Genomic DNA, 115,011 nt, shown 5'->3' with positions numbered 1-115,011 from the left:
CTCAGCTTCGACGGCGTCGACACGTTGACCTGCACGGAAGGATCGTGCGGGCGCCTGCGCCGGACGACGCGCTTGAGCACGACCGAGGCCGCGTGCGCGCCGAACGCGCCGACGGCGACCCCGGCCCATTCGCGGCGGCGCGGCTTGTCGAGAAGCGCGCCGACCGCGGCGATGCCGAGCCAGCCCAGCGAGTGCTCACCGAAGTGGGACATGCCGCGAGCGGCCTTGACCACGTTCGGGTTCCGCCCGATGGTGCCCTGCACCAGGTTGATGATCTTGACCTCGGCGGGCGAGGCCGACGGGGTCGCCGGCGCGTCGGGAACAACGCGCAGGCCGCGGTCCGCGTTGGAGGCGGAGGTGGCAGCGGTCATTTGGCTTCTTTCCTCGCGTCCGTGTCGATGCCGAAGCAGTCTTCCCAGGCAGTCGTGCTGGTGAGCTGCGAATGCGCGCGACGATACTGCTCGCGCACCTCCGGGAAACGCTCGGCCAGCTCTTTGCGCAACCGCATGGCTTCCTTGAACAGCTCGGCGGCCTTGCGGGTGTCGCGCTTGCGGTAGACCACGCCGCGTCCGTCGGCGGTGGTGACGGTGACGCCGTCGACCTGGGAGAGCAGGTACCAGCGCGCGTCCAGGGTGGGGACGTTCAGCTGCGGCGTCTCGTGATGCTTCGGGTTGGCCTTGCGGAGATTGTGCAGCACACCCTTGCCCAGGCGGGCCACCTTGGCGAGCGGGTTGCCCGGCTCGCCGACCGCGCCGACCTCGGAGTGGCTGGCGAGGGGCAGGTCGGTGGAGGACGGCACCACCACCGCGTCCGGGTATTCCTTGCGGATGCCGTGCACCTTGCCCAGTGCGGTGGGCAGCAGTTCGAACAACTTCTCCGGACCGGCGAGGTAGTCGCGGATCGCCTCGTTCTGGATGGCGACCGTCGAATACTCCAGGCACAGCAGGTGTTTCAGCGTGGCCTTGATGGTGTTGACCACCATCGGGCGACCGTCGTTGGGCAGGTGCAGCGAGGCCACGACCAGGCGGTTGCGCAGGTGGAAGTAGGCCTGCCAGTCGATGGCGTCGTCCTTGTCGGACCAGGCCATGTGCCACACCGCGGCGCCCGGCAGGGTGACCGTCGGATAGCCGTGTTCTCTTGCGCGCAAACCGTATTCGGCGTCGTCCCACTTGAGGAACAGCGGCAGCGGCTGCCCGAGCTCCTCGGCGACGCTGCGCGGGATGACGCAGGTCCACCAGCCGTTGAAGTCGACGTCGATGCGCCGGTGCAGCAGCTTGGAGTTGTCGCGGTCGCGCAGCGGGTACTTGGAGAAGTCGTGGTCGTACTCGACATTGGGGGCCGCGGTCCACATGAAGATGGAGCGGTCCACCACCTCGCCCATCACGTGCAGGTGCGAGCGCTCCTGCAGGTTGAGCATCTGACCACCGGTCAGGATGGGCGACTTGGCGAATCGCGAGAAGGCCAGCGCCCGCAGGATGCAGTCGGGCTCGATCTCGATGTCGTCGTCCATGTAGACGATGAACTCGGCGTCGGTGGTCTTCAACGCCTCGTACATGACGCGGCTGTAGCCACCCGAGCCGCCGAGGTTGGGCTGGTCGTGGATGGCCAGCCGATCACCCAGGCGCGCGGCGGCTTCGGCGAAGCCGGGCTCGTCGATCACCTTGCGGGTGCCCTGGTCCGGAATGATGACGGCCTTGATCTTGGCCAGCACCAATGGATCCGAGCCGAGGGCGGTCAGGGTCTTCACCGCGTCGGTGGGCCGGTTGAAGGTGGGCATGCCGACGGCGATGCTGCCCTCACCCGGCGCTTCGATCGGCGCGTACCAACCGCCGCTGCGCATTTCGACGTGGCTGTCGGTGGTGATGTCGAACCAGATCCAGCCGCCGTCCTCGAACGGGCCCAGATCCACCTCGAATTCGACGAAGTCGGCCGCGGCCGCCCCGTCGCCCGGGGTGCTGAACTCGTCGCCTTGCACGTGGATGCGGGAGCCGTCGGCCTTGGAGCGGTAGACGTCGACGCGGCCGTGGCCGGACAGCTCCAGGCGCAGCACCACCGACTTCAGCACCGACCAGCGCCGCCAGTAGCTGGCGGGCACGGCGTTGAAGTAGGTGCAGAACGACACCTCCGACTCCGCGCCGATGGCCAGCGCGGTGCGCGTGATGGCATGCGCGCGACGGGCATTGGTGTCGGACTCTTCGAGGTAGAGCTTGCGCACGTCGAGGGGCTCACCCGGCCGGGGCAGGATGACGCGCTGTAGCAGTGACTTGGCGCGGGTCTCGGTGATCATGTCTTCTCGGGTCAGCTGGGCGGTCATTCGGCGACATCCGCCAGGGGTGCGCCGGATTCCAGGTGCGGGCGCAGCACGTTGTCGAACATGCTGAGCGCGGCGCCGATGGCCATGTGCATGTCCAGGTACTGGTAGGTGCCCAGGCGGCCACCGAAAAGCACCTTGGCCGAAGCGGTTTCGGCCTTGGCGCGCTCGCGGTAGGCGATCACCTTGGCGCGGTCCTCGGGGGTGTTGATCGGGTAGTACGGTTCGTCGCCGGTCTGGGCGAAGCGCGAGAACTCGCGCATGATGACCGTCTTGTCGGTGGGGTAGTAGTCGCGCTCGGGGTGGAAGTGGCGCGGCTCGATGATGCGGGTGAAGGGCACGTCCGCATCGTTGTAGTTCATCACCGGGATGCCCTGGAAGTCACCGGTTTCCAGCACCTCGGTCTCGAAATCGATGGTGCGCCAGCCGAGTTCACCCTCGCTGTAGTCGAAGTAGTGATCGAGCGGGCCGGTGTAGACGATGGGGGCGTCCGGGTTCTCGGCGCGGATCTGGTCGCGCACGTCGAACCAGTCGGTGTCGGTGCGGACCTCGATGAGGTCGTTGTCGGCCATCTTCGCCAGCCACGCGGTGTACCCGTCCTTGGGCAGACCCTCGTAGGTGTCGTTGAAGTAGCGGCTGTCGAACGTGTAGCGAACCGGCAGCCGGGTGATGATGCTCGCCGGCAGTTCGGTGGGGTCGGTCTGCCACTGCTTGGCCGTGTAGTCGCGGATGAACGCCTCGTAGAGCGGGCGGCCGATCAGCGAGATGCCCTTCTCCTCGAGGTTGGTCACGTCCTTGCTGTCGACCTCGGCCGACTGCTCGGCGATGAGCGCGCGCGCCTCGTCCGGGGTGTAGTAGCGGCCGAAGAACTGGGAGATCATGCCAAGTCCCATGGGCAGCGGGTACGCCTGGCCCTTGTGCAGACCGAAGACGCGGTGCTGATAGTTCGTGAACTCGGTGAACTGGTTGACGTAGTCCCACACCCGTTTGTTGGAGGTGTGGAAGAGATGGGCGCCGTACTTGTGGATCTCGATGCCGGTTTCGGGGTCCGCCTCCGAATAAGCGTTTCCGCCCAGGTGATAGCGGCGCTCGACCACCAGGACCCGCTTTCCCAGCAGGTTGGCGGTGCGTTCTGCGACGGTCAGCCCGAAGAAGCCGGAGCCGACAACAATGAGATCGAAGGGGGATGCGACGGTCACGGTCGCCCAGACTACCGGCACGGCCCGCGCGCGTGCGCCCGCTGTGCAGGTTTGCACCCCGTCGCCCGAAAGCCGCGTTTGCGGCCCGGTAACTGCGGGTTCGGACCGGGGTTGCGCCCGTCGCGGCCGGGTCGGCCGATTCGGCGGCTGCCCGGGTTACGGACTCGTATCCCGGCCTGCGTCCCTCGGGCGGGGGATTTTTCGCGAGAGCTTCGCGCACTGTTCACGAAATGGCCGATAACCGCGTAACGAGGGCTGTATTTCATATGCACTCGAACTGAGCACCCGACCAGTTTGTGCCGTGAGCTCGTACAACGCGGCGGAGCCCCTGCCCACCGGAAGACCGAAACCCCTATGCGATTGACCCGCCTCGCGCCCGTCGTGGGCGCGTTGTCCATCGCCGCCATGCTCAGCACGGCGGCCTTGTTCCCCGGCGCGGCCCCCGCCCGCGCCGACGACGCCGACACCCTGGCCACCACGGCCATCGCCGACGCCGACCCGGTCTGCGGCAATGCCTCCCCCACCTTCGACGACATCGTCACCGCCGCGGCCACCGCCGTGCGCACCGTCGTCCCCACCGAACAGCAGGCGGCCTACGACCAGTCGGTCAACGACTTCCGGCAGAACATCGCGACGGTTCACGTGCACCGCAACGGACTGCCGCTCGCGCCGGACGAGGTGAACGATCGCACCCAGTTCCTCGACGACCCGATCGTCACCTACATCGTCAACAACCTCGACGGCATCCACAGCGGCCGCATCGACCAGACCATCGCGATCTCGCAGCTGAAGGTGCGCGACGTGGTCGAGGTCTTCATCCTCGCCACCCGCATCGTGAAGATCCCGGCGCAGCTGGCCGCCAGCCTGGTGCCCACCGCGGGCTTCGTGCTCAAGCCGATCGTCGGCGCGCTGTTCAACGGCGTGAAGTCGCTGGCGCGCGCGGTGCAGTCGCAATTGTCGCTGGGCTGCAACACCTCCGGCGTCTACCAGAAGTTGCGGCTGGAGCTGCCCGACGAGCACGTGAACCTGCCGCAGCCGCTGATCGACCTGGCCAACCAGGTGGTCAAGGCGGACGGCACCTGCACCCCGATCGCCGAACTGAAGACCTCCGACCTGGTCGAGCGCACCCGCAAGTTCCTGACCACCGCGTCGCTGCCGGTGGACGCGAACACCGTCGACGCGAATGCCGATGCGCTGCAGGGCTTCCTGCACGACAACCGGGTCGCCGACATCATGATGCTGCGCCGCACCGAGCAGCTCGGCCCCATCGTGGACGCGCTGGACTACGGCCCGCTGACCTTCCTGGCCAACCTGGGCTTCGACATCTACGAGGGCCGCGGGCTCAACACCGTCGCGCTCGGTGACGTGAAGGTCGAGAACGTCTTCGCGCTGGTCACTTTCGCGCTGGACACCACCAGCCTGCTGCTGACGGTCGGCTCCACCATCGCGGGTTTCACCGGGGTCGCCTCCACCATCACGACGCCGCTGGGCATCGCTCAGACGCTGGCTTTCGCTCCGGCCACCTACGGTGCGCCGATCCTGCGCGGTGTCATGCAATCCATGTGCGCGGTCTAGTTTTTCCTACTCGACAGCACGATGTCGAAAATGGAACGGCCGCCCGGTCGAAATACCGGGCGGCCGTTCTATTTTCCTGTTCACCGAGGGAATTTCGGCCATATTCCGTTTCACGCCAAGGTGATTCGGAACACGCTCACGCCGTCGACCCCTCGAAATTCAGGGTGTGAATCGACGAACGACTATGCGCCGTCGGTGCACTGGGTGTAGCGGACGTGCACGCTCTGCTTCGGCGGGGCCGAGCTGCCGAACATCGGGGTGGCCGGAGCGGGCATCCAGTTGGTGAGGCGGTTCATGGCGTCCTGCTCCGCCTCGTACCGGCTGCGGCCGGTGCCGCCGTGGTAGTACTGGTGGTCGGCGCTTTCGGCGATGGCGCCGCAGCCGTCCCGGAACTGCGCCAGCACATCGCAGCCCTGGTGGCCGCACTGGCCGAGGGCGTCGGCGTCCGACGAGTTCCAGTCCGGGTAGTTCCAGGCCGCGCCGTAGAAGGTGCCGCCATCGGTGCCCAGTGCGAGCGAGCCGTAGAGCGAGCCGTCGGGTCCGCGTTCCATGGCGTGTGCGGAGCCGGCCCCCGCCGAAGTCGCCACGATGACGGACGCGAACATGGTCAGGGCGAGTTTGCCCGAGAAAGCCATTCGAAATTCTCCCCATTTGGGAGCGGCCGACGAATATGGGCCGCTTCCGGTTGCATTCGGTGGCACTGCTCACCACCTGTCCCGATTTCTATCACGGGGTACCGACAGCGCCAAGTCGTAAGCCACTGCCCGGCATAGCGTTCCGAATAGGTCACCGTATCGGTCATCGCCGCCGGGACTTGCCTGAGCGGACGCCGCCGTGACAGGATCCACGCGCGCGCTGTCGGATTCCCGATTTCCGGGCGCAGCGATTTCGATGCTTCGGGGGATGAGGAAAACCCATGTTCACAGCGGGCCGTGCCCGAGTTCTGCACTGGGCGGCCGTCGCCGTTACCGCCCTGGGCTCCACCCTGCTGGTCGCCGGAGGTCCCGCGCACGCGGCCGCCCCGGTGACGCTCGGCGGTGGTTCCGGTGTGTACGTCGAGGACCTCACCGACCCCGACGGCGTCAACAACTGCACCCTCACCGCCGTCGGCTACGACCGCACCAACCAGCTGGTCGGCCTGACCGCCGGGCACTGCGGTGAGGTCGGCGCGCGCGTCGCCGCCGAGTACACCCGCAGCGGCGGGATCGGCGTGATCGCGGCCAAGAGCTCCGATATGGACTGGGGCATCATGGTTTTCGACCCGGCCCGGGTGATCCCGACCCGCCAGGTCGCGCAGACCACCATCAACACCATCGGCGCACCGCCGCAGATCGGTGAGAACGTCTGCAAGAACGGCCGCACCACCGGCTTCACCTGCGGTCCGGTCTGGGAGACCAAGGCGCTGTCGTTCCGCAGCCAGGTCTGCGCCAACCACGGCGACTCCGGCGCACCCGTGCTGCGCGGCGATCAGCTCGTCGGCATGGTGGTGGCCGGCACCGACTTCAACGCCGGGCCGATCAGCATCGAGCTGCCCCTGTGCACCGGCGGCGGCAACCTGATCCACGAGCCGGAACTGGCCACCAACATCACCTCGGTGCTCGCGGACATCGACCGCCAGGGCGGCGCGGGCGCGGGCTTCCGCCTCTCCTGAGTTCTGCGTATACCCGAATCGGGGCGTGACCAGCCTGGCTGGTCACGCCCCGATTTGTTGTGCGGCGCTGCGGTATCCGAGTCAGTAGCCGACCGTGAAGCGGGCCCGATGGTGGCGCGGCTGCTCGGCCTCGTCGAGCAGCGCGACCGCGAGATCCTCCATGGAGATGGCAGAGTTGCCTTCCTCGTCGGCGATGAGTTCGTCGGTGCCGCGACGGTACGCGCCGGTGCGAATTCCGGGTTCCAGCAGCGCGGCCGGGCTGAGGTAGGTCCACGTGACGGTGTGGTCGGCGGCCTCGTGGAAGACCTGGAACTGACGCTTGCAGCCTTCGGCGATCGGACCCAATTCCGCTGGGAAGTCCGGCTGTTCGGCGAGGGTGCGGCCGGTGCCCGCGACGACGAGGTTGCCCGCGCCCCCGACCACCAGCAGGCGGGCGCCCGTGCCCACCAATCCCGCGAGCAGCGCGGCCGCGGCCTCGGCCAGTTCGTGTTCACTACCCGGTGCCGGACGGGTGGCGCTGATGACGAGATCGGCTCCGGTAGCGGCTTTTTCGACAGCCGCCGGATCGGAGGCGTCACCCTCCCAGAGCTCCACTTCTTCCGGCAGTCCGCGCAGGCGCTCGATGGAGCGGGACACGGCGCGAACGCTGTGGCCGCGGTTCAGGGCCTCGGTGACGACCCGGCTGCCGACCGCACCGGCCGCCCCGAAAACGGTGATCTGCATGATGATTCAGCTCCCTGTGTGATCGAAATACGTTGTCAGGCCGCAGCTTTGACGGGCTCCGGCGCCGGTGCCGCCGGACGCGGGGCATTGCCGGTCTGCCCGAGCAGCGTGCCGCCCAGCGCGATGGCGATGCCGAGCACCTGGAGCGGGGCCAGCGCCTGGCCGAGCGCGATCCAGCCGATGACGGCGGCGGAGAGCGGGCTCAGCAGCCCCAGCAGCGACACCGAAGTCGCACTGGCGCGGGCGATTCCGCGGAACCAGAGGACATAGGCGATCGCGGTGCCGATGATGCCGAGGTAGAGGTACCCGCCGATGGCACGCCCGTCCAGCGCGGGCGGCGCGCCCTCGATGATCAGGGCGATCGGCACCAGGATCAGGCCGCCCGCGGTGAGCTGCCAGCCGGTCATGGCCAGCGGCGTGATTCCCTCGGGCCGTCCCCAGCGCTTGGTCATCACGGTCCCCGCCCCCATGGACGCCGCCCCGATGAGGCCCGCGATCACCCCGACGGTGTCGAGGACAGCGGTGGCGCGCAATACCACCAGCGCGACACCGAGCAAGCCGATCAGTGCCGCGAGAACCTTTCGCGCCGTGGGCCTTTCGTTCAGCGCGACCGCGGCCACGCCGAGGGCGAACAGCGGCGCAGCCGACGAGAGCACCGCCGCGACCCCGCCCGGCAGCCGGTAGGCGGCCAGGAACAGCATCGGCATGAACAGCCCGATATTGAGCAGCCCCAGCACCCCGACCCGCCAGATCCACTGCCCGTGCGGCAGTTTCCGGGTGATGGCCAGCAGCAGCAGTCCCGCCGGAAGGGCCCGCATGAGCGCGGTGAACATCGGCCGGTCCGGCGGCAGGTAGGTGGTGGTGATCGCATACGTGGACCCCCAGACCAGCGGTGCGAGGCCGGTCAGGGCAAGGGTTCCGGCCATTCCGCCGCGCGCCGTGGTCATCGTCAACTCCTCATTGATAATCTCAACGTTGAGATAAAACCATCCGAATACCTCAACGTCAAGTATCTCAACGTTGAGATTATTCCGCCCGGAGGAGCCGCATGCCCGACGCGCTAGACCTGATCACCGCCGCCTGGCGTCAGCAGCGCCCCGACGTGGACGTCTCCCCCATGGAGGTGATCGGCCGCATCACCCGCCTCTCCGCCCTCCTCGACCGCGAACTGGCCACCTTCTTCCGCTCCCACGGCCTGGAGTTCTGGGAGTTCGACGTCCTCGCCACCCTCCGCCGCTCCGGCAACGAATCCGGCCTCACCGCAGGCGATCTCAACAAAGCCGCCATGCGCACCTCCGGCGCCATCACCAACCGCATAGACCGCCTGACAGCCAAAGGCTGGGTAGACCGAGTCCCCGACCCCGCCGACCGCCGAGCCATCCGAGTCCACCTCACCGACACCGGCCGCACCCTGGTCGACACCCTCCTCCCCCTCCACGTAGCCAACGAAGAACGCCTCCTCACCGCCCTGTCCCCCACCGCCCGAACCGAATTGACCACCCTGTTGCGCACCTTCTCCGAATCCCTCGGCGACACATCCCTGGACTGAAACGCAGAGAAGGCGGCGCTTCCAATAGGAAGCGCCGCCCTCTATTCGCCGAATAGCCTTGCGGTGATTCAGTTTTCGTTCTCGAATAACTCACGGCAAGAGGCGCTGGGGTGTCGAGAGTCGTCGCCGATGTCGACGACGACGAACAGCTCAGCGGACTCGCGCGGAGGTGTTGTTCCCCGGAAGCGGGTGGGTGGGGGCGGTCGGCGGGGTGGGGGTCGACGCGGTGTTGGGAATGGGGGTCTGGCCCGGGGTCGGGGGATTCAGTGGTGCGGCCGGGATGGCGGGCTGGGGATTCCAGCGGGTGTCGGACAGCATGCTGTTCGGATCGACACTGCCCGGAATGGGGAGTGGGATGGGGATGTTGACCCGGTTGCGATTGTCGGGGGCGGGGCGGACCGAATTGGGAAGTGTTGGGGTGGTACCTGTTTGGTCTGCCGCATTCGGGGCCGGGGTGGTCGAATCGGGGGTCACCGCGTCGGGCGGGGAGGCCGGGTTCGGTTCGACGGGAACGCTCGAATCCGGTTCCGCCGGGGTCGCCGGGGTGGTCAAGCCGGGAATGTCCGGGAGCAATGAAGTCTGCGCTGACGGGAAATCCGATAGGGCGGGGCCGATTTCGAGGGTGCTGGCCGGTGTCGGGGTGCCGCCGTCCGGTGCCGCGGAGTATTCCGAGCGCAGGATGTGGTTGTCGCGCACCAGGACCTGGCCGACAGTGTCGTTGACGGCGGTGGTGGTGCGGGGGTCTTCCTTGTCGGTGCCGGGGTACATCTGGCAGTCGGTGGTGTCGCAGGTCTTGGCGTAGGGGTAGCGGGTTTCGGCCAGGGCGTAGGAGCGGGCGGCGATGGCCTGGGCGCGTAGGGCTTCCGCGCCGCCCTGGTCGGCCCAGCCGGGGACGACCTCGGCGGGGACGACGCCCTGGAGGTAGTCGTCGACGTCGACGTCGTTGACGGTGCGGAAGGCGCCGCCATCGAGGGCTACGCCCAGGACGCCGCGGTAGTCGTTGCCGCCGCAGATCTCGAGGGCTTCCTCGGCGGGGCGGTTGACGCCGTTGTCGACGGGGTAGGCCCAGGGGTCGTCGGTGTTGCCTTCCCAGAGGGTGTTTCCGTCGCAGCCCTGGGTGATGGTGACGTCCGCGCCGGTTGCGGTGGGGGTGAGGTGGGCGGCCTGGCCGGGGATGACACGGCGGCCTGCCACGTAGAAGTCGGAGGCGGAGCTGACGTCGAGGGCTTTGTCGTCGCGTTCCATGAGGCGGACGCTGACGGTGGTGGCACCGATGTCGGCGAGGTTCGCGCCGGGGTAGTAGTCGGCGAGGATGCGGTCGGCGGTCCAGCCTGCGACGGCCTTGTCGAAGGCGCCGTTCTGGCTGAGCCCGCGGCCGTGACCCGGGCCCGCGGCGGCGGCGGTGAAGAACATGCCGGTGTCCGGCCAGGCCCACAGCATGATCGCGGTGCCGCCGGTGGTGGCGGCGACGGACAGGGTCAGGGTGAGCAGGCGGCGGCGGTTACGACGCCCGGCCAGGTACCCGTTCGGCATGTCATACCCGTTCTTTCGATGGCCGAAGCTACATTCGAGTTACCCAAGGCTAAGCCTCAACCATATGTTCAGAGAATGTGACAGCAGGGATTATTGTGATCGTTGGTGCGCCGAGAAGCAACCAAGCACTCCGGGCGCGGTATGACCGATTTACCTGGAATGGGAGAAACTCGTGCCCTATAGCAGACCAAAACACGCCTATACGCTCCCCTTAGTCACCGCACTGGCGCTGACGGTGCCCGTCGGCATCCTCGCGCTGGGCGACGCCCGGGATGTCCGGGTTACTGATCAAAGCAATCTGGCAGCTATACCAGCGACGGTGGCCGAGGTGGCCCTCGCCTCGGCACCCGACATCGTGCTGCCGCTGCGCGAACTCACCGGGCTGAACCTGCCGGACCTACGGCTGTCCGACCTACGGATGCTGCCGCTACCCAAGTCGATCCCGATCCCACCGGGACTACCCGTGCCGCCGGGCGTGCATCTACCCAGCTCGATCCCGCTACCGGATTTCAGCGGGGGCGATCACTCCGGCGGCCAGGCCCCACCGACCCAGTCGACCCGGCCCAGCGGCGGCAGGCAACCGTCCATCCAGCCCGGATCGAATCGCGGAAACCGCTCCGGCGCAGGGCATTACGTGGTCCCGGCATTCGCTCCCGCGAAGATGGACGAGCCCGACGTCGCCCCGATCGACGAACCTTCCTCCGCCCCAGCGGATTCCGCTCCCCAGAGCCCGGCCCTCGACAGCCCGGCTCCCGCCGAGATTCCCGCCGCCGCACCGGACGACGCCGAACCGGCCGCCCCCGGCGACCCCGGCGCGAATCCCGAAACCCCCGCCGCCGCTCCGGTGGAGGGCCCCCGCCCGGTTCCCGGTCTCACCGGCGATCCGAGTTCGCCCGCGCTGGCCGCGGGCGCGGTGCCGCAGGACCTGGTCAGCAAGGTCGGCGCGCAGGTCAAGGAACTCAGTCGCGACACCCCGTTCAGCATGGTGGCGCTCACCGCCCCGGACCTGGCCGGGACCACCACCAAGCTGCGCGCCAAACGCCCCGACGGCAGCTGGGGTCCCTGGTACGACGCCGAAACCGAAACCGGCCGCGACCATCCGGTGCCGGACCGCAAGGCGGGCACCGAACCCATCTACGTCGGCAACACCAAGTCGGTGCAGCTGCTGGTGACCCGCAAGCCGGTCGCCGCACCCGCGGAACCCGCACCGCTGGACCACGGTTCGGCCGATCCGGCGCAGATCGATCTGGAGAAGCTGGCGGCGGTGCTCATCGATCCGGGCCGCGGCACTATCGACGAGAACCTCTCCAATGTGGCGGCTCCGCTGCCCGGCGGTGGCCCGAAGGTGATCACCCGCGCGCAGTGGGGTGCGGACGAATCGCTGCGCTGCGAGGAACCCACCTACGACGACGGCGTCGCCGCGATCACCGTGCACCACACGGCCGGCCGCAACGACTACACCAAGGCCGAGTCGGCGGGCATCGTGCGCGCCATCTACTCGTATCACGCGAAGACGCTGGGCTGGTGCGACATCGGCTACAACGCGCTGGTCGACAAGTACGGGCAGATCTTCGAGGGCCGCTACGGCGGGCTGGATCGGCCGGTCGAGGGCGCGCACGCAGGCGGCTTCAACGAGAACACCGCCGGGGTGTCGATCATGGGCGACTACGAGGACGAAGCGCCCACCGACGTGTCGATCCAGGCGGTCGGCAAGTACATCGGCTGGCGCGCCAAGGTGGCCGGAATCGATCCCAAGGGCTCGAGCACGCTGTACTCCGAGGGCAGCGATTACACGAAATACCCACTGGGACAAGCGGTCAAGCTGCCGAACATCTTCGCGCACCGCGATGTCGGCAACACCACCTGCCCCGGTGACGCCGCCTACGCGCTGATGGACAAGATCCGCCAGATCGCGGCGGACACGGCGGGCAGCACCACCGTGCCCAGCCAGAAAGCGGCGCGCCCGGCACCGCACCAGGACGCCGGAGCCCCGCAGGCCCCCACCGCACCCGACGCGGGCACCCAGGCCGACCTCGCCACCCTCGCGGACCTCACCGACAAACTGCTGCAGATGCTCGACCGCAGCCCGGTGGCCCGCTACTGGGATCAGCAGGGACGCGCGAACGGCCCACTGGGACAACCGACACTGACGCCGGTCTCCACCACCAGCGGCGGCCAGTACGGCGAATTCACCAACGGCTACGTGTATTCGTCGCCGTCGGGTCAGGTCTTCTCGGTGATCGGCCGCATCATGGAACGCTTCCTGCAGATGGGCGCGGGCGGCGGCATCCTGGGCATGCCGATGAGCAACGAATACCCCGTCCAGGACGGCATGCGCTCCGACTTCCAGAACGGCGCACTCATCTTCAACAAGCTCACCGGCATAGTCACCACGGTCCTGAACAACTATGGCGCAGTACAGGATCCAGCTCCCGGTAAGCCGATCCCCTCCGTTCTCGCCAACCCCCAGGCTATTCCGAACGCTACCGCCAACTGAATACCGAGATCAGGGAGCTCTCACCGCGAATTCCGAATTCGCACGGTGGGAGCTCCTTGATCATGAAAAGGGTTCAGGACCACCAGCGTTCGAGGATGCGGGCGACGCCGTCCTCGTGGTTGGCGGCGGCGACCTCGTCGGCGGCGGCCAAGGCCTCCGGGTGGGCGTTGGCCATGGCTACGCCGTGGCCTGCCATCAGGAGCATGGGGACGTCGTTGGGCATGTCACCGAAGGCGATCAACGCGCTGTGCTGGACGCCGAGTCGCTGTGCGACGGTGGCCAATCCGGTGGCCTTGGAGACGCCGGGAGCGGAGAGTTCGATCAGGCCGTTGTCGGTCGAGTACGTGAGGTCGGCTCGGCCGGACAGCGCGGGTTCCAGGGCCGCGCGCATGTCGCCGCTGGCCGCGCCGGGTAGGCGGATCAGCATTTTGATGGCGGGGGCGGCGATCACCTCGGCGCGGGAGACCTGGGTGTCGTCGGGATTCAGCCAGGCGTGCTCGTATTCCGGGGAGCTCACGAATTGCGGGGTGGCGGCGTCGTGCGCGGAGAGCCCGACGCGTTCGGCGGCCAGGCCGCAGCCGGGGAGCAGGCGCTCGGCCAACTCCGCGGCCCAGGTGAGGGTCTCCACATCGAGGGTGTGGGTGTCGAGCACCCGGTCGGTGGCGCTGTCGTAGATGACCGCGCCGTTTCCGCACACGCACAGCGGCGCGTAACCGAGTCCGTCGACCACGGGATCGATCCACCGCGGCGGTCTTCCGGTGGCGAGCACGAACGGCACGCCGTCCGCGATGAGTGCGTCGATCGCGGCCTTGGTGCGCGGGCTCACCTGTTCCCGGTGGTCGATGAGCGTGCCGTCCACATCGGAGGCGACCATCTTGGGTTTGGGCAGGTGAAAGTGGGTCACCTACTCCATCCTGCCTCGAGCCCGCGCGAAGCCGCCGCTGGATTACGGACGACGGCGCACAAACGAGACCTTTCCGGCATCGGTCCCGAGGCCGCCGCGCGCACGCCGCGCCACTCGCGATAACACACGGGCGGCCGGTGCGTCTGCCCTCCGTACCCCGCGTTTACGGATTCCTGTCCCTATGATCTGGGGAAGAATTCGACCCCGAAAGGGAATGATGGCCGGTTTTTTGCTGCGACGTGCGCTCAACTATGTCGTGCTGCTGTTGCTGGCGTCGTTCCTGACCTTCGCGTTGGCGTCGCTCACGTTCCGCCCACTGGACAGCCTCGAGCACCGCAACCCACGTCCCCCGCAGTCGGTGATCGACGCCAAACGCGACGAGCTGAAGCTGGATGTGCCGATCCCGCAACGCTATGCGGAGTGGGTCGGCGGCATCGTCACCCACGGTGACTTCGGCAAGACGCTGGCCGGTCAGCCGGTGAGCCAGGAGCTGCCGCGCCGGATCGGGGTGAGTCTGCGGCTGCTGCTTGTCGGTTCGATCATCGGCACGCTGCTCGGAGTGCTGGTCGGTGCGGCCGGAGCGATCCGGCAGTACAAATTCAGCGACTACCTGACCACGACGCTGTCACTGCTGATCCTCAGCACGCCGGTGTTCCTGCTCGCCACGCTGTTGAAATACGGTGCGTTCGAGATCAATACGGCCACCGGTTCGCAGATCTTCTATTACACCGGTCAGACCTCGGCGAACGCGGTGCACGGGGTGTGGAACCAGTTCGTGGACCGGTTGCAGCACATGATCGTTCCCACCCTGGGCCTGATCCTCACCGCCGCAGCCGGATACAGCCGCTATCAGCGCAACGCCATGCTGGACGTGCTGCAGAGCGACTTCATCCGCACCGCACGGGCCAAGGGGCTCAGCCGTTCCCGCGCGCTCTACAAACACGGCCTCCGCACCGCGCTCATCCCGATGGCGACGCTGTTCGCGTACAGCTTCGGCGCGCTGATCACCGGCGCGACGTTCACCGAGAAGATCTTCGGTTGGCACGGCGTCGGTGAGTGGCTGGTCGATTCGATCACCCTGCAGGACCTGTATCCGGTGGTGACCATCACGGCGTTCATCGCACTGGTGATCCTGCTGTCGGGGCTGCTGTCCGACATCGTCTACGCGATTCTCGATCCCAGGGTGCGTGCGTGATGACCGAAACCGAAATCATCGTCCAGGGTGCGCCCGAACCCGCGGCGGCCGGTCGCCGCAAACTGGTCTTCCGGCGCTTCCTGCGCAACAAGCCCGCGGTGGCCGGGCTGACCATCCTGCTGCTGATGCTGATCCTCTGCTTCGCGCTGCCGCCACTGCTGAAGTACGACTACCAGCAGCTCGACTACACCGCGCTGTTGAAGCCGCCGAGCTCTCGGCATCCGTTCGGCACCAATCAGATCGGGCAGGATGTGCTCGCGCAGACGCTGCGCGGTCTGCAGAAGTCGCTGGTCATCGGTTTCTCGGTGGCGTTCATATCGGCGATCGTCGCGGCCTTCGTCGGCTCGGTGGCCGGATTGCTGGGCGGCTGGACCGATCTGGCGCTGATGTGGCTGGTCGACCTGTTGCTGGTGATGCCGAGCTTCATCGTCGTGGCGCTGTTCGCGCCGCGTGCCAAGGGCAGCGGCAGCATCCTGCTGCTGATCGCGCTGCTCGCGGGGTTCGGCTGGATGATCAGCGCTCGACTGATCCGCGGTCTCACCCTGAGCCTGCGGGAACGCGAATTCGTCCGGGCCGCACGGTATATGGGTGCGTCGACCTGGACGGTGATCACCACCCACATCCTGCCGAACATCGCCTCCATCCTGATCATCGACACCACGCTCTCGGTGGGCGCGGCGATCATCGGTGAAACCGGGCTCAGCTACCTGGGATTCGGTGTGCAGGCGCCCGACGTGTCGCTGGGCACGCTGATCGCGTCCGGCACCAGTTCGGCGTTCACCTACCCGTGGCTGTTCATGTTCGCGGGCGGATCCCTGGTGCTGACCGTGCTGTGCACCAACCTCGTCGGCGACGGCCTGCGTGACGCGTTCGACCCGAGCTCCCAGCGCGCCCGGTCGCGTCGCACCAACCGCGCGGCCGCAGCCGGTGCCGCCGGAAAGGCCAAGGCATGACCGACAAGGGAATTCGCGCCACCACCGCGCCGCTGCTCGAGGTCTCCGATCTGCGGGTGAGCTTTCCCGGCGAGGAAGGCCGCATCGACGCGGTGCGCGGGGTCAACTACACCGTGGCCGACGGTGAGGTGCTGGCCATCGTCGGTGAATCCGGGTCCGGGAAATCGGTGTCCTCGCTGGCGGTCATGGGGCTGCTGCCCGATCAGGCGCGCGTGCAGGGGTCGATCCGGTTGCGCGGGCAGGAACTGCTCGGCATGGGTGACCGGCAGCTGTCGGCACTGCGCGGCAGCAAGATCTCCATGGTGTTCCAGGACCCGCTCTCGGCATTGACGCCGGTGTACCGGGTCGGCGATCAGATCGCCGAAGCACTGCTGGCACACGGGAAGATGGGTAAGAAGGACGCCGCCGCCCGGGCGGTCGAGCTGCTCGATCTGGTCGGCATTCCAGAGGCGGCGGTGCGCGCCAAGGCATTTCCGCACGAGTTCTCCGGCGGTATGCGGCAGCGCGTGGTGATCGCCATGGCCATCGCCAATGATCCGGAACTGATCATCTGCGACGAGCCGACCACCGCGCTCGACGTGACCGTGCAGGCGCAGATCCTCAACCTGCTGCGCAAGGCACGCGACATCACCGGCGCGGGCGTCGTTTTCATCACCCACGACATGGGGATCGCGGCCACCCTGGCCGACCGGGTCGCGGTCATGTACGCCGGGCGCATCGTCGAAACCGCCCGCACCACTGAACTTTTCCAGTCGCCGCGGATGCCGTACACGGTGGGCCTGCTGGGTTCCATTCCGCGACTGGACGGTCCGGCCCGCGCGCCGCTGGTGCCGATCGTCGGCGCACCGCCCGCCATGCACGCGCTACCGGACGGCTGCCCGTTCGCACCGCGCTGCCCGGTCGCCATCGACGACTGCCACATCGCGGAACCGCCGCTGCAGGACACCGACCCCGGGCATCGGGCCGCGTGCATCCGGGTGGCGGAGGTCGGCAGCGAGGCGCTGTTCACCGCGTACCGCCGCGAAGTGCCGCCGGTGCCCACCCCGGTCTCCACCGATGAGCGGGTGGTGCTGCGGATTTCGGAGCTACGCAAGACATTCCCGATCACCAGCGGGGTGGTGTTCAAACGCCGCACCGGTGAGGTCAAGGCGGTCGACGGGGTCAGCTTCGAGATCAAATCCGGGCGGACGCTGGCGCTGGTCGGCGAATCCGGTTCCGGGAAATCGACGACGCTGACCCAGATCATGGAGTTGATCGCACCGGAGAGCGGCAGCATCGAGGTGCTGGGCAGCGATGTCGCCGCCCTCACTAAGACCCGGCGCCGCGAGATCCGGCGCAAACTGCAGATCGTGTTCCAGGACCCGTCCGCATCCCTGGATCCCCGGCTGCCGATTTTCGACGCGCTGGCCGAACCGCTGCGCATCGACGGTCGGCCGTCGAATGAAATCCAGGGCCGGGTAAGGGATTTGCTGAAACTGGTCGGACTGCGGCCCGAGCACGCCGATCGCTATCCCGCCGATTTCTCCGGCGGCCAGAAGCAGCGCATCAATATCGCGCGGGCGCTGGCGCTGGATCCGGAGATCCTGGTACTCGACGAACCCGTCTCCTCACTGGATGTCTCCATCCAGGCCGGAGTGCTGAACCTGTTGCGCGACTTGCAGGCCGAGCGCGGACTGTCCTACCTCTTCGTCTCCCACGACCTGTCGGTGGTGCGCAATCTCGCGCACGACATCGCCGTCATGTATCAGGGGAAACTCGTCGAATACGGCGCGGCCGAGCAGGTTTTCGAGAATCCTCGGCACGAGTACACCCGCGCCCTCATCGACGCCGTTCCCGTCCCGGTGGTTTCGGGGTAGGGGCGAAAAGTGTTCCAGCAGAACTTCGACGGAAGGAGCAACCGGTGAGGATTCGCTCGATCGGGATAAAGCTCGCGGTCCCACTGGTGGCCGTGACACTGGTGGCGACCGGCTGCGGTGGTGACGACACCACCCCCGGGACCGGCAAGGCCGAACTCGGCACCACCAGCGACATCAACCCGCACGACGTCGGGGATCTGAAGGACGGCGGCAATCTGCGGCTGGCCATTTCGGCGTATCCGCCGAACTGGAACACGCTGTCCGTCGACGGCAACGACGCCGAGGTGATGGGCGTGGAGCGGTCGATGATGCCGCGCGCGTTCAAATCCGATGCGTCGGGCAATCTTTCGGTCGACACCGACTTCTTCACCGATGTCCAGCTGACCAACACCAACCCGCAGCAGGTCACGTACACGATCAACCCGAAGGCCGTGTGGTCGGACGGGACGCCGATCACCTGGGAGGACATCGCCTCGCAGGCGCAGGCGTTGAGCGGGCGCGACAAGGGCTACCTGATCGCCAACAATCAGGGCTGGGATCGCGTCGACAAGGTCGAGAAGGGAACCGACGACCGGCAGGCGGTCGTCACCTTCGGCAAGCACTTCGCCGAGTGGAAGGGCCAGTTCGCGGGCAACTCCTTCCTGCTGCCGAAGTCCGCGACCGGTACACCGGACGTCTTCAACAAGGGCCAGGTGGACGCGATCAGCGCCACGGCGGGCCCGTTCGTGGTGCAGTCCACCGATCGCGGTCAGGGCCGGATCGTGCTGGGCCACAACCCGAAATGGTGGGGTGCGACGCCGAAGCTGGACACCATCACCTTCTCCATCCTCAACAGCGCGGCGCTGGTCCCCGCGCTGCAGAACAATGAGATCGACGCCGTCGGCATCGGTAGCCGCGACGACCTCAAGACCGCGCAGAACACCCAGGGCGTAGTAATTCGTCGTGCGCCCGGCAGCCAGTGGTCGCACCTGACCTTCAACGGTGCGCCCGGCTCGATCCTGGCTGACCCGAAGCTGCGGGTCGCCATCGGCAAGGCAATCGACCGGCAGGGCATCGCCACCGCCATCCAGAGCGGACTCGTCGCCGACCCGAAACCGCTCAACAATCACGTCTACATGGCGGGTCAGAACGGCTACCAGGACAACGCCCCTACCTTCGATCCCACCGAGGCCGCCAAGGAACTCGACGACCTGGGCTGGAAGGCGCCGTCCCCCGGCGCCACCCGGGAGAAGGACGGGCGCAAGCTCGAGATCCGCGATGTCATGTACAAGGACGACACCTGGGTGCAGATGGCCCAGATCATCCAGCAGAACCTGTCGGCCATCGGCGTGAAGCTCACCATCGACACCAAGCCCGGCCAGGACTTCTTCACCAAGGTCATCCAGCCCGGCGATTTCGATGTGGCGCAGTGGAGTTGGGTCGGCGACCTGTTCCCGCTCGGCAGCCTCGACCAGATCTGGGGCTACCACCCCGGTGACGTGCAGGGCAATTACGGCCGGGTGGGCTCGGACCAGCTCAACGCGCTGATCGAGCAGACGGTGTCGGAACTGGATCCGCAGAAGGCCATCGACCTGGCCAACCAGGTCGACAAGGCGATCTTCGACGAGGGTCACTCGCTGCCGATGCTGCAGTCCCCCGGCAACCTCGCCGTCCGCGCCAACCTCGCCAACTACGGCGCGGCGGGTCTGTCCAGCCTCGACTACACCAAAATCGGTTTCCTGAAGTGAATTCCCGGATGGGCCATCCCCTGGCCTATCCGGCGCTCGTGACGATCGGGACCCTGGCGATAACCCTCGCCTGGGTCCCGTTCGCCGATCCGGAGCAGGCGGCCGTGCTGTACACGGTGGCGTTGATCGTGCTGGGGTACAGCGGTTTTCAGGCTGGGCTGGCATTCGGGTACCTGCCGGCCGGGCTGCCCGCCGCCAAGGTGGGCAGCCCCGATACGGGGGCGTCACCCGCTCGGGAGGTGGCGGTGCGGCGGGTGCGGCAGCAGCATCGGCTGGTGAGCCGGTCCTGGTTGGAGTTCACCATCGGTGGCAAGAACTGTTGGCTGCCGGTATTTTTCGAGCCGTCGCTGCTCAGCATGACGCAGGACACCGCCGAATTGAGTGGGCGCGCAATACATATCGACGGCGAACGTCTGTATCCCTCGGGGCGTATTCGGAATTCGGAGCCGGTCGGCAAATTGATCGACAATCCCAGCCGACCCGATCCGGCGGCGATTACCCGGTCGGGTCACGGCCGCCACCTGCTCCTTGATGCGCAGTCCGCCATCGCGGCCCCGCTCATCGGACTGATGTGGGTGTACATCGGAGGCGGCGGGCCAACGGCTTTCGCGGCGGCCACCGTAGTGGCCGCCTCCGCCGCCGTCTGGCTGGCCGCGATCCGTGGCTCGGATCCGAGCTAGCCGGTGTCAGCTCCGGAAAAGACTTGCAGCACTCAGGATTTGGCTGCTTCATCCGCCTTCGCGGAGTCGGGCAGGTCCGCGTAGTCGGGCAGCTCGATGCCGTTGATCGCGCGGTCGATCAGATCGAGGTCCCATTCGGGCTCGGCATTCGGATCGGCGTCGGGCGCGGGCACCTCGAGGCTGCGGGCGTGCTGGCGGCCGATCTCCTGGTTGGCTTCGACGAACGAGCGCATCCGGGTTTCGTAGGAGGTGAAGGCCGCCTTCGGATTCCAGGCGGCGGCGGCCAGCTCTCCGGCCAGGACATAGGCGCCGACCAGGGCTAGGCCGGTGCCCTGGCCGGACAGCGGTGACGAGCTGAACGCCGCGTCGCCGAGCAGCACCACCCGGCCGCTCGACCAGCTGTCCATCAGCACCTGGGCGACCTGGTCCAGATAGAAGTCCGGGGCATCGTCCAGGTGCGCCAGGATCTGTGGGGTCAGCCAGCCCATCCCCGCCATTCGCTCGCGCAGCAGGCGCTTCTGCGCCTCCACGTCGCGGTAGTCGACGTCGAGATCCGGTGCGGCCCAGGTGAACAGCGCCATCGCGCGGGTGGGGTCCGGGATGGGGCGGAGACCGGCGGAGCGCCCGGGCGTCTGATGGTCGATCAGCCAGCGCTCCAGGCCGAACTCGTTGGGGACGGTGTAGAAGGCGAGGCCGTGGCCGAGGTGGCGGACGAACTGCTCGTGGGGTCCGAAGACCATGGCGCGCAACGACGAATAGAGGCCGTCCGCGCCCACCACCAGGTCGAAGCGGCGGCGGTCGCCGCTCTCGAAGACCACGTCGACACCGTCGGCGTCCTGGGTCAGTTCGGAAATGCGGTCACCGAAGACGTATTCGACACCGTCACGGGTGTCGTCGTAGAGGACCCGGGACAGGTCGCCGCGCAGGATCTCGATCTCCGAGATGTAGCCGTCACCGCCGTCGTCGTCCGCCCGGAAGGTCTCCAGCACCTGCCCGTCCGCGTCCACGTTGTACGCGCCCGCGGTCTCGGTGCGGGCCGCGCGCACCGCGTCGTCCAGACCCATCCGCCGAATGACCTCCTTGGTCACTCCGCGCGCATCCACCGCCTGCCCGCCGGGACGCAGTTCGGGCGCACGCTCCACCACGGTGACATCGGCCCCGCGCCGCCGCAGCCAATGGGCCAGCGCGGGCCCCGCGATACTCGCACCGGCGATCAACACCGTCGGATTGCCCATCGCGCCATCCCCTGACCGAATCGCCTGCTCCCGCTCGGTGCCGTCGACGCCCATCCCCATGCCTCCCTGTGTTCTTCCCGCGTTGGAACGGTCCCGACACGAGTCCACCGCTACCGGTGTGTCCAGAGGTATCGACGCCGGGTGCGTCCCAAATTAATCGGTGCGCGCAACATCGTGGTGGTGTCGGCGCGCACCAGCCCCGAACTCCCCTTCGACCGCCACCCGATTCATCGAACATACGTTCTAGTTCTGGGGTAGGCTGGCCCGCGTGACCTTACATTCGACCGCGCTCGCGCCGGATGCTTCAACACCAGGATGGTCGGACCTCGCCGACGTCGACCTACTGCGCACCCTCGTAGAAACCGAACGCCGCCGCCGACGACTGGACGCCGCCATGCGCGCGGCCGTCGCCGAAGCCGACCGCCGCGGCCTCGCCGCAGGCACCGGCTACCGCGACACCGCAGACCTATTGACCGACCTACTACGGATCAGCGTCCACGAGGCCCGCAAGCGCATCGAATACGCTGCCCCACAAGTCCGTTCACGCTCCAAGAAGGTGTGGCGGGTGCTGGCAGCAGCCAGCTGAACCACCGGGCACCGCACCGCCGAGCCCGCGGGATTCACAAAATCGGCTCGCCCCTTGATGGAGCGAGCCGATTTTCGTGTGGGCCAGTCAGATGCTGCCGCCACTGCCGCTGTCGCCCAGATCGGGGACATTGCGGCCGGGCCAGTACTCGGGGTGGCAGCGCGGGCGCCACCACTCGTGCTGGATCTCGCAGTGCCAGCGGTACCAGCCGGGCCAGTCGACGGACTGGGCGGAGGCGTCGGGGGTGGCCGGAGTGAGGGCCGGTGCGCCGGCGGAAGCCACGCCGATACCGGTGAGCAGGGGTGCGGCCAGGATTGCGGAGGCCACCACGGCACGCACCGTGCGACGAGCGCCGGTGTTGAAGAGAGTCATCGGGATCAGTCCTTCCAGCTGTGAAACCGTTCGGCAGCGGCACAATCCGAGCGAACCTTGCGCCACCCACGACGTAGTCAACTGCGTTGGCGCACAACCGAGAAGAACTCACCGCGCATCTTCAGCAGACGTTCAGCGGCAGCCGAATCGCTCGAGCTGAATTCGATCTATGCGGTCGGGCGTTTGAACGCGCCGTCCTGGACGCCACCTTCGAAGGCATCCCATTCGCCTGGACTGAAGATGAGGACGTGGCCGTCGGGAGCCTGGGAGTGGCGGACGGCGACGGCGCCATCGGAGAGCCAGGCGACCTCGACGCAGTCGGCTTTGCCGCCGCTTCGTGGGCTTTTGAAGAACTTCGCGGCCGCTAGTCGAGGATCCGTTCCGGATAGGTTGTACATGGTTTGCTATCCCTTCTTACTGGCCTGCCGAAGCAGGGTACGGGTGCTGACCTCGTCCAGCGCGGCACGCTGGATGACGGTCGCTGCCACACGATGCTCGTCGACTTCGTCCGGTTCGTCGAGACACACGGCGCCGGTCAATGATTCGAGGTACACGACAGGTGACTGCTCGCCTTCGGCGTTGGCCTTCAGGTCGATGATCGTGAATGATCCGGACGCGGTCCCGAGCGGAAGGCCAGCGGAGAACGGCAGTACCCGCAGGCTGATGTTCGGTCGCTTGCTTATCTCGGCGAGATGCGCGATCTGGCTGTCCATCACCGTTCGATTGCCGACCAGCGTGTGAACAACCGCTTCGTGAAGGATCGCAGTCACCTCGACCGGGTTGTGTCGGCGGGTGATCAAGGCTTGACGTTCGGCCTTGAGCTGACAGCGCCGGTCGAGATCGACATCCGAATCGTTCGGGAAATAGGTCCGATCCAGCGCACCGGCATAGGCGGTTGTCTGAAGTAGGCCGGGAATTATGTTGTTGTGAAACATGATCAACCGCTCGGCCGCAGACTCCAGGTCGAGGTAGACGCGAAAGTCGTTACCGGGCAGAAGATCCCGGTACGGATACCACTTCGACTTGCTGGCCGCCTGTCTGAGCAGTCCAATCAGGTTCGACAATTCCTCGTCGCTGAGCTCGAGGATCTTCGCGAGCTTCTCGACCTCCGGTAGCGTCAACCGACCGGTCTCGCCGCGTTCGATGCGCCCGAGCTTGCTGATACTCCAGCCCAGCCCGAGGCCCATCGCCGCGGCGACGTCCTTCAAGTCGAGTTTCTTGCGGTCGCGCGCTCGACGCAGTACCGCGCCCAACTGCCTTCGGGCGAGGGATGTCGGCGCAGGGTTCGTCTTCACCATGCCAGAGCTCCTCGTGCTCACGAAAAGTGGCAACGCTGTACATCGATTTTGGCAATGGCCCTGGGCTTTTGGGTCAGATTCGCGATTCTCGAGCATTGACATTGCCAGTTCTCCGCTCCCGGCGTGTGCTGGATTCATTCGAGGACCAGGACGAGCTCACTCGGGAGGATGATCGAAATGCCCTTGGATGCTTGGACTTATCTACTTGCGGCCACTGCCTGGATCGTCATCGTCGCAGGGGTGCATTGGATTGTCGGGGGTGGTGTTGCGATGACACCCAGGATGGGGGATTCGCCGGTTTTGATCGACGGGCTGGCGTTGGGGCGGGTGCCGCTGCACAACCGGCATCGGGTGCACGGCAGGCATCGGGCCGGGTGAGGGCGGTGTACTCCGCGGTGTCGCACCGACTTCCATTCAATCGGTTGTTCCGCAACAGGAGTGGACGATGACCAACCCGTATACCGCTCCTGGCAGCGTGCCGGAGGTCGATCCCGAGACTTCGATTCGCCGCTATCCGGCCTGGCACGGCAAACCATCAGCGCAGGAAGCACTCTCGGACTCGGACATCGACATACTCTTGCGCGCCCACGACAACGAAGCCTGTGAAGCGGCGGGCTGTGCACTACGGCTGTATCTACTCGACCTGCGTGCGCAGTGAGCAGGCGGCCCGTTCCGTCATGGCCGGCCGTCGGGCAGTGGCGACAACTGCCGCATGCCGAATTGCGGTTGTTGGTTGCGAGTGCGCAGATTCAAACGCTCGCGTGCGGTTCGAGCACAGGAGACGTCAGTCGAGCTTTGGATCTGCCAGCAGCACCACGCGGTCAGCTGCGGGTCGAAACCCGAGTACCGGGAAACGGGTGGATGTGGTGCTGAACTCTGAGCACATGGACACAGGCTTGCCCAACCGCCGACCGATCGTGCACAGGAAATCGCACAGAGTGTCCACGGGCCCTGACCCTAAACACGCGAACAGCCAGCGGGTAGTCGATGACTACCGCGCTGCCGCCACGGCGGCGGCGTTGGCGGAAAGGAATGTACGGGGTCCACTGTGGGGAAACTCGGGCGTTAGGATCGGGGGATGAGTGGTCGCCCTGAGCATCGTGACAACGGGGATCCGGCTCCTGTTCAGCGGGAGGTGGCGGCTGACGCGCCGACCGGGGTCGAGTTGGAGCGGGTGATCGGGAAGCAGGTTCGAGCGCTGCGGCTGGCCAGTGGGCTTTCGGTGGGGGATATGGCTATCAAGGTCGGGATCTCCAAGGCGATGCTTTCGAAGATCGAGAATGCGCAGACCTCGTGCAGTCTGTCGACTTTGGCTCGGTTGGCTACCGGGCTGGATGTGCCGGTGACTTCATTGTTCCGGGGGGCGGACAGTGCGCGGGAGGCGGTGTTCACTCCGGCTGGACATGGGGCCGTCATTGTCGGGCGGGGCACTCGGGTCGGGCATCACTACGAACTGTTGGGGGCGTTGCGCGGGCAGCACAAGCGGCTGGAGCCGGTGCTCGTCACGCTTACCGAGGCCAGTGAGACGTTTCCGCTGTTCCAGCATGCGGGGACCGAGCTGCTGTACATGCTCGAAGGGGTCATGGTGTACGGGCACGGGGACTCGGAATACACACTGCGGCCAGGGGATTCGCTGCTACTGGATGGGGAGGGTGCGCACGGGCCCAGTGATCTGGTGCGGCTGCCCATTCGGTTTCTCGCCATCACCGCCTACCCGGACAATCACGCCGAACACTGAGCCGCGCCAGTTGAGGTCGCCCACCAAGTGGCAGAGTGGTTGCGGCAGCTGGGAATTCGCTCAGCGTGTCACCGAAAGCCTTCTGGCGTGTCTCATTACACGCGAATATCATCGAACATGTGAACGAAACCGCTGCTGACAGCCTCAGCGCCACCGAACTGGTGGCGCGGCTGCGCGCGGTGCACTCGACGATCGCTGTAGCCCAAGCCGAAGAAGTCGCGTTGATGACCGCGCTCTACCGGATGCGCCGCGAACAGCAACTCGAGCGCGGGGTACGCGCCGTCTACGCAGGGGAAGACGCTGCCACCGAAATCGGTGTCGCCCTGCACGTTCAGCAACGCACCGCGGACAACCTCATCGCCCTCGGTTTGGGACTCGAACACCGGTTGCCGTGCACGCGTGCGGCATTCGAAGGCGGCCGGATCGACCTGCCTCGAGTACGGGCCCTGCACGAAGTCTTCCGCAACATCGACCCTGAGCTGGTCGCGGCACTCGAACCACGCATCGTCGCCTACGCCGAGAACGCCGACCCGGCACGGGTCAAGCGCACCCTGCGCCGGTGGCTGCTCGAAACCGACCCCGCCGGACAGGCCGAACGCCGCAAGACTGCTGAGGCCGACCGGTATGTCAACGTCACCGCCGCCGACAACGGCACCGCCATCCTCGATGCCGTGCTGCCCGCCGCCGATGGTGTTGCCCTCTACGAACGCCTGCGGGAGATGGCGCAAACCCATTGCTGCGCAGCCGATCCCCGCACCAGCAACCAGCGTCGCGCCGATGCCCTCATCGCCCTCACCACCGGGACCGGTCGGTTGAGTTGCGGTTGCGGCCACCGTGACTGCCCGCGCGCCGGATCCGCGGTCGCCTCCGCACGCAAAGTGCTTGTGCAGGTCGGTCTTTCGGCTGAGACCTTGGCGGGTCTGGCGGACAATCCTGCTCTGCTGGCCGGTTTCGGTGCCATCGACGCCGACCTGGCACGCCAGTTGGCCCGCCACGCCCGCTTCGAAATCATCCCCGAGCACCCAGCCCGCATCGACCACAGCGGACAGGCTGCCGTCGACGGCCAGGCACGTCGGACAGACACCAGCCACACCACGCGGGCTGCCGTCGACAGCCGGACGTGTCCGGCAGGCGCCGACCACAGTGGGCAGGCTGTCGTCGACGGCCAGGCGTGTCCGATGGACACCGGCCGCACCGGGCAGACCACACCCGAGACCGGGGTACTCCCGGCGGTCGCCGCGCCAACCGGCACCGACGACCCCGCATACCCGGCTGCCGCGTGCGAGACGCGCTACCGGCCCGGCACCCGCCTGGCCCACCGGATCCGCGCCCTCGATGGCGGCTGCCGCGCCCCCGGCTGCGCGATCCCCGCCGCGGCCACCGACATCGACCACCAGGACCGATTCGACCACCGCTCGCCCGAATCCGGTGGCCGCACGGTCGAATCCAACCTCGGTTGCCGGTGCCGACGACACCACCGCACCAAAACCCTCGCCGACAACGGACTCAACGGATGGCAGGTCATCCATCACCCGGATCGGCGTGTGGAATGGCGCAGCCCCTCGGGCGGATCGATCACCACCACACCCGAGGGAGCGAAGTTCCTGTTCCCCCGCACACCGGTTCCACCGGTCACCGGCACGGGCCTTCCGGAGTCGGAACAGGTTGAGCCGCTGTTGAATCCGGGTGGGGCGGTCAACGAACTCACCGAACTCCTTCACGTCTACCAGCCACCCGCACAACGCCGACACGCGCAGGCCGCACTGTCTGCCCGCGCAGCACGATCCGCATGCGAACCCCGCGCCGCGCGCGGATCCTGGGCGGTGGAACAGCCATCGACTGTCGACTCCCCACCGCGATACACCGACCCGGCACCGTTCTAGGTCCCGTCGCCCCAAGTGTCGTTGCGCGCGGCGGTGCACCGCCGCACATCTCCCGGTGGACTCGGCGTGGCGTCGAGCCGAGTGCTCCGGGATCACCCGCAACCCGAGTATCTCGGTGTGGAACGCCGTCGCCGCAGCGGTCATTCGGAAACGCTCAGTGGTGCTGGGTCGATCGGCCATATCACCGGGGCCGCTCACGCATCAGGTCCGTTCCGATCCACCAGCGACGGGTTCGAATCGACTCGGCTCAGGGCCGGTCATTCACCAGGTCCGTCACGGGGACAGCAGCTGCCGCATTAGGTGGTGACCCATGCTGACATGACGTCCGCCAGGGCGAGGGCGCCGATGTGGCAGTCGTCGGGGGTGGCGTGCTCGGTCGGTGAGTGGGAGACGCCGGTTGGGTTGCGTACGAACAGCATTGCGGTGGGGATGCGGTCGGACAGGATGCCTGCGTCGTGTCCGGCCTGCGTCGGGATGACGGGGATGTCGCCGAGGTGGGTCAGGGCGGCGGCCAGGCGGGCTCGGGGTTCGGGTGGGAAATCGACTATGGGCGTGATGGATTCGGTGTTCACGGTCAGGGTGACACCTTCCGACCCGGCGTGGGTGCGGGCTCGCTCGGTGATGCGGGCGACCAGGGTTTCCAGGGTGGACTGGTCTTCGGCGCGGGCGTCCAGCCACGCCCGGACCCGGGACGGGATCGCATTGGTGCCGTTGGGTGCGACCAGCACCTTGCCGAAGGTCGCCACCGCCGCCAGTGCGGTCGCCTCCGCGCGGGCGGCGTAGACCGTGGATGCGAACGGCAGCATCGGGTCGTGGCGGTCGACGAGGCGGGTTGCGCCCGCGTGATTGGCCTCGCCGGTGAAGTCGAATTCCCAGCGGCCGTGCGGCCAGATCGCCGAGGCCAGTGCCAACGGGCGATCCACCAGGTCCAGGGCGCGGCCCTGCTCGATGTGCAATTCCACGAACACCCCGACCCGGTCGGTGAGGGTGGCGTCCGCGCCGAGCGCCCCCGGATCCCGACCGGCGCGAATCAGCGCCTCCGCCAGCGTGATTCCCTCCCCGTCACGCAGCCCCAGCGCGCGCTCGGGAGCCAGTGCACCCGTGCTGAGCTGCGAGCCGATGCAGGCCACCCCGAAACGTGCGCCCTCCTCGTCCGAGAAGGCCACCACCGCAATGGGAATCGTGGGTCGCACGCCGCGCGCCCGCAGCAGATCCACCGCGGTGAAGGCGGAGACTATCCCCAGCGGTCCGTCGTACGCTCCACCGTCGGGCACCGAATCCAGGTGCGAGCCGGTGACGAACGCGCCGCGGGGATCCCCGACCCAGTTCCGGGGCAGCCACCAGGCCCACAGATTCCCATTGCGATCCTCCTCCACCTCCATCGACCGCGCGGCCGCACACCCTCGAAACCATTCGCGCAGTGTGAGATCCGCGTCCGACCAGGCATAGCGGCGATAGCCACCACTGGACGCGTGCCGTCCCACCGATAGGATCTCAGCCCAGAGCGGATCGAAACTCGAGACCACACCGGGCCGAGCCGCGGGCGTCACAGCCACCCCTCCGCTCGCGACACCACACGCCCCCTCCCGAATGCGGCGGCAGCACCACCGCACCCGACCACGCGGACCGCGAATCCCGGCCGGTCGAAAGGCGCGCTCATGCGACGGCTCCCGGAATCCAGTCGGTGCCCGCGAGCGGGACCCGGGCCATCGCGGCCGCCTCCACGGTGAGGGCGACCAGGTCCTCCGGTTCCAGGTGGCGCAGATGGGATTTGCCGCAGGCGCGGGCCAGGGTCTGGGCTTCCATGGTGAGGACGCGCAGGTAGTTGGCCAGGCGGCGGCCGCCTTCGATCGGGTCCAGGCGCTCGGCCAGCTCCGGATCCTGAGTGGTGATGCCCGCCGGGTCGCGGCCGTCCTGGAAGTCGTCGTAGCTGCCCGCCGCCGAACCCAGGGCCTCGTACTCGGCGCTGTAGCGAGGATGGTTGTCGCCCAGGGCGATCAGGGCGGCCGTGCCGATGGCGACGGCGTCCGCGCCCAGTGCCATCGCTTTCGCCACATCGGCACCGTTTCGGATGCCGCCTGAAACGATGAGCTGGACCTTGCGGTGCACGCCCAGCTCCTGCAACGCGCGCGCCGCCTGCGGGATGGCGGCCAGGGTGGGGATGCCGACGTGCTCGATGAAGACGTCCTGGGTGGCGGCGGTACCGCCCTGCATGCCGTCCACCACCACGACATCCGCGCCCGCCTTCACGGCCAGTTTCACGTCGTAATAGGTGCGGGTCGCGCCGACCTTGATGTAGATCGGCTTCTCCCAGTTGGTGATCTCACGCAGTTCCAGGATCTTGATGGCGAGATCGTCGGGGCCGGTCCAGTCCGGGTGGCGGCAGGCACTGCGCTGGTCGATGCCCTGCGGCAGCGTGCGCATGGCGGCGACCCGCTCGTTGATCTTCTGGCCCAGCAGCATGCCGCCGCCACCCGGCTTCGCGCCCTGACCGAGCACGATCTCGATGGCGTCCGCCTTGCGCAGATCGTCCGGATTCATGCCGTACCGTGACGGAAGGTACTGGTACACCAGGTGTTTGGACTGACCGCGCTCCTCCGCGGTCATGCCGCCGTCACCGGTGGTGGTGGAGGTGCCCGCCGCGCTCGCGCCCCGGCCCAGCGCCTCCTTGGCACGGCCGGAGAGCGCGCCGAAACTCATGCCCGCGATGGTCACCGGGATATCCAGGTGCAGTGGGTGTTTCGCGTGCCGGTCGCCGAGGATCACGTCGGTGCCGCAGCGTTCGCGGTAGCCCTCGAGCGGGTAGCGGGACATGGACGCGCCCAGGAACAGCAGGTCATCGAAGTGCGGCAGTGGGCGTTTCGCACCCCAGCCGCGGATGTCGTAGATGCCGGTCTCGGCGGCGCGCTGGATCTCGGCGATGGCGCGGCGGTCGAAGGTCGCCGATTCCCGCGGCGGCAGTGGATAGGTCATGGGTGACTCCTGATCAGTACGCGGCCGCGTGGTCGACGTGGAAGTGGTAGAGCTGCCGGGCCGAGCCGTAGCGCGTGAATTCGGCCGGGTCGGCATCGAATCCGGCCAGCGACAACAGGTCACGCAGCTCGGCGAGATGCTCCGCGCGCATGGGTTTGCGCACACAGTCCGCGCCCAGCGACGCCACCGTGCCGCGCACGTAGATGCGGGCCTCGTAGAGCGAATCCCCAAGCGCCTCACCGGCATTGCCGAGCACTACCAGGCGTCCGGCCTGACCCATGAAGGCGCTCATATGGCCGATACTGCCGCCGACCACGATGTCCACCCCCTTCATCGAAATACCGCAGCGGGCACCGGCATTGCCCTCGATCACCAGCAGCCCGCCGTGCGCGGTCGCACCCGCCGACTGTGAGGCGTCCCCGCGCACCCGCACGGTGCCCGACATCATGTTCTCGGCCACGCCGACCCCGGCGCTGCCGTGCACCGTCACACTCGCGTGCTGGTTCATGCCCGCGCAGTAGTAGCCGACATGCCCCTCGATGACCACATCCACATCGCGATCCAGCCCACAGGCCAGCGCATGCGCGCCACGCGGATTCGTGATGCTCACCGCCGCCGGGGAATTCGGTTCGGCCAGTGCGGAATTCACCGCGCGCGTGCCGGATTCGGCCGCGTCCAGGATCGTCCGCTCGGTCACGATCGCCGCCATACGTACACCTCTTCCGGTTCGGGTTCGAAGATTCGGGCCTGTTCGACGCCGGGTAGTTCGGCCAGCGCGCGGTATTCCGAGGCCATCGCCACCCAGCGGTCGGTCTCGGCGATCACGGCCGGTTTGCAGGCGACGGCGTCGCGCACCACCGCGAAGGAGTCGGCGGTCGACACCAGCAATGTGTAGAAACCGTCGAATTCCTCGTTCAACAGCAGCAGCGCCTTCTCCAGGTCCATGCCCTGCGCCAGCTGCTCGGCGACGAACCGCGCGCCCACCTCGGTGTCGTTGTCGCTGTCGAATTCGACGCCGCGCCTGCGTAATTCGTGCCGGATGCTCATGTGATTGCTGAACGAGCCGTTGTGCACCAGGCACTGCCCCTCCCCGACCGAGAAGGGATGCGAGCCCTCGGCGGTGACGGCGGACTCGGTCGCCATCCGGGTGTGCGCGACGCCCTGCCAGCCCTGGGCGGCGGGCAGGCCGAAACCACGCGCCAGGGTGGATGGATCACCGACGCCCTTGAGCACGGCCAGATCCGCACCGAAGCCGATCACACGCGCACCCGGGGCCGTATTACGCACCGCCGCAACCAGTTCCGCGGCGGTGAGCGCGGCGTGCAGTAGGACGGTCGGGGTCAGATCCACCGCCGACACCGGCATTCCTACTGCCTCGGTGAGCTTTTCGGCGAGTTCCGCCGCCGACATCGGGCAGTCCAGCAGCGAGACCGTGGTTGCTCCGGGCGGCGACCACACCGGGTCGCCGTAGACCGCCATGCCCGCCGAATCCGGGCCGCGGTCGCACATCTGGTCCAGCATGCCGGTGAGCAGTTCGCCCAGCCGGGGATACAGCGCCCGATCGCGCAGGTGCAGGCCGACAATGCCGCACATGGTGTCCTCCAAGGGGTTCCGGGCTCAGAAAGCCGTGAGGTAGTGCTCGATCTCCCAGTCGGAGACTGTGTTGTGCCAGGCGAAGAACTCCTCGCGTTTGCACTGCGCGAAGTAGTCGGCGACACCGGGACCGGCCACGTCGAGGGCGGCGGTGACGACCGGGTCGGCGGTCAGCGCGTCCATGGCGTGCACCAGCGTCATCGGCAGCATCTCGCCGCGTCGCTCCCCCGGGTCGCCGGGATCCAGTGCGCGATCGATGCCGTCCAGGCCCGCCGCGACGGCCGCGGCCATCGCCAGATACGGGTTGGCCGAACCGTCCGCGCCCCGCAACTCGACCCGGTGCGCATCCGGCACCCGCAGATAGTGGGTGCGGTCGTTGCCGCCGTAGGTGGCGTAGCGCGGCGACCAGGTCGCACCGCTGGCAGTGCTGGTCGCACCGGTTCGCTTGTAGGAGTTGACCGTCGGGGCGATCACGCCCTGGAGGGCGCAGGCGTGCTCGAGCATGCCCGCCAGGAAGCCGTAGGCGGTCGGCGACAACCCCAGGCCGCGCGGATCGGTCGCGTCCGGGAACAGCGGCCGGTCACCCGCCCACAGCGACAGGTGCAGATGCATGCCGGTGCCGGTGCGGTCGGTGAACGGCTTCGGCATGAAAGTCGCCTTCATGCCGCGCTTCTCGGCGATCACCGACAGCAGGTAGCGGGCGGTGATCACCCGATCCGCGGTGGTGAGCGCGTCCGCGTAGTCGAAGTTCTGCTCGAACTGGCCGTTGCCGTCCTCGTGGTCGCTGGCGTAGTTGCCCCAGCCGAGCGCGTTCATGGCGGTGGACACCTCGGTGAGGTGGTCGTACATGCGGGTGACGTCGCGGGCGTCGTAGCAGGGTTGCGAGCTGACGTCGGCGGTGTCGGCGGGAGCCAGGCCCCGGGGCGTGCGATCCACCAGGAAGTATTCGATCTCCGCGCCGACGTTCACGGTGTAGCCGCGCTCGGCGGCGCGGTCCAGGGTGCGCTGCAGGATGACTCGCGGCGCGAACGGCCACGGCTCGCCCAGCACGTGCGGGGTGCAGTGCACCATTGCCAGGCCGGGGCGCACGAACGGGATCGGGGTGAAGGTCGCGGGATCGGGCAGCACCATCAGGTCCGGATCGCGGGGCTGCTGGCCCATCATCCCGGCCGCGTACCCGGCGAAACCGACGCCGTCGGTGGCCAGCTGGTCGACGGCCTGCACCGGAACCAGCTTGGCGCAGGGCTTTCCGGACAGCGTGGTGAACACCGCCAGGATGAAGGTGGTGCCGGTGGCGTGCGCCTGCTCGGCCAGGGTGCGGTGGGTGGTGATCGGCGTGACGGTCGCGGTGGGGGTGTCTATCGCCATGTCGGCTCCTGAACTGCTGGGATCGATTCGAATAAAGCTGTGGGTCAGCGCATTTCGCCTGCGCCGAGGTACGGGTACGGACTGAGCAGTGGGCTGCCCTCGGCGAAGCGCGTATAGCGGAAGTCGGCGGAGTCGACACCCGGCAACGTGCTGCGGCCGTCGAGCAGCAGGTCGGCGACCAGGTGGCCGACCGCCGGAGAGATCTTGAAACCGTGGCCGGAGAAGCCGGTGGCCAGGAACAGTCCGGGCAGCGGAGCGGGACCGATGATCGGATTGAAGTCGGGGGTCACGTCGTACGCGCCGACGTAACTGCCGGTCACCCGGGGATCGGGCATGCCCGGCAGGCGGTGATCCAGCTTGGCGATGACCTTGTCGACGGCCGAATCGTCGGCTCGATTCACGAAGTCGTCCGGGTCCAGATATTCGGGGGCGGCGTGATCGCTGTTGCCCGCCAGCAGTTCTCCGTTGGGTTCGCGGCACAGATATTGCAGGCTCGCGAGATCCGAGAGCACCGGCACCTGCGGCAGCGGTTCGCCCTGATCGATCAGGATCAGCTGGGCGCGTTGGGCTTTCACCGGTGTGTCGACACCGACCGTGGCGGTGAGTGCGGGCGTCCACGGCCCGGCCGCGACGATGACGGTGCCCGCGTGCACCTCGGTGCCGTCGGCCAGCCGCACGCCGATCACCTGGCCCGCCCGCTCCAACAGCGCGGTCACCGGTGTCTGCTGCCGGATCCGCACACCCCGCTCGCGGGCGGCCGTACCGAAAGCCATTCCGGTCAAATAGGCTTCGCCGCGGCCGCCGCGCGGTTCGTAGGCGACGGCGGCGAAATCGTCGACGCGCAGGCCCGGCCACAGTTGGGCCAGCTCGTCGCCGCCGATCAGTTCGACGTCGATGCCCAGGCCCTGCTGCATGGCCACATTGGCCTTCAGGGGGTCGACATTGTCGGCGCCGACGCCGACCGCGTAGCCGCACTGCCGGAAACCCAGGTCGTCGCCGAGGATTTCGCTCGCCTGCTCGAAGAACGGCACCGACCACCACGACAGCGCCGCCAGCGACGGTGCGCCGTAGTGGCAGCGCACCACGCCACTGGATTTGCCGGTCATGCCGGAGCACAGGGTGTTTCGCTCCAGGACGAGGACATCGGTCGCGCCGCGCGCGGCCAGCGACCAGGCGATGGCCAGGCCCTCGAGTCCGCCCCCGATGACGAGGAACTCGGCGGTGTCGGTCATGGAGAGGTACCTCGGCTTCACAACGGTGTCTTCTGACAAGAATCGGTGTTGCCCATCATGAAACCATGGATGATGCGGGTCCGGACACCGGTTAACGCAGTTTTCACAGTCATGAACACTGCCGCAATACCGACAGATGTTCACTGTCATGCAACGACGATTCCTGTCAGGAACGTCGTTTCAGATCAGGAACTCCTAGTCAGGTGAGAAAATGGAGCAAGCAATAGCCGCGGCCGACACCGCGTGGATGCTCGCCGCCTTCGCCGCCGTGTCGATCATGGTGGCGGGGCTGGCGCTGTTCTACGGCGGCATGGTCAGCGTCAAGAACACTTTGAACATGGCGATGATGGTCTTCGGCGCGCTCGCGGTGGTGGGCGTGCTGTGGATCGTCGTCGGCTACTCGGCGTCCTTCGGTAATTCGCTGGGCGGGTACGGGCTGCTCGGCGACCCGCTCGAATACTTCGGATCCTCGAAACTGCTCGACGCCCCGGCGACACCCGGACTACCACCGTCGATCTTCTCGGCCTTCCAATTGCTGTTCGCCGCACTGACGGTCGCGCTAATCGCGGGCGCGGTCGCCGACCGGATGAAGTTCGGCTCCTGGATGATCTTCGCGGGCGTCTGGGCGCTGCTGGTCTACTTCCCGGTCGCCCATTGGGTTTTCGCGTTCGACTCCAAGGACGGCTCGGTACACGGCGGCTGGATCGCCAACAAGCTCAAGGCCATCGACTTCGCGGGCGGCACCGCCGTGCACATCAACGCCGGGGTGGCCGGACTGGCGCTGGCGCTGATTCTCGGCAAGCGCCGTATCTTCCCGAATTCGCCTCGACCGCACAGCCTTCCGCTGACCATGCTGGGTGCGGGCATCCTGTTCTTCGGCTGGTTCGGATTCAACGGCGGCTCCGCGCTGGCGTCGGGCAACAGCGCCTCGGTGGTGGTGCTCAACACCCTTGCCGCGTCCTGCGCGGGCATCTGCGCCTGGCTGATCGTGGAGAAGATCCGGGAGGGGCACGCCACCACACTCGGCGGGGCCTCCGGACTGATCGCGGCGCTGGTCGGCATCACCCCGGCCTGCGGAGCGGTGTCACCGATCGGCGCGCTCGTCGTCGGCGCGGCCTGCGGGGCACTGTGCTGCTTCACCGTATCCCTGAAATACCGCTTCGGCCTTGATGATTCACTCGACGTGGTCGGCATCCACCTGGCGGGCGGCATTCTCGGCACGCTGCTCATCGGGCTGCTGGCGGACCCGCACGCGCCCAACGCCGTCGCGGGACTGTTCTACGGTGGCGGCTTCGATCAGCTGTGGCGGCAGACGGTGGCGGTGCTCGCGGTCCTCGCCTACACCTTCGGTGTCACCCTGGCGATCGCCAAGGTGATGCAGCTGTGCGGTGGCATCCGGGTGGACGAGGAGAGCGAGGCCACCGGTCTCGACCTGGCCGTACACAGCGAAACCGCCTACGTGCTGGATCATTTCAACGTCCCGGCCGCGAAGCCGGACCCCGCCGGGGCGGTCGCCGCGGCCGAGGCCATGACCAGCGAGGCGGCCGGGGAAGTGCGGACCGCCGGGTGAATCGCCGGTCGGCTCATTGACGACGAACGGCCCCAGGGGTGCTCCGCCCCGGGGCCGTTCGTGTCGAATTCGGTTCGGCCGCAGTTGGTTCGGCCGATCACCGCGCTGCGCGGTCGACTGCCGCGCTACTCGGTGGCCTTCTCCGCGCGGCGGGCCGCCTTCTCTTCCGCTTCGGCCGCGTCGAGGGCGTTGGCTTCCTCGAGGGTCGGGGCGCTGCCGCCGAGGCGGGCGGGGACCCAGTACGCGCCGGGCTCGTGGGTGTAGTCCTGCTGCAGATCCAGGAGCAGGGCTTCCATCGTCGAGTGGAGTTCGGCGGTCAACGCGGCGGCGGGTTCGTACGGCGCGATGGGGGCGCCCACCGCGATGGAGATGGGAGTGTTGGTGCGGCCCAGGCGTTTCGGGTGGCCCTTGGTCCAGACTCGCTGCGCGCCCCAGATGACGATGGGGACGATGGGGACGTTCGCTTCGAGGGCCATGCGGGCCGCGCCCGACTTGAATTCCTTCAACTCGAAGCTGCGGCTGATGGTGGCTTCGGGGTAGACGCCGACCAGTTCGCCGGAGCGCAGGCGGTTGACGGCCTCGTGGTAGGACTCGGCGCCGGCGGCGCGATCGACCGGAATGTGCTTCAGGGCGCGCATGATCGGGCCCGAAACGGAACTGTCGAACACTTCCTTCTTGGCCATGAAGCGGATGTAGCGCTTCGCGGTGCGGGCGGGCAGACCGGCGTAGGTGAAATCCATGTAGCCGGTGTGGTTGATCGCGATGACCGCACCCCCGGTCGCCGGGATGTTTTCGTCGCCCTTGACGGTGAACTTCAGGCCCTGCGCCGCGAAAATGGTGCGGGCCAGCCCGATGACGGGGTAGTAGACGGGTTCCACAAGTCCGCTAGCGTAGTCGCTGCTCACGCGGTAACCAGTGATCCAGGTAACACCATCGAATAGATGTGACGTCAAGACACTGAAAGAGGTTCGCAGGCGGTTCCGTTCACCACCGCCTCAGGAAAACCGACAAAGCAGATATACACCCTGAAGTCGGGCGACGAGGGTTACTGCATCGGCGACGTCTCGAGCTAGCCAGTACGCTGGGTGGCTGGTAATCGGTCAGGGAGGCAAGCTCGTGCAGATCACCAGCGTCGGACACGCCGGGTTCCATATCCGTACCTCGGCAGGGACGATCCTGTGCGACCCCTGGGTCAACCCGGCGTATTTCGCGTCGTGGTTCCCGTTCCCGGACAACACCCAGCTGGACTGGGACGAACTGGGCAACTGCGACTTCCTCTATGTGTCGCATCTGCACCGCGACCACTGGGACGCCAAGCACCTCGCCGACAAGGTGAGCAAGGACGCGACAGTCCTGCTGCCGGACTACCCGGTGCCGGACCTCAAGCGTGAGTTGGAAGCCCTCGGGTTCACCAAGTTCATCGAGACCGAGGACTCGGTCAAGCACACGGTGACCGGTCCCGGCGGCGACCTCGACATCATGATCATCGCGCTGCGCGCGCCCGCCGACGGACCCATCGGCGACTCCGGCCTCGTCGTCTCCGACGGTGAGACCGTGTGCTTCAACATGAACGACGCGCGGCCCGTCGACATGGACGTGCTCTCCGAGCAGTTCGGGCACATCGACATCCACCTGCTGCAGTACTCCGGGGCCATCTGGTACCCGATGGTGTACGACATCCCGACCAAGACCAAGGCCAACTTCGGCAAGCAGAAGCGCCAGCGCGGCATGGACCGCTGCCGCGCCTACATCGAACAGGTCGGGGCCACCTGGGTAGTCCCGTCCGCCGGACCGCCGGTCTTCCTCGACGACGAACTGCGCTACCTCAACGACGATCGCGGCGACGAAGGCAATATCTTCCCCGACCAGATCGTCTTCCTCGAGCAGATGCGCATCCACGGCAACGAGGGCGGGCTGCTGATGATCCCGGGCTCGACCGCGGATCTCACCGGCAAGGAACTGAATTCGCTCACCCACCCGGTCGACCCGGACACCATCTACGGCGACAAGGCCGCCTACATCGAGGCCATGGCGCAGCGGATGGCACCGGTGCTCGCGGCCGAAAAGGCCTCGTGGGCAAGCGCTGACGGCGAACCGCTGCTGCCCGCGCTGAAGGCCAAGTTCGAGCCGATCATGGCGCAGAGCGACCTGATCTGCGACGGCATCGGCTACGCCGTCGGCCTGGTGATGGGCGACGAGACCGTGGTGCTGGACTTCCCCAAGCGCATCGTGCGCGCACCCATCGAGGGAGAAGGCAAGTACCGCTACGGATTCCGCATCGACCCGCAGCTGGTGCGCACCGTGCTGCGCGACGACGAACCCGACTGGGTCAACACCATCTTCCTGTCCACCCGCTTCACCACCTGGCGGGTCGGCGGCTACAACGAATTCCTCTACACCTTCTTCAAATGCCTCACCGACGAACGCATCGCATACGCCGACGGCTGGTTCAACGAGGCGCACGACGACTCCGCCTCCACCGAACTCGACGGCTGGGAAATCCAGCGACGCTGCCCGCACCTCAAGGCGGACCTGTCGAAATTCGGTGTGGTGGAGGGCAATACGCTGACCTGCAATCTGCACGGCTGGCAGTGGGATCTGGAATCCGGACGCTGCAAGACCTCCAAGGGCCACGAACTGCGGTCCCGGCGACTCGACGCGCCCGCCACCAACAGCTGAGACGAGTCCGGCCGGTATCGCGGATATCGGCCGGACTCGGGAATCAGCGGATCAGCCCGCCACCTCGGAGGCCTGCAGTTCCCGAGTGAGACGCGACGACCAGGGACACCAGAAACAACCCGGCAGGAAGGCCCCGCAGGCCTCGTCGAGGTAGTCCTCGGTGTACTGGATGCTGGAGTCGCAGACCTCGATCGCCATCGTGAAGAAGCTGATGGAGTCCGGGTCGTAGGCGAACGACCAGCCCGGGTTGTAGAGCTCCGCGCGCTTGCGGATCCTGCCCATGACGTGCGTGGACATCGTCTCCTCGCCGGAGAGGATGCGGCGCGCCTCGGCGATGCGCTGCTCGTTGGTCAGTTTGAAGACGAATTCCTTGCCGGAGTAATCGGTGAATGCGAAAAAGGCGTCCATGGTGATTCCCTCACGAGGTGTGGGTTTATGAACCTGCCTCTCGATGTTAGGCCGACGAATTATCGGCTGTATCGAAATCGATTGCCGCACAAGAGAATTAGAATACCGACCCGTTTTGTCCGAATACCCCGTTCATGGTCACCGGATTCACTCGACGTTAGATACCTTTTGCCCGTTTTGCTCCGTAAATTGCTGCCTCCCAGCAGCTTTCGCCCGGGCCACCAGCTCACGCACGGCGATCGCACCGCGCGCCACCGGTGCGACCACCCGGCCGTCCGCGCCGATCAACACCCCGGAGGGCGTGCCGCGCACCCGATATCGCAGCGCCGCCTCGTTGCCCTGCTGCACCAGCATCGGAATCTCGCCCAGCCCCTGTTCCAGCCCCCACGCGGCATGCTCCGCCACATCACCGTTGCCCAGCACCGCGATGGTCAGCGCGTCGGCGGCGCGGGACTGCCAGCGCGGCAGCTCCCGAGCCAGCGCGGCGCACATCTCGCAGCCCGGATGCACGAAGACCAGCAGCAACGACTTTCCGGACGACAGTAGCTCGGCCAGATTCGCCCGGCCGCCAGTGGTTTTCAGCACCTCGAACTCCGGCGCGACCGCCCCCGGCGGCAGGCCCTCCGCACCCAGCGTGGACAGCACCTGCTCGTCCAGACGTCGGCGCAACGCCCGCACCTCACCCCACAGCGAGATCACCACCGCCGCGAACGCCGCCGCCACCGACAGGGCCACCACCCGATCCATCGGCAGGCCCGCGGGCACCTCCGGATCCGCCAGCGACGCCACCGCGGTCAAACCCGCCAGCGCGATCAGCACGATATTGCGCACCACCGTGCCCCGGCCGATCGGGGCGGCACTGGCCGCACCGAAACACGAACAGACCGGCCGCTTTCCGTGCTGTAGCAGCCGCACCACCGCACCGGTGAACATGCCCAGCAGCAGAATCGCCACCAGCGCCGCCGCGGCCGCCGTCCACGGCGGCAACACCGCGATGGCCACCACCGCCTCCACCGCGGGCAGCCCCCACGCCACCACCGGCACCCAGGCCAGCGGAATCCCGAACTCCCCCACCGCCTTGCGGGTGCCCGCGCCATCGGCGAGCTTCCCCCACGCCGAAAGCCCGAACACGACGGCCAGCACCAGACGTGCCACCCACACCCAGTAGTCCATAGCCATGTTCGCACCATCGCACACTCACATTGACGGCGAATTACGAATCATCCGAACGGATTTCGATGTCCGTCCACTACCAGGTCACGCACGGGACGCGTGGGGATCATGCCGCCCGATCACGCGACCGGGCGGCAATCGCCACCGCCACGAAGGTCAGCGCACACCCGGCCACCGCCGCCACCGACAGACCGGTCCCCGTCGGGGCGAGGACATCCAGCACGATCGATCCCAGCAGCTGCCCCGCCACCGAAGTCAGACCGAGCAGCAGCACCCCGATCCAGCGCACCGTCACCACCGCCAGCGCGATGAACACCACGCCGAGCACGCCACCGAGGTAAAGCCAAGGCTCCCTGGGAAATCCGGACGGCAGCCCACGGCCCCACCGCAGCGCGACCTCCACCAGCAGCAACCCCGCCAGCCCGGTCACGAAATTCCCGAGCGTCGCCGACGCCGGGCCACCCACCGCGCCGACCCGTCCGTTCACCGCCTGCTGCCACGCCACCCCGACCCCGGCGATCACCGGCAGCACGATCAACACCCCCACCGGCACCGAGCGCACGAACTCCGGCATCGACGACGCGCCGCCACTCGATCGCCGATCCAACGCGGCCAACCCGACCGCCCCCAGCGCGACCACCGCACCGCCGATCCGCCACGCCGTCACCGGCGTTCGCCCACCCGGCCCCAACCCCAGCCGATCCACCACCAGACTGCTCACCAACTGCCCGGCCACCGCGGACACCGTGAACGCCGTGACCCCGATCGCCGCCACCGCCACCCCCTGACAGGCCACGAACGCCGCACCGCACAACCCACCCAGTAGCTGCCACCACCGCAACTCCCCCAGCCGAACAGCCAGCCGGACCCGGCCGACCCCGGACCGTAGTCGCGGACTCGCCAGGCAGACCACCCCGACCAGTACGAGCCCGGTCCCGAAACTCACCACTGCGGCGGCTACCCCGTCGTGCAACCGCTGTCCGAGTTCACCGTTCACCCGAGCCTGCACCGCGACCCCAGCGCCGATGCACCCCCCGAACACCATCCCCACCGGTCTGCGCACCGCCCGATTCTCCCTGACGATTCGACCGATACCTCGCAGCCGGTCGACCGGGCCACGACCGGCAGACGGCGGGGCTCTCGAAGGCTCGCGAGATCACTCGTCCCGGTCACGCGGGAGCCAGGTCGGGACCAGAGCGGCGGCCAGCAGCAGCGGGAGGCCGAGCAGTGCGATCATCGTCGGGATCGGTAGCCAGGTGGAAGCGAGGGCGGCGAAGGCGAAGACGGTCAGCGCCATCAGTTCGGTGGCGAAGCCGGAGACCGAGGTGACGGTGGCGCGGGCGGGGCCGGTGATGGCGTCCTGGAGGCGGGCCGAGGCGATCACGTCGGTGTTGTAGTCGATGCCGTAGGCGATGCCGACGGCGGTGAAGCCAACGGCGGTAAGGACATACAGTTGTGCGGTGTGGTGGGCGGCGGATCCGGCGACGAGTGCGCCGGTGGTGAAGAGCAGGCCCGCGACCGCCAGGGCGAGGGCCATGGTGGTGGCACGCATGCCTTCGGTGCGGCCCGCCAGCAGGGAACCGGCGAGCGATCCCGCGACCGTCACCGCCACCAGGATCGCGGCCAGGGACGGGCCCGCGCCCGCGTGGTCGGCCAGCAGGGCGAAGTATTCGTCGAAGGCGGTCATCCCGTTCAGCAGGGCCACCAGGATCACGCCGCGGCGAATGATCTTGACCCGGAAGGCTTCTCGCAGGCCGGAGCGCAGCATGGCGAGGTAGCCGGGCGAAGCTGGTTGCGGGGCAGACGGTTCGGTGGATTCCGGGGTCGCGAAGTTATCCACAGTTGTGTCGGGATCTTCTTCCAGGTCTTCGATGTCGGCTGTGGACACCGACTTCGGGGCGCTGGGCAGGGCCACCGCGGCGAGTACGTGCAGGGCGGCCATGCCGACGCTGGACCAGGCGACCAGGGCGTAACCGCCCCGGGCGTAGAGGGGCGCGGCGGCGAGAATGCCGAGGAGAGCAGCGGATTCGGCGGCCGCACGGGTGTAGCCCAGGAGTTTCGGGTAATGGGCGGTGGCGGTTCGGGCGTGCAGATCGTCGTAGAGCAGGGCCTCGAAGGTACCGGAGCGCAGCGCGCCCGCCGCACCCCAGAGCACGAAACCGGCGGCGAAACCGAGGTAGGACGGAAACAGGGTCCAGGCGGTGAAACCGGCTGTCAGCAGGGAGCCGGACAGGATGAGCAGGTGACGACGGTCGACCGTGTCGGCCCAGGCACCGGACGGGATCTCCAGGACGAACGAGGTCGCGGACCAGATGGCCAGCAGGGAGGAGATCTGGGCGGCGTTCAGGCCGTGCGCGGCGAACAGCAGCGCGTAGAGGGCATACAGCGGAATCAGATCCGCGGTGAACGCGAAGAGGACGGCCCGGAAGGTCAGGGCGCGTAGTGAGGCCGGGCCGGAGGCGCGGGCTACTCCGTTACGGGGTGCGGCGGTGAGAGATCAACATCGGTGCACGAGCAGGCGCATGTGATCAACTCTGCGCGCCGCCCGCGGAGCCGTCAAGCGGATTGTCGATGGGGATCCAGCCATTGGTGTTCGGCTCGTGGTCGGCGACCGCCGCGCCCACCAGGCCGTGGCGGTCGTTGAGGTCGTTGATCAGCTCGGAGACGGGGTGTGAATCGCTGTAGTGGTAACCCTGGGCGAGCGCGAAACCCAGCTCGGTCAGCACTGCGGCCTGGTACTCGGTTTCCACACCCTCGGCGATCACCTGGAGGTCCAGGGACTTGCTCAGCGCGGCGATGACGCCGAGCAGCGGCGGGGCGGGGGAATCGGAGCGGATGGCGGCCACGAAGGACTGGTCGACCTTCAGGATGTCGCTGGGCAGGGTGGCCAGGCGACTCAAAGACGAATAGCCGGTACCGAAGTCGTCGATCGCGATGCGGACCCCGCGCTCACGGAGCTTGTGCAGGTTCGCGATCGCGGTATCGGATTCGGCGGCCAGTTCGGACTCGGTCACCTCGAGCACGAGTTGGTCTGCGGGCCAGCCGGTTTCCTCGAGAATCCCGGAAACCCGGTCGGCGTACTCGGTTTCGGCCAGCTCCAGGCCACTCACATTGACGTTCAAGGTCAGATCGAGCTGCGCGAAGGTGTCCTGCAGACGGGTGGCGTCCGCGCAGGCGCGACGCAACACCAGCTCGTCCAGATCGGAGATGAGGTCGTATTCCTCGGCCACCCGGATCAGGCCCTCGGTGGTGACGTCCGGCTGCGCGTTCGAGGACCAGCGCAGCAGCGCCTCCACCCCGACCGCGCGGGTGGCGCCGTCGGAGAGGCTCACGATCGGCTGATACTGCACGTCCAGGGTGCCGCGGTCGATGGCCTCACGCAGCTCCACCGCGAGGGGCAGCTGCCGCGACGACTCCAGCACCGTGCGGTTGCGGCCCGCCTGCTTGGCCCGGTACAGACCGACATCCGCGCGCGACACCAGCAGCGAACCGGACTCGCCCGGCTGCCACGAGGTGACACCCGCCGAGCAACCCGTGGTCACTGCGGCCCGCAACTCCTCGGTCAGCAGGATCGCCGCCTGCTCGGTGGTGCCCGGCAGCAGCAGCGCGAACGCGTCACCGCCGTAGCGAGCCAGACGCTGATCCGGCGCAAGCAGTTTCGACCAGGTGTCGCCCACCCGCTGCAGCACGGCATCACCGGCCCGATGCCCGAGATGATCGTTGATCTTCTGGAAGCGATCCAGGTCCACCAGCACCAGCGCCAGACCCTGACCGGTGCGGGTGGCATGCGCGATGGCATTGCTCAGCGCCCGATCGAAACCACGCCGGTTCAACAGACCGGTCAGCACATCGATGTCGGCGTCCGACGCCATGCGCGTCAAAATGCCGACCACGATGCCGATTCCGAGCGTGATGCCCGCCGGAATGATGCCCGACCACCACGGCAGCCCGCGCGACGGCACCACCCACAGGCAGCAGGCGATCGCGAACGCCAGATGCGCGCCCAGCCACCGCCAGGAGAAGAAGATCGCGGCATCACAGGCCACGAACACATAGAACGCAGCCAGGCTGATCGCGCCCACCGTGTTCGGAAACCAGTGCACCGCAACGGTCACCAGCACGGTCGCCGCCGCCACATACCCGTGATGCACCGAATGTGGCAGCCGCGGACCCCAGATCAGCAGACTGACACCAAGCAGCAACGCCACGAAAGCGGCCACGCCGACCAGCGGCCGATTGCCCTCATCACCCGGAGCCACGGCCGTGAGAATCAGGCCCAGAACCCCACCCATGACGTAGAACGCCCCGGTGGTCCGAGCCATGACCATTGCCGTCGCCAGCGCCGATGCCGCCCGCACCCGGGTTCGGGTATCGCCGCGAGACCCGATTCCTCGCACGGTGCATAGCCTAGACATAAGGTCTGTCAGCAGTAGACACAACCGTCGGAATAAGCCACGCCGGGCTCTCGGCAGGCGACACGCCAGCAGCGAATTCTCAGCGCGGTTGCAGCACTTCGGTACCCACGAAGGGCACCAGCGCGGCGGGGATTCGGACCGAACCGTCGGCCTGCTGATGGTTCTCCAGCAGCGCCACGATCCAGCGGGTGGTCGCCAGCGTGCCGTTCAAAGTCGCGGCGGTCTGCGGCTTTCCGTTCTCGTCGCGGTAGCGGACATTCAGGCGACGCGCCTGGAACGTCGTGCAATTCGAGGTCGAGGTGAGCTCGCGGTAGGTCTGCTGGGTGGGAACCCAGGCCTCGCAATCGAATTTGCGGGCCGCCGAGGAACCCAGATCACCGGCGGCCACATCGATCACCCGGTACGGGACCTCGATCGCGGCCAGCATCTCCTGCTCCCAGGCCAGCAGCCGCTGATGCTCGGCGTCCGCGTCCTCGGGGCGGGTGTAGACGAACATCTCGACCTTGTCGAACTGGTGCACGCGGATGATGCCGCGGGTGTCCTTGCCGTAACTGCCCGCCTCGCGACGGAAGCACGACGACCACCCGGCGTAGCGCTTCGCGCCCGCGGTCAGATCCAGGATCTCGCCCGAGTGGTAGCCCGCCAGCGGGACCTCCGAAGTGCCGACCAGGTACAGGTCGTCCTCCTCGAGGTGATAGACCTCCGCCGAGTGCTGGCCCAGGAAACCGGTGCCCTGCATGATCTCCGGACGCACCAGCACCGGCGGGATCACCATGGTGAAACCGTTCGCGGTCGCCCGCTGCGCGGCCAGCTGCAACAGACCCAGCTGCAACAGCGCGCCGTAACCGGTCAGGAAGTAGAAGCGCGAACCCGACACCTTCGCGCCGCGCTCCATGTCGATGATGCCCAGCGACTCACCCAGATCCAGGTGATCCTTCGGCTCGAAATCGAATTCGCGCGGGGTGCCGATGGTGTCGAGGACGATGAAGTCCTCCTCGCCGCCCGCGGGCGCACCCTCCTGCACCACATTCGACAGCGCGCGCTGCGCGGCCTCGACATCGGCGTCGGCGGCCTTCTCCGTCGCCTCCGCCTCCTTGACCTTCGCCGAGAACTCCTGGCCCTGCGCCAGCAGCGCCGGACGCTCCTCGGGGGAAGCCTTGCCGACCTTCTTGCCCAGCGCCTTGTGCTCGGCGCGCAACGTATCGGCCGCCAGCACCGCGGCACGACGGGCGGCATCCGCCTCGAGCAGGGCATCCACCAGGGCCGGATCCTCGCCGCGAGCGCGCTGCGACGCGCGGACCGCATCCGGGTTCTCACGCAGGAATCGAAGGTCGATCATGTCGCAACAGCCTAGTGGGCGACCGCCAGCGGTTTTATCTGCCCTCCGATCCGCCGCGGCATCGGATTCGGTCCGATCCTGTAATTACGGACCACCTACCGGCGCTCGTCGCAATAGGGTTGACGGATGGGACGGCAGGGAGCTCGCCAGCGGCTCCGCCGTGGTATTTCCGAGGAGTCACCATGCCCCAGTACACCCCGCACACAGCCGATTTCGTCGTCGTTGGCGCCGGATCCGCGGGGGCAGCACTCGCCGCACGCCTGAGCGAACGACCCGGCGTCAGCGTCGTGGTCCTGGAGGCCGGCGGCGAGGACAGCGACAAGTTCGCGCACATTCCCGCTGCCTTCAACCAGCTGTTCCAGGGCCCGAACGACTGGAACTACCGCACCGAACCCCAGCCCGAACTCAGCGACCGCAAGGTCTACTGGCCGCGCGGCAAGATGCTCGGCGGCTCCTCCTCGATGAACGCCATGATGTGGGTGCGCGGGTTCGCCGCCGACTACGACGAATGGGCCAAGTACGCGGGACCCTCCTGGTCCTTCGAACAGGTGCTGCCCTACTTCCAGAAGATGGAGACCGTCGAGGAGGCCACCGAACCCGGTGAGGGACGCCAAGGGCCGCTGCACATTTCACGCCAGCGCAGTCCGCGCGCCATCACCCACACCTACCTGCAGGCCGCCACCGAAGCCGGATATCCGGTGGAGCGCGCCAACAGCGATCAGCCGCAAGGCTTCTCGCAGACCATGGTGAACCAGAAGCGCGGCGCGCGCTGGAGCACCGCCGACGCCTACCTGCGGCCCGCGCTGCAGAACCGGCGCGACCTGACCGTCGTCACCGACGCGCACGTCACCCGGGTGCTGTTCGAGGACATCCGCGCGGTCGGCGTCGAATTCCGGATCGGCGGGGAGATCAAGCAGATCACCGCCAAGCGCGAGGTCATTTTGTCCGGCGGCGCGATCAACACCCCGCAGCTGCTGCAGCTCTCCGGCATCGGCGACGACGAGACGCTGATCGACCTCGGCATCCCGTGCCTGGTGCACTCCCCCGAGGTGGGCCGCGGACTGCGCGACCACCTGGCCGCGCCCATCGTCTACCGCACCCGCGGCGGCAGCCTCTACGGCGCGGACAAGAACCTGCTCGAACTCGGCAACTACCTGGTCCGCCGCCGCGGCCAGCTCACCTCGAACATCGGTGAGGCGTACGGATTCATCCGCAGCCGTGAGGGATTGGACCTGCCGGACCTGGAGCTGATCTTCGCGCCCGCGCCGTACCTCGCCGAGGGACTGGGCGAACCGGACGGGCACGCGCTGACCTTCGCGGCGATCCTGCTCAAGCCGGACTCCATGGGCAGCGTCACCATCACCTCCGCGGATCCGTTCGCGCCGCCGCGCATCAACCCGCGCTACATCACCGAACCTTCCGACCGCGCCGCCCTGATGGCCGGGCTGCGCGCCTGCGTCGAGATCGCCAACCAGCCCGCGCTCAAGGGCTACATCGGCGATCTGGTGCAGCCGGCGGTCCCGTCCAGCACCGATCTGGAGGAGGTGCTGCGACGCTGCCTCGAGGACCACTCGCACACGCTCTACCACCCGGTCGGCACCTGCGCGATGGGCACCGACAAGAGCAGCGTGGTCGATCCGGAGCTGCGGGTGCGCGGGGTGGAGGGGCTGCGCATCGCCGACGCCTCGGTGATGCCGGTCATCACCCGCGGCCACACCCATGCCCCCGCCGTCCTGATCGGCGAGAAGGCCGCGGACCTGATCCCCTGATCAACGCGCACCCAGGTGCGCTCGGAAACGCTTGCCCGGCCGCATGATCGACGCGGTCGGGGGTGCGAACCCAGGTTGTTCCTGGCGAGGGCGGTGTCGCGCTGCAATGATGGAGCGCGATGTCCCAGCCATACGCGCCTCCGCCGCCCCCGTCCGCACCGCGCCCCGGCGCGCCCAAGCGGCGCAAGCCGGGCGCGATGGATCGGGTGCTGGCGCCGTTCCGCTCGATCGAGTCCAAGCTCGACCGCAACGGACCGCTCTCCGCATCCACGGTGCGGTGGGGTCTGCTGGCGATGGCGGTCGGCGTCACCGTCGCCGTGCTCATCACCATGTTCGTGTCCAACGGCTTCGACACCAACAAGGTGAAGGCGCACGCGCCCGGCGCACCGCAGCCCACCGGCGCGGTGGCGGGCGCGGCCTTCGGCACCGCCAAGCCCGGAGACTGCCTGACCTGGAGCAAGTCCGGGGCCACCGACCTCTCCAAGGTCGAGTGCGCGACCAAGCACATGTTCGAGGTCACCGGCGTGGTCGACCTCAGCAAGTACCCGGGCAAGGAGTTCGGTCCCGGTGCGCCCTACCCGGATTCGCTGCGCATGCTGGAACTGCGCGACGAGCACTGCGCCAGCGCCACCCAGTCCTACCTCAGCGGAAAGCTCGATCCGCGCGGCAAATTCGATGTCAGCCTGATCGACCCGGGCAAGGAAGGCTGGCGCGCGGGCGAGCGCACGCTGCGCTGCGGCGTACAGGTCGAGACCATCAGCGGCGCGGCCGCCGTCGCCTCCACCGGCAGCATCCGCGACGTGAATCAGTCGAAGGTGTACGACACCGGCACCTGCATCGGCATCAAGAACGGCCTGCCCACCGGCGAACCGGTCGACTGCTCGCAGCCGCACTCCTACGAGATGATGTCCACCGTCGACCTGGCCGGCCACTTCACCGGCGGCCCGCCCAGCAAGGACGACCAGGACAGCTTCATGGCCGACCAGTGCGCCAAGGACGCGGGCGACTACCTCGGCACCGCCAACGCCATCCACGACAAGACGCTCACCGTCTTCTTCGACTTCATCGACACCCGCAGCTGGATGGTCGGCAGCCGCAGCCTCAACTGCATGCTCGGCAAGGGCAACGATCAGGGCTTCTCCACCATCGTCGGCTCGGCCAAGGGCGACATCCAGGTGGACGGCCAGGCCCCGGTGCCGCCGCCCAACAACGGCCGCTACACCCCGCCGCCGCTGCCCGGTGCGGCCCCGCCGGTTATCCCCCAGCCACGATGAATTCCGGTATGCCGGAACGGGACCGGTAGCAATGGCCGTCAGCATGTCCGACGACCGTTTCGAGGAACTCGTCGGTGACGCCCTCGACCTGATTCCGCCGGAATTGTCACAGGCGATCGAGAATGTGGTCGTGCTCATCGAGGCGCGCAATGCCGAGGACCCTCAGCTTCTGGGCCTCTACCACGGCATTGCGCTCACCGATCGCGACTTCAGCCACTACGGTGGCGCCCTTCCGGACACCGTCACCATCTATCGCGAATCCATCCTCGGGATGTGCCGTAGCGAAGAAGAAGTGGTGCAGGAGGTGGCTATCACAGTGATTCATGAGATAGCCCACTATTTCGGGATTGACGACGAGCGTCTTCATCAGCTGGGATGGGGCTGAAACCCTAAGCTGGGAACCGATCAGCAAACCTCTGCGTCCAAGCTTCATAGCCGGGGGAAAACGTAGAAGGGAGCCCGATCATGGTCGGCCACGTCCTCGTGCAGCCCGAGGTGGTCCTCGCGGCCGCCCTCGAACTCGACCTGCTCGCCGAGCGCCTCGCCGCCGCCGCGGGCTGGAGCGCACCGGCCACCCACGTGCTGCCGTCGGGCACCGAAGAGGTGTCGTTCCTGGCCGCCGGGCACTTCAATTCGGCCGCGCTGAGCCATGATCGGGCCGTCGCCCAGGGCATCCTCGAACTGCACCACGCCGCCGCCACGCTGCGCAGCCAGCTCGCGCAGTACCTGGCGCAGGACGCGGTGCGGGCCGCCGGCATCGCCGCCATCCAGGTGTAAAGGGGAGACACATGACACTGGGAATCACCGGGGTGTTCTGGCTGCCCCGCATGGCCGAGATCAACTCCATCTCGCTGAACGCGGGCGCGCACGCCGTTCCGATCGCCGCCGCGGGCACCGCCTGGGGCGCGCTCACCGCCGCCTGGGTCGACGCCACCACCACCGTGGCGCGGGTGATGGCCGAGATCGGCGTCGGACTCGAGGGCCTCAACGGCATCAATGTGCTGGCTCGGCTGGCCGGCTTCACCGTGTGGTCCGAACAGCAGGCCGTGATGGCGGGCGTGATGGCCGGGAAGGCCGCCGCCAATGTCACCGCCTACACCGTCGCCTCCCTCGTCATGCCGAGCCTGCCCGAGATCGCGGTCGTGGAGACCGCCCGGGTGGCCGCGTACTCCAGCGGCGGCGCGCTCAACGGCACCGCCGAAGCCGCCGAGGCCGCCAAGCTCGCCCTCGACATCCGCGCCGCGCTGGTGATGGAGACCTACGAGGCCGCCACCAGCCTGATGGTGGCCACCCCCGGCCAGTTCCTGATGCCGCCGCCCATCGCCATGGGCGCGGGCAATGCCAATGCGGGCGCGGACGCGTTCGCCAACAGCAACGATCCGATCCAGGCGGCGCTCGGCGCGGCCGCGGCGCTGGCCCAGAATCCGGCCGTCACCAGTGCGCTGTCACAGGTCGCGCAGGTCGCGGGGACGGTCGCCACCAGCGGGGTCAGCAGCGCGGGAAACGTTGCGAGCACGGCTGTTTCGGCGGTCGTCAACGCGGTCACGCAGGCTCCGGGACTCGGGGTCGGACTGCCGGTGACGCCGGGTGCGGGCATCGGCGCGGCCACCGTCGGTGCGGGCGGGGCGGCCCTGGCCACCCAGGCGGTGTCCTTCGGCGGCGGTGCGGGCACCTCGGTCAGCATCGGCTCTGTCAACATCGGCTCTGTCAACATCGGAAATGGCGGCGGCACACTGAAACTCCCTGACGGCTGGGGCTCCGGCCTCGGAACCGGCTGCGGCACAGCGACTCCCGCGACTCCGGTCGCTCAACCGATGACCGCGCCCGCCGCCTCGGCCGGGTCCACCGCGCCGGTGCGCGGCTCGGGCAGCAGTCCGCTGCTGGGCGGCCAGGCCGACGACGAGGACGACGCCCGCCGGGTCGACTACGGGCGTTCGGTGGAGGTCTTCGCCGACGGACGGGTCATCGCGCCCGCCGTCATCGGCAGCGATCCGGCCATCGAGCGGTGACCATACTCGGTGCGGGACGCGGACCGTCACTGCTGCGATCGGTGACACTGACCCTCGACGAGATGCAGTACCTACAGCAGAGTTTGGCTATCGATGAACTGCCGGTGGTGCTCGACGCCATGGGCCGCTACGACACTGCCGCCGACCACGATCGCGCCATGGCCGCCGCGGCCGCGACGCTGACCGAACGCGAACTCCTCGACGGCGAGCAGGTTCATCCGGAACTCGCCGAGCGGCTGCGGGTGCTCTACCGGCCGCACTGGGTGCTGGCCGTGCGCTGGTACGTGGCCGGGCAGGTCAACCGGTTCTGCCTGGCCAAGGGCGACGACTTCGACGTGGTGGCATTGCGCGGGCCCGGCTCCTACGTCCTCGACGAGGCGAGTCACGATCTCGCGGGCACCGTACTGGCCGCGCTGGGTCCGGCCGATCCGCTCGAACTGGCCGGAATGAACGCTCCCACCGAGGAATTGGCGGTCATCTTCGACGACGCGGGCGACGCCACCACCACCGCGAATCGGCTGGCGAAGGCCTGCACCCCGGCCCGCGACGCGCACACCCTGGCTTCGGCTCTGGTGCAGGTGGATTCGCACGCCGAGATCGTGGCCGTGCGCTACGGCGACGGATCCCGCGACGTGGCCGACCACCATCTCGCGATCTACAACACCCGGCACGGCCGCTTCCTGGCCGTCACCGACCGCGCCGACGACGGCACCGCGTGGACAGCGCTGGCGAGCGGCACGCCCGCCCGCATCCGCACCGCACTCACCGACCTGATCGCGCAACAGCCACTGCGCACCGAATTCCCCTCCACGCAGCCGAAATAGCCCCTTCCGCGCGGCAGCGCACTGGCCTGTCCGCACGGCGACCCGACAAGCATCTTCGCGCGGCAGCACCCACGACTTCCTCTGTGTGCAGCCGCCCCAATGAACTCTTCGGCGTGGCAACCCCGATAGGTCAGCGGCACAGCCGGTATCGGTGGCCGGACCGGTTGCGTTGTGCGGGTGGCTAACCCATGGGGTCGTCGCCGGTGAGGGCAATGGCGTCGCCGAACGGGGCGGGGTAGCGGCCCCAGCGGGTGCACTCCCACCCGCCGTTCTCGGCCGGCAGCAGTTCGATGGTCTCGGTGTTGTCCAGGTGGTTGTTGGCGGCGAAAAGCCTTGGCACGCCGGTCAGTTCGCGGGACACCAGGCGCATGGCCGCGCCGTGGCTGACCAGCACGATGTCCGCGGCGTCCGGGCCGGACAGGTACTCCTCGCGCAGGCGCTGGAGGGTGGGGACGTAGCGGGCCAGGACGTCCTCGCCGGATTCGCCGCCGGGGACCCGCAGGCTCAGTTCGCCGAAATGCCAGGCGTGATAGACGTCCTGGAAGGCCTCGTGCGCCTCCCGGGTGCCGAGGCCCTCCAGGTCGCCGAGCTGCACCTCCTGCAGGTCCTCGAGCACCTCCAGGGCGACACCGGTCGCGGCCTCGATGTAGCCACCGGTCTGGCGGGCGCGCAGCGCGGCCGAGGAGAACAGGCGCTGCGGCGGCACGATCAGGTTCGAACCGAAGGTCTTCGCCTGCGCCACACCACGTTCGGTGAGGGGCAGGCCCGGTAGCCGGGTGTCGAGGATCTTGGCGACATTGCCTTCCGTCTCGCCGTGCCGGACCAGGATGAGCTTGCCGGTCACAGGTCGGCCACTCCCTTCTTCAGATCAGCCAGCCAGGCCGCGCCGGGCGCGTCGGACGGCGGTGCGGCACCGGCCGCGGTGGCGGCGGGCCAGGAGCCCAGGAAACGGATACGGGCCGCGGTGCGGTGCAGCGCCTTGAGCGCCTCCGCGACCGCGGTGTCGTCGATATGGCCGACGCAGTCCAGGTAGAAGCGGTAGGTGCCCATGCCGGTGCGGGTCGGGCGCGACTCGATGCGGGTGAGATCGATACCGCGGGTGGCGAATTCGGCGAACGCCCGCATCAGTGAACCGGGCTCGTTGGCCAGCTCCAGCACTATCGAGGTGCGGTCGGTCCCGGTACGGCGCGGGGCCGGACGCGGCGGCACCACCAGCACGAAGCGGGTCACCGCCTGATCATGGTCGGCGACACCGGCGGCCAGCACCGACAGACCCAGCCGCTCCCCGGCCAGGGTGGTGGAGACCGCGGCGTCCGCGTGCCCGGCCGCCACGTCCTCCGCGGCGGCGGCATTGGAGGCCGACACGTACATCCGCGCCTGCGGCAGCCGCCGCTCCAGCCACAACCGGACCTGCGCGGCCGCCACCGGATAGGCGGCGATGCTGGTCACGTCGGCGAGCTGCAGACCGGCCCGGCCCACGATGGTGAATGCCACGTCCAGGTCCGTCTCGGCGATGATCTGCAAGCGCGGACCGACCGCCAGCGCGTCCAGGGTCGGTGCGATGGAACCCTCCACCGAACTCTCGATCGGCACCACCGCGCCATCGACGTCACCGGCGCGAACGAGCTCGACGGCCGCACCCTGACTGGGTGCGGGGACACGCTCGACCGGTCCATCGAAGGTTCCGGTGGACTCGAACTGGGCGAGGGCCATCTCAGTGAAAGTTCCCGACGGCCCGAAGTAGGCGATGCGCGGCACGGTTACGAGATTACTTAAGTGCGGACAGTCACCTCGAGGTTTATCCAACTCCCCGGTAACTCCGCACCCCCGATCACGCCCCGAGCCCGGCCAGCGCGGCCGCGACCGCGTCCGGTTCGGCGGTCTCGATCGCCAGCAGCACCTCGCGGAAGGCCTCGACGGCGGGCGGCTTCAAACCGGTGAGGAATGCGATGTCGGGGGTGGCCAGCGCGGCCGGGATGTCGTCGCCGATGAGCGCGGCGACGGTGGCGGCGATGACGGCCAGGGCGCGCTCACCAGAGTCGGTGCGAGCGACGAAACCGTTGTCGCCGTGGACGATTCGAATCAGGAACGCGGCGACGGCGGTGTCGTCGAGGGTCAGGTCGAGCACCTCGGCACCGGGGTCGGCGGTGCGCGGGCGCACCAGGTTCTCGGCGAGGCGGCGGTCCGGGCGCGGCGGGACCGAGAGGGTCAGCGCGATCGGTTCGGGCGCGGGGGACGAATCGTGCGGCACCCGGTCACGGTAGCGATCGGGCGGGAGCGCGGGGGACGGGACCCACGACACCGGACGCCGGGACATCGGTTGCGCGAGCGACCTTCGTCACTTAGCTTAGGATTACCTAATTCACTCACGGAGGTGTGTATGCCCCCAGCGGCCTCGCTCGTCGCGCCCACCACGGCCGAACGCGTGCACAGCGCCTGTGCGCACGCCGACACCGCGATGCTGGCGCTGCCTGGGCTCGACCCGGTACCCACCTCGGTGCACTTCCTGCGGCAGTGCGGCGACCTGGTGATGGCGGTGCCGATGAACTCCACCGCGGCCGGACTCATCCTCGGCTGCGGCGCCAGCGGCTCGCCCGCCGTCCTCGAACTCACCGATCAGGCGCCGCTGCAACTGCGCGAACCCGTGCGCGCCCTGGTCTGGCTACGCGGCTGGGTCCACAATGTGCCCACCCACGCCCAGCGCGCCCTGGCCACCGCGGTCGCCACCGACCACCCGCACCCGGCCCTGCTCGACATCGGGCACACCACCACCATGCTGCGACTGGTCATCGACTCCGCCGTGGTCGCCGACACCTCCGGCGCCGACGCGGTCGACCGCGACCAGCTCCGCGACGCCCGGCCCGACCCCTTCTGCGCCCTGGAAGGCGCTTGGCTGCAACACCTTCAGGCCGACCACGCCGACGTGGTGGAACGCCTGGCCCGGCGACTGCCGCCCACCCTGCGCCGCGGCGCGCTCATCCACCCGCTGGCCATCGACCGCTACGGCGTCACCCTGCGCGTGGAGGCCGTCGACACCGACCACGACATCCGCATCCCGTTCCCGGTCCCGGCCAACGACCTCGAATCCCTCAGCCGCGCAGTGCAAACCCTCGCGGGCAATCCGTTCACCGGCGGGCTCAACCGCATCTGAGCGGCACTCACCCGGATTTCCCCGCGCGCACTCGAGAACCGGCGCGGCCGCGCGCATAGATTGACGGGCATGGTTTCGGCTGCTGATTCCGCGCCCGTGTGGCCCGCGCCCGAATCGTCCGAGCAGGGGCGGCGGGCGATCAAGCTGGAGATCGCGATCGTACTGGTCGTGACCTTCGGGCTGAGCGGGGCGAGCGCGGCCCTGTCCCTGCTCGAGAGTGCGCTCTCACCCGGCGGGGTCGGCGGGCAGACGGTCGCGCTGAATGCCTCGCGGGCCAGCCAGTCGGTGATCGACCTGCTGTTCCAATTGCTCGGCGTGGCCCGACTACTCGGGTGGGCGGCGCTCGGCGGGTACCTGTTGTGGCGCAGCGGGATCGGGCCGCAGGCGGTCGGGCTGGTGCGGCGACTGCGCTGGCGGGCCGACGTGCTGCCCGGATTGATGCTGGCCGCCGTGATCGGAATCCCCGGACTGGGACTGTATCTGGTGGCGCACGCGCTCGGCGTGAGCGTCACCATCGTGCCCAGCTCGCTCGAACACTGGTGGCGACTGCCGGTGCTGGTGCTGTCGGCGTGGGCGAACTCGGCGGCCGAGGAAGTGCTCGTGGTGGCGTATCTCATCTCACGTTTGCGCGCGCTGGGTTGGTCGGAGAACAGGTCCCTGCTGGCATCGGCGCTACTGCGTGGCAGCTACCACCTCTATCAGGGCCTGGGCGGGGGTGTCGGAAACCTGGTGATGGGCTTGATCTTCGGCCGCTATTGGCAGCGCACCAACCGGCTGTGGCCGCTGCTGCTGGCGCACGCGCTCATCGACACCGTCGCCTATGCCGGCTACACCTTCCTGCGCGGACACGTTTCCTGGCTGCCGTAATCCGATCGGAACGAGCCATCCGGGCACCGCGATCGGTACCGTGTCAGGTGATGAACGGCGACGACCCCCAGCACTTTGCACGGATGCGCCGGGAGCCGCCGCCGGGACGCCCCGGTGAGCCCCCGGCCGCACCGCCACGCCCAGCGGCGAATCATGGGCAATCACAACGATCCGATACACCCCGGCCGTCCGACGACTGGGCCGTTAACGATGGCGTCCCGCAGGTAGAACCAACTCAGGTGATCCATCGCAACGAACCCGGCCCCGCCCTGGCGTGGTCGCAGGTACCGCCCCGGAACCAGGGCGGGCCGCCGCCACGGCACCCGGGCGCGCGCCCGCCGGGCCCCGGCGATCAGCGCGATCGGGTTCCACCGCAGCGCAATCCACCACCGCAGCAGCGCAACAACCCACCGCCGCAACGCAATCAGCCGGGCGCGCAGGCGCGCGGAGCCATGGGCTACGCGCCCACCCAGCAGCCGGTGCCGTTCCGCGAGGACACCCCCCGCACTCCCCCGACCCCGCCGCCCACCAAACGCGGTGGCGGCGGCCGACCTCCGCGCGGCGGCCGACCGAAACGCAAGCGGCACTGGGGCCGCTGGCTGCTGGCGCTGGTGCTGGTCATCCTGCTGCTGCCGATCGGGGCGGCGATCTACGTCGACACCCACATCACCCGGATCGACGCCCTGGCCAACTACTCCGGACGGGTCGGCGACACGCCCGGGACGAATTGGCTTCTGGTGGGCTCCGACAGCCGTGCGGGACTCACCAGCGCGCAGGAGCAGGAGTTGTCCACCGGCGACGCCTCCGATGTGGAGGGCGAGCGGACCGACACCGTCATCCTGGTCCACATCCCCAAGTCCGGTAAGCCCACACTGGTCAGTCTGCCGCGCGATTCGTACGTGAGCATTCCCGGCGTCGGCAAGGACAAGCTCAACGCGTCCTTCGCGTCGGGCGGCGCGCAACTGCTGGTCAAGACCGTCGAGGGCGCGACCGGGGTGCACATCGACCACTACATGCAGGTGGGGTTCGGCGGCTTCGCGAATGTCGTCGACGCGGTCGGCGGCATCGATATGTGCCTTGACAGCCCGATGAACGATCCGCTCGCCGGAATCAACCTGCCCGCGGGTTGCCAGAAGCTCGACGGCGCGCAGGCGCTGGGCTTCGTGCGCTCGCGCGCCACACCGCGCGCGGATCTGGACCGCATGCTCAATCAGCGCAAGTTCCTCAGCGCACTGCTGAAGAAGGCCGCCAGCCCGGCGACATTGGCGAACCCGTTCAAGTCCTGGCCGCTGATCACCAATCTGACCAGCGCGTTGAAGGTCGACAAGGGTGCGCACATCTGGAATCTGGCGACGCTCGGCAAGGCTCTCGACAACGATCCGGTGACGACCACCGTGCCGGTCGGCGGCTTCGAGGACGTGTCCGGCAGCGGCAATGTGCTGCTGTGGGACAAGACCCGCGCGAGCGCGTTCTTCGACGCCATCGCCAAGGATCAGCAGATCCCGGCGGACCTGATCACGACCGTCGGAAGTTAGCTGGAATTAGGCAATACTTGCCTCAATTAGGCTGTACTCAATAAGGTTGCACTTGGATGACACGCGGTGTGACCAGGATTAATCTCTTCGGCATGTCCACCCGAACCCAGACAAAGCGCAGCAAGTTCCACGGTCTGCTGCAGGACCAGATCCGCAATGAATTCCACGCGGAGCACCAGTACGCCGCGATCGCGATGTGGTTCGACAATGCCGATCTTCCGGTCCTCGCCAAGTACTTCTACAAGCAGGCCGTCGAAGAGCGCAATCACGCGATGATGATCGCGCAGTATCTGATCGATTCGGACATCAGCGTGGAGATGCCCGGACTCGACGCCTCCACTTCGCAGTTCGCGAATGCGAAGGAGCCGCTCGCGCTGGCCCTCGCCCAGGAGGAGACGGTCACCGAGCAGATCATCCAGCTCGCCAAGACCGCCCGCGAAGAAGGCGATTACCAGGGCGAGCAGTTCATGCAGTGGTTCCTCAAGGAACAGGTCGAGGAAGTCGCGACCATGAAGACGCTGCTGACCGTCGCCGAGCGCGCGAGCGCCAATCTTTTCGATCTGGAGAGTTTCGTCCAGCGCGAAATGAGTGGCCCGAAGGACGCTTCCGGCGCCCCGCATGCCGCGGGTGGCTCGCTCTAGGTGGATTCACGAATCAGGCCCGGTCCGTTGCGCTGGACCGGGCCTGATCTGTGTCTTGCGACAAACTCAGCGCAGCGTGATCTGACGCGAACGCAGACCGTCGCGGGAACGACGCTCCTCGGAGGTCAGCGGCTCGTCCAGTTTCAATGCGGCAGCCAATTTCGCGCCGAATTCGCGTGCGCCGCTTTCCCATTCGCTGGCGTGCTTTTCCGGATCCAGATCGAAGACCGGGACCAGCAGGCCGTGTGTGCGGAACGAACCCGCGAAGCGCGAACCCTCGCCCAGGTGCAGGTCGCCGGCCGCGTGCAGGCGGGCCAGGGCCAGCATCAGCTGATCCTCGTCCTCCGGGCGCACCCAGCGCACGTGCGCCTTCTCACCGGCGTCCACCCACCAGGCCGCACCGACCGCGTCCGCGCCCAGCTCCAGGCGGGCCGAGGGCATGATGGCCTGGTTGGCCTGCTCGATGGTGGCTGCGACCTGCGGATCGGGGGTGACGCCCGCCGGCACCCACCAGTCGAAGTTCTGGTGCACCACCAGATCGAGGGCGGCGCCCGCGTCGAGCACGTCCGAAAGCGACGGCGCGCCTTCGACATTCGCGGTAGCCAGCGACTCGCCCGGCTCGGCGCCCTGGGTCCACAGGATGGCGGCCGCGAGATCGGCGGCCGGATCGGCGGACTGATGCTGCACCTGCGTGCCGACGAAACCGGTGGCCTCGTCACCGGCGCGCACCAGCGCCGCGACCGCACCCGGCAGCACGGTGGACAGTGTGACCGGCCGCTGCGGCGCAATGCTCGGCGACAACTTCAGCGTCGCGGTCGCCGACGGCACGAACTCCCGCAGCGCGACCAGATCGCATTCGGCGGCCAGGCCCTCGAACGGCCGCGTCACGGCCGTGGCCGCGAGCTCCTGTTCGGCGCGGCGGGCGGCCAGCTTCTGCGCCCGATTGCTGTCCGGCTTCGGGCTGTTTCGCTTCGACTTACCCATGTGGAGAAAGTACTGGGTGGGCTACCGGGCGCTGCGCTCCGGGCAGCCTTCGGCCGAACGGATTGCGGGACAGGCCTTCAGGCAGCCGCGAGGACGGCCTTGGTGCGGGCCGGGTAGTTGGTGGCCACCCAGTCGACGCCGAGGTCGGCGCAGAGTTTGACGTCGTCGGGGTCGTCGCAGGTCCAGACGTAGGTGGCGCGGCCAGCGGCGGCGGCCTTGTCGACGAGTTCCGGGTTCTGGCGCAGGGTTCGCACCGAGGGGCCGACGGCGGTCGCGCCGACCGTGTGGGCCGCGCCGCCCGTCAGATACAGCGAGGACTCGCCGAGCAGGACCGTGGGCAGCAGCGGCGCGGCGCGGCGGATGCGCCAGACCGCGGTGGCCGCGAACGACATGACCACGGCGCGTGCGTGATCCGCCGAGGCGGGTGCGCCGATGCCGTAGCGGTTGAGCTCGCCGAGCAGGCTCACCTCGACCTGCGCGCCGTAGCGGACCGGGTGCTTGGTCTCGATGAACAGCTTGGTGGGGCGGCTCTTCCAGTCCAGCACCAGCTCGATCAGCTCGGCGAGGGTGAGCACACCCTCCGGCTCCGCTTCGGTGCCGAAGTTCATCGCCTTGAGTTCTTCCAGCGTCAGCTCGCTGACCGCGCCCGTGCCGTCCGAGGTGCGGTCCACCGTGCGGTCGTGCACGCAGACCAGGTGCCCGTCCTTGGTCAGGCGGATATCGCATTCCACCCCGTCCGCGCCCTCCTGCAGCGCGAGATCGTATGCGGCGAGCGTGTGTTCGGGTCGCGCCGCCGACGACCCTCGATGCGCGACCACGAACGGCGCTCGACTGCCCCGGCTCACTTCGCCACTACCTCCTGCTGCTGTGCTTGCGCCTCATCATCCCCGACCGCGACGGCGAGCGCGCGCTCGGTGGACGCGGCGGGCTCAGCGACACCGCCGCCGGGCCGCACCGGTTCGATCACCGAGCGCACCGGCGTGGTGGCGATCACCCAGCGCGACAACCGCTTCGGGCGACCCCGCAGATCCAGGCCCGCGAACGCGCGCACCAGACCCAGCGAGGCGATCGCCACGCCTGCCGCCACCAGGTTCGTCCACAGGGTGAACAGCACCCCGTCGGCCTGCACCTGCAGCGTGGACGCGAACCGGTACAGCAGCGACACCGCGACCATGACACCGTTGAGAATCCAGGCGGCCCACCAGATCCGGACCGCGCGCAGCAGTCGCGGGTCGGCGTTCTCCGGATCGGCGGCATTGCGGACGCGGACCGTCTCGAGCAGGAACACGCCCGGCCACACCAGGTTCAGCACCGGGTACACGCACAGCAGCACCAGGACCATCAGCGACCGCGAATCCTCCCGGCCCGCGCTCGCGAACACCGCGCGGCGGGTCTCGGCGAGCCAGCCGACCAGTGCGATCGCCGCACACAGGGCCAGCACCAGCGCGACCACCGCGGAAACCGTCACCGCCGCATCGGAAATCCAGAGCAGCCAGGGCGGGATGAGCCGGGTGCGATTGCGCAGCAGCACGCCGTAACGGCCCAGTTCGGCCAGCGCGGCCACCCCGAACGCGATGGCGGTGGCGATCAGCAGGGTGCTCAGCCGGTCGGTGAAGCGGGCCAGCGGGCGCCGCGGCGCCGAGGACTCCAGCGGCGGCCGATCCAGCAGTCCCCAGCGCGGAATCTGCCGGTAGTGCGGCGTCTCTCGCGAAGACGCGGGCCGATGTGGTTGCGCCGGACCCGATTTGCGGCCGGGCGGGCGGGCCACCCAGCGATAGTTGCGCCGGTTCGCCGGGGCGTCCACCGGGGCGGGCGAGAGCAGGACGCCGTGGCAGCGCGGGCACCAGTGCAGCGGTTTGCCCTGCACCGCCCAGCGCGCGCCGCAGCGTGCACACGGCTGTACGACCGCGGATCGCGAGTCGGCCACGTGTCCCCCGTTCATCTCGGCTCCATCATCAGCGCCTAGTAGATCTTCGCCTCGTCACCATCGCCGACCACGGGCCGGCCGGCGTGCTGCCACGCCACCATGCCGCCCGCTACATCGACGGCTTCGAAACCGATCTGGTTCAAATACTTCACGACCTGGATGGAACGGCCGCCCTGCCGGCACACCACGTAGATGTCGGCGTCGTAATCCAATTCGTCCAGGCGGGCCGGGACGTCGACCATCGGGATGTGGATGGCGCCGGGCGCGTGGCCCAGCCGCCACTCGTCGTCCTCGCGGACGTCGAGCAGCACCATCGCGCCGCCCGCGCCGGTCCCGGCGACGCTGGCGGCGTCGAACTCCGCAGGCACCGCGTCGATCGGGACCGAGGTCACTTCAGGGCTGTCCACGGTTTCGATCCTGCCACGTGGGCGGGAGCACTGTGGAGTTCCGGGCCGGTGCGAGACACGCCGGGAAGTTATCCACATAATCCACAACCTGATCCACAGGTTGAGAGCCGACCGATTCGTCCGGTCGGCCGATCCGGAAATCCCCTCCAGATCCCGGAGCGGCCGACCCGCGGGCCCTGTCCCAGAAGGCCCTAATCAGTCTGACGCCGCAGGTGAGCGCATGGTTCCATTCGAAACATAAAAAACTGACAACACTACCGAAAAACGGAAATCCTGGGCCCGGCCAGGCAAGATCGGTAGCCTGGCGCTATGACTGTGAGCAGGGGGCTACTCGACGGCCTGGATATCGACGGACTCGACAAGGCGCTGTCCGAGGCGACCTGCCTCGGGATCGACGTCGACACGGGCGCGGCGACACTACGACTCGAACTCGACGTGCTCACCCTTCCCGAGGACGGTCCGCCGCCTGCGGACTGCGACATCTACCTGACCCTGACCGGAGTCAGCCGGGTCGCGGCCTCGCTGCGCCGCCAGCGCTGGGACGACCTGGAGCCGGTGGTCCTCCCGCTCGAACTCGACGGTCTGCACGACGCGGTCAACAGCTTCGGCGGCGGCGCGCTGCACGGCTGGGACTTCCTCGATCTCGCCGACAGCTCCTGGAGCCAGTGGCGCAAACTGCTCAGCTTCGACACCACCATCGGTGACAGCCCGGCCGTGCACATGCTGGAGTTCTCCCAGGAGGAGGGCATCGACCCACGCGAACTGGATGTGCGCGTGTGGTTCCAGGGCATCGAGGTCACCGACGCCAAGGGCGCGGTGATTCCACTGCCGGACTTCATCGCCGGTGGCGTCCGCTGGTGGAAGGCGCACGACGCGGGCGACCCGCGCACTCGGCGGCCGAATATCGTTCCGCCGCTGTAGCACCCGCCCTACGGCACGGGTCCGGATTCAGAAATCCACGCCCGTGCCGTGATCCGGGCAGTAGCCGCCGGGATTCTTGGCCAGATACTGCTGGTGGTAGCCCTCGGCGTAGAAGAACGCGGAAAGATCTGGCAGCGGGGCGATCTCGGTGCGGATCTCACCGAATCCGGCCGCCGACAAGCGGTTCTGATAGGCGGTACGGGTCTCCTCGGCGACCTTCGCCTGCTCGTCGTCGAAGGTGTAGAGGGCCGAACGGTACTGGGTGCCGCGGTCGTTGCCCTGCCGCATGTCCTGGGTCGGATCGTGGTGCGCCCAGAAGTGCGCCAGCACCCCGGCGTAGTCGAGGACCCGCGGATCGAACACCACCAGCACCGATTCGGTGTGACCGGTACGGCCGGAACAGGTCTCCTCGTAGGTCGGGTTCGGCGTGTAGCCGCCCGCGTAGCCGACGGCCGTGCTGTAGACGCCGTCCAGCTGCCAGTACCCCTGCTCGGCGCCCCAGAAGCAGCCCATTGCCAGCACCGCCGGCGCGGTGCCGTCGGGGAACGGAGCCTTGAACGAGTGACCGTTCACATAGTGCCTATCGGGCACGACCAGGGGCTCGGAACGGCCGGGCAGCGCCTGCTCGGGCGTCACCATGGTCGGCTGCGGTAGTCGTAAACGTCCAACGAACTCGTCGTACCACGACATGGCTCGATGCTACGGGACCTGCGGCAGCGGGCGTCGGAGTTGCGATCAGGGGTAGTCCAAAGGTTGGGAAAGATATACATCCATCGGAATGTGGGGGCACGAACCCGGGTTGCGAACAAGCGGGTGTACCAATGACAGTTGGGTGCGCCTCGGACGAATGCCGAGGGCACGCGGCAACGACACTGAGGAAGGGACATCGTGGCTGTTTACACGCTGCCAGAACTGGATTACGACTACAGCGCCCTGGAGCCGTTCATCTCCGGGCAGATCAACGAACTCCACCACTCCAAGCACCACGCCGCCTACGTCGCGGGTGCGAACGCCGCGCTCGAGAAGCTGGAAGCCGCCCGTGAGGCCGGCGACCACGCCGCCATCTTCCTGAACGAGAAGAACCTGGCCTTCCACCTGGGCGGCCACGTCAACCACTCCATCTGGTGGAAGAGCCTGTCCAAGGACGGCGGCGACAAGCCGGTCGGCGACCTGGCCGCCGCCATCGACGACCAGTTCGGGTCGTTCGACAAGTTCAACGCCCAGTTCTCCGCGGCCGCCAACGGCCTGCAGGGTTCGGGCTGGGCCTGGCTGGGCTACGACACCCTGGCCGGCAAGCTGCTCACCTTCCAGCTCACCGATCAGCAGGGCAACGTGCCGCTGGGCATCATCCCGCTGCTGGGCCTGGACATGTGGGAGCACGCCTTCTACCTGCAGTACAAGAACGTCAAGGCCGACTACGTGAAGGCGTTCTGGAACGTCGTCAACTGGGCCGAGGTTCAGGAGCGCTTCACCCGCGCCGTGAACCAGGGCAAGGGTCTGATCTTCGGCTGAGTCCGTCGAGCTTCGAGGCCCGCGAACCGGTGGTTCGCGGGCCTTTCGCATTTCCGGGGTCCGGGTGCTAGCACTCTTTGGTACTTGTGTGCCAGTTAGTTTCGGGTACAACCTGGTGTTTCCAACAGCAGGACGGGCACAGCCGCCCCCGGGACACAGCGGGAGGCACACGATGAGCGACCAGATCGGCGTCATGCCGTTTCAGGCCCACGGTGCATTGCACGGGTTCGTGATCTCCGGCCGCTGGCCGGACTCCACCAAGGAATGGGCACAGGTGCTCGTGCTGGCGGTCCGGGTCGCCGGATTACCCGGATTACTGCCCACCACCACGGTATTCGGGGCGCGCGAGGAACTGCCCGACGACCCGGATCCGAGCATGGTGGGCATCGTGATCGCCGAGGGACCCATCCTCGGTTCGGCGGCGTTGCAGCCCGGGCGGTTCGCCGCGCACGTGCCGCCCGCGCTGATCATGCTGCATCCGCCCAGGGAAACCCGGCCGTCGCTGCCCGAATGTTCGGGCGCGGCCTCCGGATGCCTACTGCTGCCGGGGATTCCGCATCTGGGGCTCGAGCATCGGGCCGCCTGGGTGGAGACCGACAGCGACGGCACCGTCACCTCGATGGTCTCGCGGGTCGGGGTCGACCCGATCAGCGATCCGGACACCGCCGTGCTGGCCATGCTGCTGGCCGCCTGACCCACCTCGCCGCCGCAGCCTGGTCACGCCGTGCCCAGGCGCGGCTCGGCTCTGGGTAAGCCGATGGGCGAGGCGAAAACTCGTGTTCAGCGCCGCGGCGAGCGGCGGGACGACACGAGGAGCACTCGATATGAGCAAGGTTCCCACCGCAGCGTTCGGCAGCACCGACCTGCGGATCAGCCGAATCGGGTTCGGCGCGTGGGCGATCGGCGGCGCGGGCTGGCGCTACAGCTGGGGCAGCCAGGACGACGCGGATTCCATCGCCACCATCCACCGGGCCGTCGAGTCCGGGATCAACTGGATCGACACCGCCGCGGTGTACGGGCTCGGCCACTCCGAGGAGGTGGTCGGCAAGGCCGTCGCCGGACTGCCCGAGGCGGATCGGCCGTACCTGTTCACCAAGGCCGGACTGGTCTGGGACGAGCGGGATCGGGCGGCCGCGCCCAGGCGGATCATGGCCGCCGACAGTGTCCGGCGCGAGGTGGAGGATTCGCTGCGGCGGCTGCGGGTCGAGCGGATCGATCTCTACCAGGTGCACTGGCCGGATACCGGTGCGTCCCTGGAGTTCTCCGAGACCGGCGAGGTGAGCGACGCCGTCGTGACGCCGCTCGCGGAGTACTGGCAGACCATGGCGGACCTGGTGCGGGCGGGCAAGGTGCGGGCCATCGGGTTGTCCAATCACGATGTGCCGCAACTGGAGATCGCCGAAGCCATCGCGCACGTGGATGCCATCCAGCCGCAGTTCTCGCTGCTGAAGCGGAATTCGGCGGGCGAATTGGCTTGGGCCGCAGCACATCACACCGGCGGGATCGTCTATCAGCCGCTGCATTCGGGACTGCTGACCGGTGCTTTCTCGGCCGAGCGGGTGGCCGGGCTGCCGCACGACGACTGGCGGCGGGAGTTCCCCGAGTTCACCACCGAACTCGACCGGAATCTGGCCCTGGTCGACGCGTTGCGGCCGATCGCGGCGGCGCATCGGACCACGGTGGCGGCGGTCGCGCTGGCCTGGACGCTGTCGTGGACCGGGGTCACCGGGGCGATCGTCGGCGCGCGGCGACCCGAGCAGATCGACGGCTGGATCGATGCGGCAACGCTGGAGTTGACCGCAGCGGACCTGGCGCTGATCGAGACCGCGCTGCGCACCACGGGAGCGGGCGAGGGGCCGGTGCGCGGCTGACCGACGGCGGGAAGGACCCTCGGACCGGGCGGTTCGGGGTCTTCGCCAAGCTGTCCACAATTGCCACAGGTTTGCGGACTTTTCGATGAGCCCCTCCGGTCGAGATTGTGAGGCTAACCGAAATCCAGGGAAAGCGCAGCCAAACTTATTGTGCGCATTGCGTTTTCGATCTCGCTGGTTTGCGAGCGCCCGGTTTGCCGGGGTAATATGGCGCACAGCGAAGGGGAGTAGCCCGCAATCGCGTAGTCGACATACTGATCCTCCCGGGTCCGGCTGCGTGAACCGGAGACATCCGGTGGGCGAGACCTTCGGCCGAGAAAAGACCAAACCGATTTACCGGTGGGGTGTCGGCTGGCCCGGGGAGGCGGAGGCCATAGCGCCCGCCGCATTTCAGCTGACAGGCCGGAGACCTGGGAGCGAACCTTCATGATCACCACGGTACTGCTGAGCTTCGGCGTGCTGTTCCTCGCCGAACTGGGAGACAAATCCCAGCTCATGGCACTGACCTTCGCCCTGCGCTATCGCTGGTGGGTGGTGCTTTCCGGCATCACCGTCGCCAGCATCCTGGTCAACCTGATCGCCGTCGGCGTCGGGCACTTCCTCGGTGCGGCCCTGCCCACCGGCGTCATCTCGCTGTTCGCGGCGGCCACCCTGATCGGCGTCGGCCTGTGGACGCTGCGCGAGACCTTGCACGCGGGCGACTCCGACGATGACGTGCCCGCACCGCAGACCCGCTCCCGGTCCGCCTTCCTGGTCGTCGTGTCGGCCTTCCTGCTCGCCGAACTCGGCGACCGCACCATGTTCGCCACCATGGCCCTGGCCACCAAGAACGGCTGGATCGCGGTGTGGATCGGGTCGGTGCTGGGCATGGTCGCGGCGGGCGGGCTGGCGATCGCGATCGGCGTCACCATCGGCAAGCACATTCCCGAGCGCGTCATCGCGGTCTGCTCGGGCCTGCTGTTCCTCTACTTCGGCGCGCTGACGCTGCTCGAGGCGTTCGCGCACGGACTCGGCACCCCGGCCGCGGCCGCGCTGGCGCTGCTGGCTCCGGCGCTGGCGGGAGCGGTGCTGCTGGTGCTGCGTAACTGGTTGTCGCGCAGGTCAATCCGCGAGGCGGGCACTGCCGAACAGCTCGCCACTGCGGCGGATCAGGTCCAGCAGCGGCTCACGTAGGGCGCGCAGGCCCGCCAGGTCGCCCACCGCGATGCGGGCGGTGACCATGCTGCTCAGAGCAGCGACCAGGGTCTGACAGGCGAAGAACTGCGCCTCGGTGTCGGCATCGAGAACGTCGGCGACCATGGCCACGAACGTCTCCTGCAACTGGGTGCGCCGCGCGATGGCCTCCGCGCCGACCGCGTAGACCTCGACGAGAAACAAACGGGCATACGCGGGTTCGGCGGCCAGGGCGTCGAGGTAGGAGCCGAGCACGCGTTCGAGGCGCTGGGACTGGGTCTCGCCGTCGAATTCCGCGCCGGTCGCGGCGAAGATCCCGGTCAGCATGAGTTCCACGGCGCGCTCGAAGGCGGCCTCGAAACAGTCCTCCTTGGAACGGAACTGCTCGTAGAAGGTCTCACGGGAGACGCCCGCCCGTTTGATCACCGCCGCGACCGGGGTTCCGACATAGCCGTTCTCGGTCATCGCCTCGGCCATCGCGAGCAGGATGCGGTCCCGCTGCGCGGCGATCACGGTCTCCCGGGGCAGGCCGTGGCGGCCGCGGGGAAGTTGAGTTGCCGATTCGGGCATGCGTGGGACTCCGTGGGCCGGGGATGGTCAGGCGAGCTTCTTCATTCTGCTCGGCCGAGCCGGTTGGGTGGTACTGAAGGCGGCGGGTTCGGTGCGCGCGATGTCCAGACCGCCCGCCACGCCGTCGCGGAGTGAGAACTCCACCAACCACTGCGCCAGCGGGCGGCACCACAGCACCAGGCTCACCCAGTAGGGCGACACGATGCGCCGGGAGCGCCGGGCCAGGGCGTGTTCGACCGCGTCGATGGCCGGGCCGAGCGGCGCGATCCCGGAGACGGTGGAGCGGCCCAGGATGCTGCGCGCGGCCTCGGTGCCGAAGCCGCGACTGGTCATCTCGGTGTCGAGTTCGGCGAAATAGGCCATGCCGACCTTGGCCCCGGTGTGGCGCAGTTCTATCCGCAGGGTGTCGCCGAGCGCTTCGACGGCCGCCTTGGAGGCGCTGTAGGCCCCGGCCAGCGGCAGGTGGATGGCGGCGGCCAGCGAGGAGATGATCAGCGCGTAGCCGCCCGGATGCGCGATGTGCGGTCCGGCGGCGCGCAGCGTGTAGTAGACGCCGAGCACGTTGACGGTGAGGGTTTCCTCGAGCACCGTCGGATCGCCGCCGAGCAGCGAAAGTTGGCGTGCGATACCGGCATTCGCGACCACCGCGTCCAGACCGCCCAGTTCGGCGGCGAGCGAGTTGACGCTGCGTTCGACCTGGTCGGGGTCGCCGATATCGCAGTAGCGCCAGGGGGCGTCGCCGCATTCGGCGGCGACATCGGCCAGCAGGCCCTCCTCGATGCCGAGCAGGGCGACCAGGGCACCACGCGCGTGTAGCTGGCGGGCGACGGCGGCCCCGATGCCGCGGGCCGCCCCGGTGATCAGGATGCGTTTGCCGGCGACCTGCGGTGCCGGGCGGAAGAGTCCACGGCGCACCGGTCGTGCCGTGCGGGCGTTCATGACCACGAACCTACCACTTAGACGAACATCTATGTTCGCAAAGTTTGCCATGATCGTGCAGCCTGGCTGCACGATGCAGCGTGCACAACGACGGGAACGTCGGCGAGACAGAATGCCAATGGGCGAATCGCCTGAATGCGGCCGGGCGCGGGACCCGCTTCGAGCCCCGCTATCGTGCCTATTGACGGAGGGCCAGTGAGAGGGCCGTCCACGTTGAGAGGACCACACTGTGGAGATTTCCGGCTCCGCCGCCATTGTCACCGGAGGTGCGTCCGGTCTGGGTGCGGCCACCGCCAAGCGCTTCGCGGACGCGGGCGCGACCGTGTTCGGCCTGGACCTGCCCCAGTCGATCGAGCGCGCCGGGGACAGCGTTCCCGCCGGTGTCACCCTCATCCCGACCGATGTCACCAGCGCCGACGAGGTCGCCGCGGCCGTCGCCACGGTCGTGGAATCCGGTGTGCCGCTGCGCATCGTCGTCAACTGCGCCGGGGTGGGCTGGGCGGGACGCATCCTGTCCAAGAACGGCCCGCACGACCTCGAGCTGTTCCGCACGGTGATCACCGTGAACCTGCTCGGCTCCTTCAACGTCATGCGCCTGGCCGCCGACGCCATCTCCAAGACCGACCCGGTCGACGAGTACGGCAGCCGCGGCGTCGTCATCAACACCGCCTCGGTCGCGGCGTTCGAGGGCCAGATCGGCCAGATCGCCTACTCCGCCTCCAAGGGCGGCGTCGCCGGTATGACCATCCCGGCCGCGCGTGACCTGGCGCAGTTCGGCATTCGCGTCAACACCATCGCCCCCGGCATCATCGACACCCCGATGCTGGCCGGTGTCACCGAGGAGTACCGCAAGGGCCTGGAGTCCGGCGTGCCGTTCCCGTCCCGCCTGGGCCGCCCGGACGAGTACGCGCAGCTCGCGCAGTACATCACCGAGCACGACTACCTCAACGGCGAGACCATCCGCATGGATGGCGCGCTGCGCATGGCTCCGCGCTAGCGAGCCCCGAACGCGACAACGCCCCGCACCGAATTCGGTGCGGGGCGTTGTGGTTTCGAAGCCTAGTGGGGACGCACGGCGGCGGCCTGCGGACCCTTCTTGCCCTCGGTGATCTCGAAGCTCACGGCCTGGCCCTCTTCGAGCTGCTTGTAGCCGTTGCCTTCGATCTCCGAGTAGTGGACGAACACGTCGGGGCCGCCCTCATGAGAAATGAAGCCGTAGCCCTTCTCGGCGTTGAACCACTTGACGGTGCCCTGAACCATTACCTTCTCCTGACGAGCTGTTTCCTGGTGCGCGGCCACCGTAGGTACGGGTGGCCAGGGTCGATCAGAAGGCGGCTTACAACTTGACTGCGGCAAGACGCCCGCACAATGTTCCGCGCGAGCATGTTTGAACACGAACACGAAAACTTACGACCAAGACGTACAACGTACGCGCGAGGATCGAGTTCCCGGAATCGTCGAGAGATAACGCGCGTCACATTCAGGAAATATCAGGCATGACCGAATACCGCTGAAACAGGCCGGGCCCGTGCGGTTTTCGCACGGGCCCGGTCGTCACGGCTCGGGTCAGAGTGTGCGGGTGAGGCGATCCGCCAGCACCCGGGCGAAGCGCGCCGGATCCTTCAGCTCGCCGCCCTCCGCGAGAACCGCGGTGCCGTAGAGCAATTCGGCGGTCTCGGTCAGCGCCTCCGGCTTGTCGGCGTCGTCCTTCACCTTCGCGAACGCGTCGCGCAGACCGGTGACCAGCGCGTGCGACGGGTTGAGCTCCAGGATCCGCTTGCTGTGCGGCAGTTCCTGACCCGACGCCCGGTACATGCGCTCCAGCATCGGCGTGAAGTCGAAGACGTCACCGACGATGCAGGCCGGGGAGGTGGTGAGGCGACCGGTCAGGCGCACCTCCTTCACCTCCGCGTCGAGCGTCTGCTGCAGCCAGGTGAGCACCTCGGCGAAGTCCTTCTCCTGCTGCTCGCGCAGCTGCTCGGACTCCTTCTTCTCGTCCTCGGTCTCGAGATCCACCTCGCCCTTGGCGATGGAGACGATCTGCTTGCCGTCGAACTCCGGCACCGAACCGACCCACATCTCGTCGACCGGATCGGTCAGCACCAGCACCTCGAGGCCCTTGGCCAGGAACGCCTCGATATGCGGCGAATTCTCGATCTGCTGACGGGATTCGCCGGTCATGTAGTAGATCGCCGACTGCGACTCCGGCATCCGCGACACGTAGTCGGCCAGCGAGGTGAGCTCGGATTCCGAATGCGTGGACGCGAAAGACGAGACGCCCAGGATGGTTTCGCGATTGTCGGAGTCGGAGAGCATGCCCTCCTTGATGACCCGGCCGAATTCCTTCCAGAACTCCTGGTACTTCGACTGATCCTCGGCGTTGCGGAGATCCTTGACCGTCGAGAGCACCTTCTTGACCAGGCGCTTGCGGATCATCTGGATCTGGCGATCCTGCTGCAGGATCTCGCGGGACACGTTGAGCGACAGGTCCTGCGCGTCGACGACACCCTTCACGAAGCGCAGATACTCCGGCATCAGCTCTTCGCAGTTGTCCATGATGAACACCCGGCGCACATACAGCTGCACGCCGCGCTTGTGCTCACGGGTGAACAGGTCGAACGGCGCGTGCGACGGAATGAACAGCAGCGCTTGATATTCGAAGGTGCCCTCGGCCTTCATCGGGATGATCTCGAGCGGATCGTCCCAGGCGTGCGAGACGTGCTTGTAGAACTCCCGGTACTCCTCGTCGGTCACCTCGGACCGCGGGCGGGTCCACAGCGCCTTCTGGGAGTTGAGGGTCTGGGTCTCGGTGAGTTCCTTCTCGACCTGGTCCTCGCCCTCGCCGTCCATGACGGTGCGGGTGACGTCCATGCGGATCGGCCAGGCGATGAAATCCGAGTACTTCTTGATGATCTCGCGGAGCTTCCACTCCTGCGTGTAATCGAAGAGGTGGTCCTCGTCGTCGGCGGGCTTGAGCCGCAACGACACCGAGGTCCCCTGCGGAGCCTCGTCCAACTCCTCGATCGAGTAGGTCGAGGACCCGGCCGCGGACTCCCAGCGGGTGCCGGTGGTCTCGCCCGCCTTGCGGGTGGTCAGGGTGACGTGATCGGCCACCATGAACGTCGAATAGAAGCCGATGCCGAACTGGCCGATGAGCTCCTCGGCGGCCGCGTCGGACTTCGTCTCGAGCAGCTGCTTGCGCACCGCGGCGGTGCCCGACTTGGCGAGCGTGCCGATCAGATCGACGACCTCGGCGCGGGACATGCCGATGCCGTTGTCGCGGATGGTGAGCACGCGCGCGTCGCGGTCCACCTCGAGCTCGATGTGCAGATCCGAGGTATCGGCCTGCAGATCCTTGTCACGGAACGTTTCCAGCCGCAGCTTGTCGAGCGCGTCGGACGCGTTCGAGATCAGCTCCCGCAGGAAGGTGTCCTTGTTCGAATACACCGAGTGGATCATCAGCTCCAGCAGCTGATGGGTCTCGGCCTGAAACTCCAGGTGTTCGACGTGTTCGGTCACGACGCGATATTACGACGGCCGAAATCGGCGATGCTCGGAACCTCGGCATCGGCACGATCGGTCATCCACTCGCGCAGCACCCGGGTGGCCTGCACATCGTCCTCGTTGTACTCCAGGATGCGGGTGCGCTGCGACATGTCCGGTTCGCCGCCGTCGAAGGCGACCGCCAACCGGTACCAGGCCATCGACGCCTCACCGCCCGCCTCCGGATCCCGCCAGTGGAAACCGGCGACCGGCGCGATCTTCTTGAGCCCCTTGCCGTTCGGGCAGATGAACTGCTCCGACACCGCCTGGAACATGTCCACCCACTGCGGGCCGTCCACGAACTGCTGGATATCGCGCTCGGCCGGAATGCCCGGCATGCCCGCGAAACGGCGCGCCGACTCGTAGAGCCACTTGTCCTCGGCGGTGCGCGAATAGCAGTAGGCGGCAAAGGTTTTACCGTCGGCGGCGGCCTGCGCGCGCACCTCCATCAGCCAGCCCCAGAACTCGGCGAAGGAGCGGCCCTCGTCCTCGGTGGGCAGCGGATCCCAGGTGACGAACGGGCGGTACACGCCGTCGAGCAGGGTGCCCCACAGGTACGCGCCGTGCTCCTGGAAGCTCTCCAGATCGACATCCACCTCGACGTCGGCGCGGGTCACCCGGACCTGCTCGACCCGGCGGACCAGCGGCGCGCCGGTGGCCCAGGCGCGGGCGGTGACCACGGCCTCGGTGAACGGCTCGTACTGCCAGTCGTCCGGATCGTCGCCGGTCCAGGCGGCCAGATCGTCGATGGTCTCGACGCCGTGGCGGCGCAGCACCTCGGCGCGCGAACCCGGCGCGACCAGGCTGACATCGCGATGCGCGATCAGCCACTTCTCACAGCTCTGACCGTCCGCCTCGGGAGACCGGCTCCACCAGGGACATTGGCGGCACTCCGGCACCTTCGACGGGATGGTCGGCAGTTCACCGCGCACCACCGCGATGCGATCGGCGTAGCGCAGGTCGTAGTCGTCGAGGACCGGGCCCAGATCGTGCACCAGGATGCGGTCGAAGTGATAGCCGATGGCGCCGCCGACCAGGGCCGGCGAGGCCAGGCCGTGGCGCTGCAGCATCCGGTACAGGTGCACCAGCCGCTGCTGGTCGCGCGGCTGCGGGCGGGTGCGGATATGCCTGTCCTGCTGCGGATTCCAGCGGTACAGCTCGCTGGTGACCGGATGGCGGTCGGCCGGATCGGGCTGCCGCGGGTCGCTCACCTTGTGATTGACCACCACGACCGGGATGTAGCCGCCGCGATCGACGTCGCGCCACAGGATCTCGCAGCCGCCGCGGCGGCCGGTGTCGGCCTCCTGCGGCAGCAGGCCGCCCCAGATGCGCTGCGCCCCCGCGGCCATCGCCGCCATGGTGTCCGCAGCCCGCTGCGGCGCAGGCTGTTTCGGGTCGATCACCGTCCACAGTTCCGGATCGGCACCGACCAGGGTGTCGCGGACCAGTGCGCGATGCGCCTGCGCGGACTCCCGTCGCTGCTGCACACCGGCGTCCTCGGCGACTCCGGTCAGCACCCCCGGATGGGCGGCGTCCAGGAAAAGCCGGTGCCGGCATCCGATCAGCGCGCGGGCATCGAGAAACGCCGCACGCTCGCCATGGTCACCGATGCCCGAATACACGCCAGTCAGTATGGACTGTTCGTCCGACACACACTGCCGCCCGCCCTGTCGCGCCGCGCGAACAGTCCCTTCGCGCCGCGCGAAACGGGGGCCTTGCCCCCACGCCCCGAACCCGGGCGTTAGGGTAATCGGCAAACTGTGTTTCATGGGCGGACAGGCAACTCCCCCGGCCCTGTGCTGCCATGGCGAACCAGCATGACGGAGGCCATCAATGGGGTTGTTCACCAAGCGCAAGAAGCGGGTCAGCCGCCGAGCCGAAGCGAAAGCCCTCAAGCACAAGGCCGGCATGGAGGCCAAGCTCGGGGCACGCAACGAGCGCAAGCGCAATCGGGCCGAACTGCGCAACCGCAAGCAGGTCACCAGGGCCGAGATCGCCAAGCTCCAAGCCGAGGAGAAGGCCGCCGTCAAGGTGGCCGCGCGCGCCGAACGGGATCCGTTCAGCGCGGCGCAGGTTCGCAAATACCTCGGCGTGGCGCGGATCCTGGTGCCGGTGCTGGCACCGCTCGCCTACCGCGGCGCGACCTTCGTGCGCGGGCAACTCGACAACCGGCGCGCCCAGCAACTCGGCATCGGACTCGACCAGCTCGGCGAGTTCTCGGGTCCGGGTGCGAAGTTGCAGGCTCGGGTCGCGGGCGTGGAATCCACGCTGGCACAGCTGGAGTCCCGCTCCACCGACACCGAGACCAAGCAGTTCGTGACCGCGAGCCGCGACCGTCTCGACAGCCTCGGCGCGGCCATCCGCACCGCCGCCCAGATGCCGGTACAGCGCCGCCGCGCCGTGCACGCCTCGATCTCCAACGAGCTCTCCGGCATCGAGGCCGACGTGCTCGCCCGGCTCGGCGTGAACTGACCCTCTCGTGAACTCGGTGCGTGGAGGACTGACCGGCGTCGCCATGGCGGCACTGGCGGTCGCCGCGCACGGGTTCGCGGGCGGCGGCGTCCCCGGCTCGGCGGGGCTCACCCTGCTGGTGCTGGCCGCCGCCGCACTCGGCGCGATCGCCGCCGGACTGCGCGGGCGACTCGCGCTGCCCGCGCTGATGGCGCTGGGTCAGCCCGTCTGCCACCTCGCGCTGAGCGGGCTCGCACCGCACCGGCACGGCACGGCCGCAATGACTCTCGCACCCGGCGCGATGGCGTCGGGGCCGATCTCCCTGACCTCCGACAGCGTCATGATCGCCGCGCACACGGTCGCCGCCGTCGCCTGCGCCGGCCTGATCCTGGCCGTCGAACGGCTCTACACCCTGATCTCGCGGGCGGTCCGGGTGGCACTCGCCCCGCCCCGCCCGCTGCCGATCGGCCGAGCCACCGCGCGCCGTCCCCGATCGGTCATTCTGCCGACCTTCCTTCTCGTCCTGGGCCACAGTGGTCCGCGCGCGCCACCGGTTACGGCGTAACCCCCTCCCCTACCTCCCCGTAACCACCTGTCAGAGAAGGCAATACATTCATGAGCATCTCCCTTTCGCGTGCGCTGATCACGAGCGCGACGGCCGCCGGCGTCACCCTGCTCGGCGCGGGCATCGCCTCCGCCCACGTCGTGGTCGACGCCCCGGGCGCGAGCCAGGGCGGATACACCGTCGCCACCTTCCGGGTGCCGGACGAATCCGACGCCGCCTCCACCACCGCGGTCACCATCGCGCTGCCGGCGGTCAAGAGCGCGCGCACCGAACCCCTCGCGGGCTGGAACGCCAAGCTGGACAAGGACGCCCAGGGCAACTTCGTGTCCGTCACCTGGACCGCCGCACCCGGCAACGCGGGCATCGCGCCCAGCCAGTTCCAGCGCTTCGCCGTCGCGGTCGGCCCGCTGCCCAAGCAGGACAAGGTCACCTTCAACGCGGTGCAGACCTACAGCGACGGCAAGGTCGTCAACTGGAACCAGCCGAACAACGCCGACGGCAGCGAGCCGGAGAACCCGGCCCCCAGCCTGACCCTGGCCGCCAGCACCGGCGGTGACGACGACGCGCCCGCCACCACCGCCGCCAAGGACGACAAGGGCACCGACGACACCGCGCGCTGGCTCGGCGGCATCGGCCTGGCGCTGGGCGCGCTGGGTGCGGCGCTCGGACTCGGCAGTGTGATCCGCGGTCGCCGGTCATGAGCAGAAAGCTCCTCGCCGGTCTGGTGACCGGGCTGCTGATCACCGGCTTCGCCCTGCTCGGCGGCGGCGTCGCCGACGCGCACTCGGTGCCGGTGAGCTCCAGTCCCGCCAATGGCGCACAGGTGGATTCGTCGCCCGGCACCGCCAGCGTCACCTTCAACGAGAACCTGCAGACCGCGTACCCGTCCATGACGGTCAGCGGTCCGGACGGCAACCTCTGGTCGAAGGGCGACCCGAAGGTGGAGGGGCCCACCATCAGCATCGAGGTGGGTGAATTGGGACCGGTCGGCGAATACAAGATCGCCTACCGGGTCACCTCCGCCGACGGCCACCCCGTCAGCGGCACCCGCACCTTCACCCTCACCAAGGCGGGCAACGGAACTCCCGGCCCGCGCGCCGACGCCAAGGCCAAATCCGGCGGCGGCTCCGACGGCGGCGTCCCGCTCTGGGTGTTCATCGCGGGCGCGGTGGTGCTCTTCGGCGGCGGCCTGGCCTTCGCCCTGCTGGGCGGACGGAGCAAGCAGCGCAAGTGAATCGGTCCGACCGCACCGATCGTCGCCGGGAGCGTCCGACGACCGGCGGCAGCAGCTCCACCCGCTGGCTGCTGCTGCTCGTCGTCCCGCTCGGGCTGATCGGTGCGGCCCTGGCCTGGGCACTCGCCGCGAGCGACCCGGTACAGGCCGAGGCGCCGGTGCGCGCCCTCGCGGACTGCGCGGGCGCGACCGTGCTCGGACTGGCCGCGCTGCCCCGGCTCTCCGAACGGCTCAGCACACCGTGGCGGACCGTCACCGTGCTCGCCGGAGTCTGGGCGGCAATGGAATTCACCATGCTGGTACTGGAAGCCGCTGAGGTGCAGGGACTTCCGGTGCGCAAGCTCACCGCGCCGGACTTCGGGGACTACCTGACCACGGTCAGCGGCGGGCAGATCGGCATCGCACTGCTGATCGGGACCGGCACGGTAGCGGCGTACGGGGCGTTCGGGTTTCGGCGACCCGAGCAGGCCACCCCGGACCTGGTGCTGGTGTTCACGGCGGTGACGCTGACGCTGCGGCCCATCACCGGGCACATGTCGCAGCAGACCCTGGGCTCGGTGCTGGCCGCGGTGCACGCGCTGGCCGCCGCCGCCTGGTTCGGGACACTGCTGGCATTGGCCTTGACGGTGCGCACCCGCGGCGAGTGGGCGGTGCTGCTGCCGCGGTACTCGAATTGGGCGCTGCCGCTGGCGGTTACGGTCACCGTCACCGGAGTGATCAACGGGCTGGTGCGGATCGGCGGACTGGAACCGTTCGTCACCACCGGGTACGGGCGCATCCTGCTGGCGAAGACGGTGCTGTTGATCGCGCTGCTGGCGCTGGGCTGGTGGTGGCGGCGCACCTGGGTGCCGATCGCCTCGGATCATCGGATGGACGCCGAATCGTCTTTACGCCGGGCGATAGCCGAGGTGCTGGGCATGGCGGTGGTGTTCGGGTTGGCGGCGACCCTGGCCGTCACCGCGTGACAGCCTCACGGAAGCCGCAGGTCTATGGGGCCGATCACATGATCTGCGGACAAAACTGGAACACATTACTGTTGCCCGCATGACCGAAGTCAAGATCGTCGCGGACTGCGCCGCCTCGGCCGAATCGGCCTTCGCCTATGTCGACGACTACCACCACCTGCCGCGCTTCATCAACGAGATCAGCGCCTTCACGCCGCTCACCGAGCAAACACAGGGCGTGGACGCCACTTTCGACGGCACCATTCAGCTCGGGCCCATCACCCTGCATTCCACCATCAAGATCGTGCGCCACGAACCCGGCTACGCGATCGCGGTGAAATCCATCAAGGGCTTCGAAATCGAATCCACCTTCCTGTTCCACGCCAAAGGCGAGGAATCCTGCACCATCGACGCCATCGTCGACTACCGGGTGCCCGGCGGCTTCGCGGGCAAGTTGCTCGGCAAGACCATCGAGCCGTTCGTGAAACTCGCCGTGAAGAGCTCCACCCACAACCTCACCACCCAGATCGCCGAATTCCACAGCGCACGGGCCGACGCCTAGCGACTTCCCGGGGTCGCCAGAGCCGCCGACCCCCGCGGTGCTCCCGCCCGCCACCGGCATGGTGGATCCTGGTCACATGCCCGAACGCGCGACACCGACTCCCCTGCAGCGAATCGGCTACATCTGCGGCCGCACCCTCCCGCCGTCCATGACCGCGTGGGTGCTCGACGATCTGATCGGTCCCGGTGCGACCCGCCGCTACCTGCTGCGCATGCTGATTCCGATAATTCCCGTGCTGTGCCTGTTCCTGCTGATCCCCGGACCGCTGTGGATGGGGCTGGCCATGATGGCGCTGCTGTATCTGCCGCTGATCTATTTCACCGTGGCACTCACCTATGTGTTCCGGCGCAACCGGCTCATCAAGCACGGGCTGGATCCGGTACTGGCGGATGCCGATCGGCGGGCTCGCGAGGCAGGCGAACGCAGCGCGTACGAACAGCGCCACGGGCGCGGCTGAATCCGCATCGATACGACCGAACTCGTATGGGTGCGAACCTGTGTCGCCGGTCTCGATTCGAACTCCGCACGCCCGGACAGGAATACGCTCGAATACAGAGTTGACCGACTTCGGGTTCGATGGAGAACCAGATGGAACCGTACTGGACAGCAGCGCAATTTCTCGCGGCCGATGCCGACCGCGAACGCGCGATCGCGGCCTTGAATCAGCACTTTCAGGCCGGCCGGATCACCGTCGACGAACTCTCCGATCGAATAGGTCGCGCACTCGCCGCACGCACTTACGGCGAGGTGGATGCCGTCATGATCGGACTGCCCTGGCAGCCCGCGAGTGTTCCGGTGTATCCACCCGCGCCCAGCTTCTACGCGCCGCCCGGACGCGGCACCAAAGGGATGGGCATCGCCGCGTTCGTGCTCGGCGTCTTCGGATTCATCTGCGGCATCACGGCGGTGCCCGCGGTACTGCTCGGTTTGATGGCGCTCACCGTCGACGCCGAGCGGCGCGACGACAAAGGGTTCGCCATCGCCGGACTGGCCGTCGGCGCCATGTGGATGCTGATCTTCGGGTGGCTCTACTTCCGCTGAGACACACCGGTTTCCGCGACTACTTGCGGCGAACGGGCGCGGACACCGCGCGCTCGAATGCGCGCAGGTCCGCCTCCGTCTGCCGGAACAGCCAGTAGTCGCCCAGGAACCCGAGCACCCCCGCGACACACAGTCCGTAGATCGGGATCAGCACCAGCGATAACTCCTGCGCGTCCAGGAACGCGAGGCTCGCGATCACCCCGATCAGCGGAATCGCCACCGCCACCGCCAGATAGCGGGTGCAGCGCCGCGCCAGCGCCCGCAGCGAATCGTGGTCGCTGGCCGTCTCACCGTGCGTGAGCAGCCGCGGATAGAAGCAGCGCACCACGAAGAACGTCACCACGAAGAACGGGTAGGCGACCGCGATCGCACCCGAAACCAGCAGTGTCCCGATGAGATTCACGATGTGCCCGACGGGGATGTCGGTGTACACCACCAGCGAGATGGTCGCCGCCACCGCCGCCAGCATCCACCAGCAGAACGCCAGCAGCGCCACCCGGTCACCGTCCACGAGGGTGTCGCGGCGGGCGGCCGACAGAGTCTCGGGCGGGTAGTCCCGGCCCCGGCGCACACCCCGCCACACGATGAAGGCGCGGCGGCACAGATAGTTGGTGACCAGGATCGCCGACGGCGTCGTCACCAGCGCCAGCGCGTTTCCCACGAACTGCAACTTGATCCGCTGCTCCGGCGTGAACCACAGCACCCACAGCGGATGATTGTGCAGGTTCGCGTACAGCATCCCCAGAACGTCGCCGAACAGACTGGCCACCGTGATCAGCACCACCAGCGACCACGGACCGAGCTTGGCGCGCAAGCTGTGGCTCGGCGGATCCACCAGATCCCGGGCCCGCGCGTCCTGGCACAGGTCCAGCTGCTGGGCCAGCGCCGCACCGTTGGGCCAGCGGTCCTCGCGGCGCGGGGCCAGGCACTTCACCAGCACGCGGCGCAGCGTCGGCGGACAGTCGGCGGGCAGTTCCGCCAGGTGCCGCTCGTCGATGGCGTGGGTGCGCAGCCGCAGCATCCGCTCCAGCGAGGACTCCGAATCGCCCGCACGCGACTCGTCGTCGAAGGGGCGGCGGCCGGTGAGCAGCTCCCACAGCACCACACCCAGCGCGTACACGTCACTGCGGCCGTCGAGATCCTCTGCGGTCGCGGGCAATTGGGGGTGGCAGGCCGCCAACTGCTCCGGCGACATGTACGCCAGCGAACCACCGAAGTACGCGAGCGGACTGGTGCCCGCCACATGCATGCTGAAACTGATGTTGAAATCCGCGAGCTTCGGGACACCGTCCGCGGTCAGCAGCACGTTGGCGGGCTTGATATCCCGGTGCAGCACACCGTTTCCCACCGCGTAGTCCAGCGCGCGAGCCAACCGGCTGCCCAGCCACGCCACCGTCTCCGGCCAGCTCAGCCCGGAAACCGCGGCGCGGGTATCGGATTCGCTGGGCACCAGGCCGCCCTTGTCGCGCATGGCGGCATCCACCGCCTCCAGCAGCAGGCCGCCGTCGCGGTCGCCGGGCTCGCGCGAACGCACCCCGGCCAGCACCCGCGACAGCGTGCCGCCCGGAAGATACTGCATGTACAGCAGTTTCAGCTCCCGGTCGGCCAGCAGCCGCTGATCGAAGACGCGCACGATGTTCTCGTGATCGAGCTGCGCGAGGGTCTCGGACTCGGTGCCGTGATTCTGCGACACCTTCACCGCGACCAGCCGCTGCATCGACCGCTGCCGGGCCAGGAACACCCGCGCGAACGCACCCGCACCCAGCTCCACCAGCAGATCGAAATCGTCCACCCGGTCCCCGACCTCGATGCCCTCCAACGCCACCTGCGCCTGCGGGCGGGCGATCAGCGTGCTGCGATAGTCGTGCTCGGAGAAGGCGGTGGCGGCGATCTCGGTCGGATAGATGCTCGGATCCGGGCTCGAACCCGAACGGCGCAGCGCGTGGAACTCCTCGTAGGCCAGATCGGGTGGCAGTGGGCCGGTGCGCAATTCGGCGAACTCGGCCCGATAGTCGGCCAGCCGCTTGGGAAAGTCGTAGCGGATCCAGCGGTACTCCAGATCCACCTTGATCAACTCGATCAGGCACAGCCGCCGCGATTGCGTTGCGGGCGGCAGGAATTCGAGCAGGTCGGGAGGCTCGCCCGCCTGCTCCCAGGCCGCCGTGAACCGGGCCACCGCAGCCGCCAACAGGCTGCGCGTCTCGTCGACCGCGCCCGAATCGATCGCCGGTTCCACCGTCATTTCCTCCCCCGACCTGGATCACCGGGTGCCGCCAGTATGCGCCCGCGAATCCCTCTCCACACCGATTTCCTCATCGGGTAGATCGTTGCGGGCGCGCCGAACGCATCGTGTGCGACGTATTCGGCCACTGACGGGCCGGGCGGCCGACGCCGCGAGCGCTCTCGCGCGGGGCTAGCCCGCGATCGCGTATCCGCCGAGGGCGGGCTCGAGCAGGTCGAAGACCCGGGCCGCCTCGGCGGTCACGGTGGCCGCGATGCGCCGGTGCGCGTGCCCCTCGAGAGTGAGTTCCTGGACGCGCTGGAACAGCAGACGATGGGCGACGCCGAGTTGTGCGGCGGCGGCGCGGCGGATGATGTCGTCGCCGGGCAGCACGTCGGCGAGTGCTCGCTCCCGCGATTCGTGCAGCTCCCGCAGCCGGGCCATCAGGGTCGGGCTGCCGGCGATCATGCGGCAGAAGGCAGGTCCGGAGAATCCGGCCAGCGCATCGAATCGCCTTGCTGCGGAATCGAAGTCGTCGCGGAGCGCCTGGAATGCCGACTCGCCGGGCGGACGCGCGGTCACGGTGTCGGCGAGGGAGGAGACGAACTCCTGATGGATGTCCAGCGCCAGATCTTCCTTGCGCGGAAAGTAGTTCGTCACGGTCTTCTTGGCGACCCGCGCGGTCTCGGCGATCTCGGCGATGGTCGTCGCCTCGAATCCGCGCTCGATGAACAGCCTGGTCGCGTGATCGGAGATGGCCTGCCGGGTTTCGCGCTTCTTGCTCTCCCGCAGGCCGAGGGGCTCGGTAGTCACCTCACAAATATAGCACCATAGTAAGTTTGCGATTGACGTACTATCTACCCTCGTCGTAATCTTACGTCCGTCATAATTTTCTGACGGGAGTGAGAAGCAGTGCGCAAACTTAGTTTTTCCGGCCATCCGGTACTGGTCGAGGCCCCGCACCCGGTACCCGGACCCGGGCAGCTGCTGGTTCGTACACAACTGGTCGGAGTCCACCTCGCGCTGGTGCGCTCGCTGCGGACGGGCGGCGCGGCCGACCCCGGCGGCGAGCTGGTGGGCACCGTGGTCGAGATCGGCCCGGACGTCCCCCACACCTGGCTGGGCAAACGAGTCGGCGGAGTCCTGTTCGAAGGCGTCTACGCCGAATATGTGCTCGCCGCACCGGCTCTGGTCACCGAGGTGCCCGCCGATGTCGACGCCGCCGACGCGCTCGCGCTGGTGCGCGGCGGCCTGGTGGCGATGGGGGCCGTGCGGTCCGGCGGCGACCTAACGGCGCGCTCGGTGCTCGTCACCGCGGCCGCCAGCGGATCCGGTCATCTGGCGATGCAGATCGCGCGAGCGCTGGGCGCCACCCGAGTCGTGGGCGCGGTCGGCGCGGTCGACAAGCTCGAGTTCGTGCGCGAATGCGGTGCGGATGCCGCGGTGACGTACGACGAGCCGTGGAACGAGCGGTTCGACGTCATCGTGGACGGGGTCGGCGGCGCGCTGGTGCCGCGCCTGGTCGAGGCCACAGCTCCTCGGGGCCGGATGGTGGTCTACAGCGCCGGCGGCGGCTCGGTCGAGGTCGGCAGCCTGCTTGCGGACCTGAAGACCCTCACCGGTTTCTCGATGGGGCTGCTGGCCCGAACGCAGCCGGAGTTGATCGAGTCGTATCGGGCCCGGCTGTGGAAGTTGCTGGCGGACGGCGTGATCCGGCCCCACCACACGGAATTCGCGATCGATCGCCTCGACGAGGCCATCACGTCGATCGAGGAACGCCGCAACACCGGGCGCGTCGTTCTTCTGATGGACCTAGAGTCGCGGTATGAGTGAGCAGTTTCCCGAACGGATCTGGGGTTCGCGCACCAGTCTGCTGTCGCGGCTGGGCAGTTCGTTCGCAGCGACCAAGATCGGCTCCCTGACCATCCGCAAGCTGACGCCGCTGGATCGCCGAGTGCTCGAACGCACCGACGGCAAGTACACGGTGCTCGGGCCGATCGGCGCGCCGGTCATCCTGCTCACCACCACCGGCCGCAAATCCGGGCAGCCGCGCACCACCCCGCTGCTGTACGTGCACGACGGGGACACGCTCTACGTGATCGGCTCCAACTTCGGTCAGGCCACCCATCCGGCATGGACGGCGAACCTGCTCGCCGAACCCGCCGCCGTGGTCGCCATCGCCGGGTCGCGAATCCCGGTGCGCGCCAGCCTGATCGAGGACGCGGAACGCAAACAGCGGATCTTCGAACAATTCGAGGAGACCACCGAGGCCTACACCGCGTACCGCAAACGCACCGCCCGTGACTTGCGGATCTTCGCCCTGACAAGATAGATCACGTGACCGAATCCAGCGCTACATCCCAGGCAGACGTGGTCGCGACCGCGGACCTGGCCGACGAGATCGGCCCCGGCATCCGCAGTTGCGACACCCAGTTCATCCAGTTCGGTGGCCACGAGTCCTTCGCGGGCCGCATCGTGACCATCCGCACCTTCCAGGACAACCTGCTGGTCAAGCAGACCCTCGGCGAACCCGGTGACGGCCGGGTACTGGTCGTCGACGGCGGCGCCAGCGTGCACACCGCCCTGGTCGGCGACATCATCGCCGGTCGCGGCGTCGACAACGGCTGGGCCGGCGTCGTCGTCAACGGCGCGGTCCGCGACTCCGCCATCCTGCGCACCCTGCCGATCGGGCTCAAGGCGCTGGGCACCAACCCGCGCAAGAGCACCCAGACCGGCGAAGGCTCTGAGAAGGACGTCACCGTCGAATTCGGCGGAATCAGCTTCGTACCGGGCGACATGCTCTACAGCGACGCCGACGGTGTCGTCGTTCGCAGCGAGGACTGAGTCAACTCACGGGCAGTTCTCAGCGGCTGCGGGCCCGCAACCCCCAGAATGGGGATCCGTGTGCCCTCAGCCGCTGGTGACCCGGACCTTGCTCCCGGCCAACGCCACCACATCCCCGGCGTGTAGCTGCCGCCCTCGGCGCAGCTCGACTTCGTCGTTGACACGTACCAGGCCCTGGGCGATCACCGTCTTGGCTTCCGCACCGGAATCGATGAGGTTCGCCAGTTTCAGGAACTGGCCGAGTCGAATGATTTCGTCCTCGATCGGGACGTCGACTGGATCCGACATGGGGTACATCCTCACCCGCGGCCGTCCCGACACCAAACACCGCCCCCACCGCCGGCCGCCACGCGATGGCCACGAGACACGAACCGGGTTCTGAGTGCACATGGGCAACGCCAACATTCACACTGGTGCGGTGACTTCCACGCAGGACCGGCCGCGCCACGACTCCGACCACAGATCGGAGCCACGCTCGCCCCTGGTTCCACACCGCGGGCACGGCAGGCTGCGCGAGGTCCCGCACATCGCGGGCATGATGCTCGGCGTCTTCGCCGTCTTCTGCGCGGCCTGGAGCATCTCCCCCGGCCTACGCTTCCTGACCCAGCACCTACGCCACTTCATCGACACCTACTACTTCGACGCACCCGACACCTCCCTGGTGTGGGCGCTGGTGGTGGGCCTGCTGGCCGGGGCCACCGCCAGCCGCAAGCGCATCGCCTGGTGGCTGCTGGTCGGGTACATGGCGGCCTTCGCGCTGGCCAACGCCCTCGACTTCCTGGCCGACCGGGACATCAACGCCCTGGTCGCGCTGATCATCCACGTCGCCGTGATCGGCGTGCTGATCGCGGCCTGGTCGGAGTTCTACACCCACGTGCAGCGCGGCGCGGTCTGGCGGGCGCTCGGCGTACTGGCCGGCGGCCTCGCCCTCGGCTGCCTGGTCGGCTGGGGACTGGTCGAACTGTTCCCCGGCACCCTGCCCGACCACGGCGAACGCTCGCTGTGGGCGGTCTCGCGGGTCACCGCGGCCATCCTGGTCTCCAACGACGACTTCAGCGGCCATCCGCCGCACCCGGTCAACCTGCTGCTCGGCCTGTTCGGCGCGATCGCGCTGCTCGCCGCGGTCATCACCCTGTTCCGGTCCCAGCGCGCCTCCAACGCGCTGACCGGACTGGACGAATCCGCGCTGCGCGGCCTGCTGGAACGCTCCGACGTCGAGGACTCGCTCGGCTACTTCGCCACCCGCCGCGACAAGGCCGTCGTCTTCGCGCCCAACGGCAAGGCCGCCGTCACCTACCGCGTCGAACTCGGCGTCTGCCTCGCCTCCGGCGACCCCATCGGCCAGAAGGAGGCCTGGGGACAGGCCGTCGACGAATGGCTGCGCCTCGCCGACCAATACGGCTGGGCCCCAGCCGTCATGGGCGCCAGCGAACTCGGCGCCACCGCCTACCGCCGCGCCGGACTGTCCGCGCTGCGCCTCGGCGACGAAGCCATCCTCGAGACCCGCACCTTCTCCCTCGCCGGGCCGGACATGAAACAGGTCCGTCAGGCCGCCAACCGACTTGCCAAGCAGGGCATCACCGTTCGGGTGCGGCGGCACAAGGAGATCTCCCCCGAGGAGATGGTCGAGGTCATGAAGCGCGCCAACTCCTGGCGCGACAGCGAGACCGAACGCGGCTTCTCCATGGCCCTCGACCGGCTCGGCGACCCGCTCGACGGCGACTGCCTGCTCGTCGAGGCCGTCACCGCCGACGACCGCGTGCTCGGCATGCTGTCACTGGTGCCGTGGGGCCGCACCGGCGTCTCCCTCGACCTGATGCGCCGCGACCGCAGTGGCCCCAACGGGCTGATGGAACTGATGATCTCGCGGCTGGCCCTGACCTCCGAGCAGTACGGCATCACCCGAATCTCGTTGAACTTCGCGGTCTTCCGCGCCGTCTTCGAAGAGGGCGGGCGGATCGGCGCCGGACCGGTGCTGCGGCTGTGGCGCGGCGTGCTGATGTTCTTCTCGCGCTGGTACCAGCTCGAGGCGCTCTACCGCTCCAACGTGAAATACCAGCCCGAATGGGTGCCGCGGTTCTCGATGTTCGAGGAACGCCGCCACCTGCTGCGGGTCGCCATCGCCAGCGCCCTGGCCGAAGGCTTCCTGCCCCGCGTCGGCGGCGGCGAACACGACGCCTCCGCACACACCGGCGTCCGCTCCTCGGTGCCCGCCACCATGACCGGACTGCACGCCGACGGCAGCCTGCCCGACCTGCCGCCCGAAGACCTCGAGGAAACCGGGCCGCGCCGCCCCGAACAGGTGCGGGTCCGGATGGACAAGCTCGACAAACTGCAGGCCCAGGGCATCGACGCCTATCCGGTCGCCTACCCGCCCACCCACACGGTGGCCGCCGCCCGGCAGTCCCCGCAGGGCACCACGGTGCGAGTCTGCGGACGGCTGTTGCGGATTCGCGATTACGGCGGCGTGGTGTTCGCGCTGCTGCGCGACTGGTCCGGCGACATCCAGCTGATGATCGACCGCGGCCGGGTCGGCGCGGAACGCAGCGAGGAATTCGGCGAATATTTCGACCTCGGCGACCTGATCGAGGTGAGCGGGCAGGTCGGATTCAGCCGCCGCGGCGAACTGTCGCTGCTCGCCCAGGACTGGCGAATGCTCGGCAAATGCCTGCACCCGCTGCCCGACAAGTGGAAGGGCCTCTCCGATCCGGAGGCCCGGGTGCGCCAGCGCTACGTCGACATGGCCATCAACACCGACATCCGCGAGGTGATGACCAAGCGCAGCGCCGTGGTCCGCTCACTGCGGGACACGTTGCACGGCTGGGGATTCCTCGAAGTCGAGACCCCGGTGCTGCAGCAGGTGCACGGCGGCGCCAACGCCACCCCGTTCACCACCCACATCAACGCCTACGACCTCGACCTGTACCTGCGCATCGCCCCCGAGCTGTACCTCAAGAAACTGTGCGTGGGCGGCATGGAGAAGGTGTTCGAACTCGGCCGCGTCTTCCGCAACGAAGGCGTCGACTACAGCCACAACCCCGAGTTCACCATCCTGGAAGCCTATGAGGCGCACAGTGATTACGAACGCATGATGCACGCCTGCCGTCAGCTCATCCAGGAGGCCGCGCTCGCCGCCAACGGCAAGATGGTGGCGCTGCGGCCCGGCGCCGACGGCGAACTCGTCGAACACGACATCTCCGGCGACTGGCCGGTCAAGACCGTGCACGGCGCGGTCTCGGAGAAGATCGGCGAAACCATCACCCCCGCAACCGATGTCGACGCCCTGCGGGTGCTGTGCGACAAGGCCGGGGTGCCGTACCAGCCGGGCTGGGACGAGGGCCAGATGGTGCTGGAGATGTACGAGCACCTGGTCGAATCCAGCACCGAGGAACCGACCTTCTACATCGACTTCCCCACCTCCGTGTCCCCGCTGACCCGCACCCACCGCAGCATCGAGGGCGTCACCGAACGCTGGGACCTGGTGGCCTGGGGCGTCGAACTCGGCACCGCCTACAGCGAATTGACCGATCCGGTGGAACAGCGCCGCCGCCTCACCGAACAGTCCATGCTGGCCGCCGGCGGCGACCCGGAGGCGATGGAACTCGACGAGGACTTCCTGCAGGCCCTCGAGCACGCCATGCCGCCCACCGGCGGGCTCGGCGTCGGCGTGGACCGGGTGGTCATGCTGCTCATCGGCCGCAGCATCCGCGAGACGCTGCCGTTCCCGCTGGTGAAACCGCGCAATCTGTAGGCAGATTCGCGGGTAGGGACCAGGGTCAACCCTGATTGCCACGGCCGGATCCCGGATTAGTCTGGGATCCGGCCCCTTCGGCAGTGGGGCCTTCGGACCGCCGGTCCGGACCCGACCTCGAGGGGGCCTCGTGCACTACCTAGACCTCATGACCCAGTCGACCCTGCTGGATCCGCACGTGTGGGCGCATCCCGACACCTGGAGCGCGGCCATCGACAACACCGCGGCCCGGCGCACCAGCAGCAGCCGACGCGGCGGCGGTTTCTGGATCTTCGCGGCGGTCTGCTGCATCGGCGTGATCGCGCTGGTCCTCGGCATCGTCTACCTGATGACCAACCGCCGCCGCCGCTGACGCCGCGCACCCGCCCGCCGAACTGAGGGCACGGTACGGCACAGTGGGGAGGTGCAGTTGATCCTCGTTCGCCATGCCCAGCCGCAGCGCGTGCAGACGGAATCCGGTCCGGCCGATCCGGATCTCACCGCGATCGGCGGCGAGCAGGCGGGCCGGGTTCCGGCCGCCCTCGCACCGCACCGGATCACCCGGGTGGTGAGCAGCCCGCAGCTGCGCGCCCGCGAGACCGCGCGGCCGACGGCCGAGAAACTGGGTCTTGGCATCGACATCGTGGACGGGCTCGCCGAGTACGACCGCGAGCTGCCCATGTACATCCCGATCGAGGACGCACAGCAGGAATTCCTGGCGGTCTATCAACGGATCAAGGCCGGATACCTGCCAGAGCAAATAGACAGCAACGCTTTTCATCGCCGGGTGTACGACAGCGTCGACGCCATCGTCGCGGCCGCCGAACCCGCCGACACCGTGGTGGTTTTCGCGCACGGCGGGGTGATCAACGTACTGCTACAGGACATCCTGGGCCTGGCGCGTCCGCTCACCTTCCCGATCGACTACTGCTCGATCACGCGAATCCTGTACTCGCGCAGCGGAACCCGCACCGCGGCCACCATCAACGAGAACGGGCACGTCTGGGATCTGCTGCCGCGGAACCAGACCCCGCGTTCTTGACGCTCAGGCGACTCCCAGGCTGATCGCACAGCGCTCCCAGGGCCGGGCATTTCGATGGGGACCTGTGAGCCACTGTTCCTCGGCTCCGGATTCCTCTGATGAAAGGCACCACGATGTCCGTCTCCAAGCCCCGCCGCCTCGCCCTGCGGATCGCCGCCGCCGGCGCCCTCGTCGCCATCCCGCTGGCCGTGGTGGCCCTGCCCGCGACCGCGAACGCCGCGACTCCCGACAACGCGCCCGCCAACGCCCAGGCCATCGACTGGCACGACGGCCACCACCACCATCACCACGGTGACGGCGGCTGGAACAACAACAACGGCTGGGACAACAACAACGGTTGGAACAACGGCGCGCCGGTCATCCCGGGCCTGCCGGGTCTGCCGTCCACCGGCTCCGCCTAACCACAGGGGCCGCTATACCGACCTTTACGACAGTGCTCGACCAGCGGGACGATAGACGAAAAGGCCGCTCCCTTTCGGGGAGCGGCCTTTTGGCTGTTTCCGGTGGAAACGACTACGCGTTGCCAGCGATCCAGCCGTGCATCCAGGTCAGCGCGGTCTGACCGCCGCCGACCGAGTAGCTGCCGTAGCTGGTGTGGGTGCCGGTCTTGAAGAACTGCTCGAACTGGGCCGCCCGATCCTCGTTCGCGCCGTCCGACAGCTGCGCCTGCAGCGTCGGCAGACCACCCTGGGCCATCAGGTCACTGATGATCGAGCCCAGCTGCAGCTGGGTCTGCCAGGGGTTGAAGTTGTTCGGGTTGGTGGACTGCGCCAGGAAGCCCGCGAAGCGGCTCACGAAGTCCGTCGACTCGGTGGAGCAGTACAGGTCGCCGACCGCGCACACCGTACGCACCCGGTCGCTGATCCAGCCGAACCCGCCCGGACGCGCGCCGCCCGCGCCCGCACCCGGGGCGAACGGACCGACCTGAGCGTCGGTCGGGGACCGCCGCGGGTCGGAGATGAGCGCCACGGCCGCGATGCGGTCCGGCGGGACCACACTGTTGCCCGCGCCGATCTCGGCGGCGAGGTCGCCCGCCGCGTCGGCGCCCTGGCTGTAGCCGGTGATGGCGATCTTGGTGCCCGGGCAGCGGGACGCCATGTCCTTCACCAGCCCGCGGGCGTTGTCGGTGGCTTCCTTCTTGGAAGCGGCGTAGATCTCGCCCTCCCAGGGGAAGGCGGTGGCCGCGTAGGTGACGTAGTCGACTTCACCGGGCAAACCATTGGTGACCGCCGCCAGCATGCCGGGCTTGGGGTCCTTGTCATGACCGGTCTCCCAGGTGCCGGGGATGGCCACCGTGTAGAGACTCGGGCATCCGGCTCCGGGGTCCGCCGTAACGGGACCACTGCCCAGGACGATTCCCGACATGAGCACGCTCGCTGCTGCGCCGGCAGCCGCGACAATATTCTTCAACCGCATACTGCTCCAGTTCACGCTTTGCCCGGGACCACTTCCATCCCGATTCCCGATCATGGTGCGGGCGCCGAATGACAGTCCGGTGCACTGCGGGTTAACCCAAGTAACCGCCCCGTATGACTTGGACGAAACAGACCGCATGACCGAGATCAACGACACACCGCCGCCTAGCATAAAGGGGGCTTTTCCGGTATGCCAGCCGAGTCGAGGAACACGTCCGATTTCCGGCCTTAGAACAGACCGATCGCCCCGTTTTTGGTCGGCCGCTCTACTGCAACGCCGCCTCGAGCATCGGCCAGGACCGGTGCAGATCGTCCTGCCAGTAGCGCCAGGAGTGCGTACCTGACGGTCGGAACTCGACCTGGGCCGGAATACCCAGCTCACCCAGCCGGGTGGCCAGCCGGTGCGTGCACGAATCGGTGGCCGCCTCGATGATGCCGCCCAGCACGATCTGATTGGCCAGAGTCATCGGCCGCCCGCCGATCGACGGCGAATCCAGGGTGTCCAGCGGCCCGGGCAAACCACTCGAACTCGAGACGAACAACGCCTTGCCGCGCAGCCCCTCCGCATTGAGCACCGCGTCGTGCCGCGCCCACTCCGGATCGCCCGGCGGCCCCCACATATTGCTCATATCGGCGTCGCCGCGATCCAGCACCAGCTGGATGAACTTGCGACTGGTCTCGTCGGCGGTGGTCGCGCACCCGCTGTAGGAGGCCACCGCCCGATACAGGTCCGGGGCGTGGATCGACAGATCCAGCGCCGAGGTCGCCGACATCGAAACGCCCGCGATGCCGTTCACACCGGAGGTGTGCAGCGCCGCGTCGACGATCGGCGGCAGTTCCTCGGTGAGAAAGGTCTGCCATTTATTGCGGCCGAGATTGGGGTCGTCGCGCAACCAATCGGTGTAATAGGAGAATTTACCGCCGACCGGCGATACCACATTCACGTTCTTGTCGGAGAAGAATTGCACGATATCGGTTTGCCGATACCAGGTGGCCGCATCCTCACCGCCGCCCGCGCCATTGAGCAGATAAAGCGTCGGGCGCGGCACGCTGTTGTCGGCCGGTGTGATCACCTGCAGGGTGATCACCCGATCCATGGCGGCCGAATAGACCGTCATCTCCTCTTGCCGCTGTCCGGGCCGATCGATCGAAACGAGATGCGCCGCGCCGGTTTCCGGGGTGGCGTCCTCCGCCCCCGCCGTCGCGATGCTCGCGGGCGCGCACGAGAGTGCCAGCGAGAGCGCGATACCGGCGATCACGGGCAGGGCCGTGGCTTTGCGCATGAACATCGGTGGAAGCGTTCCTATCGATCGATTCGGCCCGGGTGCGAGATCAGCTGCCGATCAGCTTCTTGATGGTGTCGGACAGGATGCTGCTGAAGGATCCCGTCGAGCTGAGCTGGCCGTCGGCGGAGCCGAGGCCGTTGTTGCCCAGGCTGCCCAGCACGGTCTCACCGGCGTTCTGGCCGCGTGCGGTGAAGCAGGCGGTCAGGTTGGGCAGGTTGTTGCTGACGCCGACCGTGCCCGCGACGCCGATGCCGCCGCTGGTGACCTGCTGACCGGTGCTGATGCTGGCGGGCACCGCGTAGGTCAGGGTGTAGGTGAGCGGGTTGCCGGAGTTGACGAACCAGCCGGTGTTGGTGACCTTCCAGCCGCCCGCGTTGGGCTCCGGGGTGACGTCGGCGGTCTGCTCGCCGGTCCCGAAGTGGTAGGCCGTGACGGTGGCGCTGGTCGGCGCGCCGAACCCGGCGGGCGGGTAGTCGGTGATGGTGTTGACATACGGGTTGCCGATGCCGGTGGTGCCGATGACGACCGTGTAGGTGACGCTGGTGCCGACACCGACCTCGGGGGCGTTGACGGTCTTGTCGTACGTCATGGTGATGCCGACGGTGCTGATGTCGTTCTTGGTGGCGTGCGAGGTCTGGCTGCACGCGGCATCCGCCGACGCGGTGGCGGTCTCCATCGCGGTGACGACGCTCAGTCCGGTGAATACCATTGCGGCCGAAGTGACGACGGCTGCCGCCCGTCGATTACGGAACATTATTTCTCCTCCAAGTGTCCCGACATTCCTCTCCGGGACCAATCAAGGCTTACCGAGCGCTGCGGACGACTCGGAGGGGTGGTGCCACACGGTGTGTAAGTAAACAGGTGTAACTGGTCCCTTGTCCAGGGTTTGCTGATATTTTTGCCGCAGAACTGACTAGAGAATTTTTCAGATTGATTCCGCCTATCGGAAGACCCTCGGCACCCTATGATTCACACCCCGCAACAGCGGCGAACCAGGTTCTCCGCACGGTCACGGTGCGCGCTCACCGCCCTGGCCCTGCTGACCGCCTGCGCCCTCACCACCGCACCCGATCTGCACGCCGACCCGCCCACACAGCAGGTCGTCCACCCGCTGCACGCGACCACCGGCAACAACGCCCGCATCGCCGACGACCGGGGCCGCACCGTGATCCTGCACGGCGCGAACGTGAACGGGCTCGGGCAGTACTACCAGGAATGGCCGGACCTGCCGTCCACCGAAACCCTCACCGAGAACGACTTCGCGCGCCTGGCCACGCTCGGCGCGAACGTGGTGCGGCTGATCATCAGCTGGTCGGCGCTGGAACCCACCCGCGGCGTCATCGACCAGGCCTACCTCGACCGCATCGGGCAGGCCGTCTCGTGGGCGCGGGCGCACGACATCTACGTACTGCTCGACATGCATCAGGACGCCTGGGGCGTCGCGGTGAACACCCCGGACGGCGTCTGGTGCCCGCCGCTCACCCAGGCCTCCGTCGGCTGGGACGGCGCGCCCGCGTGGGCCACCGCCTTCGTCGGCACCAGCGCCACCTGCCGGATCAGCATGCGCGAACTGTCGGTGTCGGTGCAGTCCTCGTTCCAGAACTTCTACCTCGACGTGAACGGGGTCCGCACCGAACTGGTGAAGACCTGGGCGGCGGTGGCCGCGCGCTTCGCGGCGGATCCGACGGTGATCGGCTACGACCTGCTCAACGAACCCAATCCCGGACTGCTGCCCGGGATCGACGACTACACGCTGCTCGGCGAGTACTACCGGCACGCCATCACGGCGATCCGGTCGGCGGAAAGCGCCGCGCCGCAAGGGTTCCGGCACATCGTGTTCTTCGAGCCGTCGGTGATCACCGGTCCGCTGCCGGCGCCCGGGCCGCTGCCACTCGTGCTCGGGACCGGGTCGGCGGGCAGCAGTTCCGGATCTTCGGGCAGCGGCACCGGATCGGCGGGCGGCGACGACATGGTCTACGCGCCACACGAATACAACGAGTCCATCAGCATCCTGCCCGGTTCGCTCACTGACGGATTCAATGCGACGGCCACCGCGGCGCGGGGTTACGGCACCACCTTCTTCAACGGCGAGTGGGGTTTCTGGGACTCGAATCCGGCGGTGGTGGCCGACAAGGCAAGCCGCTACGCCCAATTGGAGGACGCCAACCTGGTCGGCAGCACCTACTGGCAGTGGCGGCAGGCCTGCGGTGATCCGCACGGCGTGCAGACCCGGCACACCCGGCCGAGCTGCTCCGGACCGCAACCCGATGTCGCCGACAATCCGGTGATGCGGCCGGTCCTGTCGCGCTCGTATCCGCGTGCGGTGCCCGGGCAGCTCACCGCCATCCACTCCGATATCCCCAGCGGCGCGCTCACCGTCACCGGCAAGGCCGACCGGGCCGGGGAATCCGCCGACCTGTGGGTGCCGGACCGCTGCGCGAATCCCCGTGCGGCCGGGACGAATACGGCGGGATCGGTGGTCAGTGCCGTGACCGGAGGGAACCGGATCACGGTGGCGACCGCCGCTGCCGGTGACTACAGCATCCAGATCACCTGCGGCTGAACCACATCCAGGCAAAGCAAAGGCGCTCCCGGACCGAAGTCCGGGAGCGCCTTACGTTCTCAGTGCGGGATCAGCGAACTCAGCGCTGGGCGACCATGGTCGGGGTGATCGGGGACGGCAGCGCCGTCTCACCCTCCAGGTAGCGGTCCACCGCGGCGGCCGCGGCGCGACCCTCGGCGATGGCCCACACGATCAGCGACTGGCCGCGGCCCATGTCACCGGCGACGAACACGCCGGGCACGGTGGTGGCCCACTCGCTGTCACGCTTGACGTTGCCGCGCTGGTCGTAGCCCACGCCCAGGCCCTCGAGCAGACCGTTCTTCTGCGGTCCGACGAAGCCCATGGCCAGCAGCACCAGGTCGGCCTCCAGGGTGAAGTCGGTGCCCTCGACCTTCTCGAAGCGACCGTTCACCATGCTGACCTCGTGCGCCTGCAGCCCGGTGACCTTGCCGTCCGCACCGACGAAACGCTCGGTGTTGACGGAGAACACGCGCTCGCCGCCCTCCTCGTGAGCCGAGGAGACGCGGTACATCAGCGGGTAGGTCGGCCACGGGGTGGAGGTGGCACGCTCCTCCGGCGGACGCGGCATGATCTCGAACTGGTGGACCGACTCCGCGCCCTGACGGTGCGAGGTGCCCAGGCAGTCCGCGCCGGTGTCGCCGCCACCGATGATGACGACCTTCTTGCCGCGCGCGTTGATGCGCGGCAGGCCGTCCTCGTCGGTGATCGGGTCGCCCAGCTGCACCCGGTTGGCCAGCGGCAGGAACTCCATGGCCTGGTGGATGCCGTCGAAGTCGCGGCCCGGGATCGGCAGGTCGCGCGCGATGGTCGCGCCACCGGAGAGCACCACCGCGTCGAACTGCTCGCGCAGCTGCTCGGCGGTGATGTCGACGCCCACGTTCACGCCGGTCTTGAAGATGGTGCCCTCGGCCTCCATCTGCGCCATCCGGCGGTCGATGACCGACTTCTCCATCTTGAATTCCGGGATGCCATAGCGCATCAGGCCGCCGATGCGGTCGTCACGCTCGTACACGGTCACGGTGTGACCGGCCCGGGTCAGCTGCTGGGCGGCGGCCATACCGGCGGGGCCGGAGCCGACGACGGCGATGCGCTTGCCGGTGAGACGGGTCGGGTAGACCGGGGTGACCCAGCCCTCGTCGAAACCGTTCTCGATGATCTCGACCTCGACCTGCTTGATGGTCACCGGATCCTGGTTGATGCCCAGGACGCAGGACGCCTCGCACGGAGCCGGGCACAGGCGGCCGGTGAACTCCGGGAAGTTGTTGGTCGCGTGCAGCCGATCGAACGACTCCTTCCACGCGCCCTTGTACACCAGGTCGTTCCACTCGGGAATCAGGTTCCCGAGCGGACAGCCGTTGTGGCAGAACGGAATACCGCAGTCCATGCAGCGACTGGCCTGCTTCTGCAGGGTCTCGTGGGAGAACTTCTCCTCGTAGACCTCTTTCCAGTCCAGCAGGCGCAGCGGAACCGGACGGCGCTTGGGCAGTTCCCGACTCGTGTGCTTCAGGAAGCCTTGTGCGTCACCCATTTACGAACTCCTGACTACAGCGCACCTGCGTGCACAGAACAACAATGGTGCTGCGTTGCACCGCGTAGGTGAGGTCAGCCACGAGCCGCCTCCATGATCGCCTCGGCCACGTCGCGGCCATCCTTCTCGGCCTCGGAGATCGCGAGCAGGACCTTCTTGTAGTCGCGCGGCATGACCTTGACGAACTTGGTCACCTGCTGCGACCAGTCGCTCAGAATGCGTTCGGCGACAGCCGATCCGGTCTCGTCGCGGTGCGCCGTGACGATGTCCTTGAGGATCTGCGCGTCCTCGGCCGAGAGCTGCTCGGGGTCGACCAGTTCGGTGTTGAGGTGCGCGTCGAAGGTGCCGTTCGGGTTGTACACGTAGGCGATACCGCCCGACATGCCCGCGCCGAAGTTGCGTCCGGTCTCACCGAGGATGACCACGCGGCCACCGGTCATGTACTCGCAGGCGTGGTCGCCCACACCCTCCACGACCGCGGTCGCGCCCGAGTTGCGCACGGCGAACCGCTCACCCGCGACACCGCGCAGGTAGGCCTGACCGCTGGTGGCGCCGAACAGGATCACGTTGCCCGCAATGATGTTCTGCTCCGCGACGTACGCCTCGGGAGCGTCGGCCGACGGGCGCACCGTGAGGCGACCACCCGAAAGACCCTTGCCCACATAGTCGTTGGCGTCGCCGACCACCCGCAGAGTGATACCGGCCGGGACAAACGCACCGAACGAGTTACCGGCGGAACCGGTGAACGTGATGTCGATGGTGTTGTCCGGCAGGCCGACTCCGCCGTAGAGCTTGGTGACCTCGTGGCCGAGCATGGTGCCGACGGTCCGGTTCACGTTGGTGATCTTGGACTCGAACTTCACCGGCTTGCCACGCTCGAGCGCATCGGCCGAACGGGCGATCAGCTCGTTGTCCAGCGCCCGGTCCAGGCCGTGGTCCTGGCTCTTGGTGCGGCGGCGGTCCTGGAACATGAACGCCGTCTCGACATCGTCGAGGATCGGCGACAGGTCCAGCTTGGCGGCCTTCCAGTGCGCCTTGGCGGCGGTGGTGTCGAGCAGGTCCACCCGGCCGATGGCCTCGTCGAGGGTCCGCAGACCCAGCGACGCCAGCAGCTCGCGGACTTCCTCGGCGATGTAGAGCATGAAGTTCTCGACGAACTCCGGCTTGCCGGTAAAGCGTTCGCGCAGCACGGGATTCTGGGTCGCGACGCCGACCGGACAGGTGTCGAGGTGACACACGCGCATCATGATGCAGCCCGAGACGACCAGCGGAGCGGTCGCGAAACCGTACTCCTCGGCGCCCAGCAGCGCGGCGATCATGACGTCGCGGCCGGTCTTCATCTGACCGTCGACCTGCACCACGATGCGGTCGCGCAGACCGTTGAGCAGCAGCGTCTGCTGGGTCTCGGCCAGGCCGAGCTCCCAGGGGCCGCCCGCGTGCTTGAGCGAGGTCAGCGGCGACGCGCCGGTGCCACCGTCGTGACCCGAGATCAGGACCACGTCGGCGTGCGCCTTGGACACACCCGCGGCGACGGTGCCGACGCCGGGCTCCGCGACCAGTTTCACGTGAATCCGCGCCTGCGGGTTCGCGTTCTTCAGGTCGTGGATCAGCTGCGCCAGATCCTCGATCGAGTAGATGTCGTGGTGCGGGGGCGGGGAGATCAGGCCGACGCCGGGCGTCGAATGCCGGACCTCGGCGACCCACGGGTACACCTTGTGCGCCGGAAGCTGGCCACCCTCACCGGGTTTCGCGCCCTGCGCCATCTTGATCTGGATGTCGGTGCAGTTGGTCAGGTAGTGCGCGGTCACGCCGAAGCGGCCCGAGGCCACCTGCTTGATCGCACTGCGACGCCAGTCGCCGTTCTCCTCCGGCTCGAAGCGCGCCGGGTGCTCGCCGCCCTCACCGGAGTTGGAGCGACCGCCCAGCCGGTTCATCGCGACCGCGAGGGTCTCGTGCGCCTCGGCCGAGATGGAGCCGTAGCTCATCGCGCCGGTCGAGAAGCGCTTCACGATCTCCGACGCGGGCTCGACCTCGTCGATCGAGATCGGGTTGCGGTGCTCGTCCTTGAACCGGAACAGACCGCGCAGCGAGGCGAGACGCTCGGACTGGTCATCGACCAGCTTCGTGTACTCCTTGAAGACCTTGTACTGGCCCGAGCGGGTGGCGTGCTGCAGCTTGAACACCGTGTCCGGGTTGAACAGGTGGTACTCGCCCTCACGCCGCCACTGGTACTCGCCGCCGACCTCGAGCTCGCGGTGCGCGCGCTCGTTGCGGTTCTCCAGGTACGCGATCCGGTGCCGGGCCGCGACCTCGCCCGCGACGTCGTCGAGGCCGATGCCGTCCAGCGGCGAACGCAGACCGGTGAAGTACTCGTCCACCAGGTCCTGCGACAGGCCGACGACCTGGAACAGCTGCGCGCCCCGGTAGGAGGCGATGGTGGAGATGCCCATCTTGGACATCACCTTCAGCACACCCTTGCCGGCGGCCTTGTTGTAGTTGTAGACGGCCTTCTTGAAGTCGGCCGCGTGATCGCCGGTGCTGCCCGGCATCTGCAGCTGACCGCGCTCGATCATGTCCTCGAGCGACTCGAACGCCATGTACGGGTTGATCGCGGCAGCGCCGAAGCCGACCAGCAGGGCCATGTGGTGCACCTCGCGGGCGTCACCGGCCTCCACGACCAGGCCCACCTTGGTCCGGGTGCGCTCACGCACCAGGTGGTGGTGCACCGCGGCGGTCAGCAGCAGCGACGGGATCGGGGCCAGCTTCTCGTTGGACTCCCGGTCCGACAGCACGATGATGCGCGCGCCGCCGTCGATGGCCGCCGACACCTGACGCTGCACGGCCTCGATGGCCTTGCGCAGCCCCTTGCCGCCCTTCTTGACCGGGTACAGGCCGTGGACCACCACGGAGCGCAGGTCGGGGCGCGAGCCGTCGTCGTTGATGTGGATGAGCTTGGACAGCTCGTCGTTGTCCAGGATGGGCTGGGTCAGGGTGATCTGACCGCAGGACTCCGGTCCCGGGTTGAGCAGGTCGCCCTCGGGGCCGACCATGCTGCGCAGCGAGGTGACGACCTCTTCGCGGATGGCGTCCAGCGGCGGGTTGGTGACCTGCGCGAACAACTGCGAGAAGTAGTCGAACAGCAGCCGCGGCCGCGACGACAGCACCGCGATCGGGGTGTCGGTGCCCATCGAGCCGAGCGCCTCGCCACCGGTCTGCGCCATCGGCGACATCAGCAGATTCAGTTCCTCGATGGAGTATCCGAAGATCTGCTGGCGGATCAGCACGCGGTCGTGCGACATGTGCTCGTGCGGGCGGTCCGGCAGGTCCGACAGCTTGGTCGGGCCGTTGTCGAGCCACTCCTGGTACGGGTGCTCGGACGCGAGCTGAGCGATCACCTCGTCGTCGGAGATGATGCGGCCCTGCGAGGTGTCGACCAGGAACATGTGGCCGGGCTGCAGGCGCTTCTTGTAGATCACCTTGGCGGGGTCGATGTCGAGGACGCCGACCTCGGAGGCCAGCACGACCAGTCCGTCGTCGGTGACCCAGATTCGGCCGGGGCGCAGACCGTTTCGGTCCAGCACCGCGCCGACGACGGTGCCGTCGGTGAAGCAGACCGAGGCCGGTCCGTCCCACGGCTCCATCAGGAACGAGTGGTAGCGGTAGAAGGCGCGGCGGGCCGGGTCCATGGACTCGGCGCGCTCCCAGGCCTCCGGGATCATCATCAGCACGGCGTGCGGCAGGCTGCGGCCACCGAGGTGCAGCAGTTCGAGCACCTCGTCGAAACGCGCGGTGTCCGAGGCGCCGGGGGTGCAGACCGGGAAGATCTTCTCCAGGCGGTTGTTGCCCTCGTGGTCGGTGCCGAACACGTCGGAGTTCAGCAGCGCCTCACGCGCCCGCATCCAGTTCTCGTTGCCGGAGACGGTGTTGATCTCACCGTTGTGGGCGACGCGCCGGAAGGGGTGCGCCAGCGGCCACGACGGGAAGGTGTTGGTGGAGAAGCGCGAGTGCACGATGCCCAGCGCCGACTCGACCCGGTCGTCCTGCAGGTCCAGGTAGAACGCGCGCAGCTGCGGCGTGGTGAACATGCCCTTGTAGACGAAGGTCTCGCCGGACAGCGACGGGAAGTAGACCGACTCCTTGCCGGTCGCGCCCTCGCCCGCACCGGACTTGCCGAGCTCGTGCTCGACCCGCTTGCGGATGACGTAGGCGCGGCGTTCCAGGTCCATGCCCGTGAGCTGCTCGGCGGCGCCCTTGGGGGAGGCGATGAAGATCTGCCGGAAGGTCGGCATGGCGTCACGCGACAGCGCGCCCAGCGACGACTCGTCGATCGGCACCTCACGCCAGCCGAGGACCTCGAGGCCCTCCTCGCGCACGATCTTCTCCACGCCGTACCCGGCACGCGCGGCTTCGCGACGTGCCTGCGGGAGGAACGCGATGCCGGTGGCGTACGAACCTTCGGCGGGCAGCTCGAAGTCGACGATGGCACGGAAGAACTTGTCCGGGAGCTGAATCAGGATGCCCGCGCCGTCACCCGAGTTGGGTTCGGCACCGGCGGCACCACGGTGCTCCAGGTTAAGCAGAGCGGTAATAGCCTTGTCGACGATGTCACGGCTACGACGGCCGTGCATGTCGACGACGAATGCGACACCACAGGAGTCGTGTTCATTCGCCGGGTCATAGAGCCCAGTGGGTCCGTGTCCATAACCGGCACCGCCGGCGGGGGCCCCGTGGCCAGGAAGTTGCGTCATGCCTCTGCCTTCACAAAAAAACAGGCCTTCGAAGAATGCGGCCTTCGTCGAACGCCTCCGGTCTGGACTGCGTCCGGACGTTTCGGAGACCAGCGGCGCTGATGGTCACTCCGTGCAGTCAACTTTGCAGTTGTCCACCCGCTTCGATTACCTAGTCGGGTGCTCGGTGTTAACCGAACCCTTACGAGTTCCGTACACACCGCGCAGTTCTCGCCCGCTAGGCTGAGCGCCGATCGGGCCTCTGACCATATGGGGAGATATGCCGAACTTGCGTAGTTCGGCGTAAGAGCAAACGATAAGTCAGGACTGCGGCCCAACCAACTTAGGTTGGGCTAATTCCAGCTTCTAGCTGGGCTTCTTCATCGGTCCTCCAACACACGCGCGTTCTCCAGTGTAAAGCAGGCGTGCAGGGGCTTTTCAGTTGAGTGCACCACTGGGCCACCGGCGCGCGGGATGGACCGACGGCCGGACCGGCGCAGCTCCGGAGCGGCTCCCACCTGCAATGGAACAGGTTTCCCCACAGGGACATCCGGCAAACCGGCCAAAAGACGGCTAACTTTCCGGAGAAGTTCCGCCGGCGCGTCGGCGGGCCTGGCGACATGGCCCCGCAGCGTGCGGACCGTACGGAATTTTTCCTGAATGTGGGATTCAGCACACGATCAGCAAACAGGAAATCCATCTTCGGGCGCGTCGTCCACCCTGGTCCTCGCCCATAACCGCGTGATCAACACCACGTCACATCCGGGCAACAAGTCGATGTGAGCCTGGCCACATCCCGGCGGCCACGGTCGATGGAACGCGCGCGGGCCTGTCAGGCTGGGACCACGCAGCGTCTTTTACAACGATCGAGCGACGGTTCGTCGAGCCGAAACAGGCTGGGACTTAGAGGATGTGAGCTCCCATGAGCGTTCAGCCCGCTGGCCTGCTGGTCTGGATGGGCGGAGCCCAGCCGCAGCTCACCGACCCGCACGAACGCGGCGAATACACGGTCACCGGCGCGGTCGTCGCACTGTTGGCCGTGGTCTCCGGAGTGGTCACCGCCGCCGCGACCGCGGCGGCTCGCTGGCCGCTGTTCGGGGTCGTGGTCGTGGCGCTGATCGCGACCGTGCTGATCGGAGCCGTGGGCCGGGCCCTGGCCACCGCCGCCACCCCGGATCGGCGCGAAAACCGCCGGGCCGTAGCCGAATTCGCGGGCCGGATCACGGTCGCGGTGCTCGCGGGCGTGGTGGTCGCCGAACTGGCCTGCACCGTGCTGTTCGGCGGCACCGTGCACCGGATGCTCGACGAGACCTCGCAGCGGGCCGTGGAATCCGCGCCCGCCGTGGTCACCGCGCGCGACGAGTTCGACCGGGCGCGCACCGACCGGACCGACCTGGACCGGCAGCTCGCCACCGCGCAGGCCAATGTCACCAACGCGCTGAAAATCGCACGCTGCGAATTCAATCCGGTGTCGGCGGACTGCCCACAGGATCTGATCACCCACGTGCCGGGCCGCGGACCCGAGGAACGCACCGCCAACCAGATGCTCGACGACGCGCGCAACCAGCTCACCGCACTGCAGGGCAAGGTCGACGGTCTCGACACCCAGGTCACCGGCAAGGACAAGGCCCTCGCGACCGCCCGCGCCACCGCCTACCGCGACGGCGACCGCGGCCTGGGTGCCCGCTGGGTGGCCATGAACGATTACACGACAGCGCATTTCGGTCCGCTGGTGCTGCGCCTGGCCGTCGCGCTGCTGCTGGCGGTGCTGGCCCTGTTGCCGCTGCTGCTGCGCTGGTGGCGCGGCGAGACCGCGTTCGACCGCACGGTCGCCGGGCGCACCGTCACCGACCGCATCGACCAGGCCGCCGACACCGCCATCGCGATCAAACAGGCCGAGGTGCGGGTCGAGACCGAGAAGCTGCGCGCCGAGCAACAGCTCACCGCCGCGCGGCTGGAGGCGCACGCCGACACCGCCATCGACCGGGAACGGCAGCGCACCCGAATCATCGCCGCCATCGGCAATTTCGAGATCGGCATCACCGAACCGGGCCACCGCGCGGTCGCCGAGTTCGACAGCGTCACCCGACATGAACTGCCGGCCGGGCTCTCGGCCGCGGACCGAAAGGACAGCACCGTGTCCCAGGAGGGGATCGTGACACAGTCGCCGAACCTGCCCGCACCGCTCACCGGCGGCGCGTTGACCCCGATGGCGCCCGGTGGCGCCCTCACCCCGCACGTCCCCGTCGCGCAGCCCGCACCCGCCAACAAGGGTGGCGGACTGGAGCTTCCGATCATCGGCACGGTGCCGTTCACCGACACCGCCGCCCGCTGGATCCGCCCGCTGGTGCCGTCGTTCGTGGCCAATGCCATCGACACCGCCACGCATCCGCTGCGCACCGTGCGGCAGGCCTTCGAGGAAGCCGAGGAGATCACCTTCACGCTGCGTCGCACCCGCAAGGTGACCGTCGATTCGCAGGATTCGGCGCAACAGCAGGCCGCGCAGCAGCAGCTGTACGGGCAGCCGCAGTACGGCTACCAGTTGCCGCCGGGATCGCCGCAGCACGTGCACGCCCAGCGGGTGGCCTCGGGCGTGGTGGATCCGCAGTACCCGCAGTACCCCGCGTATCAGGCTGTCCCCCAGGGTTATCCGCAGGGATATCAGGCGCTGCCGCCCGGCCAGGTGGTGGAATCCGGTTATCCGCTGCCCGCCGCGCCGCAGCAGGACGCCCTGTCCGCACGGCACACACCGGAGTTGGATCGCCGCCGACAGCGCGAACTCCCGCCCGGCAAGTAGCACTGTGAAACGCACTGCGGCCCGGAATGTTTCACGTAGAACACGTGAAAACGTTCCGGGCCGCAGGTCTTTTCACCGACGGGCTCAGTGGCGGGTGGTCTTGCGGGTCGCCGACCGGTAGACCACTACGGCCGTGAGCAGCAGGATCGCCGCCGTCGAAGTGGCCGCCAGATGGATGCCGCTCACGAAGGCCGAGTGCGCCGAGTTCAGCAGTTCACCGGCCGCGGGCTGCGGCAGGTGCCGCGCGGTTTCGACCGCGCCGCCGAGGGATTCGCGCGCCGCGTCCGCCCGGTCCGACGGGACATGCGAGAGGTCCAGTCCACCCCGGAAGGCCGCCATCACGGCGCTGCCGAGGACCGCGACACCCAGGGCGATACCGGTCTCCATGGCCGTCTCCGAGATGGCCGCGGCATTGCCCGCGCGGGATTCGGGGGCGGTGCTGACGATCATGTCGCACGAAACCGTCAGCGCCACACCCTCACCCAGGCCGATCAGCAGGAAGCCCACGATGAACGGGGTCACCGAACCGGACGGATCGGTGGGCAGCAGCCAGTAGAGCGCCGCACCCGCGGCGACCGTCACCAGCGCACCCGCCAAAACCGTTGCCGGACGCCACCACCGGACCAGCCAGGCCGCGGCCAGCGCGCCCAGCATCGAGCCGACGGTGCCGGGGATCAGCAGCAGACCGGCCTCCAGCGGGGACTTGCCGAGCACCAGCTGCAGGTACTGCGAACCGAAGAACAGCACACCCGCCAGCGCGAACACCGACAGCAGGTTGGTGAACACCGCGGCCCGGAACGCCGGGATCCGGAACAGGTCCAGATCGATCAGCGGTGCGGCCAGGCCGCGCTGCCGCCGCACGAACGCCACCCCGGCACTGACGCCGACCATGGCGATGATCAGCAGATTCAGGCTCGGGCCGTGCGCCGCGAACTCCTTGATCGCGTACACGATCGGGATCAGCGCCAGCATCGACAGTCCGGCGCTCACCAGGTCGAAGCGGCCCGGGTTGGGGTCCTTCGACTCCGGCACCAGCAGCGGGGCCAGCATCAGCAGCAGCGCCATCACGGGCAGGTTCACCAGGAACACCGAGCCCCACCAGAAGTGCTCGAGCATCCAGCCGCCGAGCAGCGGGCCGAACGCCGCACCGGAGGCGGCCATCGCGCCCCACACCGAGATGGCGAGGGTGCGCTGCCGCGCGTCGGCGAACATGCCGCGGATCAGGCCGAGGGTGGCGGGCATCAGGGTCGCACCGGCGACACCCTGCAATACCCGTGCGGCGATGAGCATTTCGGGGTTGATCGCCCAGGCGGCCAGCGCGGAGGCGACGGCGAAGCCGACCGCGCCGATCAGCAGCAGGCGGCGGCGGCCGATGCGGTCGCCGAGGGTGCCCATGGTGACCAGCAGACCGGCCAGCACGAACGAGTAGACGTCGATGATCCACAGCAGCTGCGGTGTGGTGGGTGCGAGGTCGGCGGTGATGGAGGGGACCGCGAGGTCGAGCACGGTGGCGTCGACGGCGATCAGCAGCAGCGCCAGCGCGAGCACGCCGAGGCCCGCCCAGTCGCGGGCGGTGGCCCGGGGGGCGGCGGTGACTACGGGAATCGCGGGGGTGGTTCCGGAACGGGCGGTCGGTCGGGTGGTCATGTGCTTTCTCTCTCAGAGTCGAACCGTCTGGACGGTACAGTACCACGATGAACCGTCCAGACGGTACAGTCGAGCCCGTGACCACGCGTGATCCCGCCGGTACCCGCGACCGGATTCTCGACGCCCTCGAGACCCTGCTGCTCGACAAGGGCCTGTCCCAGGTGACCCTCGACAGCGTCGCCGCCACCGCGGGCGTCTCCAAGGGCGGCCTGCTCTACCACTTCAAGAGCAAGGACGCGCTGCTGGCCGGACTGCTCGGCCGGGTCGCCGACCGCACCGAACAGCAGGTGCGAACCACCGTCGAACAGGGCCGCTCGGTCGCCGAGTGGTACCTGCAGACCCCGCATCCCGACGACGAGGTCGACGCCGTCGAACTCGCCCTCTACCGCTCCATGCTGGCCGCCATGCGCACCGCCGACGCCCCCCAGGATCCCGGCCGGGCCGAGACCGACCGGGCCCTCACCGAGGTGATGCAGCACTGGAAGACGGCCATCGACAACGAGATTCCGGATCCGGTCCAGTCCGAGATCGTGCAACTGGTCGGCGACGGCGTCTACCTGCGGGCACTGGTCGGGGCGACACCGGTCGATCCCGACCTGTACCGGCAGGTGGTGGCCCGGCTGCTGGGCACGCCCGCGCCGGACTGACCGAATGCGCTGGTCCGGATAGACTCGGCCGCGTGTTGCCGACCGCTGCCGACCCCGTCGGTTCGCCGACCGGCTCGGTGGGGGGACCGACTTCTACCGGACCGGCGTCTCCGCCTGCCCCGGAACCCGTGGTGGTGCCGATCCGGCCGCTGGCCTTCCACGAGCTTCTCGATCTGCCGTTCGCGCTGATCCAGTCGCGAATCCGCTTGCTGGCGGCCATGATCGGGGTCGCGATCGCAGTGCTCACCGCGGTCGCCGTCGCCGTCACGGCGCTGATCTCCGAGCTCTCCGGCGATTCGGACGACGCCGTGGGCTGGGCCGCGATCCTGACCACCCTGGTCTGCGCGTGGTCGCTGCGCTTGCTGGTGCGGAGTGTCAGTGTGCCGATCGGACTGTCCGCGCTGCACCGGCGGCGGGTGAGCGGGATCGACGTGCTCCGGCGCGCCGCCTCGAAAACCGGTCCGCTGCTGGCCTTTCAGCTGATGTACACGCTGATCGGCATCGGGGTGCTGCTGCTGGGCGCGCCGCTGCTGATCACATTTCCGTTCGCGGTGATCTGGCTGGGCTGGCTGCGCGGTCGCCGCGCGGCGATACTGCCGCTGGTCTTCGACGACGAGTCGGCGGGCTACCGGGCCGCCGCCGCCCGCGCGAAACTGCTTGCGCAGGGCACGGAGTGGCAGCTGGTCGGGGTGTGGCTGTATCTGCGCGGGCTGATGGTGGTGCTGCTCGTTCCGCTGCTGGCGCTGCCCCGCTTCGTCTCCGATATCTCCGGCACCCACCGCTGGGCGGTCACCGTGCTGACCATCTTCTTCGTCCTGCTGGTCGTGGCGTTCTCCGAGCTGGTGGAGTCGACGACCAATGTCGTCGTCTACGCCGACCGCCGCTGCCGCCGGGAAGCCTGGGACATCCGGTGGCCGGGGGTGAACGCATCGTGACCTCGGACGAAAACCCCGGCGCGCCACCGGAACCGGCGCTCGGTCCGGCGGCGGCGCACCTGGCCGCGGCCGAGGCGGCCGCCCGGCACGGGGATTTCGGTGCGGCACTGCGGGAACGATATCGGGCGGTCACGCGCGGGCTCGAACAGCGCGGATTGCTCGAGGAGGAGCGGGCCCGCACCGCGCAGGAGACGGCGCGCGCGGCCACCGGGGTCGCGCCGGAGGCCGTCGAATTGCCCGCGGTGGCAGACAGTTTCGACGAGGTGGTCTACGGCGGGCGGTTCGGCACCGAGGCCGAGTACCGGCGACTCGAGCAGGCCGACCGGTATTCGACGGCGCCACCGCCCCGGTCGGGTCCGGCCGAGATCACCGAGCTCACCGAGAAACGCCGGACCCGCAGGAAACGCCGGACGCGTAAACCGCGCCGGGAGTCGCGCGGCGTACCGGAGGTGTTGCGGGACTGGCGATTGTGGGCGGCCATCGGCGGGGTGCTGGCGGTGCTGGCGCTCGCGTACATACTGACCCACCTGAGTGCGCCGCAGGCACCGCCGCCACCCACGACGGTTCCACCGCCCAAGCTGCCGCCACCCGATTACGGCACCGGCGACGACTCGATCTTCCAGAAACTACCGGCCTGGCTGGCCTTCGGCGGACTGCAGTTCCTGATCGCCTGGGCCGCGGTGCTGTGCTGGCGGGGCCGCCGCCGCGGCACCGTGGTCGGCGAACCGCTGCCGGTGGAGGCTCCGGCCGGTGAACTGCTCGCCGGTCAGGCCGGGCTGTACCGGAAATCCCGCGATCACGAGCATGTGGCCGGGAAGCTGCGGGCGGCCACCTTGCGGCGGCTCCGGCCGGTGCTCGGCCTCACCGCCGACACCCCGCCGACCCTGGTGGTCGCCGCCGTCGGCGCCCGGGTCGGCGAGGACGCCGCGACCGTCGGCGCCGCACTCTACGACCCGGTCCCGGACCGGGACACCCTGCGACTCGTGGCCGCACAACTCGAATGGATCGAAGCGGAGGTCTTGTGACCACAGTGGACACCAACCACACCCCCACCACCGAACAGGCACAGCAGGCGCTGCTCGCGCTGCGCGCCGAGATCGGCAAGGCGGTCGTCGGCAACGACCAGGCCGTCCTGTACCTGGTGCTGGCGCTGCTGTGCCGCGGGCACGTGCTGCTGGAAGGCGTTCCGGGCGTGGCCAAGACGCTGCTGGTGCGGGCCCTGGCCACCGCCCTGGACCTGGAGCACTCCCGCATCCAGTTCACCCCGGACCTGATGCCCGGCGACGTGACCGGTTCGCAGATCTACGACCCGCACTCCGCCGAGTTCACCTTCCGGCGCGGCCCGGTGTTCACCAACCTGCTGCTCGCCGACGAGATCAACCGCACACCGCCCAAGACGCAGTCGGCGCTGCTGGAATCCATGGAGGAGCGCCAGGTTTCGGTGGCGGGCGTGCCGCAGCCGCTGCCCGATCCGTTCGTGGTGATCGCGACCCAGAACCCGATCGAGCAGGAGGGCACCTACCCGCTGCCCGAGGCGCAGCTGGACCGGTTCCTGTTCAAGGTCGACATCCAATTGCCCGGGCGCGACGACGAATTCCGCATCCTGCAGCGGCACGCGGCCGGATTCGACCCGCGCGATCTGAACGCGGCGGGCCTGCGCCCGGTCGCCGGGGCCGCGCATCTCGAGGCCGCGCGGGCCGCAGTCGCCCAGGTGGCGATCAGCCCGGAGGTGCTGGCGTACACGGTGGATCTGTGCCGGGCCACCCGCACCTCCCCCGCCGTCGCGCACGGCGCGTCCACCCGTGGCGCGACCGCGCTGATGGCGGCGTCACGAGCCTTCGCCTGGCTGAACGGCCGCGCCTTCGTCACGCCGGACGACGTGAAAAACGTTGCGACAGCGGTGCTCCGGCATCGATTGCAGCTGCGGCCCGAGCACGAGGTGGAGGGCGTCACCGCCGAGGGCGTGCTGGCCGGACTGCTGATGTCCGTGCCCGTCCCGGTGTAGGCCGTGGTTCTCACCGGCCGCTCGGCCGCCGCCGCGGTGCTCGCGGCCCTGTTCGTCACCCTGGTGCTGCCGTCGTGGGCGGGCGTCGCGCTCGCCACCGGCGTGCTGCTGGCACTGTTCGCCGCCGACCTGATCGCTCTGGGATCGCCCGGGGCGCTGGAGCTTTCGCGGGAGCCGATCACCACGGTGCGCAGCGGTCGCAGCATCGAGGTGGAGCTCTCGGTGCTCAATTCCGGTGTGCGCCGGGCGCGCGGCACCCTGTGGGACGACTGGCCGCCGAGCGCCCGCGCCCGGCATCGCAGGCATGCGCTGAATCTGCCGTCCAACACCAGGATTCGGTTTCGGACCCAGCTGAACCCGGAATTCCACGGGGACCGGGTGGCCGGTCCGGTGACGCTGCGCCTGCTCGGGCCGCTCGGTCTGGCGGGCCGTCAGGTGCGGCGCCAGGTCCCGGCCCGGCTGCGCGCGCTGCCGCCGTTCCGCAGTGAGCGGCTGCTCGCGTCGAAGGTCCGGCAGCTGCAGCAGCTGGAGGGCCGCAACCTCACCGTCATGCGCGGTCAGGGCACCGAATTCGATTCCTTCCGTGAGTATGTCGCGGGCGACGACGTGCGCGCCATCGACTGGCGCGCCACCGCCCGCGCCGACGACGTGCTGGTGCGGACCTGGCGGCCGGAACGCAACCGACACGTGGTGATGCTGCTGGACACCGGCCGGGTCAGCGCCGGGCGCATCGGCGACGGCACCCGCCTGGACGCCACCATCGAGGCCGCGCTGCTGCTCGGCGGCCTGGCCGCCGCCGGTGGCGACTCGGTGGATCTACTCGGCTACGACCGCCGCGTCCGCACCGAGGTGCGCGGCGTGGGCGGAAAACGGTTGCAGATCAAGCTGATGCACGCGCTGGCCGGGCTCACCCCGGACCTGGTCGACACCGACTACCAGGGACTGCTGCGCACCACTTTGCAGCGGGCCCGTCGCCGCAGCCTGGTGGTGTGGTTCACCCACCTGGACGCCGCCACCGTGCAGGAGGGTCTGCTCCCGGTGCTGCCGGTGCTCGCCGATCGCCATCGCGTACTGGTGGTCTCGGTGACCGATCCGGAGGTCGCGGCCGCCGCCACCCGCCGCTCCACCCTGGACGACCTCTACGCCGCCGCGTCCGCCGAGAACGTGCTGGCCGAACACGCGCTGGCCCGCGAAACGCTGCGGCGCAAGGGTGTTCGTGTCATCGCCGCCGCGCCGGATCAGCTACCGGAAGCGCTCGCCGACGCCTACCTGGAACTGAAGCAGACCGGCGCGCTCTGATCGCTCGCCGGATGCTGCCCGACTGCTGCCGGGAAGCTGGCGCCCGGCACCAGCCCGGCCTTGTACAAATCCTGTTGTGCCAGTCGTGAACTCAGTGCGTCCAGGCGACAGCCTGCGCCGGGGTCGGCGGCTGCGCGGGTGCGGACATCGGCACGGGCGGAATGGCGCGCCGCTGCCGTTCGGCGAGGATCGCACCCAGAATGTGCAGCGGCGGATAGCCGTTCGGCGGCGGAGTGCGCAGGCTCGCGCACACCGCGATCACCAGGGCCCGGCCCAGCTGGTCCTGCACGGCCGGGGTGAGAGTGCGGAAGCGCACCAGGTACTGCCGGGTCGAGAGCGCGAGGTCCTCCGGCAGCCCGGACAGGTCGAGTTGCCGCGACCAGGCCGCCAGCCACGGCGGGGCGATCGCGAGGGCCGCGAACGGCAGTCGGCTGCGATCGTGCACCACCACGGTCCCCGCCAGCGCGTCCCCGATGCGCCGCCCCTGTGGCGAGCACATCGACACCACGATGGCGATCAGCCCGGTGCCCAGCATCCAGAAGTCGACGATCCCGGACAGCCCGCGGGTCACCGCGTGCCGGAAGTCGACGGGCCCGCCGTCGGCGCGCACCACCCGCAGCCCGACCATCATCTTGCCGAGCGAGCGGCCGCGCGAAAACGTCTCGAACAGCACCGGATAGCCGATCAGCGCGCTCACCATGCCGACCAGCACCGCCGCGTCCCGCCACGCCGAATCCGCGTCGGCGGCCACCAGCAGCGCCTCGAACACCAGGACCAGCAGCAGCCCGCCGATCAGCTGGATGATCAGGTCGATGACGAAGGCCGCGGCCCGGGTCGGGATCCGCGCGATCGGCAATTCGACGGCGACAGCCTCGCCCGTGGTGAAAAGCGCCATGACCCCGCCATTCTTCCCAGCCTCTCCGCCGCTGGCAACCGCTGCCGTTGTCACCCGCGGTGGATAGCATCTGACTCGACCGCGGTACAGGAGGGGAAGCGATGGATCTGGACGCGTACACCTTCGTGCACAAACCGGCCTGGGACCGGCTGGACCGGCTGTCCTCCGGGGGGCGCCGGCTCAGCGGCGCGGAGGTCGACGAGCTGGTGCGGCTCTATCGCCTGGCGTCGCAGCAGCTGGCCCGGTTGCAGAGCCGGGACGCGGATCCGGAACTGGTGGCGGGCCTGTCGGCGGTGCTGACCCGGGCGCGCGGGCGGATCCTCGGCGCGCGGGTCGACACCTGGCGTGAGATCGGGAAGTTCCTGACCGACCGGTTCCCGGCCGCCGTGTACCGGGCGTGGCCGTGGTGGGTGTCGGTGGCGGCGGTGTTCCTGCTCGGTTCGGCGGCGCTGGCGACCTGGGTGGCGCGCTCGGAGTCCGCGCGGCGACATTTCGGGTTGGACACGAATACCGATCACCTCACCCGTCCCGGTGGCGAATTCGAGACCTACTACTACGAGCACTCGCACGACGCGTTCGCCGCGAAGGTGTGGACCAACAACGCCTGGGTGGCGGCGATGGCGCTGTTCACCGGGGTGCTCATCCTGCCCGCGCTCTACCTGCTGTTCATGAACGCGCTGAACCTCGGGGTCAGCGCCGGTCTGATGGCCGAGGCGGGACGGCTGGGCGCGTTCTTCGACTGGATCCTGCCGCACGGAATGCTGGAGCTCACCGCGATTTTCGTGGCCGGTGGGGCGGGCCTGAAGCTGGGTTGGACACTGATCGATCCGGGCCGGGAGAGCCGGGCACAGGCCCTGGCCAGGCAGGGGCGGGCGACGGCGGTGATCGCGCTCGGGCTGGCCGGGGTGCTGCTGGTGTCGGGTTGCCTCGAGGGATTCGTCACGCCGAGCGGGTGGCCGACCGTGGTGCGGATCGGAATCGGCGCGCTGGCCGAGTTCGGATTCCTCGCCTATGTGTTGCTGCGGGGGCGCGCGGTGGTGCGCGAGCAGGACGCGGCGCTGGGCGGAGATGACGGCGTGGAGTTCGTGAGAGGCCCGGAGCACATCACGGGCTATCCGGTCCGGACGAGTCCGGAAGCGGTTGCGCGAGTGACTGGTTCGTAGTCGGGGCAACCCTCGGATTTGATTTCCACTGGCCGCAGCGAGTCCGGCTCAGCTGCGGCCAGCGTTGCCGACGACTCTACACAATCGTTATGGCTACGCAACCTCCGACTCGCACCCCGGGCGTATAACGCGACCAGGCGAAATACACCGTCTCAGTAGGGAACCCGGCGATATCGCTAATTCTCGGCTTACCCTTTGCGGAGGGTCTGCCGAAGGGGTCGAAACTGTGCGCGCGGTCGCATTTCCGGAGCCGTTTCGACCGTCGGTACACCGGAGGTTTGGAGCTCCGGAACGACGTTTGCCGAATTGTCTTGTTCCACCCGGCGACCGTGGGTTCAACCCGCGTTAAGCTGGCGTTTCACCGCAGCTCAGGCCGATTGCCCGGCGGTCACCGAAGATCAAACAAACCCCAAGTCTGTTTAGCGTAGTTTTCGCTTAATGATCATCAGGCAATGGAGGTGCGTAATCGGGCGCATACCCGAGACGTGACCCTTCGGCAAACGTTTTTCGGGGCCCTACGACCTCGATCACCCACTCCGGCAACGTCCCCGGCGAACGGTTCACCGGGCCCGGTGCGATCTTCGTCACATCCGTTGTGACCTGCGAGATTTCGAGTCTTTCGGAACGAGCCCGCGCGGCGGTCGACTCGACCGACTCGACCGGGTCCGGACATACGAGAAGAGCCCCGATCCGGTGTGGATCGGGGCTCTTCTCTTTGTGGGCGAAGGGGGACTTGAACCCCCACGTCCTTACGGACACTGGCACCTGAAGCCAGCGCGTCTGCCATTCCGCCACTCGCCCGAGCGACGAGAAGAAACGTATCACGGGGTCTGTGCCAAAAAGAAATCGCCTGGTTATCGACAGTCCGGGCGGGCACACCCAACACGGGAACCTCGGCAGCCCGCCAAGAGTTACAGGTGTGGACGATCGTGGATATCATGCAATCACCGTGTCCCTGCGGCGACACGCCATGTCCGCGTGTTGCTTTATCGGACGTACGTGACCGGACCCGGAAGGAGGGGCGATGGGGATAGTGTCCCGATTCGAACGCCGCCTTCAGGGTGCCGTGGGTGATGTGTTCGCGCGCGCCTTCGGCGGCAACGTCGTGCCCCAGGAGGTGGAGACGGCGTTGCAACGCGAGGCCGCCGACCACATCCAGGATCTCGGTGGCGGACATCTGCTGGCTCCGAACAGCTATGTCATCACCGTCAACGAATCGGATCTGGGGCAGCTCGTCCAGGGTGAGGGCCAGGAGAATCACGACCTCACCGTGCGCGCATTCGCCAAACATCTACAGGACTACATCCGTGAGCAAGGGTGGCAGACCTACGGCGAAGTGCACGTGGAGTTCGAGGCATCCCCTACGCTGCACACCGGACAGTTCAGAACTCGCGGCCGGGTGGACCCGGACGCCGGTGGGGACAGGGCCCGGCCGCCCGGTACTCCACCGGGACCTGAACAGCCACCACGACCCAACCCGCAACCAGGAGCTGGCCCCATGACGCAGAACTCAGGCTACGACCCAAGCCGTGAGCCCGCGGAGTCCGATCCGCGGAGTCGCGGGTACGCGCCCCCGCCTGCGGGCCGAGCAGCCGGCGGGCAGGGCTACAGCGAGTACGGCCGCGGCGGACAGCAGCAGTACCCCGAGCAGCAGGGCGGCACCTACGGCCAGCCCGAGCAGGGCTACGGCGAGTACCAGAACGGCTACGACTACAACCAGCAGCAGGGCGGCGGTTACGCCGCCGGTCAGCAGCAGGGTGGTTACGCCGAGCAGGGCTACGGCCAGCAGGCCTACAGTCAGCAGCCGGGCTACGCCGATCAGGCGTACGGCCAGCAGCCGGGCTACGAGCAGGGCTACGCGGAACCGGGCTACGGCCAGGGCCAGGCTCAGCAGCCGGGCTACGGCCAGCAGGGCTACGACCAGTACGGCCAGCAGCAGGGGTACGCCGAACCGGCCTACGGCCAGCAGGGCTACGCCGAACCCGGGTACGGCCAGCAGCAGGGCTATGCCCAGCAGCAGGGCGGCTACGACCAGTACGAGCAGGGCGGCGGCTACGCCGCCGACGACCAGTACGGCCAGCAGGCGGGTTACGCGCAGCAGCAGGGCGGCTACGCGGCCGCGCCCGCGCGCGCGGGCTCGAGCTACTCGGCCACGCTGCAGCTCGACGACGGCTCGGGTCGCACCTACCAGTTGCGTGAGGGCAGCAACATCATCGGTCGCGGCCAGGACGCCCACTTCCGGCTGCCCGATACCGGAGTTTCGCGGCGGCACATCGAAGTTCGCTGGGACGGCCAGACCGCGATGCTCTCGGACCTCGGTTCCACCAACGGCACGCTGGTCAACGGGTCGCCCGTCCAGGACTGGCAGCTGGCCGACGGGGATGTGATCCGCGCCGGACATTCCGAGATCCTGATCCGGATCGTCTGATCCCGTAAGCTCGCGATGCAGGTCACGATATGGCTAGGAATTCCTCGGTCGTATCGTGATCGCAACCGGTCTTCGGCCCTATGATGCTGCCAACAGTCGCGGCGGACTTCTGGCCGCGCTGACCAGCAGTACACCGGTTGGGGGTCACGGAGATCTACCTCCGTACCGACTGCCCGTACCAACGACACGGTCGAACAGGAGGTGGAGCACCGTGCAGGGATTGATCCTGCAATTGACCCGTGCGGGGTTCCTGCTGCTGCTGTGGCTGTTCGTGTGGGCGGTGCTCCGGACTCTGCGCAGCGATATCTACGCGGCATCCGGCCTTCGGGTCGCGCCTCGGGCCGCAGGCGGTTCCGCGGTGCTCCCCTCTTTTCGCCGGGGCCAGAAGGGCGCCAAATATCTCGTGGTGACTCAGGGTTCTCTCGCCGGCACCCGCATCTCACTCGGCCAACAGCCGGTGTTGATCGGGCGCGCGGACGATTCCACTTTGGTCCTCACCGACGACTACGCCTCGACCCGCCACGCGCGCATCTCGCCGCGCGGCGAGGACTGGTATGTCGAGGATCTCGGTTCCACCAATGGGACCTACCTCGATCGGTCGAAGGTCACCACCCCGGTCCGAGTTCCACTCGGCACCCCTGTCCGTGTCGGTAAGACAGTGATCGAGCTGCGATCGTGACACTTGTTCTCCGCTACGCAGCGCGCAGCGACCGTGGCCTCGTCCGGGCCAACAACGAGGATTCCGTATACGCGGGCGCGCGTCTGCTCGCGCTCGCGGACGGCATGGGCGGTCATGCCGCCGGTGAAGTCGCCTCGCAGTTGATGATCGCCGCACTGGCGCATCTGGACGACGACGAGCCCGGCGACGACCTGCTCGGCAAGCTGAATC

At 68.2% G+C, this 115,011-nt stretch carries 105 protein-coding genes and 1 tRNA gene (2 of these 106 running past the window's edge); 57 read left to right on the top strand and 49 right to left on the bottom strand.

The window, feature by feature from the left end:
* The 3 genes in view from OG300_RS32650 to glf are tightly spaced (each overlapping or abutting the next) and all read right to left on the bottom strand, a layout consistent with a single transcriptional unit that may run on beyond the window.
* Positions 1 to 371, bottom strand: the 5' portion of a protein-coding gene (locus tag OG300_RS32650; protein ID WP_405487664.1) for a phosphatase PAP2 family protein. 214 nt of this gene lie to the left of the window's left edge; 371 of the gene's 585 nt are visible here — the first part of the coding sequence; its start codon is at positions 369 to 371; its stop codon lies off the left edge, out of view.
* Complete coding sequence (locus tag OG300_RS32645) at positions 368 to 2,314, bottom strand: glycosyltransferase (protein ID WP_405487662.1); 1,947 nt, start codon at positions 2,312 to 2,314, stop codon at positions 368 to 370. Before OG300_RS32645 ends, OG300_RS32650 begins: the two co-directional genes overlap by 4 nt.
* Positions 2,311 to 3,510 (bottom strand): UDP-galactopyranose mutase, encoded by a 1,200-nt coding sequence (gene glf, locus OG300_RS32640; protein ID WP_405487660.1) that lies wholly within the window; start codon positions 3,508 to 3,510, stop codon positions 2,311 to 2,313. Before glf ends, OG300_RS32645 begins: the two co-directional genes overlap by 4 nt.
* 354 nt (positions 3,511 to 3,864) lie before the next feature.
* On the opposite strand from glf, the gene OG300_RS32635 reads away from it, so the two are divergent.
* On the top strand, positions 3,865 to 5,085 hold the full coding sequence (locus OG300_RS32635) for a hypothetical protein (RefSeq protein ID WP_405487658.1): 1,221 nt from the start codon (positions 3,865 to 3,867) through the stop codon (positions 5,083 to 5,085).
* A 182-nt stretch (positions 5,086 to 5,267) separates the two neighbouring features.
* Here OG300_RS32635 and OG300_RS32630 read toward each other — a convergent pair whose 3' ends face one another.
* A complete protein-coding gene (locus tag OG300_RS32630; protein ID WP_405487656.1) occupies positions 5,268 to 5,720 on the bottom strand; it encodes a DUF4189 domain-containing protein in 453 nt (150 codons plus the stop codon).
* Between the two features lie 281 nt (positions 5,721 to 6,001).
* Here OG300_RS32630 and OG300_RS32625 point away from each other — a divergent pair, with 281 nt between their 5' ends.
* Complete coding sequence (locus OG300_RS32625) at positions 6,002 to 6,736, top strand: S1 family peptidase (protein WP_405487654.1); 735 nt, start codon at positions 6,002 to 6,004, stop codon at positions 6,734 to 6,736.
* Positions 6,737 to 6,817: 81 nt separating this feature from the next.
* Here OG300_RS32625 and OG300_RS32620 read toward each other — a convergent pair whose 3' ends face one another.
* Complete coding sequence (locus OG300_RS32620; RefSeq protein ID WP_405487653.1) at positions 6,818 to 7,459, bottom strand: NAD(P)-dependent oxidoreductase; 642 nt, start codon at positions 7,457 to 7,459, stop codon at positions 6,818 to 6,820.
* Between the two features lie 35 nt (positions 7,460 to 7,494).
* A complete protein-coding gene (locus tag OG300_RS32615; RefSeq protein WP_405487651.1) occupies positions 7,495 to 8,406 on the bottom strand; it encodes an EamA family transporter in 912 nt (303 codons plus the stop codon).
* A 101-nt stretch (positions 8,407 to 8,507) separates the two neighbouring features.
* On the opposite strand from OG300_RS32615, the gene OG300_RS32610 reads away from it, so the two are divergent.
* Positions 8,508 to 9,008, top strand: coding sequence for a MarR family winged helix-turn-helix transcriptional regulator (locus OG300_RS32610; RefSeq protein WP_405487649.1), 501 nt, complete (start codon positions 8,508 to 8,510; stop codon positions 9,006 to 9,008).
* Between the two features lie 150 nt (positions 9,009 to 9,158).
* Here the strand turns inward: OG300_RS32610 and OG300_RS32605 are convergent, their stop codons facing one another.
* A complete protein-coding gene (locus OG300_RS32605) occupies positions 9,159 to 10,541 on the bottom strand; it encodes a SpoIID/LytB domain-containing protein (RefSeq protein ID WP_405487647.1) in 1,383 nt (460 codons plus the stop codon).
* A gap of 172 nt (positions 10,542 to 10,713) precedes the next feature.
* Here OG300_RS32605 and OG300_RS32600 point away from each other — a divergent pair, with 172 nt between their 5' ends.
* The gene (locus tag OG300_RS32600) at positions 10,714 to 13,038 is read left to right on the top strand and encodes an N-acetylmuramoyl-L-alanine amidase (RefSeq protein ID WP_405487645.1); all 2,325 of its coding nucleotides are present in this window, start codon (positions 10,714 to 10,716) and stop codon (positions 13,036 to 13,038) included.
* Positions 13,039 to 13,111: 73 nt separating this feature from the next.
* Here the strand turns inward: OG300_RS32600 and OG300_RS32595 are convergent, their stop codons facing one another.
* A complete protein-coding gene (locus OG300_RS32595; RefSeq protein ID WP_405498767.1) occupies positions 13,112 to 13,912 on the bottom strand; it encodes an HAD family hydrolase in 801 nt (266 codons plus the stop codon).
* Positions 13,913 to 14,159: 247 nt separating this feature from the next.
* Between OG300_RS32595 and OG300_RS32590 the strand changes: the two genes are divergently transcribed.
* From OG300_RS32590 to OG300_RS32570, 5 genes are read left to right on the top strand one after another with little or no spacing between them, the layout of a single operon-like run.
* On the top strand, positions 14,160 to 15,137 hold the full coding sequence (locus OG300_RS32590) for an ABC transporter permease (protein WP_405487643.1): 978 nt from the start codon (positions 14,160 to 14,162) through the stop codon (positions 15,135 to 15,137).
* Positions 15,137 to 16,090, top strand: coding sequence for an ABC transporter permease (locus OG300_RS32585; RefSeq protein WP_405487641.1), 954 nt, complete (start codon positions 15,137 to 15,139; stop codon positions 16,088 to 16,090). Before OG300_RS32590 ends, OG300_RS32585 begins: the two co-directional genes overlap by 1 nt.
* Positions 16,087 to 17,946 (top strand): dipeptide ABC transporter ATP-binding protein, encoded by a 1,860-nt coding sequence (locus tag OG300_RS32580; RefSeq protein WP_405487639.1) that lies wholly within the window; start codon positions 16,087 to 16,089, stop codon positions 17,944 to 17,946. The genes OG300_RS32585 and OG300_RS32580 overlap by 4 nt, the downstream gene beginning before the upstream one ends.
* A 44-nt stretch (positions 17,947 to 17,990) precedes the next feature.
* Positions 17,991 to 19,673: an ABC transporter family substrate-binding protein gene (locus OG300_RS32575; RefSeq protein WP_405487637.1), complete on the top strand. Its 1,683-nt coding sequence runs from the start codon at positions 17,991 to 17,993 to the stop codon at positions 19,671 to 19,673.
* Positions 19,674 to 19,711: 38 nt separating this feature from the next.
* Positions 19,712 to 20,353, top strand: a complete 642-nt coding sequence (locus OG300_RS32570; RefSeq protein WP_405487635.1) for a hypothetical protein — start codon at positions 19,712 to 19,714, stop codon at positions 20,351 to 20,353.
* Between the two features lie 32 nt (positions 20,354 to 20,385).
* On the opposite strand, the gene OG300_RS32565 is transcribed toward OG300_RS32570, so the two are convergent.
* Positions 20,386 to 21,648: an FAD-dependent monooxygenase gene (locus OG300_RS32565; RefSeq protein WP_405487633.1), complete on the bottom strand. Its 1,263-nt coding sequence runs from the start codon at positions 21,646 to 21,648 to the stop codon at positions 20,386 to 20,388.
* 208 nt (positions 21,649 to 21,856) lie between these two features.
* Here OG300_RS32565 and OG300_RS32560 point away from each other — a divergent pair, with 208 nt between their 5' ends.
* Complete coding sequence (locus OG300_RS32560) at positions 21,857 to 22,174, top strand: DUF222 domain-containing protein (RefSeq protein ID WP_405487631.1); 318 nt, start codon at positions 21,857 to 21,859, stop codon at positions 22,172 to 22,174.
* Between the two features lie 87 nt (positions 22,175 to 22,261).
* Here OG300_RS32560 and OG300_RS32555 read toward each other — a convergent pair whose 3' ends face one another.
* The 3 genes from OG300_RS32555 to OG300_RS32545 all read right to left on the bottom strand — a co-directional run bounded on the left by OG300_RS32555 (position 22,262) and on the right by OG300_RS32545 (position 23,844).
* A complete protein-coding gene (locus tag OG300_RS32555) occupies positions 22,262 to 22,546 on the bottom strand; it encodes a hypothetical protein (RefSeq protein WP_405487629.1) in 285 nt (94 codons plus the stop codon).
* A 167-nt stretch (positions 22,547 to 22,713) separates the two neighbouring features.
* A complete protein-coding gene (locus OG300_RS32550; protein WP_405487627.1) occupies positions 22,714 to 22,944 on the bottom strand; it encodes a DUF397 domain-containing protein in 231 nt (76 codons plus the stop codon).
* A 6-nt stretch (positions 22,945 to 22,950) separates the two neighbouring features.
* The gene (locus tag OG300_RS32545; protein WP_405487625.1) at positions 22,951 to 23,844 is read right to left on the bottom strand and encodes a helix-turn-helix domain-containing protein; all 894 of its coding nucleotides are present in this window, start codon (positions 23,842 to 23,844) and stop codon (positions 22,951 to 22,953) included.
* A gap of 445 nt (positions 23,845 to 24,289) precedes the next feature.
* Here OG300_RS32545 and OG300_RS32540 point away from each other — a divergent pair, with 445 nt between their 5' ends.
* The 3 genes from OG300_RS32540 to OG300_RS32530 all read left to right on the top strand — a co-directional run bounded on the left by OG300_RS32540 (position 24,290) and on the right by OG300_RS32530 (position 27,465).
* Positions 24,290 to 24,502 carry a hypothetical protein gene (locus tag OG300_RS32540; RefSeq protein WP_405487623.1) on the top strand — a complete coding sequence of 71 codons (213 nt, stop codon included), beginning with the start codon at positions 24,290 to 24,292 and terminating at the stop codon, positions 24,500 to 24,502.
* Between the two features lie 420 nt (positions 24,503 to 24,922).
* Positions 24,923 to 25,582 (top strand): helix-turn-helix domain-containing protein, encoded by a 660-nt coding sequence (locus tag OG300_RS32535; RefSeq protein ID WP_405487621.1) that lies wholly within the window; start codon positions 24,923 to 24,925, stop codon positions 25,580 to 25,582.
* Positions 25,583 to 25,701: 119 nt separating this feature from the next.
* The gene (locus tag OG300_RS32530; protein WP_405487619.1) at positions 25,702 to 27,465 is read left to right on the top strand and encodes a DUF222 domain-containing protein; all 1,764 of its coding nucleotides are present in this window, start codon (positions 25,702 to 25,704) and stop codon (positions 27,463 to 27,465) included.
* 296 nt (positions 27,466 to 27,761) lie between these two features.
* Here OG300_RS32530 and OG300_RS32525 read toward each other — a convergent pair whose 3' ends face one another.
* The 6 genes from OG300_RS32525 to OG300_RS32500 all read right to left on the bottom strand — a co-directional run bounded on the left by OG300_RS32525 (position 27,762) and on the right by OG300_RS32500 (position 34,631).
* Positions 27,762 to 28,991 (bottom strand): allantoate amidohydrolase, encoded by a 1,230-nt coding sequence (locus OG300_RS32525; RefSeq protein WP_405498766.1) that lies wholly within the window; start codon positions 28,989 to 28,991, stop codon positions 27,762 to 27,764.
* Between the two features lie 130 nt (positions 28,992 to 29,121).
* Positions 29,122 to 30,438, bottom strand: a complete 1,317-nt coding sequence (locus tag OG300_RS32520; RefSeq protein ID WP_405487617.1) for an FMN-binding glutamate synthase family protein — start codon at positions 30,436 to 30,438, stop codon at positions 29,122 to 29,124.
* Positions 30,439 to 30,451: 13 nt separating this feature from the next.
* Positions 30,452 to 31,147, bottom strand: coding sequence for a protein glxC (locus tag OG300_RS32515; RefSeq protein WP_405487615.1), 696 nt, complete (start codon positions 31,145 to 31,147; stop codon positions 30,452 to 30,454).
* On the bottom strand, positions 31,132 to 32,031 hold the full coding sequence (locus tag OG300_RS32510) for a glutamine amidotransferase family protein (RefSeq protein ID WP_405487613.1): 900 nt from the start codon (positions 32,029 to 32,031) through the stop codon (positions 31,132 to 31,134). The genes OG300_RS32515 and OG300_RS32510 overlap by 16 nt, the downstream gene beginning before the upstream one ends.
* A gap of 24 nt (positions 32,032 to 32,055) precedes the next feature.
* Complete coding sequence (glnT, locus tag OG300_RS32505) at positions 32,056 to 33,399, bottom strand: type III glutamate--ammonia ligase (RefSeq protein WP_405487611.1); 1,344 nt, start codon at positions 33,397 to 33,399, stop codon at positions 32,056 to 32,058.
* A gap of 44 nt (positions 33,400 to 33,443) precedes the next feature.
* Positions 33,444 to 34,631 carry an NAD(P)/FAD-dependent oxidoreductase gene (locus tag OG300_RS32500; protein WP_405487609.1) on the bottom strand — a complete coding sequence of 396 codons (1,188 nt, stop codon included), beginning with the start codon at positions 34,629 to 34,631 and terminating at the stop codon, positions 33,444 to 33,446.
* 211 nt (positions 34,632 to 34,842) lie between these two features.
* Here OG300_RS32500 and OG300_RS32495 point away from each other — a divergent pair, with 211 nt between their 5' ends.
* Positions 34,843 to 36,201, top strand: coding sequence for an ammonium transporter (locus tag OG300_RS32495; protein WP_405487608.1), 1,359 nt, complete (start codon positions 34,843 to 34,845; stop codon positions 36,199 to 36,201).
* Between the two features lie 125 nt (positions 36,202 to 36,326).
* Here the strand turns inward: OG300_RS32495 and OG300_RS32490 are convergent, their stop codons facing one another.
* On the bottom strand, positions 36,327 to 37,079 hold the full coding sequence (locus OG300_RS32490) for a lysophospholipid acyltransferase family protein (RefSeq protein ID WP_405498765.1): 753 nt from the start codon (positions 37,077 to 37,079) through the stop codon (positions 36,327 to 36,329).
* Positions 37,080 to 37,317: 238 nt separating this feature from the next.
* Here OG300_RS32490 and OG300_RS32485 point away from each other — a divergent pair, with 238 nt between their 5' ends.
* Entirely contained in the window at positions 37,318 to 38,880 is a 1,563-nt protein-coding gene (locus OG300_RS32485) for a Rieske 2Fe-2S domain-containing protein (RefSeq protein ID WP_405487606.1), read from the top strand.
* Positions 38,881 to 38,931: 51 nt separating this feature from the next.
* On the opposite strand, the gene OG300_RS32480 is transcribed toward OG300_RS32485, so the two are convergent.
* The 6 genes from OG300_RS32480 to serS form a co-directional block, all read right to left on the bottom strand.
* Complete coding sequence (locus OG300_RS32480; RefSeq protein ID WP_405487604.1) at positions 38,932 to 39,288, bottom strand: calmodulin; 357 nt, start codon at positions 39,286 to 39,288, stop codon at positions 38,932 to 38,934.
* Between the two features lie 147 nt (positions 39,289 to 39,435).
* On the bottom strand, positions 39,436 to 40,467 hold the full coding sequence (locus OG300_RS32475; protein WP_405487602.1) for a MauE/DoxX family redox-associated membrane protein: 1,032 nt from the start codon (positions 40,465 to 40,467) through the stop codon (positions 39,436 to 39,438).
* A gap of 100 nt (positions 40,468 to 40,567) precedes the next feature.
* On the bottom strand, positions 40,568 to 41,524 hold the full coding sequence (locus OG300_RS32470) for a DMT family transporter (protein ID WP_405487600.1): 957 nt from the start codon (positions 41,522 to 41,524) through the stop codon (positions 40,568 to 40,570).
* Between the two features lie 93 nt (positions 41,525 to 41,617).
* Positions 41,618 to 42,895 carry an MFS transporter gene (locus OG300_RS32465; RefSeq protein WP_405498764.1) on the bottom strand — a complete coding sequence of 426 codons (1,278 nt, stop codon included), beginning with the start codon at positions 42,893 to 42,895 and terminating at the stop codon, positions 41,618 to 41,620.
* Positions 42,896 to 42,989: 94 nt separating this feature from the next.
* Entirely contained in the window at positions 42,990 to 44,858 is a 1,869-nt protein-coding gene (locus OG300_RS32460; RefSeq protein WP_405487598.1) for a putative bifunctional diguanylate cyclase/phosphodiesterase, read from the bottom strand.
* Between the two features lie 97 nt (positions 44,859 to 44,955).
* Positions 44,956 to 46,215, bottom strand: coding sequence for a serine--tRNA ligase (gene serS, locus OG300_RS32455; protein WP_405487596.1), 1,260 nt, complete (start codon positions 46,213 to 46,215; stop codon positions 44,956 to 44,958).
* 182 nt (positions 46,216 to 46,397) lie between these two features.
* Between serS and OG300_RS32450 the strand changes: the two genes are divergently transcribed.
* The 6 genes from OG300_RS32450 to OG300_RS32425 all read left to right on the top strand — a co-directional run bounded on the left by OG300_RS32450 (position 46,398) and on the right by OG300_RS32425 (position 52,091).
* Complete coding sequence (locus OG300_RS32450; protein WP_405487594.1) at positions 46,398 to 47,984, top strand: GMC family oxidoreductase; 1,587 nt, start codon at positions 46,398 to 46,400, stop codon at positions 47,982 to 47,984.
* A gap of 119 nt (positions 47,985 to 48,103) precedes the next feature.
* Complete coding sequence (locus OG300_RS32445) at positions 48,104 to 49,258, top strand: septum formation family protein (protein WP_405487592.1); 1,155 nt, start codon at positions 48,104 to 48,106, stop codon at positions 49,256 to 49,258.
* A 31-nt stretch (positions 49,259 to 49,289) separates the two neighbouring features.
* Entirely contained in the window at positions 49,290 to 49,643 is a 354-nt protein-coding gene (locus OG300_RS32440; RefSeq protein WP_405487590.1) for a metallopeptidase family protein, read from the top strand.
* 80 nt (positions 49,644 to 49,723) lie between these two features.
* On the top strand, positions 49,724 to 50,035 hold the full coding sequence (locus OG300_RS32435; protein ID WP_405487588.1) for a PE domain-containing protein: 312 nt from the start codon (positions 49,724 to 49,726) through the stop codon (positions 50,033 to 50,035).
* An 11-nt stretch (positions 50,036 to 50,046) separates the two neighbouring features.
* A complete protein-coding gene (locus tag OG300_RS32430) occupies positions 50,047 to 51,267 on the top strand; it encodes a PPE domain-containing protein (protein WP_405487586.1) in 1,221 nt (406 codons plus the stop codon).
* Positions 51,264 to 52,091, top strand: a complete 828-nt coding sequence (locus OG300_RS32425) for an ESX secretion-associated protein EspG (protein WP_405487584.1) — start codon at positions 51,264 to 51,266, stop codon at positions 52,089 to 52,091. The genes OG300_RS32430 and OG300_RS32425 overlap by 4 nt, the downstream gene beginning before the upstream one ends.
* A 181-nt stretch (positions 52,092 to 52,272) precedes the next feature.
* Here OG300_RS32425 and OG300_RS32420 read toward each other — a convergent pair whose 3' ends face one another.
* From OG300_RS32420 to OG300_RS32410, 3 genes are all read right to left on the bottom strand, one after another.
* Complete coding sequence (locus tag OG300_RS32420; protein WP_405487582.1) at positions 52,273 to 52,935, bottom strand: histidine phosphatase family protein; 663 nt, start codon at positions 52,933 to 52,935, stop codon at positions 52,273 to 52,275.
* On the bottom strand, positions 52,932 to 53,849 hold the full coding sequence (pheA, locus tag OG300_RS32415) for a prephenate dehydratase (protein WP_405487580.1): 918 nt from the start codon (positions 53,847 to 53,849) through the stop codon (positions 52,932 to 52,934). Before pheA ends, OG300_RS32420 begins: the two co-directional genes overlap by 4 nt.
* Before the next feature lie 73 nt (positions 53,850 to 53,922).
* Entirely contained in the window at positions 53,923 to 54,342 is a 420-nt protein-coding gene (locus OG300_RS32410; protein ID WP_405487578.1) for a hypothetical protein, read from the bottom strand.
* A 129-nt stretch (positions 54,343 to 54,471) separates the two neighbouring features.
* Here OG300_RS32410 and OG300_RS32405 point away from each other — a divergent pair, with 129 nt between their 5' ends.
* The 4 genes from OG300_RS32405 to OG300_RS32390 all read left to right on the top strand — a co-directional run bounded on the left by OG300_RS32405 (position 54,472) and on the right by OG300_RS32390 (position 58,285).
* Entirely contained in the window at positions 54,472 to 55,242 is a 771-nt protein-coding gene (locus OG300_RS32405; RefSeq protein ID WP_405487576.1) for a DUF2470 domain-containing protein, read from the top strand.
* A 69-nt stretch (positions 55,243 to 55,311) separates the two neighbouring features.
* Positions 55,312 to 56,109 carry a CPBP family intramembrane glutamic endopeptidase gene (locus tag OG300_RS32400; RefSeq protein WP_405487574.1) on the top strand — a complete coding sequence of 266 codons (798 nt, stop codon included), beginning with the start codon at positions 55,312 to 55,314 and terminating at the stop codon, positions 56,107 to 56,109.
* Positions 56,110 to 56,348: 239 nt separating this feature from the next.
* Complete coding sequence (locus OG300_RS32395; protein ID WP_405487572.1) at positions 56,349 to 57,644, top strand: LCP family protein; 1,296 nt, start codon at positions 56,349 to 56,351, stop codon at positions 57,642 to 57,644.
* Between the two features lie 92 nt (positions 57,645 to 57,736).
* Positions 57,737 to 58,285: a ferritin gene (locus tag OG300_RS32390; protein WP_405498763.1), complete on the top strand. Its 549-nt coding sequence runs from the start codon at positions 57,737 to 57,739 to the stop codon at positions 58,283 to 58,285.
* Positions 58,286 to 58,351: 66 nt separating this feature from the next.
* Here the strand turns inward: OG300_RS32390 and OG300_RS32385 are convergent, their stop codons facing one another.
* From OG300_RS32385 to OG300_RS32370, 4 genes are all read right to left on the bottom strand, one after another.
* Positions 58,352 to 59,269, bottom strand: a complete 918-nt coding sequence (locus OG300_RS32385; protein WP_405487570.1) for a DUF5926 family protein — start codon at positions 59,267 to 59,269, stop codon at positions 58,352 to 58,354.
* Positions 59,270 to 59,346: 77 nt separating this feature from the next.
* Entirely contained in the window at positions 59,347 to 60,114 is a 768-nt protein-coding gene (locus OG300_RS32380) for a glycerophosphodiester phosphodiesterase (RefSeq protein ID WP_405487568.1), read from the bottom strand.
* Positions 60,111 to 61,211, bottom strand: a complete 1,101-nt coding sequence (locus OG300_RS32375) for a DUF4328 domain-containing protein (RefSeq protein WP_405487566.1) — start codon at positions 61,209 to 61,211, stop codon at positions 60,111 to 60,113. Before OG300_RS32375 ends, OG300_RS32380 begins: the two co-directional genes overlap by 4 nt.
* Positions 61,212 to 61,231: 20 nt before the next feature.
* The gene (locus OG300_RS32370; protein WP_405487564.1) at positions 61,232 to 61,603 is read right to left on the bottom strand and encodes a rhodanese-like domain-containing protein; all 372 of its coding nucleotides are present in this window, start codon (positions 61,601 to 61,603) and stop codon (positions 61,232 to 61,234) included.
* Positions 61,604 to 61,912: 309 nt separating this feature from the next.
* On the opposite strand from OG300_RS32370, the gene OG300_RS32365 reads away from it, so the two are divergent.
* Entirely contained in the window at positions 61,913 to 62,524 is a 612-nt protein-coding gene (locus tag OG300_RS32365) for a hypothetical protein (protein WP_405487562.1), read from the top strand.
* 27 nt (positions 62,525 to 62,551) lie between these two features.
* Here the strand turns inward: OG300_RS32365 and msrA are convergent, their stop codons facing one another.
* Positions 62,552 to 63,214, bottom strand: coding sequence for a peptide-methionine (S)-S-oxide reductase MsrA (gene msrA / locus OG300_RS32360; RefSeq protein ID WP_405487560.1), 663 nt, complete (start codon positions 63,212 to 63,214; stop codon positions 62,552 to 62,554).
* 198 nt (positions 63,215 to 63,412) lie between these two features.
* On the opposite strand from msrA, the gene OG300_RS32355 reads away from it, so the two are divergent.
* The 4 genes from OG300_RS32355 to OG300_RS32340 all read left to right on the top strand — a co-directional run bounded on the left by OG300_RS32355 (position 63,413) and on the right by OG300_RS32340 (position 67,080).
* Complete coding sequence (locus OG300_RS32355; RefSeq protein ID WP_405487558.1) at positions 63,413 to 64,036, top strand: superoxide dismutase; 624 nt, start codon at positions 63,413 to 63,415, stop codon at positions 64,034 to 64,036.
* Positions 64,037 to 64,208: 172 nt separating this feature from the next.
* Positions 64,209 to 64,730: a peptidase gene (locus tag OG300_RS32350; RefSeq protein WP_405487556.1), complete on the top strand. Its 522-nt coding sequence runs from the start codon at positions 64,209 to 64,211 to the stop codon at positions 64,728 to 64,730.
* Between the two features lie 130 nt (positions 64,731 to 64,860).
* Positions 64,861 to 65,907: an aldo/keto reductase gene (locus OG300_RS32345; protein ID WP_405487554.1), complete on the top strand. Its 1,047-nt coding sequence runs from the start codon at positions 64,861 to 64,863 to the stop codon at positions 65,905 to 65,907.
* A gap of 426 nt (positions 65,908 to 66,333) precedes the next feature.
* Positions 66,334 to 67,080 (top strand): TMEM165/GDT1 family protein, encoded by a 747-nt coding sequence (locus tag OG300_RS32340; RefSeq protein WP_405487552.1) that lies wholly within the window; start codon positions 66,334 to 66,336, stop codon positions 67,078 to 67,080.
* Here the strand turns inward: OG300_RS32340 and OG300_RS32335 are convergent.
* A complete protein-coding gene (locus OG300_RS32335; RefSeq protein WP_405487550.1) occupies positions 67,009 to 67,650 on the bottom strand; it encodes a TetR/AcrR family transcriptional regulator in 642 nt (213 codons plus the stop codon). The genes OG300_RS32340 and OG300_RS32335 overlap by 72 nt on opposite strands.
* A gap of 27 nt (positions 67,651 to 67,677) precedes the next feature.
* The gene (locus OG300_RS32330) at positions 67,678 to 68,589 is read right to left on the bottom strand and encodes an SDR family NAD(P)-dependent oxidoreductase (protein WP_405487548.1); all 912 of its coding nucleotides are present in this window, start codon (positions 68,587 to 68,589) and stop codon (positions 67,678 to 67,680) included.
* Between the two features lie 229 nt (positions 68,590 to 68,818).
* Between OG300_RS32330 and OG300_RS32325 the strand changes: the two genes are divergently transcribed.
* Positions 68,819 to 69,586 (top strand): SDR family NAD(P)-dependent oxidoreductase, encoded by a 768-nt coding sequence (locus OG300_RS32325; RefSeq protein WP_405487546.1) that lies wholly within the window; start codon positions 68,819 to 68,821, stop codon positions 69,584 to 69,586.
* A gap of 62 nt (positions 69,587 to 69,648) precedes the next feature.
* Here OG300_RS32325 and OG300_RS32320 read toward each other — a convergent pair whose 3' ends face one another.
* The 3 genes from OG300_RS32320 to OG300_RS32310 all read right to left on the bottom strand — a co-directional run bounded on the left by OG300_RS32320 (position 69,649) and on the right by OG300_RS32310 (position 73,754).
* Positions 69,649 to 69,849, bottom strand: coding sequence for a cold-shock protein (locus tag OG300_RS32320; RefSeq protein ID WP_379359282.1), 201 nt, complete (start codon positions 69,847 to 69,849; stop codon positions 69,649 to 69,651).
* 306 nt (positions 69,850 to 70,155) lie between these two features.
* Positions 70,156 to 72,108 (bottom strand): molecular chaperone HtpG, encoded by a 1,953-nt coding sequence (htpG, locus tag OG300_RS32315; RefSeq protein ID WP_405487544.1) that lies wholly within the window; start codon positions 72,106 to 72,108, stop codon positions 70,156 to 70,158.
* Positions 72,105 to 73,754 (bottom strand): TM0106 family RecB-like putative nuclease, encoded by a 1,650-nt coding sequence (locus OG300_RS32310; RefSeq protein ID WP_405487542.1) that lies wholly within the window; start codon positions 73,752 to 73,754, stop codon positions 72,105 to 72,107. The genes htpG and OG300_RS32310 overlap by 4 nt, the downstream gene beginning before the upstream one ends.
* A 211-nt stretch (positions 73,755 to 73,965) precedes the next feature.
* Here OG300_RS32310 and OG300_RS32305 point away from each other — a divergent pair, with 211 nt between their 5' ends.
* The 8 genes from OG300_RS32305 (at position 73,966) to OG300_RS32270 (ending at position 78,929) form a co-directional block, all read left to right on the top strand.
* Positions 73,966 to 74,604 carry a DUF6474 family protein gene (locus tag OG300_RS32305; RefSeq protein ID WP_405487540.1) on the top strand — a complete coding sequence of 213 codons (639 nt, stop codon included), beginning with the start codon at positions 73,966 to 73,968 and terminating at the stop codon, positions 74,602 to 74,604.
* A 16-nt stretch (positions 74,605 to 74,620) separates the two neighbouring features.
* Positions 74,621 to 75,148 carry a hypothetical protein gene (locus tag OG300_RS32300; RefSeq protein ID WP_405487538.1) on the top strand — a complete coding sequence of 176 codons (528 nt, stop codon included), beginning with the start codon at positions 74,621 to 74,623 and terminating at the stop codon, positions 75,146 to 75,148.
* A 50-nt stretch (positions 75,149 to 75,198) separates the two neighbouring features.
* Positions 75,199 to 75,849, top strand: a complete 651-nt coding sequence (locus OG300_RS32295; protein WP_405487536.1) for a YcnI family protein — start codon at positions 75,199 to 75,201, stop codon at positions 75,847 to 75,849.
* On the top strand, positions 75,846 to 76,382 hold the full coding sequence (locus tag OG300_RS32290) for a copper resistance protein CopC (protein WP_405487534.1): 537 nt from the start codon (positions 75,846 to 75,848) through the stop codon (positions 76,380 to 76,382). The genes OG300_RS32295 and OG300_RS32290 overlap by 4 nt, the downstream gene beginning before the upstream one ends.
* Positions 76,379 to 77,347 carry a copper resistance D family protein gene (locus tag OG300_RS32285; RefSeq protein WP_405487532.1) on the top strand — a complete coding sequence of 323 codons (969 nt, stop codon included), beginning with the start codon at positions 76,379 to 76,381 and terminating at the stop codon, positions 77,345 to 77,347. The genes OG300_RS32290 and OG300_RS32285 overlap by 4 nt, the downstream gene beginning before the upstream one ends.
* Before the next feature lie 79 nt (positions 77,348 to 77,426).
* Entirely contained in the window at positions 77,427 to 77,888 is a 462-nt protein-coding gene (locus OG300_RS32280; RefSeq protein ID WP_405487530.1) for an SRPBCC family protein, read from the top strand.
* Between the two features lie 76 nt (positions 77,889 to 77,964).
* Positions 77,965 to 78,345 (top strand): DUF5313 family protein, encoded by a 381-nt coding sequence (locus tag OG300_RS32275; RefSeq protein WP_405487528.1) that lies wholly within the window; start codon positions 77,965 to 77,967, stop codon positions 78,343 to 78,345.
* 131 nt (positions 78,346 to 78,476) lie between these two features.
* Positions 78,477 to 78,929, top strand: a complete 453-nt coding sequence (locus tag OG300_RS32270; RefSeq protein ID WP_405487526.1) for a DUF1707 and DUF4190 domain-containing protein — start codon at positions 78,477 to 78,479, stop codon at positions 78,927 to 78,929.
* A 19-nt stretch (positions 78,930 to 78,948) separates the two neighbouring features.
* Here OG300_RS32270 and OG300_RS32265 read toward each other — a convergent pair whose 3' ends face one another.
* Together OG300_RS32265 and OG300_RS32260 are read right to left on the bottom strand one after the other, a co-directional pair.
* Entirely contained in the window at positions 78,949 to 81,165 is a 2,217-nt protein-coding gene (locus OG300_RS32265; protein WP_405487524.1) for a serine/threonine-protein kinase, read from the bottom strand.
* Positions 81,166 to 81,342: 177 nt separating this feature from the next.
* Entirely contained in the window at positions 81,343 to 81,963 is a 621-nt protein-coding gene (locus OG300_RS32260; protein ID WP_405487522.1) for a TetR/AcrR family transcriptional regulator, read from the bottom strand.
* Positions 81,964 to 82,062: 99 nt separating this feature from the next.
* Between OG300_RS32260 and OG300_RS32255 the strand changes: the two genes are divergently transcribed.
* The 3 genes from OG300_RS32255 to rraA are packed head-to-tail and all read left to right on the top strand — an operon-like array spanning position 82,063 to position 83,994.
* The gene (locus OG300_RS32255; protein ID WP_405487520.1) at positions 82,063 to 82,983 is read left to right on the top strand and encodes a zinc-binding alcohol dehydrogenase family protein; all 921 of its coding nucleotides are present in this window, start codon (positions 82,063 to 82,065) and stop codon (positions 82,981 to 82,983) included.
* Positions 82,976 to 83,482, top strand: a complete 507-nt coding sequence (locus OG300_RS32250) for a nitroreductase/quinone reductase family protein (RefSeq protein ID WP_405487518.1) — start codon at positions 82,976 to 82,978, stop codon at positions 83,480 to 83,482. Before OG300_RS32255 ends, OG300_RS32250 begins: the two co-directional genes overlap by 8 nt.
* Before the next feature lie 5 nt (positions 83,483 to 83,487).
* A complete protein-coding gene (rraA, locus tag OG300_RS32245) occupies positions 83,488 to 83,994 on the top strand; it encodes a ribonuclease E activity regulator RraA (RefSeq protein WP_405487516.1) in 507 nt (168 codons plus the stop codon).
* Between the two features lie 66 nt (positions 83,995 to 84,060).
* Here the strand turns inward: rraA and OG300_RS32240 are convergent, their stop codons facing one another.
* Positions 84,061 to 84,282 (bottom strand): RNA-binding S4 domain-containing protein, encoded by a 222-nt coding sequence (locus OG300_RS32240; RefSeq protein ID WP_405487514.1) that lies wholly within the window; start codon positions 84,280 to 84,282, stop codon positions 84,061 to 84,063.
* Between the two features lie 100 nt (positions 84,283 to 84,382).
* On the opposite strand from OG300_RS32240, the gene lysX reads away from it, so the two are divergent.
* The 4 genes from lysX (at position 84,383) to OG300_RS32220 (ending at position 89,167) form a co-directional block, all read left to right on the top strand.
* Complete coding sequence (gene lysX / locus OG300_RS32235; RefSeq protein ID WP_405487512.1) at positions 84,383 to 87,745, top strand: bifunctional lysylphosphatidylglycerol synthetase/lysine--tRNA ligase LysX; 3,363 nt, start codon at positions 84,383 to 84,385, stop codon at positions 87,743 to 87,745.
* Between the two features lie 148 nt (positions 87,746 to 87,893).
* Positions 87,894 to 88,097, top strand: a complete 204-nt coding sequence (locus OG300_RS32230) for a hypothetical protein (RefSeq protein WP_405487510.1) — start codon at positions 87,894 to 87,896, stop codon at positions 88,095 to 88,097.
* Between the two features lie 51 nt (positions 88,098 to 88,148).
* The gene (locus tag OG300_RS32225; protein WP_405487508.1) at positions 88,149 to 88,766 is read left to right on the top strand and encodes a histidine phosphatase family protein; all 618 of its coding nucleotides are present in this window, start codon (positions 88,149 to 88,151) and stop codon (positions 88,764 to 88,766) included.
* Positions 88,767 to 88,879: 113 nt separating this feature from the next.
* Positions 88,880 to 89,167: a hypothetical protein gene (locus tag OG300_RS32220; RefSeq protein ID WP_405487506.1), complete on the top strand. Its 288-nt coding sequence runs from the start codon at positions 88,880 to 88,882 to the stop codon at positions 89,165 to 89,167.
* 112 nt (positions 89,168 to 89,279) lie between these two features.
* Here the strand turns inward: OG300_RS32220 and OG300_RS32215 are convergent, their stop codons facing one another.
* The 3 genes from OG300_RS32215 to OG300_RS32205 all read right to left on the bottom strand — a co-directional run bounded on the left by OG300_RS32215 (position 89,280) and on the right by OG300_RS32205 (position 92,221).
* Positions 89,280 to 90,131 carry a cutinase family protein gene (locus OG300_RS32215; RefSeq protein WP_405487504.1) on the bottom strand — a complete coding sequence of 284 codons (852 nt, stop codon included), beginning with the start codon at positions 90,129 to 90,131 and terminating at the stop codon, positions 89,280 to 89,282.
* Between the two features lie 316 nt (positions 90,132 to 90,447).
* The gene (locus OG300_RS32210; protein WP_405487502.1) at positions 90,448 to 91,470 is read right to left on the bottom strand and encodes an alpha/beta hydrolase; all 1,023 of its coding nucleotides are present in this window, start codon (positions 91,468 to 91,470) and stop codon (positions 90,448 to 90,450) included.
* 43 nt (positions 91,471 to 91,513) lie between these two features.
* A complete protein-coding gene (locus OG300_RS32205; protein ID WP_405487500.1) occupies positions 91,514 to 92,221 on the bottom strand; it encodes a hypothetical protein in 708 nt (235 codons plus the stop codon).
* 210 nt (positions 92,222 to 92,431) lie between these two features.
* On the opposite strand from OG300_RS32205, the gene OG300_RS32200 reads away from it, so the two are divergent.
* The gene (locus tag OG300_RS32200; protein ID WP_405487498.1) at positions 92,432 to 94,030 is read left to right on the top strand and encodes a glycoside hydrolase family 5 protein; all 1,599 of its coding nucleotides are present in this window, start codon (positions 92,432 to 92,434) and stop codon (positions 94,028 to 94,030) included.
* Between the two features lie 79 nt (positions 94,031 to 94,109).
* On the opposite strand, the gene OG300_RS32195 is transcribed toward OG300_RS32200, so the two are convergent.
* Positions 94,110 to 95,579: a glutamate synthase subunit beta gene (locus tag OG300_RS32195; RefSeq protein ID WP_405487496.1), complete on the bottom strand. Its 1,470-nt coding sequence runs from the start codon at positions 95,577 to 95,579 to the stop codon at positions 94,110 to 94,112.
* Positions 95,580 to 95,653: 74 nt separating this feature from the next.
* Positions 95,654 to 100,327, bottom strand: a complete 4,674-nt coding sequence (gene gltB, locus OG300_RS32190) for a glutamate synthase large subunit (RefSeq protein WP_405487494.1) — start codon at positions 100,325 to 100,327, stop codon at positions 95,654 to 95,656.
* Between the two features lie 901 nt (positions 100,328 to 101,228).
* Here gltB and OG300_RS32185 point away from each other — a divergent pair.
* Positions 101,229 to 103,103, top strand: a complete 1,875-nt coding sequence (locus tag OG300_RS32185) for a DUF4407 domain-containing protein (protein WP_405487492.1) — start codon at positions 101,229 to 101,231, stop codon at positions 103,101 to 103,103.
* Positions 103,104 to 103,187: 84 nt separating this feature from the next.
* Here the strand turns inward: OG300_RS32185 and OG300_RS32180 are convergent, their stop codons facing one another.
* Positions 103,188 to 104,750 (bottom strand): MFS transporter, encoded by a 1,563-nt coding sequence (locus OG300_RS32180; RefSeq protein ID WP_405487490.1) that lies wholly within the window; start codon positions 104,748 to 104,750, stop codon positions 103,188 to 103,190.
* A gap of 47 nt (positions 104,751 to 104,797) precedes the next feature.
* Here OG300_RS32180 and OG300_RS32175 point away from each other — a divergent pair, with 47 nt between their 5' ends.
* From OG300_RS32175 to OG300_RS32155, 5 genes are read left to right on the top strand one after another with little or no spacing between them, the layout of a single operon-like run.
* Positions 104,798 to 105,397 carry a TetR/AcrR family transcriptional regulator gene (locus OG300_RS32175; protein ID WP_405487488.1) on the top strand — a complete coding sequence of 200 codons (600 nt, stop codon included), beginning with the start codon at positions 104,798 to 104,800 and terminating at the stop codon, positions 105,395 to 105,397.
* Positions 105,398 to 105,429: 32 nt separating this feature from the next.
* Entirely contained in the window at positions 105,430 to 106,332 is a 903-nt protein-coding gene (locus tag OG300_RS32170; RefSeq protein ID WP_405487486.1) for a hypothetical protein, read from the top strand.
* Positions 106,329 to 107,357 carry a DUF4129 domain-containing protein gene (locus tag OG300_RS32165; protein WP_405487484.1) on the top strand — a complete coding sequence of 343 codons (1,029 nt, stop codon included), beginning with the start codon at positions 106,329 to 106,331 and terminating at the stop codon, positions 107,355 to 107,357. The genes OG300_RS32170 and OG300_RS32165 overlap by 4 nt, the downstream gene beginning before the upstream one ends.
* A complete protein-coding gene (locus tag OG300_RS32160) occupies positions 107,333 to 108,337 on the top strand; it encodes an AAA family ATPase (RefSeq protein ID WP_405487482.1) in 1,005 nt (334 codons plus the stop codon). The genes OG300_RS32165 and OG300_RS32160 overlap by 25 nt, the downstream gene beginning before the upstream one ends.
* Positions 108,338 to 108,340: 3 nt before the next feature.
* Positions 108,341 to 109,636, top strand: a complete 1,296-nt coding sequence (locus OG300_RS32155) for a DUF58 domain-containing protein (RefSeq protein ID WP_405487481.1) — start codon at positions 108,341 to 108,343, stop codon at positions 109,634 to 109,636.
* Positions 109,637 to 109,727: 91 nt separating this feature from the next.
* Here OG300_RS32155 and OG300_RS32150 read toward each other — a convergent pair whose 3' ends face one another.
* The gene (locus tag OG300_RS32150; protein ID WP_405487479.1) at positions 109,728 to 110,531 is read right to left on the bottom strand and encodes an RDD family protein; all 804 of its coding nucleotides are present in this window, start codon (positions 110,529 to 110,531) and stop codon (positions 109,728 to 109,730) included.
* 101 nt (positions 110,532 to 110,632) lie between these two features.
* On the opposite strand from OG300_RS32150, the gene OG300_RS32145 reads away from it, so the two are divergent.
* Positions 110,633 to 111,694, top strand: coding sequence for a stage II sporulation protein M (locus tag OG300_RS32145; RefSeq protein WP_405487477.1), 1,062 nt, complete (start codon positions 110,633 to 110,635; stop codon positions 111,692 to 111,694).
* A gap of 718 nt (positions 111,695 to 112,412) precedes the next feature.
* Here OG300_RS32145 and OG300_RS32140 read toward each other — a convergent pair.
* A tRNA-Leu gene (locus tag OG300_RS32140) sits at positions 112,413 to 112,495 on the bottom strand.
* 223 nt (positions 112,496 to 112,718) lie between these two features.
* Between OG300_RS32140 and OG300_RS32135 the strand changes: the two genes are divergently transcribed.
* The 3 genes from OG300_RS32135 to OG300_RS32125 all read left to right on the top strand — a co-directional run.
* Complete coding sequence (locus OG300_RS32135; RefSeq protein WP_405487475.1) at positions 112,719 to 114,122, top strand: FhaA domain-containing protein; 1,404 nt, start codon at positions 112,719 to 112,721, stop codon at positions 114,120 to 114,122.
* A gap of 211 nt (positions 114,123 to 114,333) precedes the next feature.
* Positions 114,334 to 114,801, top strand: a complete 468-nt coding sequence (locus OG300_RS32130; protein ID WP_405487473.1) for an FHA domain-containing protein — start codon at positions 114,334 to 114,336, stop codon at positions 114,799 to 114,801.
* Positions 114,798 to 115,011, top strand: the 5' portion of a protein-coding gene (locus OG300_RS32125) for a PP2C family protein-serine/threonine phosphatase (protein WP_405487471.1). The gene runs 1,268 nt beyond the window's last position; only the first 214 of its 1,482 coding nucleotides appear in the window; its start codon is at positions 114,798 to 114,800; its stop codon lies off the right edge, out of view. Before OG300_RS32130 ends, OG300_RS32125 begins: the two co-directional genes overlap by 4 nt.

Source organism: Nocardia sp. NBC_00511 (assembly GCF_045161165.1).
Lineage (GTDB): Bacteria > Actinomycetota > Actinomycetes > Mycobacteriales > Mycobacteriaceae > Nocardia.
This window is presented reverse-complemented; position numbering and strand designations above follow the sequence as displayed.

Bases quoted from the DNA above. Each gene is read 5' to 3' on its own strand.
- OG300_RS32135 (WP_405487475.1), top strand. From the start codon at position 112,719: ATGGGGATAGTGTCCCGATTCGAACGCCGCCTTCAGGGTGCCGTGGGT.
- OG300_RS32480 (WP_405487604.1), bottom strand. From the start codon at position 39,288: ATGGACGCCTTTTTCGCATTCACCGATTACTCCGGCAAGGAATTCGTC.
- OG300_RS32520 (WP_405487617.1), bottom strand. From the start codon at position 30,438: ATGACCTATCCACTGCCGCCGCGGGAATCGGCGACCTTCGACCGCCGC.
- OG300_RS32280 (WP_405487530.1), top strand. From the start codon at position 77,427: ATGACCGAAGTCAAGATCGTCGCGGACTGCGCCGCCTCGGCCGAATCG.
- OG300_RS32200 (WP_405487498.1), top strand. From the start codon at position 92,432: ATGATTCACACCCCGCAACAGCGGCGAACCAGGTTCTCCGCACGGTCA.
- OG300_RS32150 (WP_405487479.1), bottom strand. From the start codon at position 110,531: ATGGCGCTTTTCACCACGGGCGAGGCTGTCGCCGTCGAATTGCCGATC.
- OG300_RS32540 (WP_405487623.1), top strand. From the start codon at position 24,290: ATGACCAACCCGTATACCGCTCCTGGCAGCGTGCCGGAGGTCGATCCC.
- OG300_RS32635 (WP_405487658.1), top strand. From the start codon at position 3,865: ATGCGATTGACCCGCCTCGCGCCCGTCGTGGGCGCGTTGTCCATCGCC.
- OG300_RS32320 (WP_379359282.1), bottom strand. From the start codon at position 69,849: ATGGTTCAGGGCACCGTCAAGTGGTTCAACGCCGAGAAGGGCTACGGC.
- OG300_RS32435 (WP_405487588.1), top strand. From the start codon at position 49,724: ATGGTCGGCCACGTCCTCGTGCAGCCCGAGGTGGTCCTCGCGGCCGCC.
- OG300_RS32510 (WP_405487613.1), bottom strand. From the start codon at position 32,031: ATGTGCGGCATTGTCGGCCTGCACCTGCGCGATCGGGCGCTGTATCCC.
- OG300_RS32445 (WP_405487592.1), top strand. From the start codon at position 48,104: ATGTCCCAGCCATACGCGCCTCCGCCGCCCCCGTCCGCACCGCGCCCC.
- OG300_RS32350 (WP_405487556.1), top strand. From the start codon at position 64,209: ATGAGCGACCAGATCGGCGTCATGCCGTTTCAGGCCCACGGTGCATTG.
- OG300_RS32450 (WP_405487594.1), top strand. From the start codon at position 46,398: ATGCCCCAGTACACCCCGCACACAGCCGATTTCGTCGTCGTTGGCGCC.
- OG300_RS32215 (WP_405487504.1), bottom strand. From the start codon at position 90,131: ATGTCGGGAATCGTCCTGGGCAGTGGTCCCGTTACGGCGGACCCCGGA.
- OG300_RS32290 (WP_405487534.1), top strand. From the start codon at position 75,846: ATGAGCAGAAAGCTCCTCGCCGGTCTGGTGACCGGGCTGCTGATCACC.
- OG300_RS32335 (WP_405487550.1), bottom strand. From the start codon at position 67,650: ATGCCCGAATCGGCAACTCAACTTCCCCGCGGCCGCCACGGCCTGCCC.
- OG300_RS32500 (WP_405487609.1), bottom strand. From the start codon at position 34,631: ATGACCGACACCGCCGAGTTCCTCGTCATCGGGGGCGGACTCGAGGGC.
- OG300_RS32430 (WP_405487586.1), top strand. From the start codon at position 50,047: ATGACACTGGGAATCACCGGGGTGTTCTGGCTGCCCCGCATGGCCGAG.
- OG300_RS32220 (WP_405487506.1), top strand. From the start codon at position 88,880: ATGTCCGTCTCCAAGCCCCGCCGCCTCGCCCTGCGGATCGCCGCCGCC.
- OG300_RS32475 (WP_405487602.1), bottom strand. From the start codon at position 40,467: ATGGCTATGGACTACTGGGTGTGGGTGGCACGTCTGGTGCTGGCCGTC.
- OG300_RS32405 (WP_405487576.1), top strand. From the start codon at position 54,472: ATGCCCCCAGCGGCCTCGCTCGTCGCGCCCACCACGGCCGAACGCGTG.
- OG300_RS32565 (WP_405487633.1), bottom strand. From the start codon at position 21,648: ATGGGGATGGGCGTCGACGGCACCGAGCGGGAGCAGGCGATTCGGTCA.
- OG300_RS32240 (WP_405487514.1), bottom strand. From the start codon at position 84,282: ATGTCGGATCCAGTCGACGTCCCGATCGAGGACGAAATCATTCGACTC.
- OG300_RS32210 (WP_405487502.1), bottom strand. From the start codon at position 91,470: ATGTTCATGCGCAAAGCCACGGCCCTGCCCGTGATCGCCGGTATCGCG.
- OG300_RS32340 (WP_405487552.1), top strand. From the start codon at position 66,334: ATGATCACCACGGTACTGCTGAGCTTCGGCGTGCTGTTCCTCGCCGAA.
- OG300_RS32175 (WP_405487488.1), top strand. From the start codon at position 104,798: ATGAACCGTCCAGACGGTACAGTCGAGCCCGTGACCACGCGTGATCCC.
- OG300_RS32385 (WP_405487570.1), bottom strand. From the start codon at position 59,269: ATGGGTAAGTCGAAGCGAAACAGCCCGAAGCCGGACAGCAATCGGGCG.
- OG300_RS32230 (WP_405487510.1), top strand. From the start codon at position 87,894: ATGACCCAGTCGACCCTGCTGGATCCGCACGTGTGGGCGCATCCCGAC.
- OG300_RS32330 (WP_405487548.1), bottom strand. From the start codon at position 68,589: ATGAACGCCCGCACGGCACGACCGGTGCGCCGTGGACTCTTCCGCCCG.
- OG300_RS32605 (WP_405487647.1), bottom strand. From the start codon at position 10,541: ATGCCGAACGGGTACCTGGCCGGGCGTCGTAACCGCCGCCGCCTGCTC.
- OG300_RS32535 (WP_405487621.1), top strand. From the start codon at position 24,923: ATGAGTGGTCGCCCTGAGCATCGTGACAACGGGGATCCGGCTCCTGTT.
- OG300_RS32645 (WP_405487662.1), bottom strand. From the start codon at position 2,314: ATGACCGCCCAGCTGACCCGAGAAGACATGATCACCGAGACCCGCGCC.
- OG300_RS32295 (WP_405487536.1), top strand. From the start codon at position 75,199: ATGAGCATCTCCCTTTCGCGTGCGCTGATCACGAGCGCGACGGCCGCC.
- OG300_RS32595 (WP_405498767.1), bottom strand. From the start codon at position 13,912: ATGGTCGCCTCCGATGTGGACGGCACGCTCATCGACCACCGGGAACAG.
- OG300_RS32275 (WP_405487528.1), top strand. From the start codon at position 77,965: ATGCCCGAACGCGCGACACCGACTCCCCTGCAGCGAATCGGCTACATC.
- OG300_RS32400 (WP_405487574.1), top strand. From the start codon at position 55,312: ATGGTTTCGGCTGCTGATTCCGCGCCCGTGTGGCCCGCGCCCGAATCG.
- OG300_RS32180 (WP_405487490.1), bottom strand. From the start codon at position 104,750: ATGACCACCCGACCGACCGCCCGTTCCGGAACCACCCCCGCGATTCCC.
- OG300_RS32555 (WP_405487629.1), bottom strand. From the start codon at position 22,546: ATGACTCTCTTCAACACCGGCGCTCGTCGCACGGTGCGTGCCGTGGTG.
- glnT (WP_405487611.1), bottom strand. From the start codon at position 33,399: ATGGCGATAGACACCCCCACCGCGACCGTCACGCCGATCACCACCCAC.
- OG300_RS32630 (WP_405487656.1), bottom strand. From the start codon at position 5,720: ATGGCTTTCTCGGGCAAACTCGCCCTGACCATGTTCGCGTCCGTCATC.
- gltB (WP_405487494.1), bottom strand. From the start codon at position 100,327: ATGACGCAACTTCCTGGCCACGGGGCCCCCGCCGGCGGTGCCGGTTAT.
- OG300_RS32270 (WP_405487526.1), top strand. From the start codon at position 78,477: ATGGAACCGTACTGGACAGCAGCGCAATTTCTCGCGGCCGATGCCGAC.
- OG300_RS32440 (WP_405487590.1), top strand. From the start codon at position 49,290: ATGGCCGTCAGCATGTCCGACGACCGTTTCGAGGAACTCGTCGGTGAC.
- OG300_RS32145 (WP_405487477.1), top strand. From the start codon at position 110,633: ATGGATCTGGACGCGTACACCTTCGTGCACAAACCGGCCTGGGACCGG.
- OG300_RS32580 (WP_405487639.1), top strand. From the start codon at position 16,087: ATGACCGACAAGGGAATTCGCGCCACCACCGCGCCGCTGCTCGAGGTC.
- msrA (WP_405487560.1), bottom strand. From the start codon at position 63,214: ATGTCGTGGTACGACGAGTTCGTTGGACGTTTACGACTACCGCAGCCG.
- OG300_RS32610 (WP_405487649.1), top strand. From the start codon at position 8,508: ATGCCCGACGCGCTAGACCTGATCACCGCCGCCTGGCGTCAGCAGCGC.
- OG300_RS32205 (WP_405487500.1), bottom strand. From the start codon at position 92,221: ATGTTCCGTAATCGACGGGCGGCAGCCGTCGTCACTTCGGCCGCAATG.
- OG300_RS32545 (WP_405487625.1), bottom strand. From the start codon at position 23,844: ATGGTGAAGACGAACCCTGCGCCGACATCCCTCGCCCGAAGGCAGTTG.
- OG300_RS32345 (WP_405487554.1), top strand. From the start codon at position 64,861: ATGAGCAAGGTTCCCACCGCAGCGTTCGGCAGCACCGACCTGCGGATC.
- lysX (WP_405487512.1), top strand. From the start codon at position 84,383: ATGGGCAACGCCAACATTCACACTGGTGCGGTGACTTCCACGCAGGAC.
- OG300_RS32185 (WP_405487492.1), top strand. From the start codon at position 101,229: ATGAGCGTTCAGCCCGCTGGCCTGCTGGTCTGGATGGGCGGAGCCCAG.
- OG300_RS32585 (WP_405487641.1), top strand. From the start codon at position 15,137: ATGACCGAAACCGAAATCATCGTCCAGGGTGCGCCCGAACCCGCGGCG.
- OG300_RS32250 (WP_405487518.1), top strand. From the start codon at position 82,976: ATGAGTGAGCAGTTTCCCGAACGGATCTGGGGTTCGCGCACCAGTCTG.
- serS (WP_405487596.1), bottom strand. From the start codon at position 46,215: ATGATCGACCTTCGATTCCTGCGTGAGAACCCGGATGCGGTCCGCGCG.
- OG300_RS32590 (WP_405487643.1), top strand. From the start codon at position 14,160: ATGGCCGGTTTTTTGCTGCGACGTGCGCTCAACTATGTCGTGCTGCTG.
- OG300_RS32375 (WP_405487566.1), bottom strand. From the start codon at position 61,211: ATGAACGGGGGACACGTGGCCGACTCGCGATCCGCGGTCGTACAGCCG.
- OG300_RS32495 (WP_405487608.1), top strand. From the start codon at position 34,843: ATGGAGCAAGCAATAGCCGCGGCCGACACCGCGTGGATGCTCGCCGCC.
- OG300_RS32365 (WP_405487562.1), top strand. From the start codon at position 61,913: ATGACTGTGAGCAGGGGGCTACTCGACGGCCTGGATATCGACGGACTC.
- OG300_RS32620 (WP_405487653.1), bottom strand. From the start codon at position 7,459: ATGCAGATCACCGTTTTCGGGGCGGCCGGTGCGGTCGGCAGCCGGGTC.
- OG300_RS32615 (WP_405487651.1), bottom strand. From the start codon at position 8,406: ATGACCACGGCGCGCGGCGGAATGGCCGGAACCCTTGCCCTGACCGGC.
- OG300_RS32390 (WP_405498763.1), top strand. From the start codon at position 57,737: ATGTCCACCCGAACCCAGACAAAGCGCAGCAAGTTCCACGGTCTGCTG.
- OG300_RS32160 (WP_405487482.1), top strand. From the start codon at position 107,333: ATGGATCGAAGCGGAGGTCTTGTGACCACAGTGGACACCAACCACACC.
- OG300_RS32195 (WP_405487496.1), bottom strand. From the start codon at position 95,579: ATGGGTGACGCACAAGGCTTCCTGAAGCACACGAGTCGGGAACTGCCC.
- OG300_RS32515 (WP_405487615.1), bottom strand. From the start codon at position 31,147: ATGGCGGCGATCGTGACCGAGCGGACGATCCTGGACGCGGCCGAATCC.
- OG300_RS32625 (WP_405487654.1), top strand. From the start codon at position 6,002: ATGTTCACAGCGGGCCGTGCCCGAGTTCTGCACTGGGCGGCCGTCGCC.
- OG300_RS32305 (WP_405487540.1), top strand. From the start codon at position 73,966: ATGGGGTTGTTCACCAAGCGCAAGAAGCGGGTCAGCCGCCGAGCCGAA.
- OG300_RS32550 (WP_405487627.1), bottom strand. From the start codon at position 22,944: ATGTACAACCTATCCGGAACGGATCCTCGACTAGCGGCCGCGAAGTTC.